The sequence below is a fragment of the Burkholderia sp. CCA53 genome (assembly GCF_001685525.1).
GTDB lineage: Bacteria > Pseudomonadota > Gammaproteobacteria > Burkholderiales > Burkholderiaceae > Burkholderia > Burkholderia multivorans.
In genome coordinates this window covers 1839527-1952784 of the sequence record NZ_BDDJ01000002.1, presented here as the reverse complement: position 1 = coordinate 1952784, position 113258 = coordinate 1839527, and the positions used below count along the sequence as shown (strand labels likewise).

Sequence of the window (113258 nt, the reverse complement as noted above, 5' to 3'; positions counted from 1 at the left end):
CGATCGTCGGCGACTTGCCGCCGAGCTCGAGCGACACCGGCATCAGCTTCTCCGCCGCAATGCGGGCGATCCCGCGACCGACCTCGGTGCCGCCCGTAAACGACACCTTCTTCACGAGCGGATGACGCACGAGCACGTCGCCGATCACCGAGCCCTTGCCCGGCAGCACGCTGAGTACGCCCTTCGGCACGCCGGCTTCCTCGCAGATCCGCGCGAGCGCGAGCGAGGCGAGCGGCGTGACTTCGGCCGGCTTCAGCACGACGGCGTTGCCGCCCGCGAGCGCCGGCGCGAGCTTCTGCGCGTCGGACGCGATCGGCGAATTCCACGGCGTGATCGCGGCGATCACACCGATCGGCTCGTAGACGCTCATCGTCAGATAGTCGCCGCGCGACGGCGTCAGCTCTTCGTCCAGCGTTTCGAGGCACGCCGCGTAGTAGCGGAACGTATTCGCGGCGCTCGCGACCAGCACGCGCGTCTCGCCGATCGGCTTGCCGTTGTCGCGGCGCTGCAGATGCGCGAGCGCTTCATGACGCTGCATGATCAGATCGGCGATCCGGTACAGCACGAGCGCGCGCTGATGCGGCTTGAGGCCGGCCCAGTCGGCACGGCGCCACGCGGCGTCGGCCGCGACGATCGCGTCGGCCGCGTCTTCGGCACTGGCGGTCGACACTTCCAGGTTCAGCGACTGATCGGCCGGATAGACGCTCGCATACGGCGCGCCGCGGCCGCGCCGCCATTCGCCGCCGATCAGGATGTCGCCGTTGGGTACGAGGCTCGTATCGAATGGAGTCATTTCACAAATCCCAGGTCTTTCGGTGCGCGCGGCGGCGCGAACGGGTCGGTCGGCCGCATCGTCAGATCACGCAGCGGGCCGCGCGATTGCGCAGCGCGCGGATCGCGCTGAATGCGGTCAGCGCGGACGTCTTCGGGTTGTCGGGCAGCGGCTTGCCGCTCATTTCGAGCGACATCTCGCCGAACGCACCGCGTGCGGTGATGCGGTGCACGTTGCGCGCGACGGCCGGATCGGCGATCAGGCGCACGCGCGTCGCATCGAGGCCGACGCCGGCCAGCGCAACGGTCGCCGCGACGTTCGCGTTCTTCGGATACAGCCGCGCGGCATCGCGCGCGGTGCCTTCGAAGATCACCTTTTCCTCCGTCATCGTGCGCAGGTCGCACAAGGCTTCGGCCGGCGTGCCGAGCCAGCCGAGCGGCGGCTTGCGGCCGACGTACAGCACCTCGTCGAGGCCGCCCTGCCTCGCGGACGCGAGTGCGTCGATTCCGCCGATCGCGCCCGAGAGCAGCGTCAGCGTCGCGTCGCCTTCGTCGGCGGCCTGCGACAGCGCGTCGAGCAGCGCGAGATCGGACAGCGCGCCGATCGACGCCACCGCGCAGTCGGTGCCCGACTTCAGCAACGGCACGACGTGATCGACGAGCGCGCTGTGGCCCGCGCATTCGAGCGCGAACTCGGGGCGGCGGGCCAGCGCGTCGACCGACGACACGACCTCCACCGCGCCGCCGAGATCGCGCTGCACGGCGTCACGCTGATGCTCGGGCACGATCACGTGCGCGACGCGCAGCGACGCGTCGTGCTCGACCGCGCGATAGACGGCCGCGCCGATCGCACCGAAGCCGATCATCGCGACGTCGACGGGCGCATGCCCGTGGTGCGCGTGGCCGTTACGCATACTGGCGCTCCTCCGGCGCTTCCTTCTTCACCGGCGGGCCCGCGAACGCGGAAGCGAACGAGCCGACCGACAGCATGTCGACCTCGACCATCACCGGCCCCTGCTTCGCGAGGCCTTCGCGCACGACCGCTTCGGCCTGGTCGAGCGACGTGATGCGGTAGTGCGTCAGGCCGAAGCTTGCGCAGAACTGCGCGAAATCGGGCTGGTGCAGCTGCACGAAGCAGCGGCGGCCGCCGTAGTGCGCGTCCTGGATGTTGCGGATCACGCCGTAGCACTGATCGTTCATCAGCACGATCATCACGTTCGCGTTTTCCTGCACGGCCGTGACGAGCTCGCCGACGTTCACCATCAGCCCGCCGTCGCCGACCAGGCATACCGTCTTCGCGGCGCTGCCGGCGAGCGCCGCGCCGATCCCCATCTGGATGCCCTGGCCGATGCCGCCGCCGAGCGCATGCACGCCCGCACGCGGCTCGAAGATCTTCAGCAGCCGGTTGCCCCACGTGCTGTTCGAGATCGTCACGTCGCGCACCCAGTTGTAGTCGCGTCCGACCGCATTCTGCAGCGTGTCGACGAGCTGTTTGTACGGCCCGAGTCCCTTCGACACGTCGGCCACAGCCTGTTCGCGCGCGCCGGCCAGATCGACCGCGAACTGCGGATCGACCGACAGCCGGCCTTCGAGACGGTCGGCGAGTTCGGCGAGCACGCGCTTCGAATCGCCGTGCACGAACAGCGCGTTGCGATAGCCGCGGTTGTCGGCGAGCGCATCCGCGTCGATGCGGAACAGCGGCTGCGGCAGTGCGAGCTTGTACTTCAGCGTTTCGTTGCCGCGCAGCCGCGAACCGACGACGACGAGCGCATCGCAGGTCTTGTAGAACGCTTCGACGGCCGCATGCACGTTGAACGCGCCGAGCGTGGCCGGATGATCCTCGGGCAGCACGCCGCGCCCCTGCACGCTGGTGACGACACCGAAGCCGAGCTTCACCAAGCGCTCGACTTCGGCGCGCGCATGCCGCGCGCCGCCGCCGAGCCACAGCAGCGGACGGCGCTTCGAGGCGAGCGCGTCGGCGAGCTTCGCGACGCGCTCGCTGTCGTGCTCGCGCACCGCGACGTGCGCGGGCGCGAGGTCTTCCGGCCATTCGATCTCGGCCGCCTGGATGTCGATCGGAATCTCGACCGACACGGGGCCCGTCGGCGCGGTCTGCGCGATGCGCACCGCTTCGCGGATCGTCGGCAGCACGGTTTCGACGGTCCGCACGCGGAATGCGGCCTTCGAGATCGCGTCGAGCATCGTCAGCTGATCGGGCGCTTCGTGGATATACGCGAGATCCTGATCGAGGTACGGCGTTTCGATCTGCCCGGTGATGTGCAGCAGGGCGGTGCCGGCCGTCAGCGCCTCGACCATCGCGCCGGCCGCATTGCCCGCCGCCGTGCCGGTGCTCGTGAACGCGACGCCGAGGCCGCCCGACACGCGCGCGAGGCCGTCGGCCATGTTGACCGCGCCGGCTTCGCCGCGTGCGCCCACGTAGCGGATGTTGCCGCGCGTGTTGATCGCGTCGAGGATCGGCATGTTGTGGATCGAGATGACACCGAATGCGGTCTTCACGCCGCACTGCTCGAGAAAGGCGGCAATCAGCTCGCCAACCGTGGTTTTTTTAGACATGGCGTGCAAAGCCTCCAGAAACGTCGATATGGCTGCCCGTCGTGTAGGACGACAGATGCGTTGCGAGATAAAAAAGCGCCCAGGCGGCCTCGTCGGGCTTGCCGAAGCGGTTCAGCGGAATGTTCTTCTTGCGCGCGAGCGCGCCGGTCCAGTCTTCCCAGCTTTCGCCGGGCTGCGCCTGCGCCTCGTAGCGGCGGCGCCACTGGCCGGACTCGACGATTCCGATCAGGATCGAGTTCACGCGGATCCGCTGCGGCGCCAGTTCCGTCGCGAGCGACTTCACGAGGCTCAGCACGCCCGCGCGCGCGGACGAGGTCGCGACCATGTGCGGCTCCGGCTGCAGCGCGAGCAGCGAGTTCACGCACGTGATCGTCGGCGCAGGCGCGTCGCGCAGCATCGGCAGGAACGCGCGCGTCGGGCGGATGATGCTGAAGTACTTGAGCTCGAGCTCGTCGCGCCACGCGTCGTCGGTCGTCTCGGCGAACGTCGACACGCGGCCCTGGCCGGCGTTGTTGACCAGCATGTCGGTGCGGCCGAAGCGGTCCGACACGGCCTGCGCGAACGCGCTCACGTCGGCTTCGTCGAGCACGTTGCAGCGCACGGCGAGCAGCGGCGCGCCCGGATACCGTTCGCCGAGCATCGTCTCGGCGCGCGCGAGACGTTCGCCGTCGCGGCCGCAAATCGCGACCGACGCGCCGGCCTGCAAGAACCGTTCGGCCGTCGCGAGGCCGATGCCGGACGAACCGCCCGTCACCACCGCGACCTGCCCGGTCAGATCGATCTGAATCATCGGAGTCCCAAAGCCTTCAAAAACGTGTGTTCGTCGTCCGAGCGGTAATTGAGCCGCCGCGACAGTTCGGCCGCCGCGCGCCGCACCTTGTCGATCAGCCCGTCGGCGATCAGCGTCGCGTCGATCTCCGGGCGCGGCACCGTCACCGTGATGCAGGCGACGATCTTCTGCGTGTCGTTGCGTACCGGCGCGGTGACGACCGAAATGCCGCGCTCGAACGACGAATTGCTGATGCCGTATCCGCGCAGCGCATCCTCGCGGATCATGGTGTACAGCGCGTCGACCGTGTCCGGCGTCGCGTTCGTCATCCGCGGCAGCGTGCCTTCCGGATACAGCGCGCGCAGCTCGTCCAGCGACAGGTCGCCCATCAGCACGTGACCGTGCGTCGTCGCGTGCGCGGGCAGCCGCGTACCGACGTTCACGCGAATCGAACTGAACACGGGCGCCTCGCTCTGCGCCTTCGCAACGAACACGACGTCGCGGCCGTCGCGGATCACGATGTGCGTCGTGAAGCCGGTCGCATCGCGCAGGCTTTCGATCACGGGCAGGCCGAGATCGGTCAGCTCGAGCGAGCTCAGATATTCGAAGCCGAGCCGCAGCACCGCGATGCCGAGCTTGTAGTTGCGGTCCTTGTCGGCGCGCTCGAGAAAGCCGAGCGATTCCAGCGTCTGCAGCAGACGGAATACGGTCGTGCGCGGAATGCCGAGCCGCTTCGACAGCTCCGGCGCTCCGAGTACCGGTTCGCGCGGCGAGAATTCGGCGAGAATCCGCAGCCCGCGCTCGAGGCCGGGCACGACGTAGCTCGCTTCGGCCTTCGCAGGTTCGGCCGCGCTCTGCAACGGTTCGCTCATGCCGCCCTCCGCTCGATGTCGCACTGCCGGCAGAACGCGTCGATCAAGGCCGAATAGACGTCGGGCGCCTCGACGTAGCCCGCGTGGCCGGCCTGCGGAATCACCTGCAGTCCGACGCCGGCGGCCGCCGCGATGCGTTCGCACGCCGCGGGCGGCGTAATCGCGTCGTTCGCGCCCACGGCCACCGCCGTGCGGCCGCGGAACCCGGCGAGATCGGCCGCGAGATCGGCATTGGCGAGCAGATGCGTGGCCTGCGCATAGCCGGCCGGCACGATGCGCGCCATGTTCCAGCGCACCCATGCGCGCGCGTCTTCGGTCGCGAAGCCCGACAGCATGTTGCCGCTGCGCTGCGCGGCGAGCCCGGCAGGCCCGAGTTCCGCGAGCATCGCGAGCCGCGCGTCGCGGCGCGACGCGCGCGTCTCGGCCGGCGCGCTGCCGTAACCGCCGGCCGGCGAAATCAGCAGCAGCCCCGCGATCCGCTCGGGCTTCACGCGCACCATGCCGCCCGCGACGATCGCGCCGAGCGAATGCCCGACGAGCACGCAGCGCGCGATGCCGAGCGCGTCGAGCCACGCGTCGAGCGACGCCGCGTAATCGACGGCCGACGGCGATGCGCCGTGCACCGGCGTCGATGCGCCGTAGCCGGGCGCGTCCCACGCGAGCACGCGGCGCGAAGCGCCGAGCGCGTCGAGCTGGCGCACCCACGACGCGGCGCCCGAGCCGATCCCGTGCAGCAGCACGACGGGCAGCGCGGCGCCGGCATGCTGCGCACCGGCCTCGCGATAACCGATCGTGCCCGCCGCGCCGGCGGCGCAGCGCTGCTCGGGAAACCGCTCGAGCAGCGTGGCGAACGCCGCGGTGCGGTCGCGTTCTCGTTTGTCGACGACACTCATCGCTTCATCCGCTCCGTGTCAGCGCTTGATCTTCGCGAGCGGCGAATCGGGCGGATACGTCGGCGTGATCGGCTTCGGCGAACCGAGCATCACGCACATCAGCGCGTCTTCCTCGCCGATGTTGATCTCCGTGCGATACACGCCGGGCGGCACCGAAATCAGATCGCGCTCGCCAAGAATCGCTTCCCACGTTTCGCCGTCGCGCTCGCAGATCACCTTCATCTTGCCGCGCAGCACGAAGAAGATTTCCTCGACGTCGATGTGAATATGGCTCGGGCCGATGTTGCCGGCCGGGATCACCATCGTCGAGAACGTGAAGTTGCCGGCCGGCACCGTGTTCACGTCCTTCGCGACGCCCGTGCCGCCCGTGCCGACATAGCGCATCTGCGCGCGGCGATACTTCGGGTCGTAGTCGGCCTGGAACTTCAGCGCATCCCAGTCGTAGCGGCGCGTCGCATAGCGCGCGACACGCCCTTCCATCCACTCGCCGAACGTTGCGCCTTCCGGCTGATCCCACGATTTGCGTTCGATATCGGCGTCCGCCATCGTCATCTCCTCAAAGAGTGAAAACCATCAATTCATTACGAAGCCGCCGTTGACCGGCAGCAGTTGACCGGTCACGAAGCGCGCGGCGTCGGACAGCAGGAACAGCACGGGGCCCGTCACGTCGCCCGGCACCTGCGCACGCGTGAGCGCACGGCCCTGCAGGTAATACGCGTGCCGCTCCGCGGGCACGTATGCGGTCGCCTCGACTTCGGTGAGACCCGGCGCGATCGCATTGACCGTCACGCCGTGTGCGCCGAATTCGCGCGCCTGCGCGTGCGTCATCGCGATCACGGCGCCCTTGCTCGCCACGTAGGCGAGCAGCTTCGGCGCACCCCACAGCGCGGTATCCGAGGCGAGGTTCACGATCGCACCGCGGCCCGATTGCGCGAGGTGCGGCAGCGCGGCGTTGCTGACGAGCCAGAGGCCGCGCACGTTCACGTTCATCACCGCGTCCCATGTCGGCACGTCGAGTTCCGTCGACGCCTTGCCGCCCGAGTTCGTGATCGCCGCGTTGTTGATCAGGCCGTCGATGCCGCCGAGCGCCGTGGCGCATTGCGCGACGAATGCGTCGATGCTGGCCGCGTCGGCGAGATCGAGCGCGAAGAAATGCGCGGCATGGCCGCGCTGCGCGAGCGATGCGGCCAGCGCCCGGCCTTCGTCGACGAGCACGTCGCCGAACGCGACTTGCGCGCCCGCGTCGACGAGCGCCGTCACGAACGCGGCGCCGAGTCCGCGCGCGCCGCCCGTCACGACGACGCGCCGCCCGGCGAGCGACACGACCGGTGCGTGCTCAGCCATGCGCGGACTCCGCTGCGGCCTGCGCCGCGCGATGCGCATCGAGCGCCGACAGATGTTCCTGCGCACGCTGGCGCAGCATCCGGCGCACGCGCGTGATGCCGACGTCGTGCTGATACAGATATTCGTGATCGCGCGCGTTCGGCGCGAGGCTTTCGAGGACGTAGCGGTCCTGCTCGAGCACGTCCCAGTGCAGACCTTCGAGGCGGTTGCGGTACATGAAGCGCCACACGTCGCGCTGCCAGCCGCCGACCTTGCGCGTGCGCCAGAAGTAGACCTGGCAGTGGTCGTCGTCGACCGGCGTCGCAAAGCCGATGATCCCGAAGTTGCCTCCGGGGCCGAACTTCTGCTTGTACGGAATCGCGAGGCGCATCCAGAGGCAGCCGGTTTCGCCGAGTTCGACCCAGTCGAAGTTCACGTCGCGCTGGCCGATCTTTTCGAACATCAGCCCCGTCTCGGTCTTGCGCACGCGCATGTCGGCCTGCTTGTCGCCTTCGGCCATCGAGTGCGACGTCGCGTGCAGATACGCGCCATGCATCGGATCCATCACGTTGTCGATCGCGTACTGGTAATTGCACTTCCAGTTCGACATGCAGAGGAAATGCGCGTATTCGTCGGCGACCAGTTCGACCGGCAGATTCAGCGGTGCGGGTTCCGGATGCGCGTCGTCGCCGAACCACAGGAAGATCGCGCCGGCCTTCTCCTCGACCGGATACGACTTCACGCACTTCGTGCCTTCCAGCGGGCAGTTCGCGACCGCCGGCACCTTGTTGACCGTCCCGCTGCCGTCGACTTCGATGCCGTGATACCAGCATGCGACGCTGCCGCCGAGGTTCCAGCCGAGCGACAGACGTGCGCCGCGATGCGGGCAGCGATCTTCGAGCGCGTGGACCTTCCCGTCCTGATCGCGCCACAGCACGATCTGTTCGGACAGGCGCGTAATGCCGACCGGCGCGTTCGATACCTGCCAGCTCGGCGCGACGGGATACCAGTAGTTCTTGATGCCGCGGTCGAGATAGTCACGGACCGGGTCGTGTTGCGATGCGTGTTGTGCGGGGGACGTCATCAGTGTGCTCCGGATGCGGTTGTCTGTCGGTCGCTCGGCGCGCGCGGTCATTCCGCGAGCGACGCCATTTCGGCGCAGAAGCGCTCGGCGGTCCACGGCGCGCCGTCGGGCGTGCGAAAGCCGATCCGGTTCAGGCCCGCGACCACGTCGTCGAGCTCGGTCGCGCCGGCCTCGAACACGCGTTCCAGTGCATCGCCGAGGTCGTTCTCGTACTGGGTGGGTTCGGCCTTGCGCGTCTGCCAGATCCGGTTCTCGACCTGACCGGGGATCTCGATCTGCCCCTTGCCGGCGACGTTGTTCGGCTGCGGCGCCACCCACGGCTTCAGGAACGGGTTGAAGTTCACGCTCGCTTGTTTCATGTCATTCCACCTTGATCTGGATTTCCTCGCCGGCGAGGCGTACCGCGTACTGCTTCAGTGCACGGCCGCCGGGCCCCTTCAGGCATTCGCCCGTCCTGATGTCGAACACGGCTTCGTGCAGCGGGCATTCGACCGTGCCTTCGTCGACGAAACCCTGCGTCAGCAGCGCGTATGCATGCGGGCACACGTTCTCGAGCGCGTACACCTGGTCGCCGACGCGATAGATCCCGATCTCGACACCGTCGGTCCGCTTGAACTCGATCGGCGTGTCTTCCGACAGCGCGCCGGCGTGCCCGGCGCAAACCCATTGTTCAGACATCTCACACCCTTCCTTCTGATCGACTCTCGATTTCTGTTCCATATTAGGAACAGCAGTTTATGGATGGTGATTATAGGAGCGACTTTCGGCGATCAAAATAAAAAGCTGCTCGTCCTAGGGAAAACACCGACTGCCGATTCGACGATCGTGCGAAAGCACGGCCATTTACCGAATTTTTCTTGTGTGACGGGGATTTATCGCGTTCGCGCGCGGAAAGCGAGCCGCCGGTGGCGCGCCACGCGACATGCATCCGCCCCGAAAAATTTATTTTTTTCCGGCATTGTGGCGCCCCTATACTTCATTCCATCAGAGGCACGATGTTCCTTATATGGAACACATGAACCGCCCGTCGGGTGAGGGACTCGCGTGACGGCCGGTCGTCCATGCGCGCAGTACCACCGCCCGTTTTCATTCGGATGGAGAGTCAGGAGATCACATGGTCAAGCATGCGGTAGCAGCAGCGGTCGTCGGGATGGGCGCCGCGTCGGGCGCGTGGGCGCAGAGCAGCGTGGTGCTGTACGGGAGCCTCGATGCGGGCGTCGCGTACGTGAACAACGTCGGCGGCCACGCGAAGTGGGCGATGATCCAGGGCAATACGCAGCCCGATCGCTGGGGGCTGAAGGGCAAGGAAGATCTGGGCGGCGGCCTGTCGGCGATCTTCCAGCTCGAGAACGGCTTCTATACGAACAACGGCCAGTTCGCGACCGCGAACACGATCTGGAATCGCGCCGCCTACGTCGGCCTCAGCTCCGAGCGCCTCGGCACGCTGACGCTCGGCCGCCAGACGCCGCTGATGTTCGACTATCTCGATCCGCTCAGCACCGCCTACCTTGCGATGAGCTGGTTCGCGTTCCACCCCGGCAACATCGACGGGCTCGCCGCGACCGGCAACGTGCCGTACAACAACGCGATCAAGTACCGGTCGCCGAGCTTCGCGGGCTTCTCGGCCGCGGCGACGCTCGCGCTCGGCAATACGACGAACTTCTCGACCGGCAAGTCGGTCGGCGTCGCGCTGAACTATGCGAACGGGCCGTTCAAGGCGGCCGCCGTCTACTCGAGCGAGCACGACCGCTCGGTGCTGATCTCGCAAACCGGCATCGCGTCGTTCCAGGGGCAGAACACGGCGAACGGCTATCTCGCGAACAAGGTCGAGAACATCGGCGCCGGCGCGTCGTATCAGTTCGGCGACTTTCTCGTGCACGGGCTGTACACGCGCACGAAGATGCAGTCGAACGGCTATTCCGACACGTTCCAGAGCTACGATGCGGGCGTCAACTACCGCAGCAGTCCGTTCAACACGATCGCGGGCGGCGCCGCGACGACGACACTCGCCGGCCGCCGCTGGACGCAGGTCGAACTCGGCGACATCTATGCGCTGTCGAAACGCACGCAGCTCTATGCGAACGTGCTGTACGAGCATGCATCGGGCGGCGCGCACGCGGCGTTCTTTACGGCCGGCGTATCGAGCACCGCGAACCAGCTGATCGTGCTCGCGGGGATTCACCACTCGTTCTGACCGGCCGCCGCGTGTCCCGAGGCGGCATCCGTAAACGACGAGAGCGGCCCGCGGGCCGCTCTGCTGTTTTATCGACGGCCGCCGCCGCGGCCGAGCGTGCGCATCAGAACATCGCGACCTTGTGACGCGCATGCGCGAACGTCGGATCGCTGTCGAGCGGACGATAGTTCAGACGCTGCGACAGATCGACGGCCGCGCCGCACACGGCTTCGACGAGCCGCTCCTTCTCGGCCGCGTCGCCGATCTCGGAGCGCGGCACCGTCGCGGTGATCGCGGCCACGATCGAGCCCGAATGATCGCGCACCGGCGCGGTGACCGCCGAAATCCCGCTTTCGAACGCGGCCTCGCTGACCGCATAGCCGAGCCGCGCGTACTGACGCACGCGCTCGTACAGCTCGTCGACGGTGGCCGGCGTGCGGTCGGTGAACTGCTCGAGCCGCTTTTCCGGATAGAGCTGGCGCAGCGCGTCGCGCGTGAGGTCGCCCATCAGCACGTGGCCATGCACGGTCGCGTGCGCGGGCAGCCGCGTGCCGACATGCACCTTCACCGAGCCGAACATCGACGCGTTGCTCTGCGCTTTCGCGACGAACACGACATCGCGCTGATCGCGGATCAACAGATGCGTGGACAGGCTCGTCGCATCGCGCAGCCGTTCGAGCACCGGCGTGCCGAGATCGGTCAGCTCCAGCGAGTTCAGATATTCGAAGCCGAGCCGCAGCACGCCGACGCCGAGCCGGAAATAACGATCGCCGTTCACGCGCTCGAGAAAGCCGAGCGCCTCGAGCGTCTGCAGCAGACGGAACGTCGTCGTGCGCGGAATGCCGATGCGCTTCGACAGCTCGGGCGCACCGAGCACCGGCTCGCGCGCCGTGAATTCGGCGAGGATCCGCAGCCCGCGTTCGAGACCGGGCACCAGATACGACGATGCGCCGGCGGCCGGTTCGTCGTCGCCCGCTGCGGGCGGCGGCAGTTCGTCGCGTTCGGCGTCGCGCGGCGCGCGCGACGGCCGGGCCGACGGTTTCGGTACGCCGCTCATCGTTGTATTGCCTCACTGCACATGGACGAAATGGAATCGCTCACGAGATACCCGCGATGAAGAATTATGGATGGGCGGTCCGGCCGGATCAACACGACCCGGCCGGCCCCGCGCGTCGTGCCGGCGCGCTGCGCGCGACGACGGCCGCATAGGCTGACACGATCGAAAGAATATCAGCGATAGACGGCGATGCGCACGGGCGCCGGGGAGAATGTCCGCGCCGAGAACGCGCGGCTGCGCCGGCGTTGCGACGGACCGACGCGCTGCGCGCTCAGGCTGCGACGGCGTCGACGTACTCGGTGCGGGCGCGCTGGCCCGCCGCGTGCGCGTCGGCTTCGTGTGCAAAGCCCTGCTCGCTGAACGCGACGACCTTGACGCCGACGCCGGACGCACGCTTCACCGTCAGCGCCCATTGCCATCCGCCGTCTTGCTCGAAGACGTGCAGCGAGGGTTCGAGGGATTCATGCAATGCGCTCACGCGGTGTGCTCCTGCCTGTCCGCGCTGGGCCCGCAGCGCATGAGGCATGTTGTAGAAATGGGCGCCGGCTCCCGGCGCGCTATCAGCCATTCGATAGTCTAGTCAGAATTTGTTGCGACGCACCATCAGAGGTTTCACTCAGCTATCGGAACCGGGCGGTCGATGAATCGATCCCCGGCCCTGCCGGCGCGGGCTTCTGCGGAAGTGTGTGCCGGTTCGCCGACATGCAGCGGAGCGCCTCTGTGCGGCAACGTGCCGCACGATTTCCCGCGCGTGCGGGCGCTGTACGCGCGCTCGTCTGCCCAAGCGCCGGTTCGTCCGTTATCGGTCGGTCGCCTTCGCCGCCGGATACACGTACCGGAACGTCAGGTTCACGCGTTCGCCGCGCACTGACGGCGCCTTCGGCACGCGGTGCTGCCATTCGACCTGCGTGCGCCCGCGCATCACCAGCAGGCTGCCGTGTGTGAGCCGGTACGCGTGCGTGGCGCCCGATGTGCGGTGGCGCAGGTCGAACACGCGCATCGCGCCGAGGCTGACCGACGCAATCACGGGCGCGTCGCCGAGTTCGGGTTCGTTGTCCGCATGCCAGCCCATCCCGTCCTGCCCGTTCCGATAGCGGTTGAGCAGCACGCTGTTGAACCGCGCGCCGCACGCCGCCTCGACGCCGCGCTTGAGCTCCAGCACGGCCGGCGTCCATGGCGCCGGCACGTTGCGAATGCCCGAATACACGTAGACGGCGTCGGGCTCGCCCTGCCATGCAGTCAGCCGCGGCAGAGGAATGCGTCCGCGCGGTGTGCGGATCGTGTCCTGGCGCCACGCCACTTCGTCGATCAGCGCCGCGAGCAGCCGATCGGCATCGGACGATGCGAGCCAGTCCGGGTACCAGTCGACGTCGGGCGCGGGCGTCTCGTCAAAAAGATGGGGGGTCGACATGCGGGGCGATACGGGAGCGGTATGTCTGCATACTAGCCAACGGCGGGCGGCGCTGCCATGCGCATCCGTCGCCGGCTTCCGGAAAAGCGCGCGCATGCCGCGCATCGACGCGGCCCGCGCGACGCCGCGTCCCTCATGCGCTGCGCGCGAGCCGGATCAGCGTGATCTCGGACGGCACGCCGAAACGGTTCGGCGGCCCCCAGTAGCCGGTGCCGCGGCTCGTATAGAGCCACATGTCGCCGAACTGCGTGAGACCGCCGATCACCGGCTGCTGCAGGCGCACGAACGGCGGCCACGGCAGGAACTGGCCGCCGTGCGTATGGCCGGACAACTGCACCGAGAAACCCGCGCGACTCGCCTGTTCCGCGCTGCGCGGCTGATGCGCGAGCAGGATCCGCGTGCCGACGTCGGCCGGCGCGCCGGCGAGCGCACGCGCGGGATCGCTGCGATGCGCCGGGTCGAATCCGCCGGCCGTGAAGTCGGTCACGCCGGCGAGCACGAAGCGCGCGCCGCCGTGCTCGATCACCACGTGCTCGTTCAGCAGCACAGTCAGCCCGATGCGCCGGAACTCCTCGATCCATGCATGCGCACCCGCGTAATACTCGTGGTTGCCGGTCACGAGAAAGCTGCCGTACCGCGACTGCATCCGCGCGAGCGGCGCCGTATGTTCGCGCAGCCGCGGCACGGAACCGTCGACCACGTCGCCCGTCACGACGACCAGATCCGCATCGAGCGCGTTGACCGCGCGCACGATGCGCTCGACATACGGCCGCTTGATCGTGGGGCCCACGTGGATGTCCGATAGTTGCACGATCTTCAGCCCGTCGAGCGCCGCGGGCAGCCCCGTCACGGGAATCGCCACACGCTTGATCGCCGCGGTACGACGCGCGCCGACGAAGCCGATCGCCGTGACGAGCAGCGCACCGATCACCACGCCGAGCGCGGTATCCGGCGCGGCACCGGCCCACGCGCCGCCGTGCCCGGCCTGCCGCCACAGGTATGCGCCGAGCAGCACGAATTCGCGCAGAAACGTCAGTACCAGCAGCGACGAGAAGAAGCCCATCGCGATCGAACCGGCCCAGCCGAACAGCGTCGCGGGCCACCCTTCGTCGAAGCGGCGCGAGAACATGCCGACCGGAATCAGCACGCAGAAGCCGGCCAGCACGAGCGCGGCCAGCGTGCGCGCGACCGGTGAAGCGAATGCGTCGGGGATGATCCGTAACCCGACGTACAGATGGAACATCACGCCGATTGCAATGAACCGGACAAAGAAACTTCGCATGGAACGCTCACCCTCGTTGCGGTACCGCACCGCGACGCGTCGAACGGAGCCTCGATGCCCCGCGCGCGCATGTCGCGTCGTAAGGCGATGGTACACAGATCCACGCGACTCGATCGGGCGGCGAACCGCCATGCGCGACACGCTGCGCTTACCGGTGCGGCCCGCCGCCGCGGGTTGACGAGCCGACGCGGCGCCCACTAGAATGCCGGCCAGTCTTTCTCCCAGGAATCATCGTGGACAGTTGCAGCACTTCGTTGCGTGCTCCGCTTGCCGCCTGAACGCCTGTCCGCCGCAGTCCTGCTGCCCCGGCTCGCGTTCCGCGAGCCATGCACGCCTCCCGTTTCACACAGCATTGCGCATTCGCACGGTACAGTACCGCGCGACGACGGCCATCGCGCGTCGTCCGGCCTCGCGCCGCGACCGCGCGGGCCCGCATGCGCCTCTTGCACGGCAGGACACACATGACCTTCGAATTCGCACTTCGACTTTTCACCGCGTTCGCATGCGGCGTCGCGATCGGCCTCGAGCGGCAGATCCGGCAGCGCACCGCGGGCCTGCGCACGATCACGCTCGTCGCGTGCGGCGCGTGCCTGTTCATCACGCTCGGCGTCCTGACCGGCGACGGCATCGAAGGCGTCACGCGGATCGCCGCGTACGTCGTATCCGGCGTCGGCTTTCTCGGCGGCGGCGTGATCATGCGCGACAAGGGCTCGATCCAGGGCATCAATACGGCCGCGACGCTGTGGTGTTCCGCAGCCGTCGGCGTGCTGTCCGGCACCGGGCACTTCGGGCCTGCGCTTGCGGGCACCTGCATCGTGCTGCTGACCAATACGCTGCTGCGCGGCGTCAGCCATTCGATCAACGCGCAGCCGGTATCGAACGCAGACCTCGTGCGCGAATACCAGATCGCGGTGATCTGCCTGGGGTCCGACGAAGTGCACATCCGCACGCTTCTGTCGAACCTGATGTATGCGAAGCCGCTGTCGTTCCAGAGTCTGACGAGCGAGGACGTACCCGACCAGCCGGAGCGGCTCAAGGTTACCGCCACGCTGAAGCTGCATCCGAAGGATCAGCAGAAGCTCGAACAGATCGCGAGCCGGATCAGCATGGAAAAAAGCATCTCGAGCGTGAGCTGGACCGCGAAGGAAGCCGAGCCGATGATGGAATAGCGCGCGCGGCACCACGTCGCACGGGCATCACGGGGTATCGATGAGCCCCGCCGAAATCGCCTTCACGACCGCCTGCACCTTGTTCGACGCGCCGAGCTTCTCGAGGATGTTGTTCACGTGGAAGTTGACCGTACGTTCCGAGATGCTGAGGATCTCGCCGATCTCGCACGCGGTCTTCCCTTCGGCGGTCCAGCACAGCACCTCGCGCTCGCGCGCGGTCAGCGTGACGCGTGCCTCGGGCGACAGCTTCGGCACCATGAAGCGGCTCATCAGCGAATGCGACAGGTTCGCGAGCCAGTTCGTCTGCAGCGTCAGCATGTTGATTTCGGCCGGCGTCAGACGATCCGCGTGGCGCGCGATGCTCAGCAGGCCGAATGCGCCGCGCGCCGCCCAGCTCGACTGCGCGACGCCGACGGACAGCCCGAAATCGCGCGCGTCGCGCCACAGCGGACACGGCTCGATCTTGTCGACGTCGGGCCACACGATCATGTTCGTGCTCAGCGCGCCGTCGCGCACCGTCGAGTCGATCTCGATGTAGTTCTGCGCCTGATAGTGCGCCATCCAGCCGTCGGGATAGGTATCGAAGATCGCGACCGCCGGCTTCGACACCGGCAGCGGCACGCGGATGCCGTAGCAGCAGTATTCGAAGCCGAGCCGTTTCGAATAGGCGGCGATCCGCTGGAAGAGTTGCTGCTCGTCTTCCGCGGCGCTGAATTCATCGTAGGCATCCTGCCAGCGCAGTTCCATTCTTTCTCCGACAACGTCACGCTGTCATACTTGTCAGGTTCCAGCACCGATGGGCGCCTGATACATTCCAACGCATGACTTCTTCTTTGCTGCACGCGGTCCGCGGTCCGTCTCCGGACGGCTATGTGCGCCTCTCGGAAAGCGCGCTGGCCGCGCTCGCGCTCGACCACGTCGCAAGCGGCCTCGATCCTGCACTGCTCGCCGAACTGCGCGACAGCGCGATCGACGCGCGTCTCGCCGGCTATACCGAATGGCAGCGTCCGGCCGGCCCCGGCGTCGCGTACGTGACGGTCGGCTGGGACTGGTACCTCGAACGCGCATCGGGCACGTTCGTCATTCTCGACGGCGACGTGCGCAGCAACGCGATGGGCGTCGACGCGAGCGGCGCCGACATCGGCATGCGCGGTACCGCTGCCGCGCTCGCGGCCCGGCTCGCATGCATCGACTGGGCTGCCGCCGTCGCGGCCGCGATTCTCGGGCGCGACCCCGTCCATCATGCCGGTCCGGCGCTGCAGTGACAACCACCGCATTCCTCTGACGTTTCCGCGATTCCGGCGCTCTTTATAAGCAAAAGCGCGCGCGTTTTCAATCCCGCCGCCCGGGAAACCGTTACCGCGTCGAAATTGGCGTTTCCGCGCCGCAATACTGTAAGAGTTACCAGTTACCGCCGCCTCGGGACGCGCGCTGTAATGCACGCATACCAAAACACATCCGAGGACATCCATGCAGACCTTCGTTCACAAGGGAAGGCAGTTGCCGATCGCCGAGGCGACGGAGCTCGCGCGCTATCGGCACCGCGTCTTCGTCGAGCAGCTTGGCTGGACGCTGCCGTCCGCGGACGAAGGAATCGATCGCGACGCGTTCGATCACGACGACACGGTGTACGTCGTCGCGCGCGACGGCAGCGGCGAGATGTGCGGTTGTGCGCGGCTGCTGCCGACCACGCGTCCGTACCTGCTCGAAACGCTGTTCGCCGATCTGATCGCGCCCGACCTGCCGCTGCCGCGCTCGACCGCGGTGTGGGAGCTGTCGCGGTTCGCCGCGAGCGGCGCCGACGGCGGCGCGACGGGCGCCGATTGGGCCGTGCGGCCGATGCTCGCGGCGGTCGTCTCGTGCGCGGCCGAGCGCGGCGCGCGACAGCTGATCGGCGTGACGTTCGCGAGCATGGAACGACTGTTTCGCAGGATCGGCGTGCACGCGCACCGCGCGGGGCCGCCGAAGCAGGTGGACGGGCGTCTGGTCGTCGCCTGCTGGATCGACCTCGATCCGCAAACGTTTGCAGCACTGGGAATCGAGCCGGAGCGCATCGCCCGGCCCGCCATTGCCGCCTGATCCGGCACGCGTGTCCGGCCGGGCGGCATCGTAACGAAGGAGAAACCACGTGGACCAGTCTCAGGTCTTTCGCGCGATGATGCCCGGATTGACGAGCGCCGACGGCGCGCGCATTGCAATCGCCTATCCCGCGTATGCACGGCCGCTGCCGCTCGTGCGGCTCGACCGCCGCGGGCTCGTGTTCCGCGCCGCCGGCGCCGCGCCGCTCGTTTGCGGCCTGCCGCGCGCGTCGACGCTGCTCGTCGCCGACGAGCCGCTCTGCTCGCTGCGCGTCGTGATCCGCGACGTCGCGCCCAGCGGCGACGGCCGTCACGACCTGACCATGCAGCCGTCCGGCGCGGCCGGCGACGAGTTGCTGTGGCACGCGCTGCGCGACCGCGCGCCGTACCGGCGGATCCAGCAGCCGCTCGCGCCGGTCGATGTCGCGGCTGCCGGCGGCGCGCATGCGCCGGCCGACGACGTGCCGCGCCCGTCGCGCAGCGCCGCGTTCCGGCTCGCGTGCCGCAGCGACGCGCTGTTTTTCGCCGACTGGATCGAATATCACTTCGACGAGCTGCGCGCGCTGTCGCAGCAGCATGGGCCGCAGCTGAAGCTGAACGAGGTGAAACGGCAGGTTTCCGACGACGAGGTCGACGTCCGTTTCGTCTACGACGTAGAAGGCCACGCAACGCGGCACGTGCTGAACGACTGCGCGCGCGAAGCCTGTACTTGGATCGAGACCGAAATGCGCGACAAGTACGCGCTGCCGATCGCGCAGGAGCGGTTCCGGTCGCACGCCGCGCACGCGCGCGCGGGCGCCTGAATATGCAGCCCGGCCGCACGTTGCACGGATACAACAGCGCGTCGGCGGGGCTTGCTCGTTTCAGGGTTTTCCCTTAAATTGACGTCTGTCTCCTCCATGTCTCCAAACATGGTTTCGGCCCGCTCCAGCAGCGGGCTTTTTTATTGCCCGCGCGCCGGCTCGATGCGACACCGGCGGCGGCAAGCCGCCCCACCACTGCGCCGTCGTCAGGCGCTTGCGAGCGCGATGCGCGCCACTTCCGCAAAGTACCGCGCGCCCACCGGCAGGATGTCGTCGTTGAAGTCGTACGTCGCGTTGTGCAGCGGCACGCCGCCGCGCTCGCCCGCGCTCCCGTTGCCGATGAAGATGAAATTGCCGGGAACGACCTGAAGGAACGCGCCGAAGTCCTCCGAAATCATCATCGGCTGCACGTTCGCATCGACGTGCTGCGCGCCCGCGACGCGCGTCGCCGCCGCCACCGCGATATCGACGTAGTCCGGCGAATTGACGGTCGGCGCGAACTCGTGCGTGTACGCGAATTCGCATTCGACGCCATGCATCCGGCACATTCCCTCGCTCACTTCGCGCATCCGTGTCGCCAGCAGGTGCTGCACGTCGGGCGAATAGCTTCGCGTGTCGCCCTTGATCGTTACCGTCGACGGAATCACGTTGCGCAGCCCGTCGGTCAGAATCTCCGTACACGAAATCACCGCGGGCAGGCTCGGATCGAGATTGCGGGAAACGATCGTCTGCAGCGCGAGCACGATCTGCGCCGCGATCACGATCGGATCGACGCCCATATGCGGGCGCGCCGCATGCGTGCCGCGCGCATTGATCCGAATCACGAAGTTGTCTTCGCTCGCCATGATGCCGCCGGGACGCGTCGAGAACGATCCGGCCGGCATCCCCGGCATGTTGTGCGCGCCGAAGATCGCGTCGATCGGAAAGCGCTCGAACAGCCCGTCGGCCATCATCGCCTTCGCGCCGCGACCGTGCTCTTCCGCCGGCTGAAAAATGAACCGCACGGTCCCGTCGAAATCGCGTTGCTCGGCGAGCAACCGCGCCGCGCCGAGCACCATCGCCATATGGCCGTCGTGTCCGCACGCATGCATCTTGCCCGGCACGCAGGACGCATGTGCGCGCGCCGGCACGTTCTCGACGATGTTCAGCGCGTCCATGTCCGCGCGCAATCCGATCGCGCGTGGACTCTCGCCCACCTTCAGATTGGCGACGACGCCGGTGCCGCCGATGCCGCGGTGCACGTCGAGCCCGAAGCTTTCCAGAAGGGCCGCGACGTAGTCGGACGTCGCGACTTCCTCGAAGCCGGTCTCGGGGTGGCGGTGAAAGTGATGCCGCCAATGTTTCAACTTCGATTGCAGTGTGCTTTCCATGCTCGCGCTATCCGTCAAATCGCCGAATGGACCCGGCGCCGGCCGCGCGCTTGCGTCGCCCGATACGCGCGGACCGCCTGATCTCGACAGACGCGCGTCACGTTGACGTCGCGTTGTCCCAAAAATAATATTTCAAGGCGCGTCGAATTTCGGCGCATTCTTCGCCGCCGTTCTGCAAGAAAATTTCGTCTCTCCACCCCACCGCCCCGATGCTAGACAACTACGATCTGAAGCTGCTGAGCGAGATCCAGCGCGACGCCGATACGCCGCAAAGCGAACTCGCCGCGCGCGTGAACCTGTCTCCGGCGGCTGTGAACCGCCGGTTGCGGCGGCTCGCCGACGAAGGCGTGATCGACCGCTATACGGCGATCCTCGCGCCCGAGAAGGTCGGCTACCCGCTGACGATCGTCACGACGATCGAAGTCGAAAGCGAACAGATCGACCTGCTCGATGCGATGAAGCGCACGTTCGAGTCGTGTGCGCAGATCCAGCAGTGCTACTACGTCGCGGGCGAATGGGACTTCGTGCTGATCTTCTCCGTGCGTCACATGGAGGAGTACAACGACCTGACGCGGCAACTTTTCTTCGCCAACAACAACGTGAAGCGGTTCAAGACGCTCGTCACGATGAGCCGCGTGAAGGCGGGGCTCGAGATTCCGATCGGCCCCGCGAACTGACGCGCGGCCGACTCAGACGTGAGTCGCCGCCCGGCTCGGCGCGCCGGCCGCCCGGGCCGCCTGTCGCGCCAGCACCGCGTCGGCCGTCTCGCCGACCAGTTCGCGATACGTATCGGGCGCGGTCGCGCCTTCCGTATTTACGACCAGCACGCGCGAATCGCGATCGAGCCCGACGCGCTCGGCCTGCGCGCGATCCTTCAGCAGCACGGCGACGCCGGCGAGCCCCGCGGCACCCGACTCGCCGGCAACGATCGGCACGTCGCCGTCGCGGCCTGTCGCCAGCACGCGCATTGCATCGATCGCATCGGCGTCGGCGATCGTCATGAAGTCGTCGACGGCCGGCTGCAGGAATCGCCACGCGAGCGGCGACGTCTCGCCGCACGCGAGCCCGGCCATCACCGAATCGACGGAGCCCGTCGCGCGCGACGGTTTGCCGGCGACCGCGCTCTGGTACAGACAATCGGCCTGCTGCGGCTCGACGACGACGAATCGCGGCCGATGCGCGCCGTGAAACTCCCATAGATAGCTGACGATGCCCGCCGCGAGACCGCCGACGCCGCCCTGCAGGAACACGTGCGTATAGGCCGGCCGATCGGGTCGGGCGCCGCTCTGCTCGACGAACTCCGCGGCGACGGTGCCGTAGCCCTGCATCACGTCGCGCGGAATGTCTTCGTAGCCGTCGTACGACGTATCGGACACCACGTGCCAGCCGTTCAGCGACGCGAGCCGCGCGGCTTCCTCGACCGATGCGTCGTAGTTGCCGGCGATCCGGACGATCTGCGCGCCATACGCAGCGATCGCCCGCTCGCGTTCGATGCTGACGTTCGCATGCAGCACGATCACGCATCGACAGCCGAGCGTTTGCGCAGCGGCCGCGAGCCCTTTTCCATGGTTGCCGTCCGTTGCGCTGACAACCGTGAAGCCCGCGAGCAATGCACGATAGCGGCCGTCGAACAATGCTCGCGGATCGAGATCGTGCGCCGGCCACAGCCGAAGAATCAGGCGTACGAGCGCGATCGGCGCGCCGAGCGCCTTGAAGCTGCCGAGCACCGAGCGCACGGACTCGTCCTTCACGCTCAGGCTCGCGATACCCGACGCGGCGGCGAGCGCAGGCAACGTGCGCAACGGTGTAGGTGCCGGCGCGATCTTGTCCCAGCAGGCCAGCCACGCGCGGCTCTCCTCCGCTTTCTCGATGCTCAGGATGCGCTTCAGCCCGTCGGGGTACGGCGCGCGCGTCGCGCGCGGATTGGCGATCAACATGTCGTGAAGTTCCAGCGATGAAGGGTTGGGATAAGGCGACGTTCGGTGCAATCACGCGGCCGCGAGGCGATCGAGCACGACGTCGAGCAGCAGACGGGCGCCGTCGACGGCGCCCGTGATCGGCCGTGCCGGTTCGATGCGCGCGTCGCGAAACGCGCGCGCGACGCAAGACCGGCGAGCACGCCGTAGCAGCCGTCGAGTGCGCCGGCGTTCTTTACGGTGTCGATATGCGAGCCGATCATCAGCGGCTGCAGGCCCGCGGCCGCCGGGCCGGCGTGCAGCGTGCCGAAGACGTTGCCGATGCGGTCGATCCGGACGTCGAGGTCCGGCCCGCGCATCCACGCTCGTCGTCGGTCAGCGCGATGCGCGTGCGGCCGCCGAGCTCGCGGTCCGCGCCGATCTCGCCGAGCTCGGCTCGTTGACGCAGAACGACTGCGCCGTCCAGTTGCAGCGACGTGTTCACTCGGTGCTTCCGTCAAAAAGGACCGCGCCGGGTGGCGCGGGTGCGTGGAAGCAATGTTATTTCGGGTTAGGCGGGTTTTTTTCTCGTTGTGACGGGGCGATGTGCAATGTTCTTGCGTTTTCGCGGGGGTGTTTGCAAGGGGCGGTGAGATGCGCTGACGCGCGACACGCTCAGGCCGCTATCCCGACGTCCACCGCGACGATGATTCCGTGCTCGACCCACGTCTGCCAGTTGCGCTCGAAGTCGAAACTGCGGTCGCGCGCGAGCGCGGCGTCGTAGGCATCGCCGATCGTGGCGCCGTCGCGCAGATCGGACAGCATCGCAAATGCGTTTCGCGATACGGCGATCACTTCCGGTATCCATTGCGGCCGGGCGACGATTATCCACTGCGGTCGATCGACGTCGTCCGGATCGAACTCCTTGCCGGACGCATGGAACGCGAGCCAGCGATCCGCAGCACGCGTCGACGTGTGAAGCAACTGCACGGCCGGGTGAAGCCGAACCGAGCAATGCGCCAACGTGTCGCGCGTACATTGCGCCCATGGGTCCGGCAATCGCGTCGTCGCATCCGCGGCAAAACAGGCGCGATGGACCAGCCACTCGAGACGCGCGACGTCGGCGAGATGGCGACAGGTCGCCGTCGGCGGCCACGCCTCCAGCAACTCGGCCATGCGGCTGCCGAACCCGTTCAGATCGCCGGACCGAACCGGATCGGCGATGCCGTACTCGCGCGACAGCGTCAGAAAGAAGTCGTCGCCCATCAGGCTGCGCACCACCGGATACGCGCAGGCTAATACGCGATGCCACGTGCTCCATAGTCGAGCCCGGTAGCGCGCGACGCGATCCCGGTTGTTGGCTTCGTCGCCGACCAGCGCAGCGAGCAAACGCCGTTCGGCATCCGGGTGCAGCAGCGACGTCGCGAATTCGAGCTGCACGCGCTTCAGCCGCTCGCTCATCGCGCCCTCCTCGAGGCGAACGCATCGGCCACGTTCCTCGCCGTCGCGGCTTCGTCCAGAAGAATCGCGATCGGCGGAACGTCCGCGTCGCATTCGATCAGCGTCGACACGGTGCCGAATCGCTCGACGGCATAGCCGTAAAGCTGCCACACATCGGTCGGCACTCGGCGACCGCGACGGTTTGCGTCCGCATGATGCCGGCATCGGTACGCGCGCACATGGAGCTCCCTGACGGCATCTGCCGGAAACCGCCCGAGCGCCTCGAACGCATCTTCACCATGGTTGCACTGATTCACGTACAGGCTCGTAACGTCGACGAGCAACGCACATCCCGTTCTTCCGACAAGTTCGGAAATGAAGTCGGTTTCCGTCATCTCGTCCTGTCGAAACGACACGTCGCGCGCGACGTTTTCGATCAACACGGTCCGCTTCAATGCGTGCTGCAAGCGGTCGACGTTCCGTACGACCACGTCGAGCGACTCGGACGTGAGCGGCAACGGCAGCGACTCGTGCAAGCGGCGTGTGAGCGCGACCGACCAGGACAAGTGCTCGGACACGAGTGCCGGCTGGAATCGATCGACCAGCGATGCGACGCGCTCGAGATGGCCGCCATCCAGCGGACCGGCCGAGCCGATGCTGAGCCCGACACCGTGGAAACTCAACGGATAGTCGCGCCGCACCTGCTCGAGCACATGAAGATCGTAGCCGCCGGCGCCGAGATAATTTTCGGTATGGACCTCGAGCCAGTCGACCGGCTGCGCTGCAGCCAGAAAGTCACGATAGTGGACGTCGCGAAGACCGACGCCCACGCCAAGATCGCGATTGATCCGTGCCGCAGCGTCCGCACGATCGCGCGCCGATTCGGGCAAAGCCTGTTCTGTTGCCATATTGCGTGATGTCTCCTTGACGGACAGATGCGTCGCGACCCTGGTCGATGGTGTGATGGAGGGCTTGCCGCCCGTCGAGACGCATCGACGCGGCGTGCTCATGTTTCGGCGCCTTCTGACGGATTCGACGAGGGAAAAAGACCGGCGATTGCAGCAGCCAGAATCATCCGATCGTGGTTGATCGGCACATGCGGACCCCTCACGCGCGGGCGAAACACGGCATCGCCGGGCCGTATCGACACACCCGACAGCATGCACACGGCGCTCCTGCGTGCAAGACCGATGCGCCAGACTTGGTCCGTGTAATGACCCATGCAGGGATTGCTCCAGCTGATGCTGATCATCGTCGGCGACAGTTGCTCGACGGTCGAGATATGCAGCGGCGACGGGGCGTTTTCCATGATCGGGGACGTGTCAGCGAGATCCTGTCGGAAAGCCGAGAACGTCGTCGGCCTGGATGATTTGCATCGCGAATCTTTTTATCGAAGGCGCACCGTTACGATCGCATCGAGTTCCGGTCGTGCCGAACGCTCGTCGCACAATCTCCCGATCGAACGACGCGCACAACGAGCGACGCGCGATGGTCGTTTCGTCGTCCGGCACGCTTGCGGCGCGCTTTGTCGGCGAGGACACGGCCGTCCGCGCATGAACTTCGATCGCGTTTTCATACGTGCATCGATGCCGCTTTTCATGCACTCCGCCCTTACATCGGCCGCCTCGATCGTGCGAAGATTCTGTGCATTCGACGACAAGAATAGTAGAACCAAGATTTCCCATTTTTGTGTGTACCAAGCGGATGAATCGAGATTTTCAAATTCAGCTCGACCGGACGGCGAAGCTGTCCCTGGCAGAACAAATCCACATCAGTATCAGCAGAGCGATAGAGTCGGGCTTGCTCGCCCCCGGCACACGCCTTCCTTCATGGCAAGACCTCGCAGCGCAGCTCGGCGTCGCGCGCGGCACCGTGCAATCGGCGTACGAGCGCCTGTCCGACGCGCAAATGATCGAAACCTTCGGCGCCAGAGGGACGCGCGTTGCGCCACGATCGCGCGTCGTGCTGTCGCGGCCGCAGGTGCCGCCAGCCGGCGAGTTCATGAAGGCCTACGACGAGATGAACGCGGGGCCTGCGATCTTTCAGCTCGGCATTCCGGCATTCGAAGGGCTGCCGGAGAAGCTGTTCTCCCGTTCGCGCTCGTCGAACCTGCTGAAGGCCGGATCCTTGTCGTCGTTGCTCTATCCCGATCCGCGCGGCGAACTCGAACTGCGCACAGAGATCGCCGCGAATCTCGCGATCACGCGCAACTTTCACTGCCACCCCGAGCAGGTGTTCGTTACGTCCGGCTACGTGGCCGGCCTGGGACTGGCACTGCGCGTGCTGGGCATCGACGGCAGAAAAGTCTGGATGGAAGAGCCGGGATTCATGGTCACGCGCAAAGGACTCGAGCTCGCGCGTCTGAAGATCGTGCCGGTGCCGGTCGATGCAGACGGCATCAACGTCGATTACGCACTCGCGCAAGCACCCGACGCCGCGCTGGCCGTCGTGACACCCGGGCAGCAGGCGCCGCTCGGGTCGACCCTCTCGTTGCGACGGGGTCTTCAGATGCTCGAATGGGCACGCACGAATCATGCATGGATCATCGAAGACGACTATCTCGGCGAGCTTCAGCTGCAAGGCCGGCCGGCACCGGCAATGGCGTCGCTCGACGAAGGCAAGCGCGTGATTCATGTCGGCTCCTTCAGCAAGACCATCAGCCCGGCGCTGCGGCTCGGCTTCGTCGTCGCGCCTGTCGAACTCGTCAATGCGTTCTCCGAAGTCACCGCAACGCTCGCCCCTGCACCGTCGCCGGTCATCCAGCTCGCTACGGCCGAATTCATGCGGCGCGGCCACTATATCCGTCGCGTGCGTCGGCTCAAGCGCCTCTATTCCGCACAGCGCGACGCACTCTGCGATCAGTTGAGAATGCGCAACGCGGAATGGATAACGGCCGGCCTATCCGTCCTGCTCAGGCTTCCCGATGGCGCGCCCGACACGAAAATCGTCAGGGAGGCGATGACGGTCGGCATCGCGCCGTCGCCGCTGTCCGCGTGGTTCGCGACGCCTTCCTGGACGAGGCCCGGCCTTCTGCTCAGCGTCGCCACCGCACCCGAGCAGCACGTGGCGACCTCGTGCCGCCGGCTGTTCGACATCATCGAACGCCACTGCGGAAAGACGCGGTAGCGACAGGCCGCCAGCGATCGCGGCAGGCGGTCGGCGCCGCCCCGCCGCGCCCGACCCCATCGGTTCCCGCACGCGATGCGTGCCGGCCGTAACCGGTCACTGACGGTCGATCCCGGGCTCCGCGCTTCGTACAGACGCGACGAGCAGACAAAGCGACGCGGCGAGCAGCACCAGGTCCTTGAGCAGGAACTGGCCAGGCAGCGCCGAGATGGCCGGAAAGCCGCCGGCCGTCGCTTCCGCGACACCCGGTGTGCTCAGGAAGAACGTCAGCGTGATCAGATAAGTCGCGGCCGACATCGCCGCACCCAGCGCGGACAGCACGGGCTGGAACGCACCGGCGATCAGCGCCGCAGCCGTCGAGAGTTCGAGCACGCCGATCACATTGCTTGCGCCCTGAACGCCGAACGACGCGTTCAGCCAACTCATGATCGGGCTATTGACGACGAACGGTGCGATGCCGTTGGCTTCATAGCCGGTGAACTTCATGCCGCCGAACCACAGAAAGATGACGACGAGCGCCCATCGGAGCAGCGCAAGAAGCGACAGCGACCCAACACCCTTCTCAGCGATCTGCAGACGAAACTGATTTGCACGCGTGCTCATATTCGATATCCGATTCAAGTGAGAACTGACTTCGTTGACGAGAAAATTCACGCGCGGCCGCTCGAGCGATCGCACGTTTGCGGCACGGCCGACATCCGGACCAGCGCGGCGTTGCGTTGTCGAGTTAAGGAGCGAACGGGAAACGACTGTGTTGCGCCGTTTCGTCCTCGGTGCGGACCGACGCTATGGAAAGAAGGTGGGCGACGTTCGGTCGAGGCGTTTGAGGACCTTAGCGACGACTGCAATCGCAACGGCCGGCGAAATGTCGGCGAGGCTCGCCGCAGCCGTCGTACCGGCGAAGTGGAGCACATGGACCCCGTTCGCGGCCTCGACCGCGCGCAAGGCGGCAAACGGTTTGCCGGCGCGCACGTCGCGCGTTGCGGCAAGCGACCCGAGGGCTGGACTGGCGATGCGGTTCATGGCGTGCCTCGTTCGTCAGTGGGCTAGGAGTCTCCACTTTAGAGGCCGCCACTACGGATTTCGAGACTGCGGGGGCTCAACAACATGCCTGAAAGGATCAAACGCCGGCACGGTCCATTCGACGCCACCGGCCGCGTGCAAGGCGCGCTATTCGCCTTCGTTCGCGAGACGCCGCCATTGTCCGGGCGTCATCCCCATCTTGTCGGTGAACACACGCCGGAATGCCGCAACCGATCGATAGCCGATCGCCTCGGCCACGGCCTCGGTGCTCATCGTCGGCTTCTTCAGCTCGTTTGCGGCCAGTGTCATCCGGATGTCCGTGAGCAGGTCCGTGGCCGAGCGGCCCAGTTTGTCCTGGAAGTGCCGCATGAAGGTCGCGCGCGACATGTTGCACAGATCGGCCAGCTCGGGCAGGCTCCACGGTCGCGCGGGGTCGGCGAACATTGCCGAAATGGCCGGCGCCAGCCGCGGATGACCGGCCAGCGCGAGCAGCCCCGCCGGCGCCTGCCCCGATTCGCTGGCCGCGCGCAGCACGAGCGTAAAGAGCGCGGAAGTCAGGGCATTGAGGATCGCGTATCCGCCCGGCTTCTCGCCGGCCGACTCCATGCGCATCAGCGCGACGAGACTGGCGAGCTGGTTCGACGCAGAGCCGTTGCCGTCGTCGCTGTCGCCATCCGCGGAGCGCACGGTCAGTGTCGTCGGCAGGTAGTCGCGAATCAGCCGGTCATGCGGCGGCCGGATGAAGAAGCGTCCGCACAGCATGTCCAGGCGTTCGCCGCGACCGTCGTTCTCGCTGAGCATCCATCCGGCGAAACCCTGGCGATTATGCGCGCGGCCCGGCGTATGGCCGCTGCCGTCGTGCAGCACGTGCGCGGCACCGTGCGGCAGCAGCACGATGTCGCCGCTCGCCAGCTCCCTGACCGTCCCCGACTCGGTATCCTCGAGCACGGCACGCCCCTCGAGTACGACGTGGTACGGAATCTCGTGTGCGGCCGATCGATCCCACGCGACCTGCCACGGCGCACCGTACACGCAGCGGACCTCCACCCGGCCGGTGACGGTGATCATTTGCAGAAGATGGCTCAGCCAGTCGATGTCGGACATGGGATTTCAAAACCGGAAGCGTTCAGGCGGTTCGGGCATTTTATGGCGGTTTCGCGCGGCCGTACGCGCGTGCGATAGCGCCTTCGACGGCGCGCGAACGGGTCAGACGAATCGCTTCCTGTACTGGACGAAATCCGATCGCTCGGCGACGCGATCGTAAAGCTGCATCGCCTGATAGTTCGTCTTGTGCGTCAGCCAGTACACGCGCGGTACGCTGCGACGCGCCGCGTCGGCATAGACGTGTTCGATCAGCGCGCGGCCGGCTCCGCGACCGCGCGCGTCGTCCGCGACGAACAGGTCCTGCAGATAGCAGTAGTCGTCGGTCGTCCACGTCGATCGGTGATACAGCCAATGCACGAGCCCGAACACCTGTTCGCCGGCGACCGCGAGCGCGGCATGCATCGGCTCGGACGGATCCATAAAGCGCGCCCACGTCGCCTGCGTCACGGAGTCCGGAATATCGACCTCGTAAAAGCGCTGATAGCCCTTCCACAACGAATACCAGACGTCGAAATCGCCGCGCTCGACCGGTCTGATGTCGACGCGCGGCAGCGAGCGCGCCCGATCGTGCGCACCGCGCAGCCACGCATCCAGACCGATACGGCCGACACGCGCTGCGCGCGACGGCACCAGCGAATCGTGCTGGAGCCGTCCGCCGAAATATCCCGCATCCGCATCCTTGGCGACGCTTCGCCGGTCGCCGACCGACCTCAGGCAGCGCGCGACGATGTCGTCGAACGGCGCCCGCTCGGGGCCCGCGATTTCGACGATCGCGTTCCGCGGCGTCGCGAGCGCCACTTGCGCGACGATGGCCGCGACGTCGTCGGCCGCGATCGGTTGAAGCAGCGCCGGCGGCAGTCTGACGACGTCGCCGTCCGTATGCGCGTCTGCGATATCGCGCAGGAACTCGAAGAACTGCGTCGACCGAACGATCGTATACGGGATGCCCGATGCCTCGACCTGATTTTCCTGGGTCATCTTCGCGCGGTAATAGCGCTGATCCGGCACGCGGTCCGTGCCGACGATCGACAGCACGACATGATGCCGCACGCCCGCCGCCGCTTCCGCCGCAAGCAGGTTGCGACCGGCCGTCTCGAAGAATGCCTGCACGGCCGCTGCGTCGGACGAACGCCTGTCCGACAGATCGATCACGACGTGTGCGCCGGCGACGGCTGCGTCGAGGCCGGCGCCCGTGAATACGTCGACACCCCGTTTGCGCGACGCTGCTACCACCTCGTGTCCGCCGGCCTGCAGAACGGCAACCGTCTTCGCACCTATCAGGCCGGTGCCGCCGATCACGACTATCTTCATGATTGCCACTCCCTGTTCAATGGCCCGACACGGCCGCCCGAATCGCCGAAACGTCGATTGCCTCGAGGGCCTGCTCGACTGCAGATGCCGCTTGGTCCGGCGACAGAAACGCGGTGCCCTGCACCGGAAGAAACTGCAGCGAGTTCAATCCGATGCAGCCGAATGCGGCCGATAGATACGGCGTCAGGAAATCCGGCTGATTCGCGCGTTCGCCGCTAAAGACGCCGCCGGCAGCGACGCCCACGAACACCGGACGGTCGCGGAGCAAGCCGATCTTGCCGGTCGGCGTCGACTTCATCGTCCGCCCGACGCGCAGCACATGGTCGATCCACGTCTTGAAGCCTGACGGAATCGTGAAGTTGTTCATCGGCGTACCGATCGCGATCACGTCGGCCGCCTCGACATCCCGAATCAGCGTTTCGGAGAGCGCCAGCGCCGCCTGCGGCGGATTGGCCAACGTCGCGGGCGTCGAGAGCGCAGTCGCATAGCCCGACGTCGCGTGCGGCAACGGAACGGCACCGAAGTCGCGCCGGCTGATGCTCGCACCCGGCGAAATCTCGAGCAGCTTCGCGACGATCGCCGCCGATAGCTGGCGGCTGTACGATTCCGCTCGCGGGCTGAAATCAATATGAAGAATGTTCATGCGATCGATTCCATTCGTTCCGTCAGCTCGCCGCCACCTGCAGCCCGCGCTGCACCGCCGGTCGCGCGAGACCGCGCTCGAGCCACGCGTTCACGTGAACAAAGCGGTCGAAGCCGACCAGCTCGCGCGCTTCGTAAAAGCCGATCAGATTGCGCACCCAGCCGAGCAGCGACATGTCCGCGATGCTGTAATCGGCACCCATCACCCAGTCGCGGCCCGCAAGACGTTCGTCGAGCACGCCGAGCAGCCGCGCGGACTCCGTGACGTAGCGGTTCAACGGACGCTTGTCTTCATACGCTTTACCGGCGAACCGGTTGAAGAAGCCGACCTGACCGAACATCGGCCCGACACCGCCCATCTGCCACATCAGCCACTGCAGCGTCTCGTATCGCGTGTGCGGATCGGCCGGCAGGAATTGCCCGGTCTTGTCGGCGAGATAAATGAGGATCGCGCCGGATTCGAATAGCGCAAGCGGTCGGCCGCCCGGTCCGTTCGGATCGTAGATCGCCGGAATTTTGCAGTTGGGGTTGAGCGCGACGAAGGCCGGCTCGTGATGCGCGTTCGCGAGAATGTCGATGCGATGCGCCTCGTACGCGAGGCCCGTCTCTTCCAGCATGATGCCCACCTTCACGCCGTTGGGCGTCGGCAGCGAAAAGAGCTGGAGCCGATCCGGATGGCGCGCCGGCCAGCGCGTGAAAACGGGATGATCGAGTGTCACTTTCTTGCTCCTGCATTTGCAGGTCGAACGCGCGGCCCGGATACTACCTGCATGCCTTCGTGGTCGCATCCGGGCGCGTCGGCGCTATACCTGCATTGCGTCGACGTTCCGCCAGCGCGCGAAGCCGCGCGCCATGACGGCGGTCAAATCGCGCCCGCCGGCGGAACGGCCGGAAAATCCTGCTCGGGATCGAACACGTTGTTGAAAAAATTTGTCAGCGAGTACATCGCCACGAGCGCGACGATCTCCATCACGTTCGCATCCGTATAGCCGGCGTCGCGAACGGCCTTCAGATCGGCGTCGTCGACTTTGCCGCGCGTTTCGATCACCTTGCGCGCGAACTGCACGGCGGCGTCACGCTTCGGATCGGTCGCGTGCCCCTTGCGCGCCAGAATGATTTCATCGGCAGGCAGCTTGGCCATGTGCTCGGCGGTCATGCTGTGAACCGTCAGGCAGTAGTTGCAGCCGTTCACTTCCGACACGGCCAGGCCGATGCTATCGCGCGTCTTGACGTCCAGCGCCTTGCTCAGCGCACCGAGCAGCGTGGCCCATGCATTGAACGCGATCGGGCTTTGCGCGAAGCTCGCCATCATGTTCGGCGTAAAGCCGATGTTCTTCGTAAACGCGGCGAGCGTCGGCTTCGATTCTGCCGGCACCTGTTCCGGCGTGAGCACTGCAGTCCTTGCCATCATCATCTCCGTGAGTGACTCGTATCACTGATCGACGAAAGCCCGTGCAGGCGCCGTCCGTCGGGTTGCTTCGTCCCCGGGTGTCGGGGCGAAATGGGTTCTCGAGCGCGTAGCCCGCTGCGATTGACGCGGTCGCGGCCGTCTAGACGAGGTCCAGCACTTCGGTCACCGGACGGCGCGGCTTCTGCGCCCAGTTCCCCGGACGCTCGGCACCGATCGCCAGCAGCATCACCGGCACTTCGTCGTCGGCGAGTCCGAACTCGCGGTGCACCGCATCGGCATCGAAGCCGATCATCGGCGTCGAACCGAGCCCGAGCGAGCGCGCCGCGTAGATCATCGCGGCTGCGCCGAACGTCGCGGTGCGCACGGCCTCGTCGCGGCGGCGTTGCGGATACTCCATGTACAGGTTGCGCGCGGGGATTTCCCACTCCGCCACCATCGATGCCGGCATCACGCCCGCTTCAACCAGCGGCGCGAGACGCTCGGGAATCACGCTGGTCTCGACGAGCTGGCCGCAGACGATGAAGGTCACGGCGGCCTCGGTGACCGCCGGCTGATTCCATGCGATCGGGCTCAGGCGCGCCTTCGCTTCGCGCGTGCGCACGGCGATGAAGCGCCAGTTCTGCAGGTGAAAGGACGTCGGCGCGCTGGTGCCGATTCGCACGAGCTCCCGGATCTGGTCGTCGGTCAGCGTCGCGTCCGGGTCGTAGTATTTCGCCGCGCTTCGGCTCAGGATGCACTCGATCACGGCGTTGGTCGTGGCAGTTCCGTTGCTCATGGTCACTCCTTGGGTGAGGAAATCGGTTCGACTGCTCGTATGCTGCGGCGCTGCTCGATCGCGCGGGTCGCGATGCGGGTCGTTGCGCGCCTCGCTCGGCAGCGAGCGAGGAGTCTCCACTTTAGAGTTCGCGGATACCGATTTCGAGACTGCGCGTGCTCAATAAAATGCTCGAAAGGATCAAACGCGAAAGACATCCGTTCGCTGCCTGCGGAGCCGTGCCGCGCACGCCACTTCGTGCGGACGGCACCGGCATTCGGCACGCTGCGGACGACGACGAACGCGGTAACGATCGTTCGCATCCGACATTCGAGCGCCGCTCGGTATCGAGCCCGCTACGCGGTTCGTTCGGACTGTAGACCGGCGTGCAGACGCGTCATTCGACTTCGTCGGTCCGACGCCGCCACTGTCCCGGCGTCATCCCCATCTTGTCGGTGAACACGCGCCGGAATGCCGCGACCGATCGGTAGCCGATCGATTCGGCTACCGCCTCGGTGCTCATCGCCGGCTTCTTCAGTTCATTGGCGGCAAGCGTCATCCGGATGTCGGTGAGCAGATCCGTCGCGGAACGGCCCAGCTTGTCGTGGAAGTGGCGCATGAACGTCGCGCGCGACATGTTGCATAGATCGGCCAGCTCGGGCAGGCTCCACGGTCGCGCGGGGTCGGCGAACATCGCGGCAATCGCGGGCGCCAGCCGCGGATGGCCGGCCAGCGCGAGCAGCCCCGCCGGCGCTTGCCCGGCTTCGCTTGCCGCGCGCAGCACCAGCGTGAACAGCGCGGAGGTCAGCGCGTTCAGCGTCGCGTATCCGCCCGGTCTGTCGCCGACCGACACCATCCGCATCAGCTCGACGAGACTCGCCAACTGGTTCGATGCGGAGCCGCTGTCGTTCTCGCCGCCGCTCACGTAACGCACGGTCAGCGTTGTCGGCAGATAGTCGCGAATCAGCCGGTCATGCGGCGGTCGGATGAAGAACCGTCCGCACAGCAGGTCCAGACGCTCGCCGGAAGCATCATCGCTGCTACGCGGCCGTCCGCCCGAGCCATGACGGTTGCAGGTGACGCATCGCACCTGTCGGCTGCCGTCGTGCAGCACGTGCGCGGCGCCGTGCGGCAGCAGTACGATGTCGCCGCCGACCAGTTCCGTGATCGCTCCCGTGCCGGCATCCTCGAGCACCGCGCGTCCGTTGAGCACGACGTGGTACGGAATCTCGTGTGCGGCGGCCCGAGCCCACGTCAACTGCCACGGCGAACCGTAACCGCAGCGCACCTCGAGCTGGCCGGTGACGGTAATCATTTGCAGAAGCTGGCTCAGCGAGTCGACTTGGGACATAGGTTTTTGGAATTCGAGTTGGCCGTGCACTGCGTGGGCATCGAAGCGGACCATCGTCGCGGCGCCGTGCATGTCGCCGCGTAGTGCGCGCGGGCGCGGTCTCCACGTCCATACGCTTCGCGCCTCGCATTTCCGGCACGGCGCCGTGCCTGCGCGATACGCGTTGCGTGCATGCGGACGCTGCCCGATCGAACACGCGACCGGCCGCGCCGACAACGCGCCCTCGTCGTCAATGACGCACTTCGCGTCGACGTTCACAACGCAACCGGACTGCTGCCGTTCGTATGCGGCTGCTATTCGGCTGCTCGGATCGCGCTTATCTGATCGGTGTGGTGAGCTTCTTGTCGTCGCTGTCGACGACGAACACGGCGAGCAGCTTCGCCGGCTCGGTCCTGCTCGCGTTCCGGCTGATCGAATGAGTCGCACCGGGCGGTTCGGACCAGCTCTCGCCGGCGCGGTACACGCGCACGTCGCCGTCGTTCACCTTCGACTCGATTGCGCCCGACACCACATACGCGTAAATGAAAGCGGACTTCGCGTGCACGTGTGGCGCGGAAGCGGCGCCCGGCGGATACTCGACCTCTACCGCGACGAGCGACTTGCCCGGCAGGTTCGGGATCGCTTGTTCGAAATTCGGCTTCACGATTTCGCCGGCGCGATGGGCGGCAGCGAAGGCGCTCGCGACGATGACGGATGTCGCGAATGCCGCAATCAGAATCGGACGGACGTTCATCGTCGGCTCCCCCGTGTTGGCGTTCGCATTCTGTACCAACCATGGTACGAACTGAAGAACCAAGAATTCCGGATTTTGTGTGTACCAAGGCGCGCATCGAATGAGACGATCGAGCAGCAGGTTGCGCCTTTCATGCATTCACGAACCGATGCGCGTTGCCTACACTGCACGCAGGCCGTCAGCGACGGATCGCGACAGAAAACGCGATGCGATCGTCGCATGCGGCCGCTCGATCAGGAGTCAGGCAATGCGCACGATCACCACGAATTTCGCCGTCATCGGCGCTGGCACGGCGGGCCTCGCCGCTTATCGCGCGGCGCGGGCCGAAGGTGCGTCCGCCGTCATTATCGAAGGCGGCCCATACGGCACGACCTGTGCGCGCGTGGGCTGCATGCCGTCGAAGCTGCTGATCGCGGCCGCCGAGGCCGCGCATGCGGCGAACCACGCCGCACCGTTCGGCATCGCGGTCGGCAACGTGCGCGTCGACGGAGAAGCGGTGATGGCGCGCGTGCGGCGAGAACGCGATCGTTTCGTCGGATTCGTCGTCGACGGCGTCGAAGCATTGCCCGTTGAAGATCGACTGGTCGGGTACGCACGCTTCGTCGATAACGGTCTGCTGCAGGTCGACGATCACACGCGGGTGCGTGCGGCGAGCGTCGTGATCGCGACGGGCTCGACGCCGACCATTCCGGATGTCCTGAGCGGCGTTCGCGATCGCGTCGTCGTCAACGACGACGTGTTTGCGTGGACGACGCTGCCGCGCAGCGTCGCCGTAATGGGGCCCGGCGTGATAGGCCTCGAACTCGGGCAGGCGCTCGCGCGGCTCGGCGTACGCGTGAGCGTGTACGGCGCGCGCGGCAGCGTCGGTCAACTGACCGACCCGAAGCTCGTGGAGGCCGCACGCGCGATCTTCGGCGACGCATTTCATTTCGAGCCGAGCGGCACGATGCTGAGTGCGACGCGCGTCGACGACGGCGTCACGCTACGCTACCGCCGCGCCGACGGATCGACGATCGACGCGACATACGAGTACGTGCTCGCCGCCACCGGCCGGCATCCCGACGTCCGCAATCTGGGGCTCGCGAACACGTCGATCGAACGGGGCGAGCATGGCGTGCCGCAATTCGATCCGCAGACGCTGCAGGTCTACCGTCACCCGGTGTTCATCGCCGGCGATGCGAACGGCGTTCTGCCGCTGCTGCACGAAGCAGCCGACGAAGGCCGCGCGGCCGGCCGCAACGCCGCACGCTATCCGGACGTTGCAAAAATCGAGCGGCGTGCGCCGCTGGCGATCGTGTTTTCCGATCCGCAGATCGCGCTCGTCGGCGCACGCCATCGCGAGCTGCGTGCGGACACGTCCGTGACGGGCGAGGTGAGCTTCGAAGACCAGGGACGCAGTCGCGTGATGTTGAAAAATCGCGGGCGCGCGCATGTCTACGTCGACCGCGCGACACGGCGATTCGTCGGTGCAGAGATGCTGGGCCCGTCCGCCGAACATATCGGGCACTTGCTTGCGTGGAGCTTGCAGATGGAACTCACCGTCGATGCGATGCTGGCGATGCCGTTCTATCACCCGGTCGTTGAAGAGGGATTGCGTACCGCGCTCAGGGATGCCGCGGCCAAACTTGGCACGCGGCAGCAGTAGCGCATTGCGCGGATCGCGCGACCCTCTCGCGGGCGTTCGGCACGTGGTGCATCTCAGTGGCCCGCGCTCTGACCGCCGTCGACATGCAGGATCTCGCCGGTGATGAACGGTGCTGCATCGAGAAACAGGATTGCGTCGGCAATATCGCCCGCTTTACCGAGGCGGCCGACAGGATTGAACGCGCTTAGCGCTTCGTGAATTTCCGGTGCGTGCATCGGTGTATCGATGTTGCCCGGTGCCACAGCGTTGACGCGGATGCCCTTCTTTGCATATTCGATCGCGAGCGATTTCGTCGCAGCGTTGATGCCGCCCTTCGTCAGCGCAGCCAGAACCGAGTACACGCCGCCGATCGCGACCTGGTCGATGCTGGCCGTGACGCTGACCACGTGGCCGCTTCCCTGCTTCTCCATCTCGGCGATCGCGAGCTGCGTGACGTGATAAAAACCCGCCACGTTGACCTTCATCACGGCTTCGTAGTCTTCGACCGTGTGTTCGGTGAACGGCTTGCCGATGTAGATGCCCGCGTTGTTGACCAGCGTATCGATTCGACCAAACCGCGCGACGCCTTCGTCGATTACGCGTCGTGCCGTCGCCCGATCGCCGATGTCGCCGGCGATGCATAAAACGTTGTCGTCGTTCGACGGCTTGATCGAGCGCGACGTCGCGACGATCCGGTAGTCGAGCTGTCGAAACGCGTCGACGACTTTCGCGCCGATGCCCTGCGACGCGCCGGTAACGACGACAACCTTCTTCGATGTGCTCATGCTTTACCCGCGAGAATCGGTCAAGGAACCACGGTTGCACTCCGCCGTGCCGTCTTGTCATTCTTCATCATCGACTGTGCGCGCGGAAGAACCAAGATTGCCGCTTTTCGTGCGTACCAAACGCACGCTTCGGGCGCTGCCATTCCGCTCGACCGCGCTGCGTTGATCCTTTCGAGCATGTCATTGAGCCGGTTCAGTCTCGAATCCGTTATTCGACCGCACTACCGTGGAGACTCGTTAACCGCTGACGCGAATGTCCTGCGAGGAGGCGCTGTCGAGCCATGAAACAAGTCCACCAGATCGGTGACCGGATCACCGACCCATCCATACCGCCCGATGAAGACACCGTGCGCGCGTGGCTCGGGCCGAAGGCGTTCAAGCATTGGCGCGAACTGCAAAGCTGGATCGACGCGTCGTACCCCGGTGTTTTCGAACCGGACTGGATTTACGGCGGCAGGAAAAGCGGCTGGTCGCTGCGCTACAAGAAAACGAGAGCGCTGTGTACGCTGGTTCCGTCATACCGGCACTTGTCGGTGCTCGTGGTCCTGGGAAAAGCCGAGCGAGAGAAGTTCGATGAGCGACGCTATTCGTGGAGCCCGCAACTGGTCCAACTCTACGACGAAGCGCGCGCGTATCCGGACGGCAAATGGTTGACCATCGAAATCGCGTCCGCCGACGGTAGACGCGAGCTGACGGATCTGATCGGGATGAAACGCGCCCCGTCGATCAACCGTTGAAGCGCGCCGTGCCGTTACGTGCCTCACGCATTTGATCGTCGGCACCGATGCGTGCATTCGGCACGATCGCATGCTTCGTATGCCTCTATAGCTGCTGGCGGAAATGCATGCCGAACGACAACAGACCCTGACGGAAATAGAAGCGTTGCGCGCGCGCATTCCCGAGCCCGGTATCGAGCACGAAGTTCGCGCACTGTTGCCTTCGGGCTTCGTCGCGCAACGCGTCGATCAGCATCGCGCCAAGCCCGTGCTGACGGGCACCGGCGGTCGTCACCAGATCGTCGACGTAGAGAAACCGTCCGTACAGCAGGTTCTCCTGCACGCGATAACCGGCGAGTGCCGCTACCTGTCCGTCTTGCCACACGGCCAGCAGCCGATACCCGTGCGCGGCCTGGCGACGCACCTGCGCGGCAAACGCGGCGGCATCCGTCAGGTGAGGGCGCAGTTCGCGCATCACACTGAAAGCGGCCTCGTAGTCCTGCTCGCTGTCGAGATGATTCAGTCGGAAAGGCGTCATCGGTGTTCCTCGTCGTCCTGCGATCAATTTACAAAACCGATGATCTGCCCGACAGGGACAAGAACGGACCGATTGAATGGGACATGATCGATGGACTGGCCATATGTCGAATCGCCTCGGGAAGACGATGCGCCCATCTACCTGCAGCTCTATCGCCGCTACCGCGACGCGATAACGGCCGGCAAGCTGCGCCCGGGCGACCGAGTGCCGTCCGTGCGCAGCCTCGCGAGCGAACTGAACCTTGCGCGCGGTACGGTCGAGGCGGCCTACCAGATGCTGTCGAACGAAGGATATTTCGTGACGCTCGGTGCCGCCGGTACGCGAGTCGCGCCGGCTCTCGCGGATCCGGCCCAGACGGTCGCCCGCCACGCGAAGGTGCGCGTCGTTCGCGAATCGCTGCACGCGCCGACCGTCACGAGCAATGTGCGGCCGTTCCAGCTCGGCGTGCCCGCACTCGACGCGTTCCCGAGGAAGACCTGGGCGCGTATCGCGGGACGCAGTCTGCGCACGCTCGACGCAGCCGCGATGATGTCGCCCGATCCGGCCGGCTACCTGCCGCTGCGGCGCGCCATCGCGGCCTATCTGCAGATCTCGCGCGGCGTCGCGTGCACGTACGAGCAGGTATTCGTGACGGCCGGCTATCGCGGCGCACTGGAACTCGTGCGCCGCACCTTACTGCATGCCGGCGATCTCGGGTGGTACGAGGATCCGGGATACGCGCTTGGCCGGCACTACCTGGAACTCGCGGACCTGCGACTCGCACCGGCACCGGTGGACGACGAGGGGATCGACGTCGCGGCGGCGCTGCGGCGCGCGCCGCAGGCGCGCTTTGCAGTAGTCACGCCGGGTCGCCAAAGCCCGACCGGTGTCGCGCTGTCGCCGACACGCAGGCTGGAACTGCTGGAATGGGCAACGCGCCGCCGCGCATGGATCGTCGAGGACGATTACGACAGCGAGTTTCACTACCACGGCCGCCCTGTGCCGGCGCTGCAGAATCTCGATCGCGATGGACGCGTGCTTTACACCGGCACGTTCAGCAAGGTGCTGTTGCCCGGACTGCGGCTCGCCTATCTGGTCGTTCCGGAGGTGCTGGTCGGCCGATTCGCGCACGTGGCCGGCCGTCTTCCGGGCCCCGGATCGATCCTGCCGCAGGCGACCGTCGCCGCTTTCATGGAGCAAGGGCACTTCGCTCGCCACTTGCGCAAGATGCGCGCGCTGTATGCCGAGCGGCGCGCGTTTCTGGTCGATGCGCTCGCCCGGACGCTTGACGAACATCTGCACGTCCGGCCGCAGGCAGGCGGCGTACACGTACTCGCGTATCTGAGCGACCGGCACGACGACAAGCGCGTCGCCGCGGCCGCCGCAGCCGACGGGCTTGGCGTGCAGTCATTGAGCGACTGGCGGATGCGCGCGTCCGCGCAAGGCGGGCTGCTGATGGGGTTTGCGAACTTCGCAACGGCGGAAGACGCGCGCGCTGCCGTACAGCGCTTGTCGGCGCATCTTGTCGAGGGAAAAGGCTGACGCGTGTGCGGACCGCGCGCGTGTTCGACCGCACAGCCGGCTGGCAAACGGCTTGAGGAAGCCGCGCATCGCCGATTGTCAGGCGAGCGCGGGCGTTCTGCGCTGCGGCACGAGAAAGCCGTGCCGGCGCGGCGGAGCCCGGCGATACGAAGACGACCGCCAGCGCCGCGATCGCGGCACGACGAAATCGCTTGGTGTCCCTTTAAGTCACCTGCTTACAAAATGCGACCGGCCTCGCGGCGACTCGACTACTCGTTTTCCTCGAAGTAATGCCCGAACTTCACCTGCTTGGTCCGGATATAGCGCTCGTTTTCCTCGCGCACCGGTACCGCGAGCGCGACGCGTTCGCAAACGGGAATGCCGTGCTTCACGAGCGTGTCGAATTTCTTCGGGTTGTTGCTCATCAGGCGCACCGACGTCACGCCGAGCATACGGAGAATCGCGGCGGCCGAATCGTATTCGCGCGCATCGTCTGGCAGCCCGAGGTCGAGGTTCGCCTCGACGGTGTCGCGCCCCTGCTCCTGCAGCGCATATGCGCGGATCTTGTTGCTAAGGCCGATGCCGCGCCCCTCGTGGCCGCGCAGATACAGCAGCACGCCGCGCCCTTCGGCCGCGACGTAGCGCAATGCCAGATCGAGCTGTTCGCCGCAATCGCAACGATACGAGCCGAACACGTCGCCGGTGAGGCATTCGGAATGCAGCCGCGTCAGCACGGACTGCTCGCCGGTCACGTCGCCCATCACCAGCGCGAGATGTTCGGCATCGCTGCCCGATACGCGAAACGCGTAAGACGTGAACGTACCGTAGCGCGTGGGCAGCGACGCGGTGGCAACGAGCGTCACGCACTCGTCGGCGTGGCCATTGCCCGGCGCGGGCGATTGGGGACGCGAAGACATCATGGATTCAATCGAAACGAACAGGAATGTAGGAATTTTCTGGATGGTGCGTGACGGGAGTTTACCGCTAATCTGCAAACGTCACGCGACTGCCGCTGCCTGCCCGGCTATACTGGGTTTCATCGGGTGACGCGCATCACGCCCTGCCTTCCCTGGATCGTCCCGCATACGGAGAAAGCGAATGAGCACGACTGTGGCGCAAATTCTCAAGGCCAAGCCGGATTCCGGTCGCACCATCTACACCGTCACGAAAACCGATCTCGTGTACGACGCCATCAAGCTGATGTCGGACAAAGGCATCGGCGCGCTGCTCGTGATGGACGGCGACGACATCGCGGGCATCGTCACCGAGCGCGATTACGCGCGCAAGGTCGTGCTGCAGGATCGCTCGTCGAAAGCCACGCGCGTCGAGGAAATCATGACGACGAAGGTGCGCTACGTCGAACCGTCGCAGACGAGCGACGAGTGCATGGCGCTGATGACCGAGCACCGGATGCGCCACCTGCCCGTTCTCGACGACGGCAAGCTGATCGGCCTCGTGTCGATCGGCGACCTGGTGAAGAGCGTGATCGCCGATCAGCAGTTCACGATCAGCCAGCTCGAGCACTATATCCACGGCACGCCGGCCGTCACGTCGACCTGACCGGCCCCGCTCCAACAAAAAGGCCCAGACGCGCGAGCGCCTGGGCGGAAAGCCGCCGGGATGCGGCGACGGAGGTTCTGCTCCTGCGGACGGACGATGCGGGCGGGGCGCGTCGTCGATTGACCGGTGCGCGCGGGCAGAGCCGGGGCGTGCGTTTTAGTGACCGAAGTAAACCGAGTTCACCGGGTTCGGCGCTTCACGCGTGATCGGGCGGCCCGACTGTGCTGCGCCCGTCGCGGCGGCACCGTAGCCGCTCGTATCGGCATGGGCGAGCATCGGCTGGTTCGGCTGAACGCGCTGTTCGGCCGCGAGGATGTCGTTCGGGTATTGCGAATCGCTCGCCTGCGGCTTGTAGCCGTTTTGTTCCAGTTGCACGAGTTCGGCGCGGACCTGTTCGCGGGTCAGCCCTTGCTCGGATTGCGCAAACGACGCGATCGGGGTGGCGATAACGGTAGCGGCAATCGCTGCGTAGATGATCGACTTCATGATGGACCTCCGAAATGTGTTCTGTTTTGCCTTCGCCTCGGGCGGAATTGTCTGAAGCGAATGACTGTAGTCTAGTCGGCGTTCCTCCAAGGGAAAACCCTTAGTTAGCATATACAGTGTTGCGATTTTGGAAAGGATTTGCGGCCTTTGGCCAAGCCGAACTGCGACATTTACGTTACTGACAGAACAATCGCTGACGAAGTGCTGACGAATCGATCGCGTCGCCGCAAGCTTGTGTTGTAGAATCGAAAGGTTTTCATCGCCAGCCGATACGTCCGCTCACTCACCATGTACGCGCCCACGCCCCTGAAGCTTTCGCCGTCCGGTCCGGCCGGCGTGCGTGCGCGCGTCGGTCGTCTGGCGCGTCCCCTCGCTCGACCCTCGGCCCAAGCGCCGCTCGCCGCCGCCCGGCGCCTGATCTGACGCCCGCTCTCCCCGGAGCCGGTCAGACAGGCTCCGGGCGATCACTTGAAGGCGCGTCCCGCCTGCCCTGCCGATCATTTGGAGAACCGTCATGAAGCAACGCCTTTACCAGCTCACCGAACTCGATGTCGCGCGTCTCGAAAAGTACGCGGAACACAACCCGCGCTTTCAGGCGATGCTCGACACGCTGCTCGAACGCGCCGAAATCGTCAGATCGGACGCGATCAAAGCCAACGTCGTCACGATGAATTCCCAGATCACGCTGCTCGACGAAGCGACCCAGGAGCCGGCCACCTGGACCATCGTGTATCCGGATGCCGCGAACCTCGAACTCGGCCGTCTGAACGTGTTCTCGCCGGTCGGGATGGCGCTGTTGGGCACGCAACGCGGCCAGTCGGTGAAAGTGATGCAGCCGAGCGGCACGGAAAAGCTGATGAAGGTCGCGGAAATCGTGTTCCAGCCGGAAGCGAACGGCGAATACACGCGCTGACGCCGCGCGGTGACGCGACGGCGGAGCGCCGCGGGCCGAGAATGAAAAAGCGAGGCATGAGCCTCGCTTTTTTTGTGCGTGCGCCGCGATGAGGCCACCGCACAGACCGGTTCTGCCCGGCACATGCGAAAAAAAGGCGCCCGAAGGCGCCTTTTTCGAAGCTGGTTACCCAGCCGTCACGCTTAGAAGCGGTGACGCAGACCAACCGTTGCTGCGGTTTGGTTGATCGACGAGCTCGGCAGCGTGTCGATGTTGCCGTTGTAGATCGACGCGTTCGCGCCGCTAGCACGCTGGTACACAGCCTGTGCGTACACGTCGGTACGCTTCGACAGTGCGTAGTCAGCCTGCAGGCCAACTTGGTGCCAGTGAGCGCTGTCCTGACCCAGACGCGCGTTCGAGTACGTGTAAGCAACGCCCAGACCCAGAGCCGGCGTCAGGTTGTACTTGCCGTTGACTTCGTAGTTATCGATGCGAACCGACGTACCGGTCGCGCCCGTGTTGTCCAGACGAGCTTGCGTCCATGCCGCGCCGACTTGTGCCGGGCCGAATGCGTAGCCAGCAGCTGCGCCGTACGTACGGACGCGGCCTTGCGTTGCCAGCGTGTCAACTGCGCCGCCGGTCGTTTGGCCCGGGTTGTTCAGTTGCGAGTACGCACCTGCGATCTTCAGGCCTTGGAACTGGTACGACACGCCGCCGCTGTAAGCACGGTTGTTGCCGAAGTTCGTGTTGTTCGAGAACGAGTACGTGCCGCCGAATTGCAGGCCAGCGTAGTTAGCGCTCGTGAACTTGATGCTGTTGTTCGGCGAGTAGCCACCGTTCGTGCTCAGGTTGTCGAAGTTGCCGACGTGCGCGAAGTACGTACCACCCCAGCTGCCCGTTGCGGTCAGCGGAGCCAGGTAGTCTTGAACGGAGTCATACTGCTTGCCCAGCGTGACGGTGCCGTACTGGCTCGACAGACCGACGAAAGCCTGACGGTTGAACATGCCGCCGTTGTTACGGAAACGGCCGTTGCCGATGTCGAAGCCGCTCTCCAACGTGAAGATCGCCTTCAGGCCACCACCGAGGTCTTCCGAACCACGCAGGCCGAAGCGGCTCTGGTCAATGCCCGAGCCCATCGACCACAGCGACTTGCCAGCCTGGCCCGGGGCCGGCTGAACGTTGCTTTGGTACGTGATGCCTGCGTCCAGCACGCCGTACAGCGTGACGCTGCTTTGCGCGTGAGCGACGGTTGCGAACGATGCTGCAGCTGCTGCAACGATCAGAGTCTTGTTCATTCGTGGAGCTCCCTTCTAAAAAGAGGCAGGTCTCGCGACCTTGTTTCATAAACGGTCTCAACCGCCCGGGAACGCCATCGGTCCTGCTGGCTGCGCCCGGATAGTTGCCCGTTTGGGAACCGTGAGTTTAGGGGTGTACCCTAGGGGAGCGATCCGCAAATAAAGAAATAAGCTTTTCCAGAACCAGAAATAATGAAAGTGGGGTCTAGTTATAAGTATTTGTTTTGCCGTAGTTTTTTGACTTCTTGACGAAAGCATTTTGGTCGCTTCTATCGCACCATTCTTTCATGTCACCGTCTTGACGGTTGCATAGAAACAACAGGCGGATCCGAGCCGACAGCGCCAAATCGGTACTTTTTACCCGATTCTGTCTCAAATTCTGGGTGGCAAGACCTAAAACCAGTGGTTCCGCTTGGTAAACAGGAGGCCCATCGCACGAACGGGCCGCACATGCCCGGCGAGCGCTCCGACGTTGCGCGCGTGACACACCGTAACACCGCTGGCAGCCGTCGTAACGCGCCCGCGCGGCCGGCACGCTAATGTAATGCGGCATCCGACATTCGAACAGGACATCCCATGAATCGACGCTCGTTGTTGCGCGCGATCGGCTTGACTGCTGCGTTCGTCGGCTCGGGCGGTTCGCTACGCGCGGCCTGGGCTCGGCCGGCGCCGCCCGATCGGCCGCCCCGTTCGAACCGTCCCGATCGCGCGCCGCCGCCGCCGCGTCACGATCGTCGGCCTCGACCGCCGCGCCCGCACGGCTATATCTGGACGGACGGCTACTGGCGCTGGCAGCACGGCCGCTATATATGGGTGCCGGGCCGCTGGGTCGCGCGACGCCCGGGCCGCCGCTGGGTGCCCGGCTACTGGCGCCGCCAGGGACACGCGTGGATCTACGTCGACGGCTACTGGCGGTAGCCGCGAGCAAACGGCGCGACCGCAATCGGGATCGCGCTTGGGCCGGATGGCGGTGTCGTACACGCGCCTGGGGATACGCGCCTCGCCCGTGACGCCCGTGACGCCCGTGACGCCCGTGACGCCCTGACGCCCTGACGCCCTGACGCCCTGACGCCCGTGACGCCCTGACGCCCGTGACGCCCTGACGCCCTGACGCCCTGACGCCCTGACGCCCTGACGCCCTGACGCCCTGACGCCCTGACGCCCTGACGCCCTGACGCCCTGACGCCCTGACGCCCTGACGCCCTGACGCCCTGACGCCCTGACGCCCTGACGCCCTGACGCCCTGACGCCCTGACGCCCTGACGCCCTGACGCCCTGACGCCCTGACGCCCTGACGTCCTGACGCCCTGACGCCCTGACGCCGCCGCGGTCCTTAACCCACGCGCAGCGCGAGCAGCTGCTCGGTCGTCAGCACGTCGGCGAACGTATCGGACAGCGCGGCGAGCGTCGCGCGATGAAGGTCGCGGTGCGCGACGGTACCGCCGTCGGCCATGTCGAGGTCGCGCGTCGCGCACGCATCTTCGATGACGATCGCCGAATAACCGAGCGGCACTGCATCGCGCGTCGCGCCGGCGACGCACGCGTGCGTCATCAGTCCGGTGACGATCAGCGTGTCGATGCCCGCCGCCTTCAGCCGCGCGTCGATGTCGGTCGTCGGAAACACGCTGACCGACGTCTTCTTCACGACCGCGTGATGCGGCGCCGGCTGCAGGTCGGCATGGAAGCGAAAACTGTCGCTACCGTCCGCAAAGAGCGGGCCATCGGCCGGACCGACGTGCTGCACGTGAAAGACCGGCATCCCGGCCCGATCGGCGAACGCGACCACGCGCTGCGCGTTCGCGAGCGCGCGCGAGCCTTCGGGAATGGGCAGGCGTCCGCTGAAATATTCGTTCTGGAAATCGATCACCAGCAGCGCGGTGCGGACAGCGTCGATCGACGTCGGCGCCGTTGCGCCGGCAAGGTTACGGATGGTCGGATGTTGCATGGTCGTTCTCTCGGTTAGCACATCGTACGGAGCGGCGGCCCGGCGCTGCCGGCGCCGCCACGCGCGGCCGGCGAGCCGTTCACACCGGAAACGGGCTCGCGTCGACCGCGAGGCGCCAGTGTCGGTCCGCACGGCCGGGCGCGACAGTGGCCCGCGGGACAAGCTCCGACAGGATTGGGCCAAGCCGTGCGGCAGGCGCCGGCGCACGACAGCGCGACCGCTCTCGCACCGCCCCTATGTGTCCTCGTACGCAACGGTCATCAGGAGGCCGAGTACCAAGCCGGCGCCGCCGGTCAGCAACGGGCCGGTTTCGCCGCGCGCCGGCAGCAGGCTCATGCGCGCCCATCACAACCGACGCGACAGCCGTCACCGAGCCGGCGATGCCGAGCACCGGCCTTGCCGCTCCTCGCTGACGGCATCCGGGAACGCGGTGTATACACAGCACAGGCGGATGAGGCCGTCGAGATGAAATTCGGTCGCAATTTCGACAAGATGCGCCGCGTGCTCGCGCGTCGCGTGCTATCTGGAGCGCGCCGGCGATCGTCGTATGGGCAACCATGTCGATGCACCGACGACCGCCGCGAGAGCGCACGCAGCACGGGCTCGTGCGGAAACACCCGACGATCGCTGAATATCGCGGCCCTCATCGACGGTGCACGAGCCGAAGCCCATCGCCGTCATCGCGATGGCGAGCAGACAGATGCCGAGCAATGTGGAGTCGAGCCGGGACATACCAGTGGTCCGAACCGCGTCCGAATAATCGCCAGCGTCACGATCGGCCGGCGGCCCCAGTAGACTGCACCTGCGATGCTAGCCATCGAACGGTCCGATACCGATAGTCGCCCTGCGGCCCGCGCCGAGGCCATGACCGCGCGGCCAGCCGCCCGGCGCGGGCGCCAAGCCGCTTTACTCGGCGCTGGTCACCGGCTCACGGCGAAACTGCCGCCGCGCGAGCACGCACGGTGCGCCGTCGCGCATGAACACGCTCGCGGCCAGCCCGAACGACGCCGCGAACAGTACGTACCAGGCAGGCGCGACGGGCGAGCCGCTCGCGCGCGTCAGCCATGTAACGATGAACGGCGCGAAGCCGCCGAAGATCATCACCGCGATGTTGTACGCGAGCGCAATACCGGTCGAACGCATGCGCGTCGTGAACTGCTCGGCGAGCGCCGTCGGCGCGGGACCGTAGGTCACGCCGATGATCGTGCAGATCACCAGCTGCATCACGAGCAGCCGGCCGATGCTCGGCGCGGCGGCCAGCCACGAGAACAGCGGATAGGTGACCGTCAGCAGCGCCAGCATGCCGGCGAGCAGCACCGGCCGGCGGCCGATACGGTCGGACACCATCGCCGCCACCGGGATCGTCAGCGTCAGCAGCGCGACCGCCGCCATCTGCGCCTGGAACACCTCGTCGAGCGGCAGCCCGAAGGTCCGGTTCACGAACGTCGGCATATTGACGAGCATCACGTAGAACACGGCCGTGCCCGTGATCGTCTGCCCCATCGACACCAGCACGCCGCGCAGATTGTCGCGCAGCACGCGCGCCACGCTGGCGGGCGGCTCGGCCGGCGACTTGCTGGCTTGGACGAATGCATCGGTCTCTTCCATGTGGCGGCGGATCCACAGGCCGACCGGCCCGATCAGCAGCCCGAGCGCGAACGGCACGCGCCAGCCCCAGCTGTCGAGCGCACCGGCCGACAGCGACTGCGTCGCCCACGCGCCGATCGCCGCGCCCGAGAATACCGCGAGACACTGGCCGATCAGCTGCCACGATCCGTACAGGCCGCGCCGGTGCGCGGGCGCACTTTCGACGAGGAACGACGTCGCGCTCGCGTATTCGCCGCCGGTCGCGAAGCCCTGCAGCAGCCGCGCAATCACGATCAGGATCGGCGCGGCAGGGCCGATCGCCGCATACGTCGGCGCGAACGTGATCATCGCGATCGACAGCGTCATCAGCAGGATGACCAGCTGCATCGCCGCCTTGCGGCCCTTGCGGTCCGCATAGAGCCCGAGCAGGATGCCGCCCACCGGACGCATGAAGAAGCCGACGCCGAACGTCGCGAGCGACATCAGCAGCGATGCGTACTGGCTGTCGGCCGGAAAGAACAGTCTCGCGATGATGGCGGAGAAGAACCCGTAAACGATGAAGTCGTACCACTCGAGGGTATTGCCGATGACAGCGGCAACCACTTGCCGATGTCGCGTGCTCCGACCTGAATCAGCGCGCATGCGTGTCTCCTGCAGTCTCATGAGGCCGCGCCGCGCGATGCGTCGCGCCATGCCGCCGGCACGGCGCATGCGGCCTGCCCGTTGGTGTACGCCGGCCCGCGCGGCGCGACACACGCCGGCATCCAGCCGCCCTCTGCCGGTATAGGTCCGACGTGAACCGATGATAGGCACGCAGCAAATGCGCATCAATTAAGCCGGATGGCGAAGCATTAGCCGCAGATTAAATGTCGGCACCGGCCGCGAACGAAGTAGCCGCGATCGCGTTCACGCGGCCGCCGTCCCGCGCTCGCGCGAACGGCCCGCTTGCGCGCCGTTCGCCCGGCTTTTCGCGCATTGTGACGACCGCGGTTCTCGGGCAGAATTTTCGATCGACCTGCTTCCGCCGTCCGACCATGCGCAATCGCATCAACGAAGAGATCACCTTCCGCAAGCTCGAGGTGCTACTCGCGTTCATGGAAGCCGGCAGTCTCGCGAAAGCGGCCGAAGCGCTGGGCGTCAGCACGGTGAGCGTGCACCGTGCGCTGCATACGCTGGAAGAAGGCATGCATTGGGCGCTATTCCGTCATGAAGGCCGCAACCTGCTCCCGACCGAAGCCGCACAGGTGCTGGCCGAAGTCGCCGACGAAGTGATCAAGACGATGACCGACGGGATTCGCGCGACGCGCGAGGCGGCCGGCTACGGCGCGGGTCAGTTGAAGATCGGCTCGCTCTATTCGCTCACGATCCGCGCCGTGCCCGAAGTCGTGATCGCGCTGAAGGAGCGCCGTCCGCAGTTGCAAGCCGAGCTTGTACTCGGCTCGAACGCGGACCTGCTCGACAAGCTCAGGCAAGGCGCAATCGACGCGACGCTGATGGCACTGCCCGAGCCCGACGCGGAAATCGAATCGATCGCCCTGTTCGAGGACGAGATGTTCTTTGCCGCGCCGGTCGATTCGCCGTATGCGCGCTGCGATGCGATCGATCTCGGCGCTTGCCGCGACGAGCCGTTCGTATCGCTCGGCGACGGCTTTGCGACGCATCAGGGCTTCACGGAAGCGTTCCGCGCCGCCAGCATTACGCCGAACATCGCGATGCGGGTGGGCGACATCTTCTCGCTGATCAACCTCGTGTCGGGCGGCGTCGGCTATTCGCTGCTGCCCGGCCGCGTGCGCGACCTGTTCGCGCACAAGATCACGCTCGTGCCGATCGCCGGGCACACGATCCGCCAGACGATCGGCCTGAGTTTCCTCCATCGTCGCGAACGCGACCCGAACCTGCTCGCGCTCGCAACGGTCTGCAGGCTGACGGTCAAGGCGTCGAATCGGGGCTGACGCGCGCGGCGGCATCATTGGCGAACGCGACGCAGCGTAGCGAAACGCGACGCTCAGTACCCCTTCGGCTGAATCGCCGGCGCGCCGCCGCTGCGCGCGGACGCCGTTCCCCCGCGCACGAAGCGGCGCCCTTGCGGCCCGTATACGCCGTCCGGCTCCGGATACAGCGTCAGCAGCAAGATATACAGCGCCGCACCGACCACGAACGACACCGGCACACTCAGGTCGAGCCCGCCGGCCAGACGACCGAGCGGCCCCACGAACTGGCCCGGCAGGTTCACGCATGCGAGACCGACGAACGCGGCCGGCAGCCATGCGCCCATCGCGCGCAGATTCCACCCGTGCGCGAACCAGTAATGCCCGCCGCGCAAACCGCGGTTGAACACCTGCAGGTCGTCCGCGAGGTAGTAGCCGCGTCGCGTCACGTAGCCGATCACCATGATCGCCATCCACGGACAGCTGAACGTGCAGATCAGCGTCGAGAACGTCGACACGCTTTCGACGAGATTGAACCAGAAGCGTCCGATGAAGATGAACGCGATCGCGATCGTGCCGATCAGCAGCGTCGCGCGCACGCGCGTCAGCAAGCGCGGGAACATGCTCGACACGTCGAGCCCGGTGCCGTACAGCGCCGTCGTGCCGGTCGACATCCCGCCGATGATCGCGATGAGGCACATCGGCAGCAGAAACCAGCGCGGCGAGATCGCAAGCAGGCCGCCGACATAGTCGTTCGACGCGATGAACGCAGGCGCCTTCGATGCGATGATCGTCGCGGTCGCGAGGCCGAAAAAGAACGGCACGAACGTCGCGATCTGCGCGGCGAACACGGCGCCCATCACGCGACGCTTCGGCGTGTGCTGCGGAATGTAGCGCGCCCAGTCGCCGAGCGTCGACGCGAACGACACCGGATTGCTGAGCGCAACGAGCACCGCACCGACGAACGCGGCCCAGAAACCCGCGCTGCCGTCGTGCAGCGTACCGGCATAGTTCACGTCGAACAGCCCGGCAAAAGCGAACAGCCCGGCGACGAACAGCATGCTTGCCGCCCACACCGCGATCTTGTTGACCCACAGCATGAAACGAAATCCGTAGATGCAGACGATCAGCACGAGCACGGCGAACACCATGTACGCGGCGCCGAGCGTGAAGCCGTTGACCGGCACGCCGACCATGTCGTGCGCGCCGCCGACGAGCGCATCGCCGGAACTCCACACGGCGAGCGAGAAAAACGCGATCGACGTGAGCAGCGCGAGAAACGAGCCGACGATCCGGCCGTGGATGCCGAAATGCGCGCCGGACGATACCGGGTCGCTCGTGCCGTTGCGCGGCCCGAACAGGCTCATCGGCGCGAGGATGCAGGTGCCGGCGAGCACGCCGAGCACGATCGCGCAAACGCCGGCCTTGAACGACAGCCCGACGAGCACCGGAAAGCTGCCGAGCACCGACGTGGAAAACGTATTGCAGCCGCCGAACAGCAGCCGGAACAGATCGATCGGCCGCGCGTAGCGCGACGCGTCGGGGATGCGCTCGAAACCGAACGACTCGACTTGCGTAATCCTGCCTTCAGCCATTTGTCTCCTACTCCTCTGGTGCATCGGTACGGTCCGCTGCTGCGGCCGCACGACGCATCGTCATCGATTCGCGGCCACTCTAAACCAGATCGGTACGCACAAATATTGCGCATTTGAGACGTTTACGACGAAGGAGAACAATGTTTTCCCGGCGGGCGCGCACGCGGCACGACGCGCTCGGGATATCGCGCCGGATGGCGGGCGAGCGTTCGCTGCGGCGGCGGGCGCGAGCCGGTCGTCCGCACGCGGCGCGCCCGCTGCGACGACCTGGCCACCTGGCGACCCAGCGACCGCGACCAGCGCACCCGCCGCAACGACCGCTAAGGCCGCGCGTCGGCCCGCTGCGCCGGTTCGCGCGCCCCGGCCGAAGGCGGCCATCCGCCGGCGAGTGCCTTGTACAGCGCGACCGTCGACGCGGCACTGCGCATTCGTCCGTCGGCCGCCGCATCCTGCGCCTGCAGCAGCGTACGCTGTGCATCGAGCACTTCGTAGTAGTCGATCGCACCGGCCGAAAACCGCGTCTGCGCGAGCTGCGCGGCGCGCGCGCTGTCGGCGGCCGCGCGCGTCAGATGCGCGGTCTCGTCGCGCGTGCGCGCAACGCGCAGCAGCGCGTTCTCGGTCTCCTCGAGCGCGCCGAGCACGGTTTGCCGGTATTGCGCGAGCTGTCCCGCCGCTTCGGCGTCGCTTGCGGCGATGCGCGCGCGCACGCGGCCGACGTCCAGAAACGACCAGTCGATGCCGAGTGCGATCAGGTTCGTGTCGCTGCCCGCGCGGAAAAATCCGTAGCTGCTCGTCGCGCTGCCGAGCAGGCCCGACAGCGTGAAGCGCGGAAACAGATCGGCCGTCGCGACGCCGATCCGCGCAGTCGCCGCGTGCAGTCGCGCCTCGGCCGCCGCGACGTCGGGACGCCGGCGCAGCAGGTCGCCCGGCGTGCCGGGATCGACGTCGGCGGCAAGCGTCGGCAACGGCGCGCCGGCCGGCGCGTCGAATCGACCGACCAGCGCATCGGGCCGCTGTCCGGTCAGCACCGCGAGCCGATGCTCGTCGACGCCGATCGCCGCTTCATAGACGGCGATCCGCGAGGTCGTCGCCTCGTACTGCGCGCGTGCGCGCGCCGCATCGAGGTCGGAGCCGCGGCCCGCGGCGACGCGCGCATTGATGAGCGCGAGCGTCTGCTGCTGGTTCGCGGCGTTGTCACGCGCGATCCGCAGCCGCTCCTGCGAGCCGCGCAAGTCCACGTACGTGGCCGCGACCTCGGCCGCGATCGCGACCCGCACGGCCCGCACGTCGGCCGCGCTCGCGGTCGTTTCGGCGCGCTGCGATTCGATCGAACGGCGCACGCGGCCGAACAGATCGAGCTCCCAGCCGGCGTTGATGCCGACGCTCGAAATCGGCGTGTCGCGCTCGCTGCGCGGCGCGCCGAACGCCTGATCCTTGCTCGTCAGCTGATGGCCGATCCGGCCGCTCGCGGTGACCGTCGGATAGCGATCGAAGCGCGCCTGCGACAGCAGCGCGTTCGATGCGTCGTAGCGCGACACCGCCAGTGCCAGATCCTGATTCGCGGCGAGCGCGGCATCGATCAGCGCACTCAGCGCCGGATCGCCGAAGCCGCGCCAGAATGCGGCGTCGGCATCGGCCGACGCATCGGGCGGCGAGCCGTCCTGCGTCGCCGGATGCGCGTCGCGCGCGAAGCGTGCGGCCGTGACCGTATCGGGCCGTACAAAGTCCGGGCCGACCGCACACGCCGACAGCATCGCGGCCAGCGCGAGCGCTGAAAATCGGAATGCGGCGCTCATCGGTTCTCTCCTTCCAGCGTGCCGTGCTGTTCGTGCCACACGGTCGGCGTACCGCCGGCGAGCTTGCGGATCGTCACGTAGAACACCGGCGTCAGGAACAGCCCGAACAGCGTGACGCCGAGCATCCCCGCGAACACGGTCACGCCGGTGGCCGCGCGCACCTCGCTGCCGGCACCGCTGCCGATCAGCAGCGGCACCGAACCGGCGATGAACGCAACCGAGGTCATCACGATGGGGCGCAGACGCAGCCGGCACGCTTCGAGCGCCGCGTCGATCGTGCGCTTGCCCTGGATCTCGAGCTCGCGCGCGAACTCGACGATCAGGATCGCGTTCTTGCACGCAAGTCCCATCAGCACGACGAGACCGACCTGCACGAACACGTTGTTGTCGCCGCCGGACAGCCACACGCCGAACAGCGCCGCGCACATACAGACGGGCACGATGAGGATCACCGCGAGCGGCAGCGTCCAGCTCTCGTACAGCGACGCGAGCACGAGGAACACGAGCATCACCGCGAGCGGAAACACGACGATCGCTGCATTGCTCTGCGTGACCTGCTGATAGCTGAGGTCGGTCCATTCGAGCGTGATGCCCGGCGGCAGCACGTCCTTCGCGATCTGTTCGAGCTTCGCGATCGCCTGCGACGACGACATCGTCTTCGGATCGGTGTCGCCGATCAGGTCGGCGGCGGGATAGCCGTTGTAGCGTACGACCGGGTCCGGCCCGTACGCGGGCACGACCGTCACCATCGAGCCGATCGGCACCATCTCGCCCTTCGCGTTGCGCGTGCGCAGGTTCGCGATGTCGGCGGCCGTCTGCCGGTGGCCGGCATCGGCCTGCGCCATCACGCGATACACGCGGCCGAACGCGTTGAAGTCGTTCACGTACATCGAACCGAGATAGACCTGCAGCGTGCTGAACAGATCGGTCAGCGCGACGCCTTGCGCCTTCGCCTTCAGCCGGTCGACCTTCACTTCGAGTTGCGGAATGTTCGCCTGGTATGAGCTGACCGGATAGGTCATCCCCGGCGTCTTCGCGACCGCGGCCTGGAACGCGACGAGCGCGTTTTGCAATGCGCCGTAGCCGAGCCCCGCGCGATCTTCAAGATACAGCGCATAGCCGGACCCGTTGCCGAGCCCCTGAATCGGCGGCGGCATCAGCGCATACGTGATGCCGCCGCCGATCGTCGCGAACCGCGCGTTCAGCTCCGCATTGATCTGCGCGGCGCTGCGGCGCCGCTGATCGAACGGCTTCAGGATCACGTACGCGTTCGTGACGTTCGGCGTGTTGACACCCTGCAGCGCGTTGAGCCCGGCAAATGCCGGTACCATTTCGACGCCGTCGGTCTGCAACGCGAGCTTCGTCATCTGCTCGGTGATCGCGCTCGTGCGCGCGAGCGATGCGCCCTCCGGCAGCTTCGCGCCCGCGAACAGGTACAGCTTGTCCTGCACGGGGATAAAGCCGCCCGGCACCGCGTGCAGCAGCAGTGCGGTCGCCGCAAGCAGCGCCGCGTAGACGGCGAACACCGCGCCGCGCCGCTTCAGCGCGCGAGCGACGACGCCGTGATAGCGATCGGAACTGCGCTCGAAGAAGCGGTTGAACGGACGAAACAGCCAGCCGAAGCCGCGGTCGAGCGCGCGCGTCAACGCATCCTTCGGCGCGCCGTGCGGATGCAGCAGCTTCGCCGCGAGCGCCGGCGACAGCGTCAGCGAGTTGATCGCCGATATCACGGTCGAAATCGCGATCGTCACGGCGAACTGCTTGTAGAACTGGCCGGTCACGCCCGACAGGAACGCCATCGGCACGAATACCGCGCACAGCACGAGCGCGATCGCGACGATCGGCCCCGAGACTTCGCGCATCGCCTGATGCGCGGCGTCGCGCGGCGTCAGCCCCTGCGCGATGTTGCGCTCGACGTTCTCGACGACGACGATCGCATCGTCGACGACGATCCCGATCGCAAGCACGAGCCCGAACAGCGTCAGCGTGTTGATCGAATAGCCGAGCAGATAGAGCCACGCGAACGTGCCGACCACCGACACCGGCACCGCGACGAGCGGAATGATCGACGCACGCCAGGTCTGCAGAAACAGGATCACGACGAACACGACGAGCACGACCGCCTCGATCAGCGTGTGCTGCACCGCGCGGATCGATTCGCGCACGAACACGGTCGGATCCCACACGGGCCGGTATGCGACGCCGGGCGGGAAGCGCTTCGACAGCTCGTCGAGCTTCGCATACACAGCCTTCGCGACGTCGAGCGCGTTGGCGCCCGGCGACAGGAAGATGCCGACCACCGCCGAATGCTTGTCGTTGAAATACGAGCGCAGCGTGTAGTCGCCGGCGCCGAGCTCGATGCGCGCGACGTCGGACAGCTTCACGACCTGCCCGTCGTCGCCCGTGCGCAGCACGATGTCGCCGAACTCCTGCTCGGTGCGCAGACGGCCGCGCACGTTGATCGACACGAGGAAATCGTGCGCCTTCGGCGTCGGCTCCGCACCGAGCTGGCCGGCCGACACCTGCACGTTCTGCTCGCGCACGGCCGCGATCACGTCGCTCGCAGTCAGCCCGCGCGAGGCGAGGCGGTTCGGATCGAGCCAGAGCCGCATCGCGTAATCGCCGGAGCCGTACACGCCGACGTCGCCGATACCGGTGAGCCGCGACAGCTCGTCCTTCACGTGCAGCGTCAGATAGTTGCGCAGATACAGCGAATCGCGGCTGTTGTCCGGCGAATAGAGGCTCACGTACATCAGCGGCGTCGGCGACTGCTTCTGCGTGGTCACGCCGTACTGTCGCACCTCGTCGGGCAGACGCGAAAGCGCCTGGCTCACGCGGTTCTGCACGCGCACGGCCGCCGTGTCGGGATCGACGCCCGGCAGGAACGTGACGACGACCTGCAGGCTGCCGTCCGACCCGGCAACCGACTTCATGTACATGATCCCTTCGACGCCGTTGATCGCTTCCTCGAGCGGCTCGGCCACCGATTCGGCGATCTCCTTCGGGTTCGCGCCCGGATAGGTCGCGCGCACCACGACGCTCGGCGGCACGACTTCCGGATACTCGCCGGCCGGCAGCATCGGGATCGCGATCAGACCGAGCGCGAAGATCACGATCTACAGCACGACCGCGAAGATCGGGCGGTCGATGAAGAAACGGGAGAAATCCATCGCATGCCTCCCGTTATCGCGCGGCCGGCCCGCCGGCATCGGCGACGGCCTGCGCGCCGCCGCCCGGTTCCGCATCGGCGCGCGCCGGTTGCGGCTTCGGCTTGACCTGCGCGCCCGGATAGTAGATGCGCTGCACGCCGTCGACGACCACGCGATCGCCGGCGTTCAGCCCCTTCTCGACGATCCGCTGGCCATCGAGATCGCGGCCGATCGTCACGTCGCGGCGCAGCGCCTTGTCGTCGGGGCCGATCACGTAGACGTACTTGCGGTCCTGATCGGTCAGCACGGCCTTGTCGTCGACGAGCAGTGCGCTCCGCTCGCGCCCGCTGACGAGCTGCACGCGTGCGTACAGCCCCGGCGTGAAGGTGTGGTCTGCATTCGGCAGCCGCACGCGAGCGCGGATCGTGCCGGTTTGCGGGTCGAGCCGGTTGTCGAGGAAGTCGACCGTGCCCGCGTGCGGGAAGCCCATTTCGTTCGCGAGGCCGACACGCACGGGATCGGCGCCGATCGCACGATGCGCCGGATCCGCGCGCTGTGCGTTGTAGCGCAGATAGCTCTGTTCGTCGCAGTCGAAGTACACGTAGACGGGATCCTGCGATACGACGGTCGTGAGCAGCGTGTCGTCCGCACGCGCGAGATTGCCGGCCGTCGCGAGCGCACGGCCGACGCGGCCCGCGATCGGCGCGCGCACTTCGGTGAAGCCGAGGTTCAGCTTCGCGTCGGCGACGGCCGCATCGGCCGCCTGCAAATCGGCGCGCGCCTGCTCGGCCGCCGTACGCGCATTGTCGAGTTCTTCCTGCGACGTCGCATGCGCGTCGATCAGCGTCTGCACACGCTGCAGCTGCACGCGCGCGAGGTGCTCGGCGGCACGCGCGCGCTGCTGCTGCGCGATCGCGCGATCGAGCGCGATCCGGTAAGGACGCGGGTCGATCTCGAACAGCACCGCGCCCTGCGCGACGAGATCGCCTTCCTTGTATCGGATCCGTTGCAGATAGCCGCTCACGCGCGGCCGCAATTCGACCGCATCGACGGCTTCGACGCGGCCGTTGAATTCATCCGCGATCCTCACGGTACGCGGCACGACGGTCGCAACCCCGACCTCGGGCAACGGCGCGCTCGGGGCGCCGCCCTGGCCGTCGTGACAGCCGGACAGCGCCAGCAGCAGGACACAGGCCGCGCCCAACGGCGAGGTCCTGCGGAAAGAGAGGGAGAGCATGTTGCCTCGCGACGGGTTAAACTGCCGCGTAGCTTAAAAGTTCAAGTTAACTTCAAGTCAAGCTTTCCCGGAGGGCATCATGGGTATCCAGGAAGTCCCGCAATGGCCGCTGATGTCGATCCGCGAAGTCGCCGCGCGCAGCGGCGTGCCGGCTTCGACGCTGCGCTTCTATGAAGCGCGCGGACTCATCAAGTCGCACCGGAACGGGTCGAGCCACCGTCACTATTCGCGCGCCGTGCTGCGGCTGATCGCATTCATCGTGTTCGCGCAGAAGATCGGCTATACGCTCGACGAAATCGCCGAGCAGCTCGTGAGCCTGCCGGAAGATACCGCGCCGACGAACAAGGACTGGCAGCGGCTGTCGCGCGGCTGGAAGCAGCGCGTCGCAAGCCGCATCGAAGAATTGCAGCGGCTTTACATCAATCTCGACGAATGCATCGGCTGCGGCTGCCTGTCGCTGAAGCGCTGCAAGCTGACCAATCCCGAGGACCGCGCGGGCCGCAACGGGCCCGGCGCGCGGCGCTGGCTCGGCGATCCGCCGCCGGCCGATCCGGAATGAAGTGCGTGATGCGGATCACGGCAGGCGCCGGCCGGCATGTCACCCCACCCGCCAGCCGCCGTTCACCGCGATCGTCGCGCCCGTGACGAACGCCGCGCGCGGGCTCGCGAGCCAGGCGACCGCATCCGCGATATCGGCAGGATGCCCGGCGCGGCCGACCGGCGTCTGCTCACGGATGGTCGCTGCGATGCCCGACGCGACGCCGCCGTCGCCGAAAAAGCGCGTATCCGCGATATAGCCCGGCGCGACCGTATTGACCGTGACGCCGCGCGGCCCCAGTTCGCGCGCGAGCGCGACGGTGAACCCTTCGACGCCCGCCTTCGCCGCCGCGTACGCGAGGCCGCCCGGCAGCAGGCTGCCCGCGCGCGCAGCGATCGAGCCGACGTTGACGATGCGCGCATCGTGCGCGGCCAGATGCGGCAGCACGGCCAGCGTCGTGACGAACGCGCTCTTCAGGTTCGCTTCGATTACCGCATCCCATGCCGCCTCGGCATCGTCGGGCGGCGTATCGGCGCTGACTCGCCGCGTCAGGCCCGCGTTGTTGACCAGCACGTCGATGCGCGGCCAGCGCGCGACGATCGCGGCGACGGCCGCTTCCGCGTCGTGCCGCACGCTGAGGTCCGCCGCGTGCCCGAGTGCCGCGTCGCCGAGTTGCGCGACCGACGCTGCCAGCCGCTGCGCGTCGCGCGCCACGATCGCGACGCGATAACCGTCGTCGATCAAGCGCCTCGCGATCGCGAAACCGATCCCGCTCGACCCGCCCGTCACCAGCGCCGTGCGCTGCGGTTCAATACCTGTCATGACCTGCCCTCCCGAACGTCGATAATGAATGACACCGGAAGTCTGGCCGACGCCGCGCGATAGATAAAATACGAATTCGATGATCAACTGATACATGGAAGGTATCGCATGATCGATCTGCGCCAGTTCCGGCAATTCATCGCCGTCGCCGAGACGCTCAGCTTCCGGCGCGCCGCCGAGCGCCTGCACATGGCACAGCCGCCGCTCAGCGCAGCGATCCGCAAACTCGAGGACGAACTCGGCGTCATGCTCCTCGCCCGCGACAATCGCGGCACGGCGCTCACGCCGGCTGGCGACGCGTTCCTGCTCGAAGCGCGGCGCGCGCTGGAGCAGGCCGAGCGCGCGATGATCGCAGCCCGCCGTGCCGGTGCGGGCCTCGGCGGCACGCTGCGGTTGCGGTTCGTCGACAGCACCGTCAATGCACTGCTGCCCCCGATCCTGCGCGCGTTCCAGGAGCGGCATCCGCACGTCGATTTCCAGCTCGAGGAAGGCACGACCGCCGAGCAGGTGCTGGCGCTGCGTCAGGACCGCACCGATGCCGGGCTTGTCGTGTTGCCCGTGCCGGATGCCGGCGACATTCAGATCGAGCCGCTCTTGCGCGACCGCATGGTCGCCGCGCTGCCAGATGGACACCGGCTGGCGCACCGCCGGCGCATCGCGCTCGCGGAACTGGCGGATGAACCGTGGGTGCTGTTTGCCGCGCATCACGGCCCAGGCATGCATGCGCGGATCGTCAGCGCGTGCGCGCAGGCCGGCTTCACGCCGCGCGTCGTGCAGCAGCCGCGTCAGATGCAGACGACGGCCGGGCTCGTCGCCGGCGGTATCGGTGTTGCGCTGATGCCGCGCCTGTTCGTGCCGGTGCAGCCGCCCGGCATTACGTTTTGCGAATTGAAGGGCGCCGGCTGCCCGCTCCCGTACGAACTGGCGCTCGCCTATCGCACGTCGTCGCCGCTCGTCGATGCCTTGCGCGACACGGCGCGGCACGCGGTGCGCGAGCTGGGGCTTATCGCGGCGACGTGAGCGCGCGCGTGACGCGCGTGACGCGCGTGACGCTCAATCGCCGAGCAGATTCAGCGCGACTTCGAGCACGGTCCGTTTGAACTCGGCCTGTCGCGTCGGCAGCGCCGTGTACTCGAGCACCATGTGGCTGTACGAAACGGTCATGCCGATCGCGCTTGCGACCATGAAGAACAGCACGTTCGGATCGGTCCGGCGGATCGCGCCGGCCTGCATCGCCTCGTCGAGCAACGGCACCATCGCGTCGTGATACGGGCGCACCAGCCGCTCCTGCAGCCGGTCGAGCCGCGCGCCCTCTTCGGTCGCCGCCGTTGAAAAAAACATACCCATGTCGGGCTCGTCGAACTCGTGATCGACGCATAGCTCGATCGCACGCCGCACGCGCTCGCGATGCGGCAGCGACGACGTGCGCAGTGCGCGCAGCGCATCGAACATCGGTTCGGCCAGTTCGACGATCTGTTCGACGACGGCCAGCCAAAGCGTTTCCTTCGAGCCGAAATGATGGGCGATCAGCGCCGCGTCGACGCCAAGTTCGCGTGCGACTTCGCGCACGCTCGTCGCGTCGTAGCCGCGCTTCGCGAACGTGCGGCGCGCACTGCGCAAGATCACATCCGGCCCGACGGTCTGGCCCGCCGACGGCCGCCCGCGCGTGCGCCGCTTCGATGACGCGCGCTCAGTAACTTCAACCACGTGTTGCCGCTCCTGTCGAGTGGTTCGATCGCCGGTGTTCAGCCCCCGTTTCATGCGATCAGAAAAACGGGCGCCCGCTCCACTCCGTTGACACCCGGAGCCGGAAAGCGCTAGGATCATACATTATTCATCACGTGATGATTTATTCATGACAACCCCTACTCGCATCGTGATCGTCGGCGGCGGGATCGCCGGATTGCAGCTCGCCACGCGTCTGGGCGAGCGGCTCGGCAAGTCCGGCCGCGCGCAGGTCACCGTCGTCGACCGCAGCCCGACCCACGTGTGGAAGCCGATGCTGCACACGATCGCGGCCGGCACGCGCGACGTGCAGCAACAGCAGGTGATCTTCGTCGCGCATGCGTGCGAGCACGGTTACACGTATCAGCCCGGCGAGCTTCAAGGGCTCGACCGCAGGCGTCGGCGCGTGCGGCTCGGCGAGATCCGTTCGCAGGACGGCGCACTGGTGCTCGAGGCGCGCGAACTCGAATACGACGTGCTGATCCTCGCGCTCGGCAGCCAGGCCAACGACTTCGGCGTACCGGGCGTGCGCGAGCACTGTTACTTCATCGACAGCCAGCGTCAGGCCGAAGCCTTCAACGAAGCATTGCGGATGCGGGTGTTTCGCAGCGTGGCGCGCGACGAAGCGCTGCGCGTCGCGATCGTCGGCGCGGGCGCAACCGGCGTCGAGCTCGCGGCGGAACTGAGCCGGCTGCTCGAAGTCGCGCAGGCGTACGGCGATGCAACGGTGCGCGAGCGGCTGCAGCTCACGCTGCTCGAAAGCGGCCCGCGCATCCTCGCCGCGTTTCCGCCGAAGATCTCCGCGTCGGCGCAGCAACAGCTCGAACGGATCGGCTTCCGGGTATTGACGTCCACGCGCGTGACGTCGGCCGCCCCGAACGGCTTCCACTACGGCGACGATTCGTTTGCCGAAGCGGACCTGATGGTGTGGGCGGCCGGCGTGAAAGCGCCCGAGTTCATGCAGGCTCTCGGCGGCCTGGACACGAACCGCGCGAACCAGATCGTCGTCGGCCCGACGCTGCAGGCAACGGCGGACGAGCACATTTTCGCGATCGGCGATTGCGCGAGCCTGCTGCCCGACGGCCAGGAGCGGCCGCTGCCGCCAACCGCGCAGGTCGCGACGCAGCAGGCCGAACATCTGGCGAAGCACCTGCCGGCATGGCTCGACGGCAAGCCGATGCCGGCTTTCGCGTTCCACGACTTCGGTGCGCTCGTATCGCTGAGCGACTACGACGCGTTCGGCACGCTCGGGCAGTTCGGGTTCTTTCGCGGCGGCTTCATTCGCGGGCGGTTCGCACAGCTCAGCCACCTGATGCTGTACCGGCGGCACCAGCAGGCGCTGCACGGGTTCCGCAAGGCCACGATGCTGTGGATCGCCGAACGCATCAACGGCTGCGTGCAGCCGCGCATCCGCCTGTCCTGATGCCGCGCGCGCCCGGCATCGCGTAGTGTTTCGAGGAAGACAGACATGGACAACAGTGCAGCATCCTGGATCAGAACCGTCGCCGAGATCGGCAGCTTCGACACGCCGCCCGCGTCCTGGCAGGCGCCGCGGCGACGCACGGTGACGCGCGACCGGCTGCCGCCGTGGGAGCCGGCAAGCCGGCCGACGATCAGCGTACTCGAGCGGCCGACGCCGGACACCGCGATGATTTCGTGGCGAGATGCGTGTACCGGGCATTATGGGTATCAGAAGTGGCGGTTGTTTACGACGCGGCGGCGGGGCGTCTGTGCGCTGTCGGGGCAGCCGATCGAGATCGGCGATAGCGTTTATGCACCGCAACTGCTTGGATCGACGCCCGGGAATGCGGCTGCAATGGTGCTGGCGACGTGCCTCGATGCGGCTCGCACCGCCGAAGCGGCGTAAATGGCGTGAAGCCTTGAAGGTCTGATGGCCTGATTGCCCGCGCTCGGGCGGCCGTGATGCGATGCGCGCGATGGGTCAGTTCGTCGCAGCGCGCCTCGACTTCGGCTTCGACTTCGGCTTCGGCTTCGGCTTCGGCTTCGGCTTCGGCTTCGGCTTCGGCTTCGGCTTCGGCTTCGGCTTCGGCTTCGGCTTCGGCTTCGGCTTCGGCTCCCGGCATCATCTCGCATTCGCGGTCGCCGCGCCCGCGATCGGCCTACCCGCCGCGTTCGTGGCCTCCCGGCTCGAGTCGACCAGCGCATCGACACCGACGATCAATAGCATTCGATATGGTATCGATCGCGGAGAATCGCCAGCGCCACGTTTTCCCGCGTTATTCCGCGACGATGACTTCGACGCGACGATTCCTCGCCCTTCCCGACTCGGTACCGTTGTCCGCCAACGCGTCTGCATCCCCGCGCCCTTCCACGCGGAGGCCATGCGCCGGTACGCCGGCCGCGACAAGAATGCGGGCGACATCTTCAGCACGTGCTTCGGAAATTGCCTGATTGGAGATCTGACGCGCGGACCCGGCCGGCGCGCTGTCCGCGTATCCCACTACCCGGACGACCGCACCTTCAGCGATCGAGGCAATTTCCCGCCCAGCCGACGCCACGACGGAAGCACCCCAAGGGGCCACCGTTACCGCGCCCGGTACGAACATGCCGGCAAAGCGGAGCGTCAACACATGGTGTGCGGGATCCCGGATCAGTTCGACATTCCCTGCTGCGACTTCGTCACGGAGCCGCCGTTCCAGATTGCGAGCCAGCGCATCGAACGGCGACAGGCGTTGCGCCTCTCTCGAGACGACCCAACGGTCCACAGCGGCATATCCGGCGGCTCCGAGCAGCAACGCCGCGGTTATGGCGACGACAGCCCCGACGCGCGACGATCGCCGCATCGCCAATGGACGCACACAAGGGTCGACCGTCCGCCGCCATTGTCGAAGCGGCTCCCTTGCGAAATTCGCGCCCACCCCGCCCGTCACGACCACGTCGTGCACGCGCTCGCGAACGCGCTTCAAGCGTTGCTGTCCGTCGCGCTCGAATCGATAACGCCCGCGAAAGCCGAGATCGAGGATGTTCTGGTACAGCTCGATCAGATCAAGGTTCTCGCGCGGGCTGCATAACGCCTCGTCGATCAGCTCGAAAACGCGGTCGCCGCCTTGACGATCGTGACCCATCGCCGCGGCGAGCCCATCGACTTCCCATGCGACGCCGGTTGCCTCTCCTTTGCCCCAACGCGTCTGCATCGCAGACTCGTCGAGCGCCGAACACAGGCAATAGCTCGCGCTCCCGATATGCTCCGGCGGGAGCCCGAGTTCAGCGCCGAGCCGCGCAAATAGCCGGAGTTCATGCTCGAGCCACCGTCGCCGCCGGGCTACCGAATCGGCATCGAGCACATCGGGCGTATCCGCCAACGCGCTCAACAGGACGCGCGCCGCTTCGAGCAGCGGGTTGACCGACTGCTCCGCCCGCTTGAGCCTCGTCGCGACGGACGGCAACGCCAGGCTCCCGCCCTGGCTTTGCGGATCGGCTGTGATCAGACTCATCTTGATCGCCCCTCACGATTCAACGGGAAACGCTTCCGGCGTTCATCGGCAACATGCCGTGTGGCAATCCCGGCGGCGGACCGCTGTCCGGCAAACTGAACGTCGCCATCGAGGTGGGGCACCGGAACGTCTTCAACACATCGCTCGTCAACGGATTCGCGACACTGCCGGCGCTTGCGACGTCGAGCACCGCTTCGCGACCGTCGAAACTGAACGCGACACGCGTGCGGCCCGGCGTGGCCGTCGCGATCACCTTGCCTTTCTGCAGCAGCCTCATCAACGCCCAAGGCCCATCGGCGGAAATCGTCGATGTGTCCGGCCGGATCCGCGGGCTGGCCGTGATCTCGGCGTGCGCGCCGCCGCGCGGCCCCGGCCACGCAATCGGGAACGGCGCGACCGGACCGTGCTGGTAAAGCGTCGTCTGCCCGTCGATGTCGAGCGACAGGCTCATGATCGTCGGCGTGAGCTCCGGAACGCGGATGTCGGCCTTCCACGTCATCTGCTTGTGGTCCGGATCGTTGAAGAAGATGTCGCGAATCGCCTTCGCATGCTCGAACGGCTCCAGGCTCGGCCCCTGCACGGGTTCCGTCGCGCCCGGCAGCGTTCGATAGCGCCACGGTTTCGCGGACGTATCGACAAACGGCGCCAGCGTCTTCACGAAGAAATCGTCGATCACGCCGCCCTGTGCGAACACGCGCGTGAAGTCGTCGATTCCGACGTCGCGCTGGCTGTCCGGAGAGAACGGATAGTTTCCTTCGATCGTCAATCGGCAGGTATCGCCGACTACCGCCTGCATCTGGCGCGACAACAGTTGGCCGATCCCATGATTGACCTCGCGCGACCCGTCGGCCGCGAGCTTGAGCAATATCGCGCGGAACGGCGCAGGCATCGTGTCGGCGGCCATCTTGAGCTTCGCGGCCGTGTCGCTCGCCGGCGGCATGCTGTTGTTCGACAGCGCGTTATCGGCGACGGTCAGCGCCGTGTAGTAGTCGTTCAGCAGATTGACGACGCCGTCGAGTCCCGTCTTGTCCGCCCGGGTGCCGGCCGAGTGCGCGTCGGGCAGTGCATCGGCGCTTCCCGTCACGACCTCGCGCAACGCCGCGAAACGATTGTCGACCAGTTCCCGCTCGACACGCTCCGAGGCTCGAATGCCAAGCGCCTTGTCGGCTTTCTGGTTCAGTTGGTCGGCCGCCTTTTGCAACAGCGAACCGTTCGACGCAACCGGTTGCTGCGTGAGCGTCGTCTCGCGCACTGCGGCACGGGCAAGACGCGCAAGCGGCGAATCGGGCGCCGCGAAGCTGCGCAGCACTTTCAGATTGAACGCGAGACTCGTGCCGCTCACGGTCCGGATGTCGTCGAGAAACGCCGCCCACTGTTGCGCATACTCCGTCAGGTATTCGCGGCGAACGGCGTCGGTCAACGCGTCGTCCGCACCGGCCGCGCCATTGACGATCTCAGCCGTTTTTTTTTGAGCCTCGCCGAGATACGACCGCCCCATCACCCAAGCGTCGTCGTCGCGTGCGAGTTGCACGAACTCGCGCAGTCGCTTGTCGAACAGATTCCGATAGCCGTCGAACGTGAAGAGACCCGACACGCCGCGCGACAACGGCGCGTCGCTCGCTCGCGTGAACACCGTTCCGGCCTGCGGGCCGACCGCGCGCAGCAACGTGAACTCGTCGGGTGCTTCCATGAGCATCGCGGCCTTCGCGCGCTGGTACAGACGATCGGTCGCATTGCTGCCGTCAAGGAACGCGCGCGTCTGCCGTACCAGCGCGTCGTTGCGGATCAGCGAAGACTGCACGACACGCTCCCCGGAGAAGAGCTGTTGCACGTGCTCGATCATCGACGCCCTGCCGCCGAAAGCGGCGGCGCTGTCGTTCTTCGCCCAGTCGTCGAGTACCCATGCCTTGACGTCGCCGGCATTGAACTTCGCCTTGTCGTAGAGCATCAGGTATACGCGAAGCGCGTCGTACGCGGCCTTTGCATCCTTGTTCGCGATCGCACCGGACATGACGTCTTCCAGACGATGCACGATCTGCGGCAGCAGCAGGTTGTCTTCCAGTACGTCGTAAGTGCGGCGACTTTCGGCGGCAATGTCCGTCGGCGTGTACAGACCGTAGCGCCATGCACTGTCCGGATCGGACAGGTCGAGCCCCGAAAACGTGGGCAGATTGCGCGCCTCGGTCAACGTGTCGGGCACGGCTTGCAGTTCGCGCGTCTTGTACAGCGCCGCGACGCGGGCGGCAAGCGCCTGCGCCTTGCGGCCCATCGCGTCGAGATAATCGCTGTTGTTGCCATAGCTCACGCGCAAACCGGTCGCCAGCCAGACGAACAGCAGCAGCGCCAGCGTGTGGCCGATCAGGCGCAACAACCTGTAGCGATATTCCCAACGCAGGTTGGGGCTCACGAGATGCGCCTCGGGGAACACGACACGGGTCAGCAGATCGTGCAGGAAGAATCCCTGGTTCCCCTCCGCGCGCGACGGTGCGACCGCGGCGGGCTTCTCGGTCGACAGAAGACGTTGAACGACCGTATGGCGTTCCGCCACGATCTCGCTGCCCTGTTGCCGGGCACTCGTGAAATACACGCCGCGCAACGTCGAATGAAGCTGCGTATTGTCGTAGCGGGAATCGAGGAATACGCGGTCGATCAAGTCGAGCAGCGGTTCGAGCAGTGCCGAAAACGCCTCAGGCAACGCGGCAAGCTTTCGACGCTTGGTCAGGTCGTATTCGTCCTGCAGATGCGTATCGATCGAGCCCGTCAACCGTTGCACGAGTTGCGCGAGTTCGTGGTGACAACGCGCACGCAGCCCTTCCTTCGCAACCGTTTCCTTGCCGTATGGAAGCGTGAAACCCCAGACTTGCGCCCGCCCCTCGGACGTGAGCGTCCCGAAATACTCGGCAAAGCCCGCGAGGCGGTCCATCTTCGTGATCGTCAGGTAAACGGGGAAGCGAACGCCCAGTTCCTCTCTCAGTTCGGCCAGCCTTGCGCGCAATGCCGCAGCCTCGGCGACGCGCGTCTGTTCATCCGCGCTTGCCAGCGTCGCAAGATCGACCGTCAGCAACGCGCCGTTGATCGGCGCGCGAGGGCGGTGTCGACGCAACAGGCCGAGAAAGCCGAACCATTCCGCGCGATCGATCTGCTGCGGAAGGTCGCGCCCGTCGGTAGCACGCCGTACGACATCGACGCTCGACTTCGAGCCAGCCGCCGCCTCCGATTTGGCGGGTGCGCTCTGTTGCGTGCCATCGGCGGAACGTTCCGAGCTCGCCTGCGCGTTGGCGGCATCCTTGTCGGGCACGTCAGCTGCCGGCTTGTCTTGCTCTGCGACGCGTGTATCGGCGCCCGCGGCCGTCGACGTGCCATGACGCGTGTAGTAGCCGGTCGTGTCGATCAGCACTGCGTCGTTCGTCAGCCACCAATCCACCGCGGCGGCATCGGCAGCCGGTTTCGCGGCTGCGCGCAGCATCTGCTCGGCAACAGGAAATGCCAGCCCGCCGTTCATCAGGATGCTGGTCTTGCCGGAGCGGCCGGTACGGCACGACGGTCACACGCCCCATGAACGCCGCCGGGAATACCTTCAGCAATTCCGGCGCAAGCGCGTCGCGCAGGCCGTCGAGATCCGGTGACAGCGCCGGATCTGCACACAGGCTCGCGCTAAGCTCGGCGCCGGCGTTGCTCGTCAGCAGGATGGTGGTATGGCGGAAGTCGATATGGCGGCCGTCGCCGTCTTCCATGTAGCCCTTGTCGAACACCTGGAAGAACATTTCGTGCACGTCGCGATGCGCCTTTTCGATCTCGTCGAGCAACACGACCGCGTAGGGCCGCCGGCGCACCGCTTCGGTCAGCACGCCGCCCTCGCCGTAGCCGACATAACCGGGCGGCGCGCCTTTCAGGCCCGACACGGTGTGGGCTTCCTGATACTCGCTCATGTTGATCGTGATCAGGTTCTGCTCGCCGCCGTATAGCGCCTCGGCCAGCGCCAGCGCCGTCTCGGTCTTGCCGACGCCGGACGGCCCCGCCAGCAGAAACACGCCCAGCGGCTTGTTCGGATCGGTCAGGCCCGACCGCGCGGTCTGCACGCGCTCGCCAATCAGGTTCAGCGCATCGCTCTGCCCGATCACGCGTGCCGCGAGCGTTTCCGGAAGGCGGCGCACGGCGACGATCTCGTCGGTGACCATGCGGCCGACCGGGATGCCGGTCCAGTCCGAGACGATCTCGGCGACGATGGCGGCGTCCACTTCGGGAAAGACGAGCGGCGCATCGCCCTGCAGCGCGGCCAGCGTCCGTTCGAGTTCACGCAAGCTGTCGAGCGATACCGGCGAACCCGCCTCGCCCGCGATCGCGGCTTCGCGCGCGGAAAGCAACGCCTGAGCGGCCTGCGCCTGTGCGCGCCAGCGATCCGCGAGTGCCGCTTCTTCCGTCGCCAGTGCGTCGATGCGCGTGCGCACGCGATGCAGCGCCTTGTCCGCATCGAGACCGATACGGGCCTCCTGTACCAGCAGCGTTTCTTCGGTGCGCGCGGCAGCCAGGCGCTGCCGCACGTCGTCGAGTTCGCGCGGCGTCGCGTGCTGCGACAGCGCGACGCGCGCGCACGCGGTGTCGAGCAGGCTGATCGCCTTGTCAGGCAATTGACGGGACGGAATGTAACGCTGCGACAGCGTTACTGCAGCGCGGATCGCTTCGTCCCGCACGACGACGCCGTGATGCGACGAAAACGTCGACGCGAGGCCGCGCACCATGTCGGCCGCCGCCGCTTCGGACGGCTCCGCGACCTGCAACACCTGAAAGCGCCGCGTCAGCGCGGGATCCTTCTCGATATGCCGCTTGTATTCGGCCCAGGTCGTCGCGCCGATGGTGCGGATCGTGCCGCGCGCGAGCGCCGGTTTCAGGAGGTTTGCGGCGTCGCCGGTGCCGGCTTGTCCACCCGCGCCGATCAGCGTATGGATTTCGTCGACGAACAGGATGATGGGGGCGGCCGAGCGTGCTGCGGCCTCGAGGACGTCCTTCAGGCGGGCCTCGAACTCCCCCTTCATGCTGGCGCCCGCCAGCAGCGCGCCGACATCGAGGCTCAGCAATTTGACGTCGGCCAGATTCGGCGGCACGTTGCCCGCGGCGATCGCATGCGCCAACCCCTCCACCACCGCGGTCTTGCCGACACCGGCCTCACCAGTGATCAGCGGATTGTTCTGCCGCCGACGCAGCAGCACGTCGATCACGGTGCGGATTTCCAGTTCGCGGCCGATAACGGGATCGATTTCGCCGGCGCGTGCTCGCGCGGTGAGATCGAGGCAATACCGCTCGAGCGCGTTGCCCTTCGGCGCGTCCGACACGGCACCGGAGGCCTCGCCCGGCAGCGCCGGCGCCAGCTTGCTGCGATCGTACGGCTCGTCCGACGCCTCCGGCGACCCGTCGATCCACGCGGGAAGCACGTCGCCAAGATTGGCCGCCGGGATCTTGCCGAACTCGGCGGAAATGGCGAGGAGCACGCGCCGCAGTTCGGGGGTCGAGACCAGCGCTGCGATCAGCCATGCGCCGCGCACGCGACGATCGCCATGGCCGAGGGTCGCCAGCACCCAGCCGCGCTCGATGGCCGTTTCGATGTGCCAGGAAAAATCGCTGATCGAACTCGCGCCGGCCGGCAGCGCAGCCAGCGCCCGCGCCAGGTCGCGCTCGAGCGCATCGCGATCGATATCCGCATGGCGCACGATCCGCTGCAGGTCGCCGTCCGGCTGCTGGAGCAGTTGGTGCAGCCAGTGGACGAGTTCGACGAACGGGTTCCCGCGCAGCTTGCAGAAACGCGTCGCCGATTCGATTCCCCGGTAGAGCTCGACCCCGAGCTTGCCGAACAAGGTCTGGCGTGAAACGTTCATGGTGGTCCGGTTTTGTTCGTTAGCGTGTTGCGAACGAATCCGTCATGGCGATGAGGACTCCTCGATGGTCGCCACGCCGGACGCGATCTCGATCGCTCGAAACACGCTTCTCTCTCTCCGATTCAAAAAAAACGGCCGACTCGAATCAGGAGCCGAATTATCAACACGAAAAAATAAATACGTCAATGCATTAATCGAGTCGATTAAATTTAATTCAAATTCGTACAAATCCTATATTTCATCGCGTCGAGCGCATTCGCAAGCCATCTATCGGACTCGTACGAGCCACTCACCGCGCCAGGGTGAGCCATTCCTTCAACTCGTTGTTATTTCGAGATAAACAACGAAACAACACCATACGGAACATGAAAAAAAGACACCAATCTTTTGATTCGAATCACATTTCCTTTTCGGCGTTGCATTATTTAACGATCGATTTTTAAGTCACCCCGCGACATTTTGTTGACTGGGTATTTTTTGAGATGAAAGATTCATCGATACTCTCGTTTTATTTCCCGATCTTTCGCAAATCGAACCCGTTCATGCGCTTCCTTCGCCTGTCCCGGCATCGTCGATCGAACACCTTGCTCGTCGCACCCGCGCCGGAGAAAACACATCGGGAGTCCGTTGCCGAAGCATTGCGGCTGGACGGCACCCTCGATTGCGCGCGCGCCGACGACGACATACTCGGCCTGCTCGGCATCGGCACCCGGGAAGGCGCTACGCGGGCGCACGCCGCCGAGAACACGGCCGACATCGAATCCGGTCACACCGATGCGCTGATCGACGCACTGCATGCGCAGTACTGGCGCGCCCTCGCCGACCCTGACGCACCGCCCGCTTCGACATGGATCCCATCGGGGGACGACACGCTCACGGCCGAGATCGCGCCGGATCACGCGCACGACCTCCCTGCCCGCGAAAGCCAGCGGCATTCGGACTCGATCGAAACGTTCCTGTCCGGCAATCTCACGATCGAGGATGCCTTCGGTCATCTGGACAGACACGCGGAAGCGATGACCGATGACGGAGCCGTTCCGGAAATCCTGCGCCTGTTCGCGCCGCCCGAGTTTCATGCCGAGGCCGCGCACGGCGCCGCCGCCCTGCCGCCGCTGACCCGGCGCGAGCACCACGCGCTCTCCGTGGACAGTCCGCTCGCCGCCCCCTTGCGCAAGGACTCGGCATGACGATGCTCGTCTTCGTCGATACAGCGGCCACGCGGCGTGCACGTCACGTCCCGCCCGCCGATCAGATCGCGCACATAGACGCGCGTATCCGCGCAACGCGAATCAAGCCATGAACGAACGCCGAAAACGCCAGCCCGGTGTCGATGCCCCGATCGCTCGTACGCCGCGGCGCGCCAGCTCGCATCTGATGCCGACGCTGCTCGACCGTCTGCGCGACGACGCCCCGCATCGACAGACCGAAGCGCCCGAGGCATACACGGCGACGCGCAAGCAGATGCGCGACATCGTCCAGCGCGATCTCGCCTATCTGCTCAATACGACGAGTATCGAAGACCGGATCGATCGCGCCCGCTATCCGCAAGCCGCCGCATCGACGGTCAATTTCGGCGTGCCGCCGCTCGCGGGCACCTTTATCGCATCGCGCCGTTGGAGCGACGTCGAATCGATGATCCGCCGCGCCATCGGCGATTTCGAGCCGCGCCTGATTCCGGAGTCGCTCGTGGTATCGCCACGCGCCGATACCGATGTCGATAGCGCCGGCGAACATCGCAACGTGCTCGCCTTCGAAGTGCGCGGCCTGATCCACATGGATCCGTATCCGCTCGAATTCATGGTGCAAAGCTCGCTGGACCTCGAAACGAGCGAAATCCGGATCACCGGCATGCGCGCCGGCTGAGCACGGCACACCCCGACCACAACGAGGCCTCTCCGATGGACCCGCGACTGCTCGACTACTACAACCAGGAACTCATCTACATGCGCGAGCTCGCCGCCGAATTCGCGCATGCGCATCCGAAGATCGCGCGTCGGCTCGGCATGCAGGCCGGCGAGGTGGCGGACCCGTATGTCGAACGCCTGATCGAATCGTTCAGCTTCATGGCCGCGCGCATGCAGATCAAGCTCGATGCAGAATTTCCGCGCTTCACGGAACGGCTGCTCGAGGTCATCTATCCGAACTACGTCGCGCCGATGCCGTCGATCTCGATCGCTCGCCTGTACCCCGGACAGACCGAAGGCAGCCTCGTCGACGGCTATCGCCTCCCGCGCGGCACCACGTTCACAGCGCAGGTTCCCGACGGCGAGCGCACGGCCTGCCGCTTCACGAGCGGACAGGACGTCACGCTGTGGCCGCTCGCGATCACCGACGCGCGGCTGACCGGCATTCCGCCGGATATCCCGGCGCTGGCGCGCTATAGCGCGCCCGATACACCCGTGCGCGGCGCGCTGCGAATCAGGCTCGCGACTACCGGCAACGTGCGGATCGCCGACCTGAAAGGACTCGACCGGCTCCCGGTCTATCTGGCTGGCGACGAACAGGTCGCGTCGCATCTGTTCGAATTGCTGCATGCGGGCGCGATCGCCTCGGTCATCGGCGCACCGGGCGAATTCGGCAGGCCCGGCCGCGCGCCGGCGGCCGTCACCGAACGCGCGGTCGAACACGAGGGGCTGGGCACCGATCAAAGCCTGCTGCCGCTGAACTGGGCCAAGTTTCACGGGCACAATCTGCTGCACGAGTACTTTGCCTGCCCCGCGCGGTTCTGGTTCTTCGCGTTGAACGGCCTTGCCGAAGGGTTCTCGCGCATCGACGGCCGGGAAGTCGAGATCGTCGTGCTGCTCGACCGTGCGCCGGGGCCGCTCGCCAATCTCGTCGATGCGTCGCGCTTCGCGCTCTTCTGTACGCCCGTCGTCAATCTGTTCCGCAAGCACACCGACCGCGTCGAGATTTCGCCGCGCGACACCGAATTCCATCTGGTTCCGGCTCGACTCACGCCGCTCGACTACGAGGTGTTCTCGGTCAGCGCCGTCTACGGTCAGGTCGCCGCCACGTCGTCCGAGCTCGAATTCCGGCCGCTCTATCAGACTCTGAACAACGACGAAGGCAATCACGGCCGCTATTTTTCGGTGCGGCGCGAACGGCGCCTGCTGTCCGATTCGGCGCGCCGCTACGGCACACGCACGCCGTACGTGGGAACGGAGGTGTTTCTCTCGCTCGTCGACCAGGCCGAGGCGCCGTACAGCGAAAACATCCGCTTCCTGTCCGTCGACGCGCTGTTGACGAACCGCGATCTCGCCACACTCGTGCCGCGCGACGGTGTGCGCGACCTCGAGACCGCGCAATCCGCGCCGGTCGACAGCATCGGTCTGATCCGGCCGCCGAGCGCACCGTTGCCGCCGTATGCCGAGCGGGAAACGGCATGGCGGCTGATCCGCCAGCTGAACTTCGACCATCTGCCGCTCGAGGCGCTCGATCACCGCGAAGGCGGACAAGGCCTGCGCGACCTGCTGCGCCTGTATCTCGTGGATGGCGACTCCGGGCAAAGCCGGCAGGTCGAAAGCCTCGTCGGCGCGAAAACACGCCCCGTGACGCGCAAGCTGCCGGGAACCGGCCCGATGACCTTCGGACGCGGCATCGAATGCACGCTGACCGTCGACGAGACGGGCTTCTCGGGCGTAAGCCCCTATCTTTTCGGCACGATCCTCGAACACTGGCTCGCGCGGCACGTGTCGATCAACAGCTTCACGCAGACGGAGCTTCATTCGATGCAACGCGGCCGGATCGCGCGCTGGCCGGCGCGCACCGGCACGCGCGGAGCGCTGTGATGCAGCGCGCCGCGTTTCCCGCACCGCTGCGCGGCAATGCGCTGTCGGCGGAACTGCTCGACGCCCTGCTGGCCGAGCCCTGGCGTTTCGGCTTCCTGTCGTTGATGCGGCGGATCGGCGCGAACGCCGCACTCGATCCGATCGGCACCGCGCGCCGGCCGCAGGCCGAACCGTTCCGACTGGGCCAGCAGCCGAGCCTGGCGTTCGCACCGCGGGAAATCGCGAGCGCGCACGAAACGGCCGGGCAACTGAAGGTGCGGCTGTTCGGCCTCGGCATGCTCGGCCCCAACGGCCCGCTGCCCATCCACGTGACCGAAATCGCGCGGGATCGGGAAAGCAGCCGCCGCGATACGACCACGGTCGACTTCTTCGACATCTTCCATCATCGGTTCTTCACGCTGTTCTATCGTGCGTGGGCCTCCGCACAGGCGGCTGCGGGCCTCGACCGCAAACACCGCGAACAGTTCTCGTTCTATGTCGCCAGCCTGGTCGGGCACGAGCTCGGCGAGATCGAACGCCGCCCCCTTGCGTCGCATGCGCGCCTGGCCGCCTCGGCCCATCTCATTCGCGAATCGCGCAATCCGGACGGGCTGCGCGCGACGCTCGAACATTATTTCGGTGTCCCGGTTGCGGTAGAGGAAAACGTCTTTCACTGGATCGAAATCGATCCGGCCGACTGCGGACGCATGGGCTATCCGGGCGCATCCGCGACGATGGGCCGCGGCGCCGTGCTCGGACGCGTCGCCCCCGACCGCCAGCACCGGTTCCGCATCGTGATCGGCCCCGTCGATCTCGACGCGTACCTGCGCTTCACGCCGCAGGGCGAAGACCTGCCACGACTCGTCGAGTGGGTGCGCGCCTTCGTCGGTCGCGAACTCGAATGGGAACTCGAGCTGCGCATCAAACCCGAGAGCGCGCCGCCGGCCGTGATGGGCGGCCGGCAGCGGTTGGGCTGGTCCGGCTGGCTGGGCCGGCCCGCACCCGACAAGCCGATCACCGGCATGCGCTTCGAGCCCGAACGCCATCCACGCCACTTCAATCGCCGCCATATGGCTTCCGGACATCGACCATGAGCAGGAAATCGTCCACCACAAAAAACACGGCCGGCCGGGTAGCCGTCGCCGATACGCCGCACGAAAACTGGCTCGCGCCGTTGAGCAAGTCGGCGCCATGCGGCCCCGATCTCGAATACGACCACGATTTCGTCGTGCTGTTTGCCGGCACCGCGCCGAGACAGGACGTGCAATACGGTGGCTTCGTCGGTTCGCCCGAGCCGCTGAACTGGAGCGAGATCGAGCGAGACTGCCGGCGGCTGATGACGCGAACGAAGGACATGCGCGTCGCCGTGCTGTATGCGCGCTGTCGCACGCGCCTGGCCGGCGTGGAAGGTCTTGCGGATGGAACGGGGCTATTGGCGGCCTGGTTGCAGGCGTTTCCGGAGCAGGTGCATCCGCGAGCCGATATCGACGACGATCGCCATGTCGCGCTGGAAATGCGAATGAACGCGCTGCAAGCGCTGGCGGATCCGGAAGGCTTGCTCGCCGACGTGCGCGAAATCGTCCTGACGCGATCGACGGCCGCCCGGCTGCAGGTACGCGACGTCGAGCGTGCGTTCGCTCATCCGCGGCCGGTCGATGCGCTTGCACCCGATTCGGTCGCGCTGCAGTTGCAGAATCTGCGCGAACAGCAACCCTCGACGGTGAAGGGCATCGACGACGCGATCGCGAATCTCTGCGCCATCGATGCGTGGTGCGCGACGCACCTCGAAACGTCGCTGCCGGATTTTTCCCCGTTGGTCCGCCTGCTTCGGCTCTTTCAGGTTGGCGACGCGCCGGGCGGCACGCGGTTCGCCACCTTGCCTTCGGCCGAGCGCGAGGCATGCGAGGCGCCGGTGCCGCCGGTGTTCGGCGACGCGCCTTCTGCCCCGCCCCGTGTGGACGACGCACAAACGGCTGCGCCCACCTCGACGTCCGTCGTCGCGCCCGCTTCGCTCGCGCCGACAGACCGGCAGGCAGCGCTGGCGTTGATCTGCGCGGCACGCCGCTGGTTCGAAACGCACGAACCAAGCAGCCCCATTCCGGTGCTGCTCGCACGCGCCGAACAATTCGTCGGAAAGCGCTATGTCGATGTCGTCAAGGCGATTCCGACGGAGCTGCTCGCCCAATGGGAAGCGGCAGACGAATCATGATCGCGGCCCGTCGCGCTTCGGTGTAACGGGCCGCGACGCATGCGCGGCGTTCAGTTCTCGACATCCTCGAGGCTGAACACTTCGGTCTTGTCGTTATACGAGAAGATCTCGCCGTACCGCCCCCAGTCGATCACCGCGTCGAGCGTTTCCTCCGCCGCGCCGTCCGACAGGAAATCCTCCAGCTCCTGCTCGAAGCGCACACGCGGCGCGCGATGGCCCGGCCGCTCGTTCAGCACCTTCTTGATCCGCGCGGCCAGCGGCACGTGCTTGAGCAGATGGTCCGCGAACATCAGCTTGCGCTCCTGCGTGCCGAATTCCGCGAACACGCGCCCCGGCGGCGTCAGGAACACGTCGCCTTCGCGCACGTCGGCAAAGCCCAGATGCTGCAGCACTTCGGCGATCGGGAACAGATCGTCCACCTCGAGATGCAGCGAGCGCGCGATCTCGGGCATATCGGCGCGGCCGTGATACGGCGCCATCGCGAGCGTCTCGATCAGGCCCGCCATCAGGTTCGTCGAGACCTGCGGCAGCCAGCTGCCCAGTTCAAGCCCCTTCTTCGTCGCCTCGCCGATCTGGCGCGCGGTCATCTTCGCGTAGATGTCGTCGACGAGTTTGCGGAATGCCGGATCCAGCCGGTTGCGCGGATGCTTGAACGGCACCTTGATCTCGGCGATCACGCGCCCCGGATTCGACGACAGCACCAGAATCCGGTCGCACATGAACACCGCTTCCTCGATGTTGTGCGTGACGATCAGCACCGACTTGATCGGCATGCGGCCCTGCGTCCACAGATCGAGCAGATCGGTACGCAGCGTTTCGGCCGTCAGCACGTCGAGCGCGGAGAACGGCTCGTCCATCAGCAGGATCGTCGGATCGACGACGAGCGCGCGCGCAAAGCCCACGCGCTGGCGCATGCCACCCGACAGCTCGCGCGGATACGCGTTCTCGAAGCCGTCGAGGCCGATCAGGTCGATCGCGGCGAGCGCGCGCTCGCGCCGCTCGCGTGCGCCGACGCCGAGCGCCTCGAGGCCGGCCTCGACGTTCTGCAGCACGGTGAGCCACGGGAACAGCGCGAACGTCTGGAATACCATCGCGACGCCTTCGGCCGGCCCGCGCAACGGCTTGCCGAGATACGTGACTTCGCCGCCGGTCGGCTCGATCAGCCCCGCGATGATGCGCAGCAGCGTCGACTTGCCCGAGCCCGAGCGGCCGAGCAGCCCGACGATTTCGCCTTCGCGCAGCGACAGGTTCGCGTCGTCGAGCACGAGCAGTTCGCCCTGCGTCTTGTTGAAGCCGCGGCAAACGTGCTCGACGCGCAGGATTTCTTCGCCGACATGCGGCACCTGCGACGGCGGCGTAGACGGCATCTGCACGGGGGCGTTCACAACGGTCGGGTTTTGCATCGCGCTTACTCTCAGTCCAGACGAAGCCGGGATTCGGCATAGGCGTACATCGGACGCCACAGCAGACGGTTGAACAACGTGACGAACAGCGACATCACGGCGATGCCGAGGATGATCTTGGGGAAATCGCCGGCGGCCGTCATCTCTGCGATATACGCGCCGAGGCCGTGCGCAACGACTTTCGTGTCGCCCCACTGCACGGCTTCGGACACGATGCTCGCGTTCCACGCGCCGCCCGACGCCGTGATCGCGCCCGTCACGTAATACGGAAAGATGCCGGGCAGCATCGCCTGCCGCCACCACTGCCAGCCGCGGATCCGGAAGTTCTTCGTCGCTTCCTTGTAGTCGTTCGGGTAAGACGTCGCGCCGGCGATCACGTTGAACAGGATGTACCACTGTGTGCCGAGCACGATCAGCGGCGACAGCCAGATATCGGCACTCAGATGCCAGCGGACGATTGCAATCACGAACACGGGAAACAGCAGGTTCGCCGGGAACGCTGCAAGGAACTGCGCGAGCGGCTGGATCTTCTCCGCGAGCGCCGGACGCAAGCCGATCAGCACGCCGAGCGGCACCCACACCACCGACGCGATCGCGATCAGCACGATCACGCGCAGCAGCGTGATCAGCCCGAGCACGACGACGTGTCCGACGTCGGCGATCGTCACACCGGTGCTCACATACGACACGACGCGCGCCGCGACGTAGACGGTCAGCACGATCACGGCGGCTGCCCAGACGAAGTCGCCGAACCGCGACGGGCTGCGCCGCGCCGTCTCGCGTGCACGCATCGCATCGAACGCGCGCACGCGCAGCGGCACGCGCGCGGCCTGCGACAGCAGCCAGCCCGCCGGCACGAGCAGCTGATGAATCGCGCGCGTGCGGCGCAGCAGGTCGAGCAGCCACGATTGCGGCGCATCGCCGGCGCTCGTGTTCTCCATGCGGAACTTGTCGGCCCACGCGACGAGCGGCCGGAACAGCAGCTGGTCGTAGGCGAGGATCACGACCGTCATCGCGACGATCACCCAGCCGACCGCGCCGAGATTCTGTTCGGCGATCGCCTGCGCGAGGTAGGCGCCGATGCCCGGCAGCGTGATCGTCCGGTTGCCGACCGTGATCGCCTCCGACGCGACGACGAAGAACCACCCACCCGACATCGACATCATCATGTTCCAGATCAGCCCCGGCATCGAGAACGGCACCTCGAGTTTCCAGAAGCGTTGCCAGCCGGTCAGATGGAAGCCGCGCGACACTTCATGGAGATCGCGCGGCACCGTGCGCAGCGACTGGTAGAAGCTGAACGTCATGTTCCACGCCTGACTCGTGAAGATCGCGAAGATCGCCGCGAGTTCGGCGCCGAGCACGCGCCCCGGAAACAGTGCAAGGAAGAACGTGACCGTAAAGGAGATGTAGCCGAGCACGGGCACCGACTGCAGGATGTCGAGGATCGGAATCAGCACCATCCCCGCGCGACGGCTCTTCGCTGCGAGCGTGCCGTAAATCAGCGTGAACGCGAGCGACGCGACCATCGCGGCAAGCATCCGCAGCGTCGTGCGCAGCGCGTATTCGGGTAAGTTCGACGGATCGAGCGAGATCTTCTGCGTCTGCAGCGTCGCGATCGGCGCGAGCGTCTCGCGGAAACCGACGATCGCCATGGCGAGCACGCAGATGATCAGCGGAAACGCGACGGCATCCCAGCGGTTGGGCACGACGCGCCACGCGGACGCGTTCGCGGTGCGGTTCGGATCGAAGCTGATGGCCATCGGTAGCGTGTGTTCCGTTCGATTGAAATACGGCGTCCTGCCGGTGCCGCGCTCGGCGACGCCCCCGTCGTCGCGACGCCGAACCGGTCACGCAGCCTATCGGGCGGCGGTGACGCGAATATGACGTGCCGATTACAAGACATTGACGCGTCACGGATCAATGCATCAAGCGCCGCCGCGCGCGGGAATAAATCGGCCGCTCGCCCGGTATCGCATGCGCAATGCGCCGGTCATTCCGCGGACGCTCCGGCCGTCCCGCTTCCGTCACACGATTGCGAGGCTCACATGTCTTCATCGAATCCTTCCCGCCCGTCGCGTCGCCGCGCGATCCAGTGCATGGCGTTCGGCGGGCTCGGCACGCTGTTCATGCTGTCGGGCGGCGTGCTCACGCCGCTCGATCTCGCACGCGCGCAGGCCGGCACACGCCCGGGCGCGGGCCAGCCGCTGTTTCTGCAGATCAGCGACACGCACATCGGCTTCAACAAGGACGCGAATCCGGACGTCGCCGCGACGCTCGCGCAGACGATTGCGCTCGTCAAGGCGATGCCCGAGACGCCCGCGCTGGCGATCCACACGGGCGACATCACGCATCTGTCGAAGCCCGACGAGTTCGACCGCGCCTCGCAGCTGCTGTCCGGGCTACGCGTGCCCGAGCTGCACACGGTGCCTGGCGAACACGACGTGACGGACGGCTCGGGCGCCGAGTACTTCCGCCGCTTCGGCCGCGCGTCCGACAATCGCGGCTACTACAGCTTCGATCATGCGGGCGTGCACTTCGTCGCGCTCGTGAACGTGATGCATTTCAAACCGAACGGACTCGGCAGCTTCGGCGACGATCAGCTCGCATGGCTCGCGCAGGATCTGAACGGCCGCACGTCGAGCACGCCGATCGTCGTGTTCTCGCACATGCCGATGTGGACGATCTACGAACCGTGGGGCTGGGGCACCGGCGATGCGCCGCAGGCGCTCGCGCTGCTGCGCCGCTTCGGCTCGGTCACCGTGCTGAACGGGCATATCCACCAGATCGTGTCGAAGGTCGAGGGCAACGTGACCTTTCATACTGCGCGCTCGACCGCGTTCCCGCAGCCGACCGCAGGCAACGGGCCGGGCCCCGTGCCGCTCACGGTGCCGCGCGCGCAGCTCGCGAAGATGCTCGGCGTGACGACGGTCGAGTTCAGCGGCGCGCCGGCGGCATCGGCACTGCATGACGCAACGCTCGCGTGAACCACGGGGAGACCGACATGAACCGCCTGCTTCCATCGCGCGCCCTCGCCGCGTGGTTCGCCTCGGCAATCGTCGCCGGCATGCCGTGCGCGGCCTCCGCGCAATCGACCGCCGGCCCGCTCGTGACGATCCGCAACTTCATGTTTTCGCCGATGTCGACGACGATCAAGGCCGGCACGACGATCACCTGGAAAAACCTCGACGCCGAACCGCACACGGTCGTCAACGATGCCGGGATCTTCCATTCGAGCGCGCTCGACCAGAACGATACGTACGCGTACCGCTTCGACAAGCGCGGCGTCTATCACGTGTTCTGCGGGATTCATCCATACATGAAGGAGACGATCACCGTCGAATGACGCTGCGCGGCCGGTGCGCGTGTGCGCTCGCCGAGCGCGGACCGCGCGCGCGATCGATCGCCTACACTGGTTCCATCCGGCCGGAACCCGCCGGCCGTCACCGACGACGAGGCAAGCGATGACGGCAAATCAACCTTCACCCCCGAAGCTGCCCGGGCAGGTCGTGCTCGTGCTGCAGGGCGGCGGCGCGCTGGGCGCCTATCAGCTCGGCGTGTTCGAAGCGATGGACGCGTCGGGCATCGAACCCGACTGGGTGATCGGCACGTCGATCGGCGCGATCAACGCGGCGTTGATCGCGGGCAACCGGCGCGCGCAGCGTGCGCAACGGCTCGCCGAGTTCTGGCGCCGCGTGACGGAGCGCCCGGCCGCGTACGTGCCGGGCTTCCCGGCGAGTTGGGACAAGATCTGTTCGGAACTGGCCGTGATCGGCGCGGGCATCCCCGGCTTCTTCCGGCCGAATCCCGATGCGTGGCTGGGCCCGCTCGCGCACGTCGGCGTCGATCGCGCGTCGTACTACGTGGTCGAGCCGCTGCGCGACACGCTCGCGTCGCTGATCGATGCCGATCTGCTGAATGCCGGACGTCCGCGGCTGACGGTCGGCGCCGTGAACGCGTGCACCGGCGAGATGCGCTATTTCGACTCACGCGACCAGCGACTCGGCATCGATCACGTGATGAGCTCGGGCGCGCTGCCGCCCGCGTTTCCGGCCGTGCGCATCGACGACGCGCCGTACTGGGACGGCGGCATCTATTCGAATACGCCGGTCGAGGTCGTACTCGACGATTCGCCGCGCCGCAGCTCGATCATCTTCTCCGTGCAGATGTGGAACCCGGTCGGCCCGGAGCCGCAAAGCATCTGGCAGGTATCGGAACGTCAGAAGGACATCCAGTACGCGAGCCGCACCGACAGCCATATCGCGCGCCAGCAGCAGATCCACCGGCTGCGCCACGTGATCCGCGAACTCGTGATGCGGCTGCCGGAAGCGGAGCGCTCGTCGCCGGACGTGCAGGCGCTCGCCGCGTGGGGCTGCCAGACGACGATGCGCGTGATCAAGCTCGCGGCGCCGCGGCTCGACGGCGACGACCAGTGGAAGGACATCGACTTCACGCCGTCCGGCATCGCGGCGCGCCGGCAGGCCGGCTTCGAAGCGGCGATGCAGGCGATCGCCGCACGGCCGTGGGAGATGCCGATGGATCCGACCGAAGGGCTGACCGTCTACAGCCCCGAAGAAAACCGCGTCGGCGAACGGCACGCCTAAGCGCGCGACGCCTGCGCTAGCCGAGCGCGAGCTGCAGAAAGTTGCGCACGACCGGCGACGGATCGTCGGCGCGCGACGCGACGCCGAGCCGCGCGCGCAGCGCGGCGTTCGCGATCGGACGATAGACGACGCCGGCAATCCGCACCTGCGTGATCGCGTCGGGGACCAGCGAGACGCCCAAGCCCGCGGCGACCAGCGTGACCGCAGACGCCATCTGCGGGGCCGGCTGCGCCATCCGCGGCTGGAACCCGGCCGCATTGCACGCGGCGACGATGTCGTCGAACAGCGTACTCCCGGCCTCGCGCGGGACCTGCACGAACGACTCGTCGGCGAGCTCCGCGAGCGCGATCTGGCGCCGCCGCGCGAGCCGATGCGCGACCGGCAGCGCGACGAACATCGGCTCCTCGTCCCACTCCGCGATGCGCAGCACGGGAGCGATCCGCTGCCGCGGCCGCACCAGCGCGACGTCGAGCCGCCCCGCTTCGAGCTCGGCGAGCAGCACGCCGGACGTCGCTTCGAGCAACGTGAGCTCGGCCTGCGGAAACGCTTCGCGGAAACGGCGCAGCAGATCCGACACCTTCGAATTGAACGCAGCCGTCCCGGTGAAACCGACGCGCAGATGCCCGATTTCGCCGCGTGCGGCGCGTCTTGCCGCGCGCGATGCGCGTTCCGCGTCGTCGAGCACGCGGCGCGCCTCGTCGCGAAACACTTCGCCGGCCGTCGTCAGCTCGGCGCCGCGCGCGGTGCGCCTGAACAATTCGACGCCAAGCTCGTTCTCGAGCGCCTTGATCTGCTGACTGAGCGGCGGCTGCCCGATTCCGAGCGTTTCCGCGGCCTTCGTGAAATTGGACGTGGCGGCCACGGCCAGAAAATAACGGAGATGCCGAAGTTCCATGCGTTGCGTCCTGCGCCCGTGGCGGAGATGCCGATTGGCACGCCGCAGCCAGTGGAAAAACATATGGCTGCGGTTCTTTTCATATATTGGACATATGTTCCGGTGCGCGCAAGAATACACGCATTCCCTGCCACATCGGACCTGTCCATGTCTTCGTCCACGATTGCGTCGTCTGCGCACGGCGCGTCGAAAGTCGCACCCGACGCGCTTCCGGCCGGCGTGTCGCCACGCTCGGCCGCATACAAGCGCATCGCATTTGCGCTGTTTCTTGCCGGCTTCTCCACGTTTTCGCTGCTGTATTGCGTACAGCCTCTGCTGCCCGCATTCGCGCGCGAATTCGGCCTCGGCGCGGCGTCCAGTTCGCTCTCGCTGTCGCTGTCGACCGGCGCGCTCGCGGTGTCGATCCTCTGCGCGGGCGCCTTGTCCGAGCGGTTCGGCCGCCGCGGGCTGATGTTCGCGTCGATGACGCTCGCGGCCGCGTTCAACCTGCTCGCGGCGCTCGCGCCCAACTGGCAGCTGCTGCTCGTGTGGCGCGCACTCGAAGGGTTCGCGCTCGGCGGCGTGCCGGCCGTCGCAATGGCCTATCTGGCCGAGGAAATCGCGGCCGAAGGGCTCGGTTTCTCGATGGGTCTGTACGTCGGCGGCACTGCGTTCGGCGGCATGATCGGACGAATCGGGATGAGCGCGCTCGAGGAATATTTTTCGTGGCGCACCGCGATGCTGACGATCGGCATCGTCGACTTGATCGCCGCGGTCGCGTTCGTGCTGCTGCTGCCGCCGTCGCGGCGCTTCGTGAAGCGCACCGACCTGACGCTGCGTCATCATCTGCGGCTCTGGCATGCGCAGCTGCGCCACGCGCGACTGCCGTTCGTGTTCGCGATCGGCTTTCTCGTGATGGGCGCCTTCGTGACCGTGTACAACTACGCCGGCTTCCGCCTGATGGCCGCGCCGTTCAACCTTCGTCCGGCCGTATGCGGGCTGATTTTCGGCGCGTATCTGTTCGGGATGGTGTCGTCGTCGACGGCCGGCGCGCTCGCCGACCGCCTCGGCCGCGCACCGGTGCTGACGAGCGGCATTCTCGTGTTTGCCGCGGGCCTCGCGCTGACGCTCTCGCATTCGCTCGTCGCGATCGTCGTCGGGATCGTGCTCGTCACGATCGGCTTTTTCGTCGCGCATTCGGTCGCGAGCGGCTGGGTCGGCTATCTTGCCGGTCCGGCAAAGGGGCACGCGGCATCGCTGTACCTGCTCGCCTACTACGTCGGCTCCAGCGTGCTCGGCTCGCTCGGCGGCACGTTCTGGCAACGCGGCGCGTGGACGAGCGTCGCCGCTTACGTCGCGGTGCTGCTCGTGCTCGGGTTGCTGGCCGCGCGGCGCCTCACGCACGGTAAGTAACGTCGCGTTGAAGAAACGGGCCCACATCGCAGCGATTTGACCCTCGCGATGCGCGGCCTATCAACCCCTTTGAGACCAGTGCTTTCAAACATATCGGGAAAATCCGATATAAGATTCCGCCATTGACGATATCCGTTGCCCTTCGATCGCCACCTGCCGATCCATGCCGAACGAACCCGACATCGACGCGATCCTGAAAGCGCTCGCGAATCCCGTGCGCCGTGAAATCCTCGTATGGCTGAAAACGCCGGACGTGCATTTCCCGGATCAGACGCTGCCGTACCACCACGGCGTATGCGCCGGGCAGATCGACGCGCGCTGCGGGCTGTCGCAGTCGACCGTCTCCGCGCATCTCGCGACGCTGCAGCGCGCGGGGCTCGTGACGTCGACGCGGGTCGGCCAGTGGGCGTTCTTCAAGCGCAACGAGGCCGTCATCGACGCGTTTCTCGACGCACTGCGCCGAGAGCTCTGACCATCCGGCCGAACCGGCCATGCGGGCCCGCGCCGCGCGATGCGCGCGCCGGTCCCGCCCTTCGTGAAGAGGTAATCCGTATGCCTACGCTGTTCGACCCCGTTACCCTCGGCGATCTGAAGCTGCCGAACCGCATCGTGATGGCACCGCTGACGCGCAGCCGCGCCGGCGACACGCGCATCCCGAACGACCTGATGGCGCGCTACTACGCCGAACGCGCGTCGGCGGGCCTGATCATCAGCGAGGCGACGTCGGTCACGCCGCAAGGCGTCGGCTATGCAGGCACGCCCGGCATCTGGTCGGACGAGCAGGTCGAAGGCTGGAAGCGCGTGACGCAGGCCGTCCATCGTGCGGGTGGCCGCATCGTGCTGCAGCTCTGGCACGTCGGCCGGATCTCCGATCCGATGTTCCTGAACGGCGATCTGCCGGTCGCGCCGAGCGCGATCGCGGCGGGCGGCCACGTGAGCCTCGTGCGTCCGCAGCGGCCGTTCGTGACGCCGCGCGCGCTCGAACTCGACGAGATCCCCGGCATCGTCGCGGCCTACCGCAAGGGCGCCGAAAACGCGAAGGCGGCCGGCTTCGACGGCGTCGAGATCCACGGCGCGAACGGCTATCTGCTCGACCAGTTCCTGCAGGACAGCACGAACCGCCGCACCGACGCGTACGGCGGCCCGATCGAAAACCGTGCGCGGCTGCTGCTCGAAGTCGTCGACGCGGCGATCGACGTGTGGGGCGCCGGGCGTGTCGGCGTGCACCTCGCGCCGCGCGGCGATGCGCACACGATGGGCGATTCCGACCCGGCCGCGACGTTCGGCTATGTGGCGCGCGAACTCGGCCGCCGCCGCATCGCGTTCATCTTCACGCGCGAGTCGTACAGCGGCGACCACCTGAGCCCGCAGCTGAAAGAGGCGTTCGGCGGCCCGCTGATCGCGAACGAGCAGTTCACGTTCGACAGCGCGCAGGCCGCACTCGCGCGCGGCGACGCCGACGCGATCGCATGGGGCAAGCTGTTCATCGCGAATCCAGACCTGCCGCGCCGCCTCGAACTCGGCGCGCCGCTGAACCAGCCGGTGCCCGAAACCTTCTACGCGGAAGGCGAGACGGGCTACACCGACTATCCGGCGCTCAGCGACGCCGCCTGAGCGTCGTCCTTCGCGTGTTCACGCGCGCACGTCCGCGCGCATGAACACGCGCTGCGTCTCGTCGAGGCCGCGCGCGACGTGATGCGCGCGGATCGCGCGCAGCGTGTCGTCGAGCATCGCATCGTCGAGCACGCGAAAGCCGAGCCGCGCGTAATACGGCGCATTCCACGGCACGTCGCGAAACGTCGACAGCACGATCTGCGCGATCGCCTGTTGCGCCGCACACGCCATCACGTGCTCGATCAGCCGCGCGCCGATCCGCCGCCCGGCGTGGGACGGCGCGACGTCCAGTTCCTCCAGATAGAGCCGCTGCGCATCGAGCAGCCGATAGAACGCGAAGCCGACGCAGGTGTGCTGCGCGTCCGTGTCGACCGCGACGTACGCGTGCCCGGCATCGATTCGCGCGAGCACGTCCGCTGCGTCGGTCGCGCCGCCGTCCGCGATGCCGTGCATGCCGAGCGCGCGAAAACGGTGCGCGGCGGCAATCTCGACGGCGGCCATCGCAGGGGCGTCTTCGCGGGTGGCGGGTCGAATGCGGATCGAATCGGTCATTGCGGCAGTACACGGTCTGGAACGCCCGTCACTATAATCGAACGTTCCGAATGCGTTCGTCCCCGAGGTTCGCCATGTCGCTGTCCGCGCTTGCCGTCTTTGCCTTCGCACTGCTCGTCACCGCCGGCACGCCCGGCCCCAGCGTCGCCGCGCTCGTCGCGCGCGTGCTGACGAACGGCGTGCGCGACGTGCTGCCGTTTCTCGCCGCGATGTGGATCGGCGAAGCGCTGTGGCTGACGCTCGCGGTCGCCGGGCTGTCCGCATTCGCGCGCACGTTCGAGACGGGGCTGCTCGTGCTGAAGTTCGCGGGCGTCGCCTACCTGCTGTTTCTTGCGTGGAAGATGTGGAGCGCACCGACCGACGGCGGTGCCGACGAGCTGCCGCGCGGGCAATCGCCGGTACGGATGTTCGTCGCCGGCGCGCTGGTCACGCTCGGCAACCCGAAGATCATACTGTTCTATCTCGCGCTGCTGCCGACGATCGTCGATCTGACGCACGTCGGCGTCGTCGCGTGGGCGGAACTGGTCGGCACGATGCTCGCGGTCCTCATCTTCGCCGACTGCTTCTGGTCGCTGCTGGCGATGCGCGCGCGGTCGTTCCTGACGTCCGCGCGTGCGAAACGGATCGCGAACCGCACGAGCGCGACCGCGATGGCCGGGGCGGCGGTCGCGATCGCGACGCGCTGACGCCCTTGCCCATCCGCGGCGCGCGCACGAACGCGCGTCGCCATGCGCCGCGGGAGTGCGCGCCCGGCGGGACGCGCGACGCGTTCAGCAGCCCGACGCGCGCGGCACGCGCTCCACCTCGAGCCCGAACCACGGCCGCACACGCGTGCCGATCACGTTGCCGGCAAACGCGGCGACGAGCCACAGCCAGCCGTGCAGGCTGCCCGACACGATCCCGCTGAAATACGCGCCGATATTGCAGCCGTACGCCAGCCGCGCGCCGTAGCCGAGCAGCAGCCCGCCGACGACGGCCGCCGCGAGCGAGCGCAGCGGCACGCGCCACACCGGCGCATAGCGTCCGGCGAGCGACGCGGCGAACATCGCGCCGATCACGATGCCGATGTCCATCATCGACGTCACGTCGCGCGTGACTGGCGCGGCGAGCGCGGCCGCGTTCGCTTTCGCGGTCCAGTACGGCCAGCTTGCGACGTCGACGCCGAGCGCCGCGGCAACCTTGGCGCCCCACAGCGCGAACGCGGACGTGACGCCCCACGGCCGGCCGGACAGCGCGAGCGTCGCGAAGTTGAGCACCGCGAGCGCGATCGCGCCGCCGATCAGCGGCCACGGCCCGTAGAGCCAGCGCGCGGATGCATTGGCGCGCAGTTCCGGCGCGACGAGCCGCCCGTGGCGCCGCTTTTCGACGACGACCGTGAGCGCCGCAATCGCCGCGAACAACAGCCAGCTGCCCGCGAGCGCCGGCAGCGCGCCGAACGACTTGACGACCGAAACCGGCGGCAGCGACGGCAGCGCGGTCCAGAACGGCATATGCGCGGTCGCGATCACCGAGCCGGCGACGAACGCGGCGAGCGTGACGAGCATCCGCGTCGAACCGCCGCCGACCGTATACAGCGTGCCGGACGCGCACCCGCCGCCGAGCTGCATCCCGATCCCGAACAGGAACGCGCCGACGACGACCGACGTCCCCGCGGGCGACACGAGCCCCGTCACCGGCTTGCCGAACAGCGTGCCGGCCGCGAGCGCCGGAAAGAACAGCGCGGTGCCGATCGCGAGCATCACCATCTGCGCGCGCAGGCCGGCGCCGCGACCGTCGGCGATGAAGACGCGCCATGCGGACGTGAAGCCGAACGCCGCGTGATACAGCGTGACGCCGAGCAGCGCGCCGACGACGAACAGTGCGGCGATCCGCGCGTCCGCGACGCGCGCAAGATAGGTTGTACCGACAACGATCGCGATCGCCGCGACCGCGAGCGATTTCGCATTGACGTCCGCGCGACGCGGCATGGACGATGCCAAATCCGACATGACTTCTCCCCTGTGAAGCGCTTGAATACGCAAAACCGCCATTTTCGCGCGTTTGCGCGCACTTCGCAGGGGGCCGGAACGACGCGCGTTGCATGGGCGACCGCGCGTCGGCGATTCAGAAATTCACCCGGATCCCGCCCACGACTGCCAGCTGCCGGTTCGAATTGCTGTTCGCGAGTACCGGAATCTGCGCGTTGTTCGCCGGCTGCCCGTTCGCGTCGGTGCCGAGGCCGGTGCCGCTCGCGAGCTGGCCGATCGCGACTGCATACAGCGCGGTCCGCTCCGACAGGCTGTAGTTCGCGCCGACGTTGAGCTGATGGAAGCGCGTCGTGCCGCGCGTGTCGGTATGCGCGGCATTGAAGAGGTACGCGATGCCGCCCTGCAGCGCCGGCGTGAACAGATACGTGACGTTCAGCTCGCCGATGTCGAACGTGAACGCATGCGGCCGCGGCTGCGCGGCCGTCGTCAGATACCGGCTGTCGTCGAGCCGCGTATGCGTATAGGTCAGCGCGATCGTCGCCGCGCCGAGCGTCAACGAACCGCCCGCGCCGAACGCGCGCATCGAACGGGCGTCCTGCAGCAGGCACAACATCGCGCCCGGGTTGCTGCATGCGAAATCGCCGATATAGCCGTTCGCGCCGCCGAGCGCCGCATCGAGCGGCTGCCGCAGGTTCAGATAGCCGACCGACAGCGCGACGGGCGCGCGGCTGTACGTCGCGGCGAGCGCATAGCCGCGCTTCGCGGCGAAATCGCCGGCCTGCCCGCCGAAGCTGAACGTACCGCCGAACGTCAGCCCGCGAAAATCGGCGCTCGTGAACTTCACCGCGTTGTTGAAGTTGAAGGCGGCGTTCAGGTTGTCGACGTCGCCGAGATGCGACCCGTACGGCGTCGCCCAGTTGTTGCTCGACACGTACGCGCCGAGCATGTCGGTATACGAGTCGTACTGGCGGCCGAGCCCGAGCGTGCCGATCCCGTCCTGCCGCAGCCCGGCCCATGCCTGGCGGCTGAAGGCGGTGCCGCCCTGCAGCGCCTGCCCGTTCGCGGACAGGAACTGCTGTTCGAGCGTGAATACCGCGTCGAGGCCGCCGCCGAGCGGCTCGGCGCCCTGCAACCCGAAGCGCGACGGCACGAGATTGCCGCCGCCCATCTGCCACGCATGACCGCCGCCCGTGCTGCCGTCGGCGCGCGTGAACTGCTGGTTCGTCGAATAGAGAATGCCGGTATCCACGGTGCCGTACAGCGTCACGCTGCCCGAGGTCTGCGCGTGCGCATGCGCGCAGCCGAGCGCGGCAACGGCCGCGGCGAGTCGTCCGATCTTCATGTCCCGTCCCTCTGATGGCGTCGATCCGGACTCCGGATCGATTGCGTTGTCGATGTGACGGGACTCTATCCAGCGAAAATTCGCGACCTCTATCGCAAATCGGCAAACCGTCGCGTGCGCGACGGACGACGCGCGGCGCGCATCATTCGGGGCGCTGCGTCTGCGACGGCAGCTCGCCGAACAGGTCGCGATATTCGCGCGCGAAATAGCCGAGATGCGTAAAGCCCCAGCTCGCGGCCGCTTCGCCGACGCCGAGTTGCTGCGCCGACGTCGTGCGCAGCAGGCGTCGCACCGCATTCAGCCGGATCGTGCGCAGATACGCGACCGGCGTGACGTCGGCGACGCGCTGGAAGCTCGTCTGCAGCGTCCGACGGCTGCAGCGCAGCGCGCGGCACAGCTCGAGCACGGTCACGGGTTCTTCGGGCCGATCGCGCAGATACTTCTCGCAGCGGCTGACGATGTCGCTGTAGGTCGCGTGCGTGATGTCGCGCCGCTCGACGCCGATGCCCTGGTCGAGCGCGTCGAGAAACACGCCGAGCATCGCGTCGCGGAACATCTTGCGCGTGGCCGCGTATTCGAGGCAGCCGGGGTTGCGCTGCGCCTCGTCGATCAGCGACGACAGCCGCGCACCGAGCGCGACGCCCTGTTCGTCGGACAGGCGCGTCACGTGCCGCAGCCTGCGGGCGCCGGTGGCGGTTGCGCAAGAGCGGGCACCGCGGGGGCCGGCCGCACCTACGCCGGCAGCGCCTACGCCGGCCGCGCCTACGCCGGCCGCGCCAAATTCCACCTCGCACAGCTCGTCGATCATGTCCGACGCCGCGCTGATGCCGACGAGCCCCATGCCCTCCGGCGTATGGAATTCGAAATCCTCGCCCGCGCGCAGCGCGAGCAGCGCATAGCCGTCGACCGGCTGGCGCTGGAACGTGCCGGCGAGCGGCACCGACAGCGGCACCGCGAGCGACGTGCGGCCGGCCGGCGCGAGGCCCGTCTGCGCGACCCGCCGGTTCGTCGTTTCGCGAAAGAAGTGGAAATCGTCGTACAGCACCTGCGTGACGGTGCCGCGGAACCGGCCCGGCGTCATCTGGCGGTAGACCTGGTGCCAGCCCGCGATCGCGAGCCCGTGGTCGTGCACGTCTTCGTGCGAACGTGACTGGAACAACATCGGCGCCTCCGGTAAAACCCTGATCCCTGCTCGCGGCCGCCGGACTGCGGGCGGCGCGCCACGCCACAGCTTACCCGTGCAAAATCCCGTGCAGCGCACCTTCGAACGCGGCGCATGCAGCGTGCAGCGCGGCCGCCTGCTCGTCGATCAGGCGCACATAGCGGCGAAACGACGGCATCCGGTTCACGACCTCGCTGCCGCCGAACGGCACGATCGCGAGCGTCCAGCGCCCGTCGTGCGCGTCGATCGTGCACGTGCTCAGATGCAGCCGGCGCAGCGCGCCGGCGAGCGCTGCATCGGCGGCCAGCGCGGCGAGCGCGCGGCAGAAGCGCGGATCGCTGCCCGACGCCGCGACGATACGGATGCCGGTGCGGCGCACCCAGCCCGTCTGCTGCACCTGCGCGCGACCGCACGCGGCCGGTCCGCATGCGGCCGTCGCGATCGTCACGCTCACCGTATGCATCAGGAACTGGCGCTCGATTCTTTCGGTCAGCGTCACGCACACACCGTTCGGCAGCCGCGCGGCGCCCGGTTCGTCGCGCGCGTCGTGCACGGCCTGCAGATCCGCGCGCACGCGCGCGGCCACCGCGCCAGGCCGATGGCCGGCCGGCAGCGCGTCGTGTCCCGCGCGGCGCCGGGCGAATACGGCGTTCATTGCGCGACGTGTTCGTTGCGCAGCACGTCCTCGACCGGAACGGGCCGGAACGGATGCCGGCGCTGCACGACGACGGTCCAGAACAGCGCATACAGCGCCGTCAACCCGAGCATTGCGCCGAACGGCACGTAGACGTCGCGCGCGTTCATCCCCGGCGGTGTGATGTACCAGATCGCGAGCACGATGCCGACGCTCGACACGATCTGCGGCAGCGGAAACCACGGCGAACGGTACGGACGCGGCAAGTCCGGGCGCCGGATGCGCAGCATCACGACCGACGCCGTCACGAGCAGATAGGCGGTGCCCCATGCGCAGGTCGCGGCGAGCACGAGATGCAGGATGCTGTCGAGGTTGCCGTTGATGAGCCATGCATGAACGATCGGCACCGCGGCGGCGGCCACGATTCCGACCACGGGCGTCCTGAAGCGCGGATGCAGATACGCGAAGCAGCGCGGCAGCGCACCGTCGATCGCCATGCCGTACAGAATCCGCGGCAGGCCGGCCATCAGCGTATTGATCGTCGCCGCGCCCGCGCAGAGAAACGCGATACCGAACCAGATGCGGCCGAACGGGCCGAGCACCTGCAGCGCGAACGCGGGAATCGCGCCCGGCGTGTCGAGCAGATGCGTGAGGCCGTCCGCGCTAACCGGCACGTTCGGCACCTGACGGCGGATCGCCGCGCCGTACAGGAACATGCAGAGCGCGACGCCGACGAGCCCGAGCGCCATCGCGCGCGGAATCGTGCGGCCCGGCGCCTTCATCTCCGGCGCGAGCGGCGTGACGAACTCGCAGCCGACGAACATGAACATCGCCATCCCGACCAGCGACAGCACGGCCGGCACCGACGTGCCGACGGTCGAGCCGCCGAACCAGCCGTCTAGATGCACGGCCGGCGCCGCCGCGAGCCCGAGAATCCCGAAGATCATCAACGACAGCCACATGCCGGCCGTCAGCACGATCTCGAGCTTGCTGAACACCTTGATGCCGATGATGTTCGTGATCGCGAACGTGATCACGAGGCCGACGCCGACGAGCCACGAGCTGTTGTGCTTCTCGAGCGCGGCATTCAGCGATTCGAAATTGACGAGCGCCATGATGCCGCTGAGGATCGTCTCCGCAGTGCCCGCGAACACGTGTACGAGGAAATACGCGGAAATCGTGCCGGTGATCGCGCAGAAGCGGCCGAGCCCGCACGACAGGTAATCGTAAACCGAGCCGGCCGTCGGCAGCATCGCGGCAGCCTCCGAAAACGTGGTCGCCTGCGCCTGCATCATCACGAACGCGATGATCATCGCGACCGCGAATGCCCAGCCGCCCATCCCGAAACCCGAGGTCGCGGTGAGGATCACCGGGCTCGCCATGATGAGCCCGACCGCACTTGCCAGCGCGGTCGGAAATCCGACCGCCCCCGCCTTCAGCGCGGCGCCGCCGGTTTGCGCCGCTGCGCCCGTCGACGCGCCGGCCGCCGCGTCCGTCATGCCAGACCATCCCGACATCTTCGTCTCCTTCGTTCATTGAGCGGCCGCCGCGCTTGGAGGCGCGCGGCGTGCCGTCGATCCGACCTTCATCCGATGTCGAAAAAATACGCAGGCAAAAATGCGGCGGGATAGCGCAAATCGGCAAACCGGTGGGCGGGCACGGGCCGCGGCGCCTGCGCAATCCGCGACGCCCGTGCCGGCGCCGTCATGCGACCGGTACGGCCTCGAAGCCCGCGGCGAGCGCGTCGACGATCCGGTCGAGTTCGGGCCGCTCGATCACGAGCGGCGGCGACAGGATGATCTTCGTGCCGACCGGCCGCACCAGCACGCCGTGCTCGCGCGCGACTTCGGCCACCGCGTTCGCATAGCCCGACAGCGGGTCGATCGGCTCGCGCGTCGTCTTGTCCGCAACCAGATCGAGCGCGAGCATCAGCCCCTTGCCGCGCACCTCGCCGACCGCCGCGAAGCGCTGCACGAACGGCTGCAGCGCTTCGAGCAGATAGGCGCCCTGTTTCGCGGCGTTCGCCGGCAGGTCTTCGTTCACGACGATGTCGAGGCTCGCGAGCGCTGCCGCGCAGGCCACCGGATGGCCCGCGTACGTGTAGCCGTGCATGATCGCGCCGCCGAAGTCGGCGTTCTGCGCGAACGCGTCCTCGATCCGCGCGTTCACGGCCGTCGCGCCGAGCGGCACGTAGCCTGACGAAATGCCCTTCGCGAGACACATGATGTCCGGACGCACGCCCCAGCCGCGGCTGCCGAACAGGCTGCCGCTGCGGCCGAAGCCCGTGACGACTTCGTCGGCGATCAGCAGCACGCCGTAACGGTCGCAGACCTCGCGCACGAGCGGCCAGTAGTTCGCCGGCGGCACGATCACACCGCCCGCGCCCTGGATCGGTTCCGCGATGAACGCGGCGACCGTATCGGGGCTCTGGAACTGGATCTCGCGTTCCAGCAACGCCGCGCAGATGCGGCCGAGTTCTTCCGGATCCTGCGTGAACGGGTTGCGGTACAGCCACGGCGTCTCGACGTGGAAGCACCCCGGCAGATTCGGCTCGTAGTTGCGGCGAAACACCGTATTGCCGTTCACCGACGCGCCGCCGAAGTGCGTGCCGTGATACCCCTGCTTCAGCGAAATGAACTTCGTGCGATCGGCCTGGCCGCGCACCTTCCAGTACTGGCGCGCGATCTTCAGGGCGGTCTCGACCGAGTCGGAGCCGCCCGAGCTGTACAGCACGCGGCGCATGCCTTCGGGCTCGAGCAGGTCGATCAGCCGCTTCGACAGCTCCTCCGCGCGCGGATGCGTGATCCCGTCAAAGAGCTGGAAGTATTCGAGCTCGTCGAGCTGGCGCACGATCGCGTCCTTCACTTCGCGGCGGTTGTGCCCGACGTTCACGTTCCACAGGCCCGCGACGCCGTCGACGAGCGCTTTGCCGTGCTCGTCGAACACATAGCAGCCGTCGCCGCGTACGATGCGGATCGGCTTGCGCCGCTTCATTTCGTTCGGATGCAGCATCGGGTGCCAGAATTTCGCTTCGTTGTAGCTCATTGCAGTCTCCAGTTCGGATGGTTGGGTGCCGGCATCGCGCGATCAGTGCGCGATGCACACGGATTTGGTTTCGGTGAAGCCTTCGATCGCGTACTGGCCGAATTCGCGGCCGATGCCCGATTGCTTGTAGCCGCCGAACGGCATCGACGGATCGAGCGGGATATGGCAATTCACCCAGACGGTGCCGGCCTCGATCTGCGGCACGAGATTCATCACGCGCGTCAGATCGTTGCTCCAGATGCTCGCCGCGAGCCCGTACGGCGACGCGTTCGCGAGCCGCACCGCGTCGGCTGCATCGTCGAACGGCAGCACGACGATCACCGGGCCGAAGACCTCGTCGCGCACGATCGCGCTGTCCGCACGCGGATCGGCGATCACGGCCGGCCTCACGTAATAGCCCGGCAGTTCGTCGACGCGCGTGCCGCCCGCGAGGAACGTGACGCCGTCGCGGCGCGCCTGCTCGATGTGCCGGACGACCTTGTCGCGGTGCTGCGCCGACACGAGCGGGTTGATCTGCGCAGTCGTGTCGAGCCCCGCCCCGAGCGTCATTGCGCGCGCGTGCTCCGCGAGTCCGTTGGCGAGCTGCGCGAATTTGCTGCGATGCACGTAGATGCGCGACGCGGCCGCGCAGACCTGCCCCTGGTTGAAGAACGCGCCGGCCGCGACGCCGTCGAGCGCCTGTCCGACGTCGACGTCGTCGAGCATCACGATCGGATTCTTGCCGCCCAGTTCGAGCGAGAAGCGCGTCATGTTCTGCACGGCCGCCGCGCCGACCAGCTTGCCGGTCTCGGTCGAGCCGGTGAAGGAAATCTTCGCGATCGACGGATGGCGCGCGAGCGCGGCGCCGCACGTGCGGCCGCCGGTGACGACGTTGAACACGCCGGGCGGCACGCCGGCCTCGAGCGCGAGTTCGGCAAGGCGCAGCGCGGTGAGCGGCGTCTCGGGCGACGGCTTCAGCACGACCGTGCAGCCGGCCGCGAGCGCGGGAATCAGCTTCCATGTCGCGATCATCAGCGGGAAATTCCACGGCACGATCGCGGCGACCACGCCGACCGGCTCCTTGCGCGTGTACGCCGTATAGCGCGCGCCGGGCGGAAACGGAATCGACACGTCGAGCGTCTGCCCCGTGATCTTGGTCGCCCAGCCGGCCATGTAGCGCACGTATTCGACGCTCGCGCCGACCTCGACCGCGCGCGACACGTGGATCGACTTGCCCTGGTTCAGCGTTTCGAGCTGCGCGAGCGTTTCGGCATCGCGTTCGATGAGGTCGGCGAGCTTCAGCAGGATCCGCTCGCGATCGGCCGGGCGCAGCCCGCGCCATACGCGCGCATCGAACGCGCGCTTCGCGCTCGCGACCGCACGGTCGACGTCGTGCTCGTCGGCATCGGCGACGGTCGCGAGCCGCTCGCCGGTGGCCGGGTCGTACACGTCGAGCCGCGCGGCCGCATGCGCGCGCTGCATTGCGCCGTCGATGAAGAGGCCGAAGTCGCGCGCGACGAAAGTGCGCACGGTGTCGGTGACGGCGACGAAATTCGTGGTGCTCATGGGCGTCTCGAAGAATGTCGTGGCGGGAACCGCGTGCACCGCGGCACGCGGGTGTCGCACCACTGTATCGAGCGCGTCGGACGGCAGTTAGCGCAAATTGGCAGCGCGTGGAAGGAAGGAAAGCGAACCTGCACGGCGCGCGGCACGGCCGGCGGAAAGGTGCGCCGATGTGCGTCGCGAGGTGCCGACGCACATCGGCGAAAGGCGGCGCGCGGCCCTTACAGAAACAGCGCGCCGACGAGTTCGGTGCGGTTCGACACGCCGAGCTTGCGATACATGCGCATCAGGTGGGTCTTGATCGTCGGCTGGCCGAGCGCGAGATCGCGCGCGATCTCCTTGTTCGAGCGACCATCGCGCACGAGCCGCGCGATCTGCTCCTCGCGATAGGTCAGGCGCGCGTCGCACTCGATCCGGTGAATCCCGCGCCGCGTCCGCAGCAACGGGCTCAGCGCCGCTTCGGCGAGCGGCTGCAGGCGCGCGAGCGCATCGATTTCGCCGGGCGCGAAGCGCGCGCTTGCGCCGTCGCCGCCTCGCGCCGCCCCACGCGTTTCGAAGCGCAGCAGCGAGAACGCGCCGACTGTTCGGCCGTCGTCGCGCAGCCATATTTCGACGACGTCGGCGACGCCGTGCCGCCGCAGAAAGCGCGTCCAGTACGCGGACGCGTCGCGGCATTCGTCGGGCAACTGCGATGCGAGCGTGACGACCGTGCGCGCGTCGGCCGCGCAGCGCGACGGATGCAGCGGATCGAGCATCCGGTAGCGCGCGACATAGGTGCGGTGCATCGACTCCGGCATCCCGAACAGCTCGAAATCGGCCGGTTCGCCGCTCGCGTCGAGCCGGTAGAAGACGGTCGCCGACGGGCTCGCGAACGCGTCGAAGGCGTCGACGCACGCGCGCAGCGCGCGCTGCCAGTCGACGACGTCCGCGTCGGCGGAAGGATAGGGAAGCGGCATGGTCGGGCCCGGCGCGGCCGGCGAACGTGACGGAATCCGATCGAGCCTAATGGCGGCGTCGCGCGGCGGTGAGCCCAAATCGGCAATTCGGCTGCGTGCCGCGTGCCGGCCCGCTTCCCGTCGCCCACCACTAGTCACTAGTCAGTAGCCAACGGCCACCCGCCGCCCGGTTGCCCGTTGCCCGTTGCCCGTTGCCCGTTGCCCGCCGCACGGCGGGCGGCGGCGTGGCGGGCGGCAAGGCCGTACGTCTCAGTCCGTCAGTGCGCGTTCGCGGCGAACGTGTCGCAGGCGCTCAGCTCGCCCGACTCCATCCCGCGCCGCAACCAGTACATGCGCTGCTCGCTCGTGCCGTGCGTGAAGCTTTCCGGCACCACATAACCCTGCCCCTGCTGCTGGAGCCGATCGTCGCCGATCGCGGCCGCCGTCTTCAGCCCCTGCTCGAAGTCGCCGGGCTCGATCAGCCGCTGGTTTGCGCGCTGCGCGTTGTTCGCCCAGACGCCCGCGAAACAGTCGGCCTGCAGCTCCATGCGCACCGACAGCGCATTCGAGCGCGCCTCGCTCGCGCGCCGGCGCGCGGCGTCGACCTTCTCGGAAATGCCGAGCAGGTTCTGCACGTGATGGCCGACCTCGTGCGCGATCACGTACGCCTGCGCGAAATCGCCGCCGGCGCCGAACCGCTTGCGCAGTTCGTCGTAGAAGCCGAGATCGATATAGACCTTTTGGTCGCCCGGGCAATAGAACGGCCCCATTGCGGTCTGACCGGTCCCGCATGCGGTCGGTGTCGTATTCGTGAACATCACGAGCTTCGGCGGCGCGTACTGCGCGTGCAGCTGCGTCGAGAAGATCGTCGTCCAGGTCCGCTCGATGTTGCCCAGCACCTTGCGCGTGAAGACGGCGCCGGGGTCGGTGGCCGGCGCACCCTGGCGCTGCGCCGGCGCCTGCTGCGTCTGCTGACCCTGCAGCATCGACGCGCCCTCGAGCACGACGCGCGGGTCGATCCCGAAGAAATACGACGCGGCCAGCGCGACCACGATCGTGCCGATGCCGATCGTCGCGCCACGTCCTCCACCGAAGCCGCCCGCACCACGGCGATCCTCGACGTTCATGCTCTCTCTTTCGTCGTCCAGCCTCATTGCCGGCCCCTCCCGTTCTTGTCGATCCGGCCGTCGCACCGATGCGCGGCCCGTCCGCGCTATTTTGCCGGGCTTTCGTCGACTGTCTCAAAAAATTCGAGGATAGAGCGATTCGGCCGCGGACAACGTCAGCCTTTGCAAAACGCACGGCGCCCGCGCCGGCCGGCCGCCCCGCGCGCGTTCATCCTTTCGGCCGATACCGGTGCGCGCGCGCCGCGCCTACAGTGCGCGGACACGACCCTTTTCCGGAGAACGACATGCGCGCTGCACGCCCCCGTACGATCGTCATTACCGGCGCCGGCACCGGCATCGGCGCCGCCTGCGCACGCCGTTTCGCGCGCGGCGGCGACCGCGTCGTGCTGATCGGCCGGCGGCCGGCGCCGCTCGAGGCGCTGGCCGCCGAAACGGGCGGCCTCGCGCTCGCGGGCGACGCGGCCGGCACGGCCGACTGGGCACGCTTCGTGCCCGCGATCGCCGCGCGCTTCGGCCGCATCGACGCGTTGATCGCGTGCGCGGGCGGGCACGGCCTCGGCCGCGCGGACGAAACCGGCGACGCGCAGTGGCGCGACGCGATGCATGCGAACCTCGACACCGCATTCGTCAGTGCACGCGCATGCCTGCCGGACCTGATCGCGCAACGCGGCAGCATCGTGCTGGTGGCGTCGATCGCGGCGCTCGCGGCCGGCCCCGGCGTATGCGGCTATACGGTCGGCAAGCATGCGCTGCTCGGCCTCGCGCGCTCGCTCGCGCGCGACTACGGGCCGCACGGCGTGCGCGCGAACGCGGTATGCCCGGGCTGGGTCCGCACGCCGATGGCCGACGCGGAAATGCAGCCGCTGATGGACGCGCACGGCGACACACTCGAGCGCGCTTACGCGCGCGTAAGCGCCGACGTGCCGTTGCGGCGCGCGGCGGATCCCGACGAGATCGCGGCGGTCTGTGCATTTCTGGCGTCGCCGGACGCGTCGTTCGTGACGGGCGCGACGCTGGTCGCGGACGGCGGCGCGAGCGTCGTCGACGTGCCGACGCTCGCGTTCGACGCGCGGTGACGCGACGCGCGCCGTGCACGGCACGAAGGGCGCCGCACGGGCGGCGCACGGGCGGCCCACGCGTGCTGCACGCGGCGCAAATCGATTAACATCGGCCGGATTCCGCCGCCTCCGCGCGGCCCCGCTCCCCGTCCGGCACTCGATGAACATCCGGTTTCTTGAAACCTTCGTCTGGCTCGCGAAGCTCGAAAATTTCCGCCTGACCGCCGAAAAGCTGCATACCACGCAGGCGGCCGTGTCGAGCCGCATCGCGTCGCTCGAAGAAGCGTTCGACGTGCGCCTGTTCGACCGCAACACGCGCTCGGCCACGCTCACGCCTGCGGGCCGCCGCATGCTGGCGTACGCCGAGCGGATCGTGCGGCTCGACCACGAGATGCGGCGCGAGATCCCGTCCGCGAGCGACGTGGGCCCGATCCGCATCGGCGTGATCGAGTCGATCGTGCACAGCTGGTTCCCGGCGCTGATCGCGCGGGCGCGCGAGCACTATCCGCGGCTCGACGTCGAAATCACGAGCGACACGACGCTGCACCTGACGCGGCTGCTCAGCACCGACGGCGTCGACCTGATCCTGCAGACGGACACGGTGCCCGGCCCCGACTTCACGAACCTGCCGCTCTGCGAGTTTCCGGTGCGCTGGGTCGCGAGCCCGCGCCTCGGGCTTGGCGGCGAACGGCTCGACGTCGCGCAGCTCGCCGAATTTCCGGTGATCAGCTTCTCGCGCCATTCGGGGCCGCACGCGACGATCGAGCGGCTGTTCGCGGCCGTCGAACGACCGGCGAGCATCAACTGCATCACGTCGGTCGCCGCGATGATCCGGCTCGTCGCGGACGGCTTCGGCGTCGCCGCGTTGCCGCCCGCGATCATCGGACGCGAACTGCAGGAAGGCGCGCTCGAACTGCTCGACGTCGAACCGGCGTTTCCGACGCTGCCGCTCGTCGCGACGTATCGGACGCAAGGGCTGCCGCTCGCCGCGCGCATCGCCGAACTCGCGAGCGAGGTCGCGCGCGCGACGCCGTCGATGCCGATCGATACGACCGCCGGCACGTCGATGCGACGCGGCGCTGCAGGTCGCGCGCAGGCGCCCGACGTGCGCGCGAAAACCGGGAAAGACGCCAAGGCGGCCAAAGGCGCCAAAGCGGTAAAGGATGCTGGCCGCGCCCAACGCGCGGCCGAACCGTCGACGATCGGCGCGCCGGCCGCCGCGAAACGCCGGCCGCGCCGCTCATAAGAAAACCTGTTCACCGCGAATTTGTTTTCTTGTTGGACGCGCCCGGCGCGCGTTCGGGACACTGCGGGTTCCGACTCATCCGTCACGAGGATCTCCGCGATGACCCGCCCTTCCCTTCCACACGGCCAGCTCTGCGTCTGGACGGACATCGATCCCGCACATGAAGCGGACTTCAATGCGTGGTACGACCGCGAGCACATGCAGGAACGCGTCGCGATTCCGGGCTTCACGCATGCGCGGCGCTTTCGCGCGACCGATCGCGGCCCGCGCAAATACCTCGCGCTCTATGTGACCGACACGCTCGACGTGTTCCGCGGCGACGCATATCGCCGCGCGTTCGCGCAGCAGACCGCGTGGTCGCTCGCCAACTTCGAACGGATGACGGGCACGCAACGACGCGTCGGCGAGCTGACCATCGAGGCCGGCGACGGCGAAGGCGCGCATCTCGCGCTGTTCGTACTGCCGCCCGAGCGCATCGACGTGGCGCAACTGAGCGCGCGCTTCGATGCCGCCCTGCGCGAGCCGGGCGTGCATGCCGCGCGGCTGTTCCGCACGACGCCTGAACTGTCGGCACCGATCGGCGCGGATGCCGCCGCACGGCCGGCCGCCGATGCGCTCGTGCTGATCGAAGGCAGCGACGCAGCGGCTGCGCGCCGCGTCGCGGCGGCGCTCGCCGGCCACGACGAGGTGCGCACGTTCGAGCTGCTGTGGCGCGCGGCTGCACCCTTGCCTGCCGCGCGCGGCGAGCCTGCACCGCAAGCGGCCGCCGCACTGCCCGCCTGAGCACCGAAGTGCCGGCGCACGTCGCCGGTTCCCGTACGCCCGCCCCGAGTTCGTCACGACATGCCCGACACCATGAGCACGCTCGCCCAACCCGCCGTCCACGCACCGCACCGCGCGCGCAACAGCCGACTCGCGACCGCGAGCATGATCGGCACGTCGCTCGAGTGGTACGACTTCACGATCTACAACACGCTCGCCGCGCTCGTCTTCAATCGGCTGTTCTTTCCGTCCGTCGATCCGCTCGCCGGCACGATCCTCGCGTTCTCGACCTACGCCGTCGGCTACGTGTCGCGTCCGCTCGGCGGCTTCGTGTTCGGCAACCTCGGCGACCGGATCGGCCGCCGCGCGGTGCTGATGCTCACGCTCGTGCTGATGGGCGTGACGACCGCGCTGATGGGCGCGCTGCCGACCTATGCGACGGCCGGCATCCTGAGCCCGATCCTGCTCGTCGCGCTGCGCTTCGTGCAGGGTGTCGCGCTCGGCGGCGAATGGGCCGGCGCCGTACTGCTGTCGGTCGAGCACGGCGATCAGAGGCGGCGCGGGCTGTCGGCGTCGTGGACCCAGGTCGGGCCGTCCTTCGGCACGCTGCTCGGCACCGGCTGCATCGCGCTCGTCACGCTGTCGACGACGCCGGACGGCTTTCTCGCATGGGGCTGGCGGCTGCCGTTCGCGGCCAGCGCGCTGCTCGTCGCGTTCGGTTTCTGGGTGCGGCGCGGCGTCGACGAAACGCCGCAGTTCGAGCAGCTCGCCGAGTCGCACGCGACAGCCGACGTGCCGGTCGCCGAGGTGCTGAAGTGTCACTGGCGCCGGCTGCTCGTCGCCGGCGGCGCGCGGATCGGCTCCGACGTGCTGTACGCGCTGATCGTCGTGTTCACGCTGACCTACGTGACCGCCGTGCTGCATCTGTCGCGGCCGCTCGCGCTGACCGCAGTGATGATCGGTACCGCGTTCAACGCGATCGCGGTGCCGTGCTTCGGCGCGCTGTCGGACCGCTTCGGCCGCCGCCCCGTCTATCTGGCCGGCGCGTTCGCCGGGATCGTATGGGCGTTCGCGTTCTTCGCGCTGCTCGATTCGGCGCGGCCGGTCGCGATCGTCGCGGCCGTCGCGATCGGCCTCGTGATCCATGCGGTGATGTACGGGCCGCAAGGCGCGTTCGTCACCGAACAGTTTCCGACGCGCGTGCGCTATGCGGGCTCGTCGCTCGCGTACACGCTGGCCGGCATCGTCGGCGGCGGCTTTGCGCCGCTCGTGATCGCCGCGCTGTTCCGGCAGACCGGCACGACGACCGCCGTATCGCTGTATGTGTCGGCCGCGCTCGCGGTGACGGCCGTCGCGCTCGTCGTCGCGCGCGAAACCGCGCACCGGCCGCTCGCCGATTGACCGCGGCCGCGTGCCGTTCTCTCGCGTTTCATCCGGATACCTGGCCATGCAAGTCTTGTCGTTCAACGTGATTCCCGTACACCAGCCGCCGGCCGCCGTCGACGTCGAGATCGAACGCGTCGTGATCGCCGGCTGGGCCGGCCGCGACGCACGCGCGATTCGCGCGCATATCGACGAACTCGCGGCGCTCGGCGTCGCGCCGCCGTCCGCGACGCCGTGCTTCTATCGCGTCGCGCCGGCGCTCCTCACGCAGGCCGCGTCGATCGGCGTGCTCGGCACGCGCTCGGGCGGCGAAATCGAATGCGTGCTGATCGACAGCGCGGCCGGCACGCTCGTCACCGTCGGCTCCGATCACACCGATCGCGAAGTCGAAGCCTACGGCGTGGCCGTGTCGAAGCAGGTCTGCGCGAAGCCGCTCGGCCGCGACGCGTGGCGCTACGCGGACGTCGCCGCGCACTGGGATGCCATCGAGATGCGCGCCTGGCTCGTTTCGCGTGACGGCGAGCGTATCGCGTACCAACACGGCGCGACGAGCGGACTGCTCGCGCCGGACACGCTCTGGCAGCGTTTCGACGATCGCGGCACGATGCCCGCGCGCTGCGCGATGTTCGGCGGCACGGTCGCGGTGCATGGCGCGATCGCCGCGATGAGCGACGGCGACGCGTTCGAGATGGAGCTGCACGATCCGGTGCTCGGGCGCAGCCTGCGGCACCGCTATGCGGTCGACGTGCTGCCGGTCGTCGCGTGACGGCGGCCGGCGGCCGTGAAGCTGGTTGGTCCGACGCCGGCTTGCGCTACGCGTTCCGCGGTTGTCGCGCGTCGTGCGTGTGCAGACAACCTAGCTCGGTCAGCGCCGCTTCCACCGCCGTGTCGAGCGGCGTCAACGGCTCGCGTCCCAGCACCGCCTTGATCCGCGCGTTGTCCATTCGCAGCGGTTCGCGCCACAGATAGCGCATCTCGAGCATTTCGCGCAGCATCGTGACGAACGGCGCGCCCGCCCACACGAGCCACCACGGGAAGCGCCGCACCGCCGGCCGCATCCCGTGCCGCTGCGCAACGCGGCGCACGGCCTGCGCGAGCTGCGTGCCGTCGGCGTCCCAATGGCCGCCGAGATGAAAACGCGCGAACGGCTCCAGCGTGTCGCGTCGTTCGATCAGCTCCACCATCGCACGCGCCACGTCCGGTACGTACGACCATTGATGGCCGACACCGGGGCGGTTCGGCACGCGAATCGCCGTCACCGGCCGCCCGGCCTTCACGAGCGCCTGGCCGAACCAGTTGTTGCCCGCATGCGCGCCGAAGAAATCGGCGGCCCGCACGACGATCGTCCGCACGCCGCGCGCGCTCGCGGCCGCCAGCCGCCGCTCCAGCTCGACGCGGATCGCGCCCTTGCGCGTGACGGGCCGCTGCGGCGCGTCCTCGCGCAACAGCGGAAACGCGTCGGGCCCGAAGTTGTAGATCGTGCCCGGCAATACGACCGTCGCGCGCGCCGCCGTCGCCGCCGCGATCGTGTTGTCGATCATCGGCAGCACCTGTTCCGCCCAGTTCCGGTAACCGGGCGGATTCACCGCATGGACGATCACGCTGCAGCCGCGCGCGGCGCGTACCACCGCGTCGCGATCGAGCGCGTCGCCGCGGATCCAGGCGATACCGTCGCGCTCCACCGCCTCCGACTCGAGGCCGCGCTTGAGCGCGCGCACCTGCCAGCCGGCGTCGCGCAACTGCCGCGCGACCTCGCCGCCGATTCCTCCGCTCGCGCCGAGCACGAGTGCCTGTCCGCATGCCGTACCTGCATTTGCCGCCATTGCCGTTCTCCTCGATCGTGACGGCTTGCATTCTGGCCCGCGCCGGGATAGCAAGGAATTGCTCAACATCGTCCATCGGCTATACATTTATGCATGACCGCCGATCTGAACTGGGAACGCTATCGCACCTTCCTTGCCGTGTTGACGGAAGGCTCGCTATCCGCTGCCGCGCGTGCGCTCGGCATCACGCAACCGACCGCCGGCCGCCATATCGCGGCGCTCGAAGCCGCGTTCGGCCAAACGCTGTTCACGCGCTCGCCTTCCGGGCTACTGCCGACCGACGCGGCGCTTGCGCTGCGCGGTCATGCGGAGGCGCTGCGCAGCGCGGCCGCCGCATTCGAGCGCGCGGCGGCGAGCCATGGTGCGGGCGTGCGCGGTACGGTACGGATCTCCGCGAGCGACGTGATCGCGGTCGAGGTGCTGCCGCCGATGCTCGCACAGTTGCGGCGCGAGCATCCGGGGCTCGTGATCGAGCTTGTCCCGACCGACCGCATCCAGGACGTGCTGAACCGCGAAGCCGACATCGCGGTGCGGATGGCATCGCCGTCGCAGGACGCGCTGGTGGCACGGCGCATCGGCGAACTCGAAGTCGCGCTGTACGCGCGCGACGACTACCTGGCGCGCTACGGCGCGCCGTCGACGCTCGACGCACTCGCACATCACGCGCTGATCGGGTTCGATACGGTCACGCCGTTCGTCCGCTCGGCCGGCCGCGGGCTGCCGTCGTGGACGCGCGAAGCGTTCGCGCTGCGCACCGACAGCAATCTCGCGCAGCTCGCGATGATCCGGGCCGGCTACGGAATCGGCTTCTGCCAGAGCCGGCTCGCGCAACGCGACGCGCGGCTCGTGCGCGTGCTGCCGGACGGCCCGGCGGTGAAGCTCGAAACGTGGGTCGTCATGCATGAAGATTTGCGCGCGAGCCCGCGCTGCCGGGCGGTGTTCGACGCGCTCGCGAACGGGCTGCGCGCGTATGCCGAAGGGACGGGCGAGTAGGTGGTGTGTTCGCCGTGCGTTCGGCGAGCTTGCGCGCCGGCGAACGCGGCGCGGCGGCGCGGCGCGGCGCGGCGCGGCGGTACGGATTCTTCGGAAGAGTCGTCAAAGCTCAACCCGACGTTCCGCCGTTTCCATCCGATCGATCAGTGGCTTACGCTACGCGCCGTCGCGTTGTCTTGCCGGTCGGGCGGCGGGTTCGAGCCCCGTTGGGTTGGCCGACAGCCGCGCACGTAGCTCGGACTGATCGGCAGCATGACGGCGCCGACTCAGGCGGCTTGCTCGAGAGGTAGCCGCGTCTCGACGATCCGACCGTAGCTCGTGACTGCGTAACGCGCAGTCAATGAATCGGCGAGCATGCACCGCGCCCGCAGCGTTCCGGTGCCTGCTGCAACCGCGGCGCTACCGCTTTGCGCGCTCGCCGTTCGTGCGTTTTCGCGCCGGCCGCGAATGCGCAGCGGACGCACCGCGCGCCACGACGTCACACCAGCAGCTGCCGCGACAGCACCTCGCGCGCCTGCGTGACCGTTTCGCGCTCGCCCTGCATCGGCGGCGTCAGCGAGAACACCGCGTCGGGCAGCGCGGGCAGCCGGTACTTCGCGCCGCCGAGACGCATCAGCCCGTCGCCGATCGCCGACGCGCACAGGCAGCCGACGCCGAGCCCCGCCGCAAGCATCGACTGCAGCCCCGCGACGCCGGATGCGCTATGCACGAGCTCGTACGGGATGCGCTGCTCGTCGAGCGAGCGCACCGCGATCTGATGCATCATGCAGTCGTCCGGCAGCAGTACGAGCGGCAACGGTTCGGGCAACTGCTCGGCGAGTGCCGGCGACGTCACCCACGACAGCGGCTCGCGCCGCAACACCCAGCGTGTATCGGCCGACGCGGGCCGAAACGGTCCGCTCGACAGGTGCATCACAACACCGAGATCGATCTGCCCTTTTGCATACGCGGCCTCGATGTCGGCGCTCTTCATCGCGCTCACGTGCAGGCTCAGCTGCGGATAGCACTCGCGCAGCCGCGCGAGCATGCCCGCGACTTCGTGCGTGCGGTAGTAATCGGTAATCGCGACGCGCAGCTCGCCCTTGATCGCCTGGCCGCGCAACTCGTCGAATGCCGCCTCGTTCAGCGCCACGATACGCCGCGCGTGATGCAGCAGCCGCGCACCGGCCGGCGTCGGCTCGACGCCGCGCTTGCTGCGCACGAACAGCGGCACGCCTGCCCGCGACTCGAGCTTGCGCACCTGCTCGCTGACCGTCGACTGCGACAGATGCAGCAGCGGCGCGGCGGCCGTCAGGCTGCCGGCGTCCGCGACGGCCGCGAACGTGCGCAGCTGGTCCAGATCGAAACCACGCATCGAACCCTCCATCCATCGGATAACACGATGGATGCTACCACCATTTCCCGCTTTTCCGATTCATCGACGATGCGCACAATGTCCGCTCGACGGCCGCTTGCGGCCTTTTTCTCTGGACCGCTTCAATGACGGACAACCTACTTGCCCGCTGCGCGCCCGCCGCCGCCCCGGCGGCCACGCCGCACAATCGCCACGGCTGGGCGCTCGTGGTACTGCTGGTCGGCGCGATCCTGCCGCCGCTCGACTACTTCATCGTCAACCTCGCGCTGCCGGCGATCCGCGACGGCATCGGCGCACGGCCGGCCGAGCTGCAGCTCGTTGTGTCCGCATACGCCTGCGCGAACGCGGTCGCGCAGATCACCGGCGGCCGTCTCGGCGACCTGTACGGCCGCAAGCGCATGTTCATGCTCGGCATGGCCGGCTTCGTCGTCGCCTCGACGCTGTGCGGGCTCGCCGACAGCGGCGCCGTGCTGGTCGGCGGTCGCGTGCTGCAGGGCCTGTTCGCGGCGATCCTTGCGCCGCAGGTGCTCGCGACGATCCGCAGCGTGTTTACGCCGCAGGAGCAGGTGCGCGTGATGGGCTTCTACGGCTTCGTGTTCGGCCTCGCGGCGGTGATCGGCCAGCTCGGCGGCGGCGCGCTGATCGACCTGCATCCGTTCGGGCTCGGCTGGCGCGCGATCTTCCTCGTCAATCTGCCGATCGGCGTACTCGCGCTGCTCGGCAGCTGGCGTTTCATCCCGGAAAACCGGCCGCCGCGCGGCCAGCGCATCGACGTGCCGGGCACCGTGCTGCTGTCGCTGTTCCTGCTGATGCTCGTGTACCCGCTCACGCACGGGCGCGACGCCGGCTGGCCCATGTGGATGGTCGCGTGCGCGATCGGCGCGCTACCGGTGCTCGCGGCGCTGCTCGCCGTCGAAGCGCGGCAACTCGCCGCCGGCCGCGATCCGCTGCTCGACCTGCGGCTGTTCCGGCATCCCGTCGTCGCACTCGGTCTCGCGTTAGCGTTCCTGTTCTACATGCTGAGCGCGTTCTTCCTCAGCTACGGCATCTACCTGCAGGGATGCCTGCATTGGTCGCCGCTCGCGTCCGGCGCGGCGATCCTGCCGCTCGGCATCGGCTTTCTGTCGAGCCCGCTGCTGATGCCGCGGCTCGTCGGACGCTTCGGCGGCTATCGCGTGCTCACGCTCGGTTTCGCGATGCTGACGGCAGGCGTCGCCGCAGCGGCCGCGCTGGCTGGCAGCGGCGCGCCGGGCATCGGCTTCTATGCGGGCATCGCGGCGATCGGCATCGGACAGGGCCTCGTGCTGCCGTCCGTCGTGCGGATCGTGCTCGCCGAAGTCGATGCGTCGCGCGCGGGTGTCGCCTCCGGGATGGTCACGGCGGCACTGCAGATCGGTGCGGCCGTCGGCGCCGCGACGCTCGGCGGCATGTTCTTCGCACAGCTCGGCGCGGCGCCGGGCCCGCTCGACTACGTGCGCGGGTTCCGCACGTCGATGTTTGCGCTGAGCGCGATCCTCGCCGTGTGCGTCGTGCTGTCGGCTGCGCTCGGGCCAATCCACCGACGGCTGCATGCCGCAGCCGCGTAGGTGCGCGACTGGCGCGGCCGATGCGTCAACGATGCGATTCGGGTTTCGCGTGCCGCGCTTCCCATGCGGCGAGCGCGGCGCGGTATTCGTCCATCGCCTCGTAGTACAGGTCGAAGATGCACGGCGAACAACCGCTGTTGCAGCACTCTTCGAGTTCGGGCTGGCGCGGCGGCGTGGGACGCGGATCGTCGGTCGACGAATCCGGAGAGACAGCGTTTGACAAGGTGCGACTCGAATGGCGGGAAAAGACAAGTATAAGCGCGTGGCGAGCGGCTTGCGGCGCCGTCTGCGTCGATTGCCGTCGGCACGATTGCCATGCTTCGCGCTGCTCCCCTATCCTCAATGACTTCGCACTGGAAAAATCTTCCGATTTATTGGCGACCATTCTCGTCCGAAGCGAGCTGCCCCGCGCCGCCGGCGAATTGGCCGCCTATGCCGGCTTATTTCGATACTTCGCGCACCGAACGTTAAAAATCCGCATTGGCGAATAGCCGCTGCAGGCAATTGAGCGCGTTGTAATCCATACAAAAAATCGATATGCGCTTGCAATGCGTGCGCAACGATTTTCCTTGCTCCAGCGCCGGTTCACGGCCTTTTTGCAGAAGATACGGGCGTTTTTCGATCGCTCGCAAACCTTGCACGGTTTATGCAGACATCTCGCGTCGCATGCAATTGATGCTGACAATCGGCCGACACGGGAATTCATCGATTCTGGCGACCGCAATGGATGGCATAATTTGCGCGCCGCGAATCGACGCGGCCGACAACAATGGAGATGACTCTATGCCGACGAAAAATTACAGGGACCTGAAGGAGCAGCTTGCAAAATTGCAAAAAGAAGCGGAAGCCGCGCGCATTGCGGAAATGGAAGCCGTGATCGCGGAGATCCGCGAAAAGGTCGCCGAGTACGGCATTACGTCGGAACAGATTTTCGGACGGCAGCGCGCCGGCAGAAGCAAGGCCGCCACGCCGTCCGCACCGAAGTACCGCAACCCGAAGACGGGAGAAACATGGACCGGGCGCGGCCGTGCGCCCGGCTGGATCAAGGACGTGAAGAATCGCGATCGCTTCCTGATCCAGGAATGAGGTGCCGCGCAGGCGGCGCGCACCGGCGTGCCGCCGCGCGCGCAATCGTTACAGGACGCGCCCGCTGACCGGAATCGAGGCGCCCGAGATCGCCTGCGCTTCCGGCGACAGCAGGAATCCGATCGTCGCCGCGATCTGCTGCGGTTGCACCCAGCGCGCGAAATCGGCGTCGGGCATGTCGGCGCGATTCGACGGCGTGTCGATGATGCTCGGCAGGACCGCGTTCACCGTGATGCCGCGATCGAGCAGCTCGGCCGCCAGCGCCTCGGTGAGCCGGGCGACGCCCGCCTTCGCGGCCGCATAGGCGCCCATGCCGGTGCCGGCCTTCGATGCCGCGCCGGCGCCGATATTGACGATGCGGCCCGCGGCGCTCTGCAGCAGATACGGCAGCGCAGCCTTCGACGCATTCAGCGCCGTTTTCACGTTCAGCGCGTACATGCGGTCCCAGGTGTCGACATCGCCGTCCGCGATCGTTTGCCACACGAATGCGCCGGCGATGTTGAGCAGCGCGTCGACCCCGCCGAACTGGCGATGCACGGCGTCGAGCGCGTGCACGGCGGCCTGCGGATCGACGAGATCGATGCCGCCGAGCCGCAGCGCGGTGGCCGGCACGTCGGGCAGCGCGTTCGCGTCGGGCGCGGCGCCGCGGCCGATCAGCGCGACGCGGGCGCCTCGCGCGCCGAGCCATGCCGCCGTCGCGACGCCGAGATGGCCGAAGCCGCCGGTGATCGCGACGACTTTTCCGTTGATATGTTGCTCCATCGAATTACTCTCCGTGATTGATCGGGTTCGCGTGCGGCGCGTGTATGCGGTGCGCGGGGGGCGGCGTAGGACGACGGACGGGTCACGCTGGATGTGACCTCGGCGGCCGACGCCGTCACGGCGCACGGCCGGTGTGCCGAACTACCGACCTGTCGAACCGCCAACCCGCGGAGCTACCGAGCTGTCTATCTGCCGACGTGCCGATCTGCGACCGCCAACTCGCCGAGCTGTCGACCTGCCGCGCTGTGACTTGCCGACCTGCCGACCTGCCGACCTGCGGACCTGCGGACCTGCGGACCCGCGGACCCGCGGACCCGCGGACCCGCGGACCCGCGGACCCGCGGATAGCGTACCGCGACTCGCGCGCTGCGTGCGCCGCACGACGCGCGGCTCTTGCACGCGTTGCCGAGATGCGAACCGGACCGGAGCATCGCGAAACGCGCGCTCGCCGTCAACCCGCCGATGCACTGGATCGCCGAATGCGCACCGATCGCGGCCCATCCGGGCTGCCGCATAACGGCGTTGCCGGCACGGCAGTGCGTTCGACGCGAATCGCGCGTCGTCGCGCACACGGCCATGCACTGACCGAAAATCAGGACGGTCCTCGTCGCTCGGGCTTCGACACGGCGCCCGCGTCGACCTGTCCGCACCGCACCCGAACGACGACCCGAACCCTCGCCGCGCGTCGCGCGGCTAAACGCGCCCTTGCGCTATATCGCATCGAACGCGGCGCCGCTTTCCGGCAGCGTCGCACCGCCGTCGACGACGATCGTCTGCCCGGTAACGTACGCGGCATCGGCCGACGCGAGATAGAGCATCGCGTTCGCAATATCGTCCGGTTCGCCCATTCTCGCGAGCGGAATGTCGCGCGCGATGCGCGCCGCAACCGATGCATCGCCGAGATTGCCGGCCGCCGAGGTGCGGATCATCCCCGGCTCGACGCCGTTGACCGTCACGTTGCGGCGCGCCAGCTCGAGCGCTGCCGCACGAATGAAGCCGTTCACGCCGGCCTTCGATGCCGCGTAGTGCGCGAGCCCGGGAAACGCGACGCGTGGCCCCGTCACCGACGACGTCACGAGCAGCCGCCCGCCTCCTGCACGTTCGAATGCGGGCAGTGCCGCCTGCGCGAGCCAGAACAGTGCCGACAGGTTGACCGACAGTGTGCGTTCGAGCGTCTGCACGTCGATGTCGACGAACGGCGTCAGCGGAAAATACGCGGCATTGTGCACGACGACGTCGAGCCGTCCGCCGTCGCGCTCCACCGCGCGAACGAGTGCACAAAGCTCGTCGCGGCTTCCCGCATCGACGCGGTACGCGCGTGCGGCGCCGCCTGCGCGCGCGATCGCATCGACCTGCGCGACGGCGGCGGCTTCGTCGAGATCCGCGAGCGCGACGAACGCGTCGGATTCCGCGAAGCGTCGCGCGATCGCGGCGCCGATGCCGTGCGCCGCGCCCGTCACGAGCACGACGCGGCCGGTGAAGTCCGCGCGCACGCGGCCGCAACCGAGCGAGGCCGTCATCGCTGCGTCCCGTCGAGCGGATGCACGGTTTCGTTCAGCACCTGCACATGCGCGCCGACGGGGAAGTTCGACAGCGTGCCGAAGTCGTCTTGCGCGTAGCCGAAGATCTTGCCGTCGGTCTTGTGCTGCGCGAGATCGATCAGCACGACGCCGAGCGTCGGCACCACTTTCTCGCGCCACACGAACAGATAGAACGCCTCGGCGATCCGGAAGTAATGGCAGCGGTCGACGTCGGCGAGCCCGCTTTCGACGCCCTGCAGGCACTGCCACGCATAGAAGTGCTCGTTCAGATAGATGTGCTCGTAGCATTCCGTGGGGCTGTAGCGATACATCGCGCGCTTGCCGATCAGCTCGCGCGTCGGCGCGTGCAATGGCCCGGGCTGCGCGTGGCCCGCTATCGTGCCGTGCCGGAACGCGACGTCGACGCCGGTGAGCGGTCGGCCGAGCATGACGCGCGTGAAGGCGTCGACGCGCGTGTCGGCCTCGGTCGGCAAGGTGCCGACGACCGACGTCCACACGCCGCGGTCGAGATCGATCACGAGGCTGATCGACGTTGCGCGGGCGCGCGAATCGACGTAGTCGACGAACAGCAGCCCGTCGCGCAGCCGCGTCACGCGGCAGGGCTCGAAGCCGCCGTCGCCGCTCGCCGCATCGCGCCAGCGCACGACACCCGGCTCGAACGCATAGACACGCGATTCGCCGTCGGCCGTGTCGAGCGTCAGCGTGCGCCCGGCCAGCGTGTCGACCGGCGCGAGAATGTTGGCCTCGGGCGCAAAACCGTCGGCGAGCGCGCCGACCTGAATGAATACCGGATCCTGTCGTTCCATCTGCCGTCTCCCATGCAGCTTCAGACCCGGCGGGCCGTCTACGCTGCTCACGCACATCGTGCCGGCTGTGCACGCCGCGCGGTATCGGCCAAACGGATGAAGCGCGCGCGGCGCCGGAACGCGCTAAAGTGCACGGCATCTGCGCCGCGGCCGGCGCGAGGAGCCCCCATGCATCGTGTCACCCATTACCGGCGAAGCGGCGACGGAATCGAAGCGATCAGCCTCGAGTCCGACCGCACGTTCCCGCGCCATGCACACGACGAGTTCGGCGTCGGCGTGATCGTCAGCGGCGCGCACCGGTCCTGGAGCGGCCGAGGGCAAGTCGACGCGCGCGCCGGCGACGCGATCATGGTGAATCCGGGCGAGATGCACGACGGCATGCCGATCGGCACGCGAGCGGCGCGGCGCTGGCGAATGCTGTATCTCGCGCCGTCGCTGGTTGCCGGCATCGCGGCGGAGGAAGGGCTCGGCGGCATCGAACTCGCGCATCCGGCGGTGCGCGACGCGCGGCTCGCCGCGGCGGTGGTGCAGCTGCATGCACGTATCGTCGAATCCGCCGACGCGCCGCTGGCTCGCGACGAAGCGATCGTGACGGTCGTCGCACATCTGCTGGCGCGTCATGCGAACCGCACGCTGCCGAGCGCCGGCGTCGCGCCGGCCGTGCGAGCGGCGCGCGAGCGGCTCGACGCGGCGCCTGCTGAGCCCGTGTCGCTCGCCGAACTCGCGACGCTCAGCGGCGTCAGCCGCTTTCAGCTCCTGCGCGGTTTCGCGCGCGAACTCGGCATTACGCCGCATGCCTATCTGCTTCAGTCGCGCACACGGCTCGCCCGTGCGCTGCTCGCGAGCGGCCGCCCGATCGCGGAGGCGGCGGCCGAGGCCGGCTTTGCGGACCAGAGCCATCTGACGCGCGCATTCGGGCGACAGTTCGGCATTACGCCGGGGCGGTTCGCGCAGGCGGTGTGATCGGCCGCACGGCGTCATCGTGCAGGACGTCGGGCGCGCAACAGGCCGCTACACGTTGAGGATTGCGCGATCGACAGTCATGCGCTTTGCCGTCGACGTGGCCGATGCAAGCCGACGCGTGCGACGGCACGACGGCCCCGCGCGGGTCAGAGGATCGCGACGGCCAGCATCGCGCGGCATCTGGCCAGCTGCATCGCAACCGCATTGCCACCACATCGGCACCGGTTGGCTTCTGCTTGGCTT

At 67.3% G+C, this 113258-nt stretch carries 103 protein-coding genes and 3 pseudogenes (1 of these 106 cut by a window edge); 39 read left to right on the top strand and 67 right to left on the bottom strand.

Going from position 1 to position 113258, the window contains the following annotated elements; all coding sequences use genetic code 11:
- The 11 genes from BCR55_RS24965 to BCR55_RS24915 form a co-directional block, all read right to left on the bottom strand.
- On the bottom strand, positions 1-793 hold the 5' portion of the coding sequence (locus BCR55_RS24965; protein WP_006403213.1) for an aldehyde dehydrogenase. Its footprint begins 698 nt before the window's first position; only the first 793 of its 1491 coding nucleotides appear in the window; its start codon is at positions 791-793; the stop codon falls past the left edge of the window.
- A 61-nt stretch (positions 794-854) separates the two neighbouring features.
- Positions 855-1685 carry an aspartate dehydrogenase gene (locus BCR55_RS24960; RefSeq protein WP_006403212.1) on the bottom strand — a complete coding sequence of 277 codons (831 nt, stop codon included), beginning with the start codon at positions 1683-1685 and terminating at the stop codon, positions 855-857.
- Entirely contained in the window at positions 1678-3345 is a 1668-nt protein-coding gene (locus BCR55_RS24955) for a thiamine pyrophosphate-binding protein (protein WP_012216808.1), read from the bottom strand. The genes BCR55_RS24960 and BCR55_RS24955 overlap by 8 nt, the downstream gene beginning before the upstream one ends.
- Complete coding sequence (locus tag BCR55_RS24950; RefSeq protein ID WP_006396781.1) at positions 3338-4135, bottom strand: SDR family oxidoreductase; 798 nt, start codon at positions 4133-4135, stop codon at positions 3338-3340. The genes BCR55_RS24955 and BCR55_RS24950 overlap by 8 nt, the downstream gene beginning before the upstream one ends.
- The gene (locus tag BCR55_RS24945; RefSeq protein WP_006396780.1) at positions 4132-4986 is read right to left on the bottom strand and encodes an IclR family transcriptional regulator; all 855 of its coding nucleotides are present in this window, start codon (positions 4984-4986) and stop codon (positions 4132-4134) included. Before BCR55_RS24945 ends, BCR55_RS24950 begins: the two co-directional genes overlap by 4 nt.
- Positions 4983-5879, bottom strand: coding sequence for an alpha/beta fold hydrolase (locus BCR55_RS24940; protein ID WP_065496359.1), 897 nt, complete (start codon positions 5877-5879; stop codon positions 4983-4985). The genes BCR55_RS24945 and BCR55_RS24940 overlap by 4 nt, the downstream gene beginning before the upstream one ends.
- Before the next feature lie 18 nt (positions 5880-5897).
- Positions 5898-6425 carry a cupin domain-containing protein gene (locus tag BCR55_RS24935; RefSeq protein ID WP_006396778.1) on the bottom strand — a complete coding sequence of 176 codons (528 nt, stop codon included), beginning with the start codon at positions 6423-6425 and terminating at the stop codon, positions 5898-5900.
- A 27-nt stretch (positions 6426-6452) separates the two neighbouring features.
- Positions 6453-7223 carry an SDR family oxidoreductase gene (locus tag BCR55_RS24930; RefSeq protein WP_059940455.1) on the bottom strand — a complete coding sequence of 257 codons (771 nt, stop codon included), beginning with the start codon at positions 7221-7223 and terminating at the stop codon, positions 6453-6455.
- On the bottom strand, positions 7216-8286 hold the full coding sequence (locus tag BCR55_RS24925) for an aromatic ring-hydroxylating dioxygenase subunit alpha (protein WP_065496357.1): 1071 nt from the start codon (positions 8284-8286) through the stop codon (positions 7216-7218). Before BCR55_RS24925 ends, BCR55_RS24930 begins: the two co-directional genes overlap by 8 nt.
- A gap of 47 nt (positions 8287-8333) precedes the next feature.
- Positions 8334-8645, bottom strand: a complete 312-nt coding sequence (locus tag BCR55_RS24920) for a recombinase-like helix-turn-helix domain-containing protein (protein ID WP_065496355.1) — start codon at positions 8643-8645, stop codon at positions 8334-8336.
- A gap of 1 nt (position 8646) precedes the next feature.
- Entirely contained in the window at positions 8647-8964 is a 318-nt protein-coding gene (locus BCR55_RS24915; protein ID WP_053298416.1) for a non-heme iron oxygenase ferredoxin subunit, read from the bottom strand.
- Positions 8965-9400: 436 nt separating this feature from the next.
- Between BCR55_RS24915 and BCR55_RS24910 the strand changes: the two genes are divergently transcribed.
- Positions 9401-10480 (top strand): porin, encoded by a 1080-nt coding sequence (locus BCR55_RS24910; RefSeq protein ID WP_006409825.1) that lies wholly within the window; start codon positions 9401-9403, stop codon positions 10478-10480.
- 103 nt (positions 10481-10583) lie between these two features.
- Here the strand turns inward: BCR55_RS24910 and BCR55_RS24905 are convergent, their stop codons facing one another.
- The 4 genes from BCR55_RS24905 to BCR55_RS24890 form a co-directional block, all read right to left on the bottom strand.
- Positions 10584-11516 carry an IclR family transcriptional regulator gene (locus BCR55_RS24905; RefSeq protein ID WP_006409827.1) on the bottom strand — a complete coding sequence of 311 codons (933 nt, stop codon included), beginning with the start codon at positions 11514-11516 and terminating at the stop codon, positions 10584-10586.
- A gap of 271 nt (positions 11517-11787) precedes the next feature.
- A complete protein-coding gene (locus BCR55_RS24900; RefSeq protein ID WP_006403204.1) occupies positions 11788-11994 on the bottom strand; it encodes a hypothetical protein in 207 nt (68 codons plus the stop codon).
- A 321-nt stretch (positions 11995-12315) separates the two neighbouring features.
- Positions 12316-12927: an alpha-ketoglutarate-dependent dioxygenase AlkB gene (locus BCR55_RS24895; protein WP_059940454.1), complete on the bottom strand. Its 612-nt coding sequence runs from the start codon at positions 12925-12927 to the stop codon at positions 12316-12318.
- 133 nt (positions 12928-13060) lie between these two features.
- Complete coding sequence (locus BCR55_RS24890) at positions 13061-14209, bottom strand: metallophosphoesterase (RefSeq protein WP_059940453.1); 1149 nt, start codon at positions 14207-14209, stop codon at positions 13061-13063.
- A 461-nt stretch (positions 14210-14670) separates the two neighbouring features.
- Here BCR55_RS24890 and BCR55_RS24885 point away from each other — a divergent pair, with 461 nt between their 5' ends.
- Positions 14671-15378, top strand: coding sequence for an MgtC/SapB family protein (locus BCR55_RS24885; RefSeq protein WP_006403201.1), 708 nt, complete (start codon positions 14671-14673; stop codon positions 15376-15378).
- Positions 15379-15405: 27 nt separating this feature from the next.
- On the opposite strand, the gene BCR55_RS24880 is transcribed toward BCR55_RS24885, so the two are convergent.
- Positions 15406-16125 (bottom strand): autoinducer binding domain-containing protein, encoded by a 720-nt coding sequence (locus tag BCR55_RS24880; protein WP_065496351.1) that lies wholly within the window; start codon positions 16123-16125, stop codon positions 15406-15408.
- Between the two features lie 74 nt (positions 16126-16199).
- Here BCR55_RS24880 and BCR55_RS24875 point away from each other — a divergent pair, with 74 nt between their 5' ends.
- The 3 genes from BCR55_RS24875 to BCR55_RS24865 all read left to right on the top strand — a co-directional run bounded on the left by BCR55_RS24875 (position 16200) and on the right by BCR55_RS24865 (position 18259).
- The gene (locus BCR55_RS24875; protein ID WP_035487568.1) at positions 16200-16643 is read left to right on the top strand and encodes a DUF4902 domain-containing protein; all 444 of its coding nucleotides are present in this window, start codon (positions 16200-16202) and stop codon (positions 16641-16643) included.
- A 205-nt stretch (positions 16644-16848) separates the two neighbouring features.
- Positions 16849-17457: an acyl-homoserine-lactone synthase gene (locus BCR55_RS24870; RefSeq protein WP_065496349.1), complete on the top strand. Its 609-nt coding sequence runs from the start codon at positions 16849-16851 to the stop codon at positions 17455-17457.
- Positions 17458-17506: 49 nt separating this feature from the next.
- On the top strand, positions 17507-18259 hold the full coding sequence (locus BCR55_RS24865; protein ID WP_059940450.1) for a hypothetical protein: 753 nt from the start codon (positions 17507-17509) through the stop codon (positions 18257-18259).
- 206 nt (positions 18260-18465) lie between these two features.
- Here BCR55_RS24865 and BCR55_RS24860 read toward each other — a convergent pair whose 3' ends face one another.
- Complete coding sequence (locus BCR55_RS24860; protein ID WP_006410473.1) at positions 18466-19629, bottom strand: M20 aminoacylase family protein; 1164 nt, start codon at positions 19627-19629, stop codon at positions 18466-18468.
- A gap of 209 nt (positions 19630-19838) precedes the next feature.
- Between BCR55_RS24860 and BCR55_RS24855 the strand changes: the two genes are divergently transcribed.
- A complete protein-coding gene (locus tag BCR55_RS24855; RefSeq protein ID WP_065496348.1) occupies positions 19839-20306 on the top strand; it encodes an Lrp/AsnC family transcriptional regulator in 468 nt (155 codons plus the stop codon).
- 12 nt (positions 20307-20318) lie between these two features.
- Here the strand turns inward: BCR55_RS24855 and BCR55_RS24850 are convergent, their stop codons facing one another.
- The 5 genes and pseudogenes from BCR55_RS24850 to BCR55_RS24830 all read right to left on the bottom strand — a co-directional run bounded on the left by BCR55_RS24850 (position 20319) and on the right by BCR55_RS24830 (position 24273).
- Positions 20319-21566 carry a diaminopropionate ammonia-lyase gene (locus BCR55_RS24850; protein WP_065496346.1) on the bottom strand — a complete coding sequence of 416 codons (1248 nt, stop codon included), beginning with the start codon at positions 21564-21566 and terminating at the stop codon, positions 20319-20321.
- Positions 21567-21674: 108 nt separating this feature from the next.
- A pseudogene (locus tag BCR55_RS24845) lies at positions 21675-22029 on the bottom strand (M28 family peptidase); the annotation flags it as partial.
- Positions 22030-22199: 170 nt separating this feature from the next.
- The gene (locus BCR55_RS24840) at positions 22200-22985 is read right to left on the bottom strand and encodes a DNA-binding domain-containing protein (RefSeq protein ID WP_065496342.1); all 786 of its coding nucleotides are present in this window, start codon (positions 22983-22985) and stop codon (positions 22200-22202) included.
- A complete protein-coding gene (locus tag BCR55_RS24835; protein WP_172820323.1) occupies positions 22982-23974 on the bottom strand; it encodes a DUF692 domain-containing protein in 993 nt (330 codons plus the stop codon). Before BCR55_RS24835 ends, BCR55_RS24840 begins: the two co-directional genes overlap by 4 nt.
- Positions 23971-24273 (bottom strand): DUF3331 domain-containing protein, encoded by a 303-nt coding sequence (locus tag BCR55_RS24830; RefSeq protein WP_059940444.1) that lies wholly within the window; start codon positions 24271-24273, stop codon positions 23971-23973. The genes BCR55_RS24835 and BCR55_RS24830 overlap by 4 nt, the downstream gene beginning before the upstream one ends.
- A 395-nt stretch (positions 24274-24668) precedes the next feature.
- Here BCR55_RS24830 and BCR55_RS24825 point away from each other — a divergent pair, with 395 nt between their 5' ends.
- Complete coding sequence (locus tag BCR55_RS24825; RefSeq protein WP_175403854.1) at positions 24669-26090, top strand: PLP-dependent aminotransferase family protein; 1422 nt, start codon at positions 24669-24671, stop codon at positions 26088-26090.
- A gap of 96 nt (positions 26091-26186) precedes the next feature.
- Here the strand turns inward: BCR55_RS24825 and BCR55_RS24820 are convergent, their stop codons facing one another.
- The 10 genes from BCR55_RS24820 to BCR55_RS24770 form a co-directional block, all read right to left on the bottom strand.
- The gene (locus BCR55_RS24820; RefSeq protein ID WP_035487560.1) at positions 26187-26693 is read right to left on the bottom strand and encodes a YkgB family protein; all 507 of its coding nucleotides are present in this window, start codon (positions 26691-26693) and stop codon (positions 26187-26189) included.
- 183 nt (positions 26694-26876) lie between these two features.
- Positions 26877-27113: a hypothetical protein gene (locus BCR55_RS24815; protein WP_035947178.1), complete on the bottom strand. Its 237-nt coding sequence runs from the start codon at positions 27111-27113 to the stop codon at positions 26877-26879.
- Positions 27114-27260: 147 nt separating this feature from the next.
- On the bottom strand, positions 27261-28217 hold the full coding sequence (locus BCR55_RS24810; protein WP_065496335.1) for an AraC family transcriptional regulator: 957 nt from the start codon (positions 28215-28217) through the stop codon (positions 27261-27263).
- A gap of 102 nt (positions 28218-28319) precedes the next feature.
- Complete coding sequence (locus BCR55_RS24805) at positions 28320-29528, bottom strand: GNAT family N-acetyltransferase (RefSeq protein ID WP_065496331.1); 1209 nt, start codon at positions 29526-29528, stop codon at positions 28320-28322.
- 16 nt (positions 29529-29544) lie between these two features.
- The gene (locus BCR55_RS24800) at positions 29545-30171 is read right to left on the bottom strand and encodes an FMN-dependent NADH-azoreductase (RefSeq protein WP_065496328.1); all 627 of its coding nucleotides are present in this window, start codon (positions 30169-30171) and stop codon (positions 29545-29547) included.
- A 22-nt stretch (positions 30172-30193) separates the two neighbouring features.
- On the bottom strand, positions 30194-30889 hold the full coding sequence (locus tag BCR55_RS24795; RefSeq protein ID WP_065496327.1) for a glutathione S-transferase N-terminal domain-containing protein: 696 nt from the start codon (positions 30887-30889) through the stop codon (positions 30194-30196).
- Positions 30890-31032: 143 nt separating this feature from the next.
- Positions 31033-31578: a carboxymuconolactone decarboxylase family protein gene (locus tag BCR55_RS24790; RefSeq protein WP_035947187.1), complete on the bottom strand. Its 546-nt coding sequence runs from the start codon at positions 31576-31578 to the stop codon at positions 31033-31035.
- Between the two features lie 142 nt (positions 31579-31720).
- Positions 31721-32356 carry a nitroreductase family protein gene (locus BCR55_RS24785; RefSeq protein WP_006403178.1) on the bottom strand — a complete coding sequence of 212 codons (636 nt, stop codon included), beginning with the start codon at positions 32354-32356 and terminating at the stop codon, positions 31721-31723.
- Positions 32357-32732: 376 nt separating this feature from the next.
- The gene (locus tag BCR55_RS24775) at positions 32733-33686 is read right to left on the bottom strand and encodes an AraC family transcriptional regulator (protein WP_065496757.1); all 954 of its coding nucleotides are present in this window, start codon (positions 33684-33686) and stop codon (positions 32733-32735) included.
- Positions 33687-34002: 316 nt separating this feature from the next.
- Complete coding sequence (locus BCR55_RS24770; protein WP_006403173.1) at positions 34003-34419, bottom strand: cupin domain-containing protein; 417 nt, start codon at positions 34417-34419, stop codon at positions 34003-34005.
- A gap of 247 nt (positions 34420-34666) precedes the next feature.
- Between BCR55_RS24770 and BCR55_RS24765 the strand changes: the two genes are divergently transcribed.
- On the top strand, positions 34667-36064 hold the full coding sequence (locus BCR55_RS24765) for a dihydrolipoyl dehydrogenase (RefSeq protein WP_065496323.1): 1398 nt from the start codon (positions 34667-34669) through the stop codon (positions 36062-36064).
- Between the two features lie 53 nt (positions 36065-36117).
- Here BCR55_RS24765 and BCR55_RS24760 read toward each other — a convergent pair whose 3' ends face one another.
- Positions 36118-36828, bottom strand: coding sequence for an SDR family NAD(P)-dependent oxidoreductase (locus BCR55_RS24760; RefSeq protein WP_065496322.1), 711 nt, complete (start codon positions 36826-36828; stop codon positions 36118-36120).
- 281 nt (positions 36829-37109) lie between these two features.
- Between BCR55_RS24760 and BCR55_RS24755 the strand changes: the two genes are divergently transcribed.
- A complete protein-coding gene (locus BCR55_RS24755; RefSeq protein WP_139094085.1) occupies positions 37110-37565 on the top strand; it encodes a DUF3788 domain-containing protein in 456 nt (151 codons plus the stop codon).
- Between the two features lie 85 nt (positions 37566-37650).
- Here the strand turns inward: BCR55_RS24755 and BCR55_RS24750 are convergent, their stop codons facing one another.
- A complete protein-coding gene (locus tag BCR55_RS24750) occupies positions 37651-38082 on the bottom strand; it encodes a GNAT family N-acetyltransferase (protein WP_006403168.1) in 432 nt (143 codons plus the stop codon).
- A gap of 90 nt (positions 38083-38172) precedes the next feature.
- Between BCR55_RS24750 and BCR55_RS24745 the strand changes: the two genes are divergently transcribed.
- Positions 38173-39603 carry a PLP-dependent aminotransferase family protein gene (locus tag BCR55_RS24745; RefSeq protein ID WP_065496320.1) on the top strand — a complete coding sequence of 477 codons (1431 nt, stop codon included), beginning with the start codon at positions 38173-38175 and terminating at the stop codon, positions 39601-39603.
- Between the two features lie 248 nt (positions 39604-39851).
- Here the strand turns inward: BCR55_RS24745 and ribA are convergent, their stop codons facing one another.
- A complete protein-coding gene (gene ribA, locus BCR55_RS24740; protein WP_012216771.1) occupies positions 39852-40502 on the bottom strand; it encodes a GTP cyclohydrolase II in 651 nt (216 codons plus the stop codon).
- Between the two features lie 178 nt (positions 40503-40680).
- On the opposite strand from ribA, the gene BCR55_RS24735 reads away from it, so the two are divergent.
- Positions 40681-41142, top strand: a complete 462-nt coding sequence (locus BCR55_RS24735) for a CBS domain-containing protein (protein ID WP_006411114.1) — start codon at positions 40681-40683, stop codon at positions 41140-41142.
- A gap of 156 nt (positions 41143-41298) precedes the next feature.
- Here BCR55_RS24735 and BCR55_RS24730 read toward each other — a convergent pair whose 3' ends face one another.
- Complete coding sequence (locus BCR55_RS24730) at positions 41299-41628, bottom strand: DUF4148 domain-containing protein (RefSeq protein ID WP_006396741.1); 330 nt, start codon at positions 41626-41628, stop codon at positions 41299-41301.
- Positions 41629-42142: 514 nt separating this feature from the next.
- Between BCR55_RS24730 and BCR55_RS24720 the strand changes: the two genes are divergently transcribed.
- On the top strand, positions 42143-42541 hold the full coding sequence (locus tag BCR55_RS24720) for a GreA/GreB family elongation factor (protein WP_006403165.1): 399 nt from the start codon (positions 42143-42145) through the stop codon (positions 42539-42541).
- Positions 42542-42723: 182 nt separating this feature from the next.
- Here BCR55_RS24720 and BCR55_RS24715 read toward each other — a convergent pair whose 3' ends face one another.
- Positions 42724-43815 (bottom strand): porin, encoded by a 1092-nt coding sequence (locus tag BCR55_RS24715; RefSeq protein WP_006396739.1) that lies wholly within the window; start codon positions 43813-43815, stop codon positions 42724-42726.
- 576 nt (positions 43816-44391) lie between these two features.
- Between BCR55_RS24715 and BCR55_RS24710 the strand changes: the two genes are divergently transcribed.
- A complete protein-coding gene (locus BCR55_RS24710; protein WP_006403163.1) occupies positions 44392-44733 on the top strand; it encodes a YXWGXW repeat-containing protein in 342 nt (113 codons plus the stop codon).
- 415 nt (positions 44734-45148) lie between these two features.
- On the opposite strand, the gene BCR55_RS24705 is transcribed toward BCR55_RS24710, so the two are convergent.
- Both BCR55_RS24705 and BCR55_RS24700 read right to left on the bottom strand, forming a co-directional pair.
- The gene (locus BCR55_RS24705) at positions 45149-45760 is read right to left on the bottom strand and encodes a cysteine hydrolase family protein (protein WP_065496318.1); all 612 of its coding nucleotides are present in this window, start codon (positions 45758-45760) and stop codon (positions 45149-45151) included.
- 906 nt (positions 45761-46666) lie between these two features.
- Entirely contained in the window at positions 46667-47989 is a 1323-nt protein-coding gene (locus BCR55_RS24700; protein WP_065496756.1) for an MFS transporter, read from the bottom strand.
- A 392-nt stretch (positions 47990-48381) separates the two neighbouring features.
- Here BCR55_RS24700 and BCR55_RS24695 point away from each other — a divergent pair, with 392 nt between their 5' ends.
- Entirely contained in the window at positions 48382-49299 is a 918-nt protein-coding gene (locus BCR55_RS24695; protein ID WP_065496316.1) for a LysR family transcriptional regulator, read from the top strand.
- A gap of 53 nt (positions 49300-49352) precedes the next feature.
- On the opposite strand, the gene BCR55_RS24690 is transcribed toward BCR55_RS24695, so the two are convergent.
- The 4 genes from BCR55_RS24690 to BCR55_RS24675 all read right to left on the bottom strand — a co-directional run bounded on the left by BCR55_RS24690 (position 49353) and on the right by BCR55_RS24675 (position 57052).
- The gene (locus tag BCR55_RS24690; RefSeq protein ID WP_226823139.1) at positions 49353-50870 is read right to left on the bottom strand and encodes a cytosine permease; all 1518 of its coding nucleotides are present in this window, start codon (positions 50868-50870) and stop codon (positions 49353-49355) included.
- Between the two features lie 320 nt (positions 50871-51190).
- Entirely contained in the window at positions 51191-52666 is a 1476-nt protein-coding gene (locus BCR55_RS24685; RefSeq protein ID WP_065496314.1) for an efflux transporter outer membrane subunit, read from the bottom strand.
- Positions 52663-55782: an efflux RND transporter permease subunit gene (locus BCR55_RS24680; RefSeq protein ID WP_254661859.1), complete on the bottom strand. Its 3120-nt coding sequence runs from the start codon at positions 55780-55782 to the stop codon at positions 52663-52665. The genes BCR55_RS24685 and BCR55_RS24680 overlap by 4 nt, the downstream gene beginning before the upstream one ends.
- A 67-nt stretch (positions 55783-55849) precedes the next feature.
- The gene (locus tag BCR55_RS24675) at positions 55850-57052 is read right to left on the bottom strand and encodes an efflux RND transporter periplasmic adaptor subunit (protein WP_065496312.1); all 1203 of its coding nucleotides are present in this window, start codon (positions 57050-57052) and stop codon (positions 55850-55852) included.
- A 79-nt stretch (positions 57053-57131) separates the two neighbouring features.
- On the opposite strand from BCR55_RS24675, the gene soxR reads away from it, so the two are divergent.
- Entirely contained in the window at positions 57132-57611 is a 480-nt protein-coding gene (soxR, locus tag BCR55_RS24670) for a redox-sensitive transcriptional activator SoxR (protein WP_006396726.1), read from the top strand.
- 39 nt (positions 57612-57650) lie between these two features.
- Here the strand turns inward: soxR and BCR55_RS24665 are convergent, their stop codons facing one another.
- Positions 57651-58412 (bottom strand): SDR family NAD(P)-dependent oxidoreductase, encoded by a 762-nt coding sequence (locus tag BCR55_RS24665; RefSeq protein ID WP_065496754.1) that lies wholly within the window; start codon positions 58410-58412, stop codon positions 57651-57653.
- A 108-nt stretch (positions 58413-58520) separates the two neighbouring features.
- Between BCR55_RS24665 and BCR55_RS24660 the strand changes: the two genes are divergently transcribed.
- The gene (locus BCR55_RS24660) at positions 58521-59432 is read left to right on the top strand and encodes a LysR family transcriptional regulator (RefSeq protein WP_065496310.1); all 912 of its coding nucleotides are present in this window, start codon (positions 58521-58523) and stop codon (positions 59430-59432) included.
- A gap of 33 nt (positions 59433-59465) precedes the next feature.
- On the opposite strand, the gene BCR55_RS24655 is transcribed toward BCR55_RS24660, so the two are convergent.
- Positions 59466-60119, bottom strand: a complete 654-nt coding sequence (locus tag BCR55_RS24655; RefSeq protein ID WP_065496307.1) for a TetR/AcrR family transcriptional regulator — start codon at positions 60117-60119, stop codon at positions 59466-59468.
- Between the two features lie 148 nt (positions 60120-60267).
- On the opposite strand from BCR55_RS24655, the gene BCR55_RS24650 reads away from it, so the two are divergent.
- The gene (locus BCR55_RS24650; protein ID WP_006409847.1) at positions 60268-61560 is read left to right on the top strand and encodes an NAD(P)/FAD-dependent oxidoreductase; all 1293 of its coding nucleotides are present in this window, start codon (positions 60268-60270) and stop codon (positions 61558-61560) included.
- Between the two features lie 45 nt (positions 61561-61605).
- Positions 61606-62004 carry a DUF3331 domain-containing protein gene (locus BCR55_RS24645; protein WP_006403148.1) on the top strand — a complete coding sequence of 133 codons (399 nt, stop codon included), beginning with the start codon at positions 61606-61608 and terminating at the stop codon, positions 62002-62004.
- A gap of 370 nt (positions 62005-62374) precedes the next feature.
- Here the strand turns inward: BCR55_RS24645 and icmH are convergent, their stop codons facing one another.
- From icmH to tssH, 3 genes and pseudogenes are all read right to left on the bottom strand, one after another.
- Positions 62375-63592, bottom strand: a complete 1218-nt coding sequence (icmH, locus tag BCR55_RS24640; RefSeq protein WP_006403147.1) for a type IVB secretion system protein IcmH/DotU — start codon at positions 63590-63592, stop codon at positions 62375-62377.
- A 19-nt stretch (positions 63593-63611) separates the two neighbouring features.
- Positions 63612-67115 (bottom strand): annotated as a pseudogene (gene tssM, locus BCR55_RS24635) (type VI secretion system membrane subunit TssM); the annotation flags it as partial.
- Positions 67105-69462, bottom strand: a pseudogene (gene tssH / locus BCR55_RS24630) (type VI secretion system ATPase TssH); the annotation flags it as partial. The pseudogenes tssH and tssM, both read right to left, overlap by 11 nt.
- Before the next feature lie 482 nt (positions 69463-69944).
- On the opposite strand from tssH, the gene BCR55_RS24625 reads away from it, so the two are divergent.
- The 5 genes from BCR55_RS24625 to BCR55_RS24605 all read left to right on the top strand — a co-directional run bounded on the left by BCR55_RS24625 (position 69945) and on the right by BCR55_RS24605 (position 75438).
- Positions 69945-70649, top strand: coding sequence for a TagK domain-containing protein (locus tag BCR55_RS24625; RefSeq protein WP_244104661.1), 705 nt, complete (start codon positions 69945-69947; stop codon positions 70647-70649).
- Positions 70650-70758: 109 nt separating this feature from the next.
- A complete protein-coding gene (tssE, locus tag BCR55_RS24620) occupies positions 70759-71325 on the top strand; it encodes a type VI secretion system baseplate subunit TssE (protein WP_065496301.1) in 567 nt (188 codons plus the stop codon).
- Positions 71326-71360: 35 nt separating this feature from the next.
- Positions 71361-73250 carry a type VI secretion system baseplate subunit TssF gene (tssF, locus tag BCR55_RS24615; protein ID WP_065496300.1) on the top strand — a complete coding sequence of 630 codons (1890 nt, stop codon included), beginning with the start codon at positions 71361-71363 and terminating at the stop codon, positions 73248-73250.
- Entirely contained in the window at positions 73250-74323 is a 1074-nt protein-coding gene (tssG, locus tag BCR55_RS24610) for a type VI secretion system baseplate subunit TssG (protein ID WP_065496298.1), read from the top strand. The genes tssF and tssG overlap by 1 nt, the downstream gene beginning before the upstream one ends.
- Positions 74320-75438 carry an ImpA family type VI secretion system protein gene (locus tag BCR55_RS24605; protein ID WP_065496296.1) on the top strand — a complete coding sequence of 373 codons (1119 nt, stop codon included), beginning with the start codon at positions 74320-74322 and terminating at the stop codon, positions 75436-75438. The genes tssG and BCR55_RS24605 overlap by 4 nt, the downstream gene beginning before the upstream one ends.
- 50 nt (positions 75439-75488) lie before the next feature.
- On the opposite strand, the gene BCR55_RS24600 is transcribed toward BCR55_RS24605, so the two are convergent.
- Together BCR55_RS24600 and BCR55_RS24595 are read right to left on the bottom strand one after the other, a co-directional pair.
- Positions 75489-76841 (bottom strand): AAA-associated domain-containing protein, encoded by a 1353-nt coding sequence (locus BCR55_RS24600; protein ID WP_065496294.1) that lies wholly within the window; start codon positions 76839-76841, stop codon positions 75489-75491.
- An 11-nt stretch (positions 76842-76852) separates the two neighbouring features.
- Complete coding sequence (locus BCR55_RS24595; protein WP_065496292.1) at positions 76853-78604, bottom strand: ABC transporter permease subunit; 1752 nt, start codon at positions 78602-78604, stop codon at positions 76853-76855.
- A 285-nt stretch (positions 78605-78889) separates the two neighbouring features.
- Here BCR55_RS24595 and BCR55_RS24590 point away from each other — a divergent pair, with 285 nt between their 5' ends.
- The 3 genes from BCR55_RS24590 (at position 78890) to BCR55_RS24580 (ending at position 81445) form a co-directional block, all read left to right on the top strand.
- Positions 78890-79828 (top strand): metallophosphoesterase, encoded by a 939-nt coding sequence (locus BCR55_RS24590; RefSeq protein ID WP_065496290.1) that lies wholly within the window; start codon positions 78890-78892, stop codon positions 79826-79828.
- Positions 79829-79845: 17 nt separating this feature from the next.
- Positions 79846-80187, top strand: coding sequence for a cupredoxin family copper-binding protein (locus BCR55_RS24585; RefSeq protein WP_053298380.1), 342 nt, complete (start codon positions 79846-79848; stop codon positions 80185-80187).
- 118 nt (positions 80188-80305) lie between these two features.
- The gene (locus tag BCR55_RS24580) at positions 80306-81445 is read left to right on the top strand and encodes a patatin-like phospholipase family protein (RefSeq protein WP_006411582.1); all 1140 of its coding nucleotides are present in this window, start codon (positions 80306-80308) and stop codon (positions 81443-81445) included.
- 16 nt (positions 81446-81461) lie between these two features.
- Here BCR55_RS24580 and BCR55_RS24575 read toward each other — a convergent pair whose 3' ends face one another.
- Entirely contained in the window at positions 81462-82340 is an 879-nt protein-coding gene (locus BCR55_RS24575) for a LysR family transcriptional regulator (RefSeq protein ID WP_006411590.1), read from the bottom strand.
- A 147-nt stretch (positions 82341-82487) separates the two neighbouring features.
- Between BCR55_RS24575 and BCR55_RS24570 the strand changes: the two genes are divergently transcribed.
- The 3 genes from BCR55_RS24570 (at position 82488) to BCR55_RS24560 (ending at position 85346) form a co-directional block, all read left to right on the top strand.
- Positions 82488-83732, top strand: a complete 1245-nt coding sequence (locus BCR55_RS24570; protein ID WP_065496288.1) for an MFS transporter — start codon at positions 82488-82490, stop codon at positions 83730-83732.
- A gap of 163 nt (positions 83733-83895) precedes the next feature.
- On the top strand, positions 83896-84204 hold the full coding sequence (locus BCR55_RS24565) for a helix-turn-helix transcriptional regulator (protein WP_065496285.1): 309 nt from the start codon (positions 83896-83898) through the stop codon (positions 84202-84204).
- 80 nt (positions 84205-84284) lie between these two features.
- Complete coding sequence (locus BCR55_RS24560; RefSeq protein ID WP_006396690.1) at positions 84285-85346, top strand: alkene reductase; 1062 nt, start codon at positions 84285-84287, stop codon at positions 85344-85346.
- 18 nt (positions 85347-85364) lie between these two features.
- On the opposite strand, the gene BCR55_RS24555 is transcribed toward BCR55_RS24560, so the two are convergent.
- A complete protein-coding gene (locus tag BCR55_RS24555) occupies positions 85365-85898 on the bottom strand; it encodes a GNAT family N-acetyltransferase (RefSeq protein ID WP_065496282.1) in 534 nt (177 codons plus the stop codon).
- Positions 85899-85972: 74 nt separating this feature from the next.
- On the opposite strand from BCR55_RS24555, the gene BCR55_RS24550 reads away from it, so the two are divergent.
- Positions 85973-86584, top strand: coding sequence for a LysE family translocator (locus BCR55_RS24550; RefSeq protein ID WP_065496278.1), 612 nt, complete (start codon positions 85973-85975; stop codon positions 86582-86584).
- An 84-nt stretch (positions 86585-86668) separates the two neighbouring features.
- Here BCR55_RS24550 and BCR55_RS24545 read toward each other — a convergent pair whose 3' ends face one another.
- The 9 genes from BCR55_RS24545 to BCR55_RS24505 form a co-directional block, all read right to left on the bottom strand.
- The gene (locus BCR55_RS24545; RefSeq protein ID WP_035948031.1) at positions 86669-87886 is read right to left on the bottom strand and encodes a YeeE/YedE family protein; all 1218 of its coding nucleotides are present in this window, start codon (positions 87884-87886) and stop codon (positions 86669-86671) included.
- 115 nt (positions 87887-88001) lie between these two features.
- Positions 88002-89207: a porin gene (locus BCR55_RS24540; RefSeq protein WP_059939002.1), complete on the bottom strand. Its 1206-nt coding sequence runs from the start codon at positions 89205-89207 to the stop codon at positions 88002-88004.
- Between the two features lie 142 nt (positions 89208-89349).
- The gene (locus BCR55_RS24535; protein ID WP_065496276.1) at positions 89350-90369 is read right to left on the bottom strand and encodes a helix-turn-helix domain-containing protein; all 1020 of its coding nucleotides are present in this window, start codon (positions 90367-90369) and stop codon (positions 89350-89352) included.
- Positions 90370-90439: 70 nt separating this feature from the next.
- Entirely contained in the window at positions 90440-91024 is a 585-nt protein-coding gene (locus tag BCR55_RS24530; protein ID WP_045593414.1) for a DUF3156 family protein, read from the bottom strand.
- On the bottom strand, positions 91021-92520 hold the full coding sequence (locus tag BCR55_RS24525; RefSeq protein ID WP_059938996.1) for an APC family permease: 1500 nt from the start codon (positions 92518-92520) through the stop codon (positions 91021-91023). Before BCR55_RS24525 ends, BCR55_RS24530 begins: the two co-directional genes overlap by 4 nt.
- Positions 92521-92707: 187 nt before the next feature.
- Complete coding sequence (locus BCR55_RS24520) at positions 92708-94048, bottom strand: aspartate aminotransferase family protein (RefSeq protein WP_059938994.1); 1341 nt, start codon at positions 94046-94048, stop codon at positions 92708-92710.
- 42 nt (positions 94049-94090) lie between these two features.
- Positions 94091-95593: an aldehyde dehydrogenase gene (locus BCR55_RS24515; RefSeq protein ID WP_059938991.1), complete on the bottom strand. Its 1503-nt coding sequence runs from the start codon at positions 95591-95593 to the stop codon at positions 94091-94093.
- Positions 95594-95811: 218 nt separating this feature from the next.
- A complete protein-coding gene (locus BCR55_RS24510) occupies positions 95812-96546 on the bottom strand; it encodes a LuxR family transcriptional regulator (RefSeq protein ID WP_059938988.1) in 735 nt (244 codons plus the stop codon).
- Positions 96547-96803: 257 nt separating this feature from the next.
- Positions 96804-97679 carry a neutral zinc metallopeptidase gene (locus tag BCR55_RS24505; protein WP_035947687.1) on the bottom strand — a complete coding sequence of 292 codons (876 nt, stop codon included), beginning with the start codon at positions 97677-97679 and terminating at the stop codon, positions 96804-96806.
- 257 nt (positions 97680-97936) lie between these two features.
- Between BCR55_RS24505 and BCR55_RS24500 the strand changes: the two genes are divergently transcribed.
- The 5 genes from BCR55_RS24500 (at position 97937) to BCR55_RS24480 (ending at position 102867) form a co-directional block, all read left to right on the top strand.
- The gene (locus BCR55_RS24500; RefSeq protein ID WP_045593416.1) at positions 97937-98728 is read left to right on the top strand and encodes an SDR family NAD(P)-dependent oxidoreductase; all 792 of its coding nucleotides are present in this window, start codon (positions 97937-97939) and stop codon (positions 98726-98728) included.
- A 142-nt stretch (positions 98729-98870) separates the two neighbouring features.
- The gene (locus BCR55_RS24495; protein ID WP_065496270.1) at positions 98871-99956 is read left to right on the top strand and encodes a LysR family transcriptional regulator; all 1086 of its coding nucleotides are present in this window, start codon (positions 98871-98873) and stop codon (positions 99954-99956) included.
- Between the two features lie 99 nt (positions 99957-100055).
- Positions 100056-100739, top strand: coding sequence for a DUF4286 family protein (locus BCR55_RS24490; protein WP_053298371.1), 684 nt, complete (start codon positions 100056-100058; stop codon positions 100737-100739).
- A gap of 60 nt (positions 100740-100799) precedes the next feature.
- The gene (locus BCR55_RS24485; RefSeq protein WP_065496268.1) at positions 100800-102119 is read left to right on the top strand and encodes an MFS transporter; all 1320 of its coding nucleotides are present in this window, start codon (positions 100800-100802) and stop codon (positions 102117-102119) included.
- A gap of 46 nt (positions 102120-102165) precedes the next feature.
- A complete protein-coding gene (locus BCR55_RS24480; protein WP_035946307.1) occupies positions 102166-102867 on the top strand; it encodes a DUF2848 domain-containing protein in 702 nt (233 codons plus the stop codon).
- A gap of 46 nt (positions 102868-102913) precedes the next feature.
- On the opposite strand, the gene BCR55_RS24475 is transcribed toward BCR55_RS24480, so the two are convergent.
- Complete coding sequence (locus BCR55_RS24475) at positions 102914-103924, bottom strand: NAD-dependent epimerase/dehydratase family protein (protein ID WP_053298368.1); 1011 nt, start codon at positions 103922-103924, stop codon at positions 102914-102916.
- 93 nt (positions 103925-104017) lie between these two features.
- Between BCR55_RS24475 and BCR55_RS24470 the strand changes: the two genes are divergently transcribed.
- Positions 104018-104917, top strand: a complete 900-nt coding sequence (locus BCR55_RS24470; RefSeq protein WP_006403086.1) for a LysR family transcriptional regulator — start codon at positions 104018-104020, stop codon at positions 104915-104917.
- A gap of 478 nt (positions 104918-105395) precedes the next feature.
- Here the strand turns inward: BCR55_RS24470 and BCR55_RS24465 are convergent, their stop codons facing one another.
- Positions 105396-106271, bottom strand: a complete 876-nt coding sequence (locus BCR55_RS24465; RefSeq protein ID WP_006403084.1) for a LysR family transcriptional regulator — start codon at positions 106269-106271, stop codon at positions 105396-105398.
- A 125-nt stretch (positions 106272-106396) separates the two neighbouring features.
- Between BCR55_RS24465 and BCR55_RS24460 the strand changes: the two genes are divergently transcribed.
- Positions 106397-107857, top strand: coding sequence for an MFS transporter (locus BCR55_RS24460; protein ID WP_035487519.1), 1461 nt, complete (start codon positions 106397-106399; stop codon positions 107855-107857).
- A gap of 25 nt (positions 107858-107882) precedes the next feature.
- On the opposite strand, the gene BCR55_RS24455 is transcribed toward BCR55_RS24460, so the two are convergent.
- Positions 107883-108080 carry an oxidoreductase-like domain-containing protein gene (locus tag BCR55_RS24455; RefSeq protein WP_006396667.1) on the bottom strand — a complete coding sequence of 66 codons (198 nt, stop codon included), beginning with the start codon at positions 108078-108080 and terminating at the stop codon, positions 107883-107885.
- A 560-nt stretch (positions 108081-108640) separates the two neighbouring features.
- Between BCR55_RS24455 and BCR55_RS24450 the strand changes: the two genes are divergently transcribed.
- A complete protein-coding gene (locus BCR55_RS24450) occupies positions 108641-108943 on the top strand; it encodes an H-NS family nucleoid-associated regulatory protein (RefSeq protein ID WP_006396664.1) in 303 nt (100 codons plus the stop codon).
- A gap of 48 nt (positions 108944-108991) precedes the next feature.
- On the opposite strand, the gene BCR55_RS24445 is transcribed toward BCR55_RS24450, so the two are convergent.
- From BCR55_RS24445 to BCR55_RS24430, 3 genes are all read right to left on the bottom strand, one after another.
- Positions 108992-109705, bottom strand: a complete 714-nt coding sequence (locus BCR55_RS24445; RefSeq protein ID WP_065496267.1) for an SDR family NAD(P)-dependent oxidoreductase — start codon at positions 109703-109705, stop codon at positions 108992-108994.
- A gap of 710 nt (positions 109706-110415) precedes the next feature.
- A complete protein-coding gene (locus BCR55_RS24435) occupies positions 110416-111225 on the bottom strand; it encodes an SDR family oxidoreductase (protein WP_065496265.1) in 810 nt (269 codons plus the stop codon).
- Complete coding sequence (locus BCR55_RS24430) at positions 111222-112052, bottom strand: MoaF C-terminal domain-containing protein (protein WP_059938964.1); 831 nt, start codon at positions 112050-112052, stop codon at positions 111222-111224. The genes BCR55_RS24435 and BCR55_RS24430 overlap by 4 nt, the downstream gene beginning before the upstream one ends.
- A 168-nt stretch (positions 112053-112220) precedes the next feature.
- On the opposite strand from BCR55_RS24430, the gene BCR55_RS24425 reads away from it, so the two are divergent.
- A complete protein-coding gene (locus BCR55_RS24425; RefSeq protein ID WP_059938960.1) occupies positions 112221-113015 on the top strand; it encodes an AraC family transcriptional regulator in 795 nt (264 codons plus the stop codon).
- The last annotated feature ends 243 nt before the right edge of the window (positions 113016-113258 follow it).

Excerpts from the sequence above, each read along its gene's own strand:
- BCR55_RS24960 (WP_006403212.1), bottom strand. The coding sequence starts at position 1,685 with ATGCGTAACGGCCACGCGCACCACGGGCATGCGCCCGTCGACGTCGCG.
- BCR55_RS24955 (WP_012216808.1), bottom strand. The coding sequence starts at position 3,345 with ATGTCTAAAAAAACCACGGTTGGCGAGCTGATTGCCGCCTTTCTCGAG.
- BCR55_RS24950 (WP_006396781.1), bottom strand. The coding sequence starts at position 4,135 with ATGATTCAGATCGATCTGACCGGGCAGGTCGCGGTGGTGACGGGCGGT.
- BCR55_RS24945 (WP_006396780.1), bottom strand. The coding sequence starts at position 4,986 with ATGAGCGAACCGTTGCAGAGCGCGGCCGAACCTGCGAAGGCCGAAGCG.
- BCR55_RS24940 (WP_065496359.1), bottom strand. The coding sequence starts at position 5,879 with ATGAGTGTCGTCGACAAACGAGAACGCGACCGCACCGCGGCGTTCGCC.
- BCR55_RS24935 (WP_006396778.1), bottom strand. The coding sequence starts at position 6,425 with ATGGCGGACGCCGATATCGAACGCAAATCGTGGGATCAGCCGGAAGGC.
- BCR55_RS24930 (WP_059940455.1), bottom strand. The coding sequence starts at position 7,223 with ATGGCTGAGCACGCACCGGTCGTGTCGCTCGCCGGGCGGCGCGTCGTC.
- BCR55_RS24925 (WP_065496357.1), bottom strand. The coding sequence starts at position 8,286 with ATGACGTCCCCCGCACAACACGCATCGCAACACGACCCGGTCCGTGAC.
- BCR55_RS24920 (WP_065496355.1), bottom strand. The coding sequence starts at position 8,645 with ATGAAACAAGCGAGCGTGAACTTCAACCCGTTCCTGAAGCCGTGGGTG.
- BCR55_RS24915 (WP_053298416.1), bottom strand. The coding sequence starts at position 8,964 with ATGTCTGAACAATGGGTTTGCGCCGGGCACGCCGGCGCGCTGTCGGAA.
- BCR55_RS24910 (WP_006409825.1), top strand. The coding sequence starts at position 9,401 with ATGGTCAAGCATGCGGTAGCAGCAGCGGTCGTCGGGATGGGCGCCGCG.
- BCR55_RS24905 (WP_006409827.1), bottom strand. The coding sequence starts at position 11,516 with ATGAGCGGCGTACCGAAACCGTCGGCCCGGCCGTCGCGCGCGCCGCGC.
- BCR55_RS24895 (WP_059940454.1), bottom strand. The coding sequence starts at position 12,927 with ATGTCGACCCCCCATCTTTTTGACGAGACGCCCGCGCCCGACGTCGAC.
- BCR55_RS24890 (WP_059940453.1), bottom strand. The coding sequence starts at position 14,209 with ATGCGAAGTTTCTTTGTCCGGTTCATTGCAATCGGCGTGATGTTCCAT.
- BCR55_RS24885 (WP_006403201.1), top strand. The coding sequence starts at position 14,671 with ATGACCTTCGAATTCGCACTTCGACTTTTCACCGCGTTCGCATGCGGC.
- BCR55_RS24880 (WP_065496351.1), bottom strand. The coding sequence starts at position 16,125 with ATGGAACTGCGCTGGCAGGATGCCTACGATGAATTCAGCGCCGCGGAA.
- BCR55_RS24875 (WP_035487568.1), top strand. The coding sequence starts at position 16,200 with ATGACTTCTTCTTTGCTGCACGCGGTCCGCGGTCCGTCTCCGGACGGC.
- BCR55_RS24870 (WP_065496349.1), top strand. The coding sequence starts at position 16,849 with ATGCAGACCTTCGTTCACAAGGGAAGGCAGTTGCCGATCGCCGAGGCG.
- BCR55_RS24860 (WP_006410473.1), bottom strand. The coding sequence starts at position 19,629 with ATGGAAAGCACACTGCAATCGAAGTTGAAACATTGGCGGCATCACTTT.
- BCR55_RS24855 (WP_065496348.1), top strand. The coding sequence starts at position 19,839 with ATGCTAGACAACTACGATCTGAAGCTGCTGAGCGAGATCCAGCGCGAC.
- BCR55_RS24850 (WP_065496346.1), bottom strand. The coding sequence starts at position 21,566 with ATGTTGATCGCCAATCCGCGCGCGACGCGCGCGCCGTACCCCGACGGG.
- BCR55_RS24840 (WP_065496342.1), bottom strand. The coding sequence starts at position 22,985 with ATGAGCGAGCGGCTGAAGCGCGTGCAGCTCGAATTCGCGACGTCGCTG.
- BCR55_RS24835 (WP_172820323.1), bottom strand. The coding sequence starts at position 23,974 with ATGAGCACGCCGCGTCGATGCGTCTCGACGGGCGGCAAGCCCTCCATC.
- BCR55_RS24830 (WP_059940444.1), bottom strand. The coding sequence starts at position 24,273 with ATGGAAAACGCCCCGTCGCCGCTGCATATCTCGACCGTCGAGCAACTG.
- BCR55_RS24825 (WP_175403854.1), top strand. The coding sequence starts at position 24,669 with ATGAATCGAGATTTTCAAATTCAGCTCGACCGGACGGCGAAGCTGTCC.
- BCR55_RS24820 (WP_035487560.1), bottom strand. The coding sequence starts at position 26,693 with ATGAGCACGCGTGCAAATCAGTTTCGTCTGCAGATCGCTGAGAAGGGT.
- BCR55_RS24815 (WP_035947178.1), bottom strand. The coding sequence starts at position 27,113 with ATGAACCGCATCGCCAGTCCAGCCCTCGGGTCGCTTGCCGCAACGCGC.
- BCR55_RS24810 (WP_065496335.1), bottom strand. The coding sequence starts at position 28,217 with ATGTCCGACATCGACTGGCTGAGCCATCTTCTGCAAATGATCACCGTC.
- BCR55_RS24805 (WP_065496331.1), bottom strand. The coding sequence starts at position 29,528 with ATGAAGATAGTCGTGATCGGCGGCACCGGCCTGATAGGTGCGAAGACG.
- BCR55_RS24800 (WP_065496328.1), bottom strand. The coding sequence starts at position 30,171 with ATGAACATTCTTCATATTGATTTCAGCCCGCGAGCGGAATCGTACAGC.
- BCR55_RS24790 (WP_035947187.1), bottom strand. The coding sequence starts at position 31,578 with ATGGCAAGGACTGCAGTGCTCACGCCGGAACAGGTGCCGGCAGAATCG.
- BCR55_RS24785 (WP_006403178.1), bottom strand. The coding sequence starts at position 32,356 with ATGAGCAACGGAACTGCCACGACCAACGCCGTGATCGAGTGCATCCTG.
- BCR55_RS24775 (WP_065496757.1), bottom strand. The coding sequence starts at position 33,686 with ATGTCCCAAGTCGACTCGCTGAGCCAGCTTCTGCAAATGATTACCGTC.
- BCR55_RS24770 (WP_006403173.1), bottom strand. The coding sequence starts at position 34,419 with ATGAACGTCCGTCCGATTCTGATTGCGGCATTCGCGACATCCGTCATC.
- BCR55_RS24765 (WP_065496323.1), top strand. The coding sequence starts at position 34,667 with ATGCGCACGATCACCACGAATTTCGCCGTCATCGGCGCTGGCACGGCG.
- BCR55_RS24760 (WP_065496322.1), bottom strand. The coding sequence starts at position 36,828 with ATGAGCACATCGAAGAAGGTTGTCGTCGTTACCGGCGCGTCGCAGGGC.
- BCR55_RS24755 (WP_139094085.1), top strand. The coding sequence starts at position 37,110 with ATGAAACAAGTCCACCAGATCGGTGACCGGATCACCGACCCATCCATA.
- BCR55_RS24750 (WP_006403168.1), bottom strand. The coding sequence starts at position 38,082 with ATGACGCCTTTCCGACTGAATCATCTCGACAGCGAGCAGGACTACGAG.
- BCR55_RS24745 (WP_065496320.1), top strand. The coding sequence starts at position 38,173 with ATGGACTGGCCATATGTCGAATCGCCTCGGGAAGACGATGCGCCCATC.
- ribA (WP_012216771.1), bottom strand. The coding sequence starts at position 40,502 with ATGATGTCTTCGCGTCCCCAATCGCCCGCGCCGGGCAATGGCCACGCC.
- BCR55_RS24735 (WP_006411114.1), top strand. The coding sequence starts at position 40,681 with ATGAGCACGACTGTGGCGCAAATTCTCAAGGCCAAGCCGGATTCCGGT.
- BCR55_RS24730 (WP_006396741.1), bottom strand. The coding sequence starts at position 41,628 with ATGAAGTCGATCATCTACGCAGCGATTGCCGCTACCGTTATCGCCACC.
- BCR55_RS24720 (WP_006403165.1), top strand. The coding sequence starts at position 42,143 with ATGAAGCAACGCCTTTACCAGCTCACCGAACTCGATGTCGCGCGTCTC.
- BCR55_RS24715 (WP_006396739.1), bottom strand. The coding sequence starts at position 43,815 with ATGAACAAGACTCTGATCGTTGCAGCAGCTGCAGCATCGTTCGCAACC.
- BCR55_RS24710 (WP_006403163.1), top strand. The coding sequence starts at position 44,392 with ATGAATCGACGCTCGTTGTTGCGCGCGATCGGCTTGACTGCTGCGTTC.
- BCR55_RS24705 (WP_065496318.1), bottom strand. The coding sequence starts at position 45,760 with ATGCAACATCCGACCATCCGTAACCTTGCCGGCGCAACGGCGCCGACG.
- BCR55_RS24700 (WP_065496756.1), bottom strand. The coding sequence starts at position 47,989 with ATGCGCGCTGATTCAGGTCGGAGCACGCGACATCGGCAAGTGGTTGCC.
- BCR55_RS24695 (WP_065496316.1), top strand. The coding sequence starts at position 48,382 with ATGCGCAATCGCATCAACGAAGAGATCACCTTCCGCAAGCTCGAGGTG.
- BCR55_RS24690 (WP_226823139.1), bottom strand. The coding sequence starts at position 50,870 with ATGGCTGAAGGCAGGATTACGCAAGTCGAGTCGTTCGGTTTCGAGCGC.
- BCR55_RS24685 (WP_065496314.1), bottom strand. The coding sequence starts at position 52,666 with ATGAGCGCCGCATTCCGATTTTCAGCGCTCGCGCTGGCCGCGATGCTG.
- BCR55_RS24675 (WP_065496312.1), bottom strand. The coding sequence starts at position 57,052 with ATGCTCTCCCTCTCTTTCCGCAGGACCTCGCCGTTGGGCGCGGCCTGT.
- soxR (WP_006396726.1), top strand. The coding sequence starts at position 57,132 with ATGGGTATCCAGGAAGTCCCGCAATGGCCGCTGATGTCGATCCGCGAA.
- BCR55_RS24665 (WP_065496754.1), bottom strand. The coding sequence starts at position 58,412 with ATGACAGGTATTGAACCGCAGCGCACGGCGCTGGTGACGGGCGGGTCG.
- BCR55_RS24660 (WP_065496310.1), top strand. The coding sequence starts at position 58,521 with ATGATCGATCTGCGCCAGTTCCGGCAATTCATCGCCGTCGCCGAGACG.
- BCR55_RS24650 (WP_006409847.1), top strand. The coding sequence starts at position 60,268 with ATGACAACCCCTACTCGCATCGTGATCGTCGGCGGCGGGATCGCCGGA.
- BCR55_RS24645 (WP_006403148.1), top strand. The coding sequence starts at position 61,606 with ATGGACAACAGTGCAGCATCCTGGATCAGAACCGTCGCCGAGATCGGC.
- icmH (WP_006403147.1), bottom strand. The coding sequence starts at position 63,592 with ATGAGTCTGATCACAGCCGATCCGCAAAGCCAGGGCGGGAGCCTGGCG.
- BCR55_RS24625 (WP_244104661.1), top strand. The coding sequence starts at position 69,945 with ATGAAAGATTCATCGATACTCTCGTTTTATTTCCCGATCTTTCGCAAA.
- tssE (WP_065496301.1), top strand. The coding sequence starts at position 70,759 with ATGAACGAACGCCGAAAACGCCAGCCCGGTGTCGATGCCCCGATCGCT.
- tssF (WP_065496300.1), top strand. The coding sequence starts at position 71,361 with ATGGACCCGCGACTGCTCGACTACTACAACCAGGAACTCATCTACATG.
- tssG (WP_065496298.1), top strand. The coding sequence starts at position 73,250 with ATGCAGCGCGCCGCGTTTCCCGCACCGCTGCGCGGCAATGCGCTGTCG.
- BCR55_RS24605 (WP_065496296.1), top strand. The coding sequence starts at position 74,320 with ATGAGCAGGAAATCGTCCACCACAAAAAACACGGCCGGCCGGGTAGCC.
- BCR55_RS24600 (WP_065496294.1), bottom strand. The coding sequence starts at position 76,841 with ATGCAAAACCCGACCGTTGTGAACGCCCCCGTGCAGATGCCGTCTACG.
- BCR55_RS24595 (WP_065496292.1), bottom strand. The coding sequence starts at position 78,604 with ATGGCCATCAGCTTCGATCCGAACCGCACCGCGAACGCGTCCGCGTGG.
- BCR55_RS24590 (WP_065496290.1), top strand. The coding sequence starts at position 78,890 with ATGTCTTCATCGAATCCTTCCCGCCCGTCGCGTCGCCGCGCGATCCAG.
- BCR55_RS24585 (WP_053298380.1), top strand. The coding sequence starts at position 79,846 with ATGAACCGCCTGCTTCCATCGCGCGCCCTCGCCGCGTGGTTCGCCTCG.
- BCR55_RS24580 (WP_006411582.1), top strand. The coding sequence starts at position 80,306 with ATGACGGCAAATCAACCTTCACCCCCGAAGCTGCCCGGGCAGGTCGTG.
- BCR55_RS24575 (WP_006411590.1), bottom strand. The coding sequence starts at position 82,340 with ATGGAACTTCGGCATCTCCGTTATTTTCTGGCCGTGGCCGCCACGTCC.
- BCR55_RS24570 (WP_065496288.1), top strand. The coding sequence starts at position 82,488 with ATGTCTTCGTCCACGATTGCGTCGTCTGCGCACGGCGCGTCGAAAGTC.
- BCR55_RS24565 (WP_065496285.1), top strand. The coding sequence starts at position 83,896 with ATGCCGAACGAACCCGACATCGACGCGATCCTGAAAGCGCTCGCGAAT.
- BCR55_RS24560 (WP_006396690.1), top strand. The coding sequence starts at position 84,285 with ATGCCTACGCTGTTCGACCCCGTTACCCTCGGCGATCTGAAGCTGCCG.
- BCR55_RS24555 (WP_065496282.1), bottom strand. The coding sequence starts at position 85,898 with ATGACCGATTCGATCCGCATTCGACCCGCCACCCGCGAAGACGCCCCT.
- BCR55_RS24550 (WP_065496278.1), top strand. The coding sequence starts at position 85,973 with ATGTCGCTGTCCGCGCTTGCCGTCTTTGCCTTCGCACTGCTCGTCACC.
- BCR55_RS24545 (WP_035948031.1), bottom strand. The coding sequence starts at position 87,886 with ATGTCGGATTTGGCATCGTCCATGCCGCGTCGCGCGGACGTCAATGCG.
- BCR55_RS24540 (WP_059939002.1), bottom strand. The coding sequence starts at position 89,207 with ATGAAGATCGGACGACTCGCCGCGGCCGTTGCCGCGCTCGGCTGCGCG.
- BCR55_RS24535 (WP_065496276.1), bottom strand. The coding sequence starts at position 90,369 with ATGTTGTTCCAGTCACGTTCGCACGAAGACGTGCACGACCACGGGCTC.
- BCR55_RS24530 (WP_045593414.1), bottom strand. The coding sequence starts at position 91,024 with ATGAACGCCGTATTCGCCCGGCGCCGCGCGGGACACGACGCGCTGCCG.
- BCR55_RS24525 (WP_059938996.1), bottom strand. The coding sequence starts at position 92,520 with ATGTCGGGATGGTCTGGCATGACGGACGCGGCGGCCGGCGCGTCGACG.
- BCR55_RS24520 (WP_059938994.1), bottom strand. The coding sequence starts at position 94,048 with ATGAGCTACAACGAAGCGAAATTCTGGCACCCGATGCTGCATCCGAAC.
- BCR55_RS24515 (WP_059938991.1), bottom strand. The coding sequence starts at position 95,593 with ATGAGCACCACGAATTTCGTCGCCGTCACCGACACCGTGCGCACTTTC.
- BCR55_RS24510 (WP_059938988.1), bottom strand. The coding sequence starts at position 96,546 with ATGCCGCTTCCCTATCCTTCCGCCGACGCGGACGTCGTCGACTGGCAG.
- BCR55_RS24505 (WP_035947687.1), bottom strand. The coding sequence starts at position 97,679 with ATGAGGCTGGACGACGAAAGAGAGAGCATGAACGTCGAGGATCGCCGT.
- BCR55_RS24500 (WP_045593416.1), top strand. The coding sequence starts at position 97,937 with ATGCGCGCTGCACGCCCCCGTACGATCGTCATTACCGGCGCCGGCACC.
- BCR55_RS24495 (WP_065496270.1), top strand. The coding sequence starts at position 98,871 with ATGAACATCCGGTTTCTTGAAACCTTCGTCTGGCTCGCGAAGCTCGAA.
- BCR55_RS24490 (WP_053298371.1), top strand. The coding sequence starts at position 100,056 with ATGACCCGCCCTTCCCTTCCACACGGCCAGCTCTGCGTCTGGACGGAC.
- BCR55_RS24485 (WP_065496268.1), top strand. The coding sequence starts at position 100,800 with ATGCCCGACACCATGAGCACGCTCGCCCAACCCGCCGTCCACGCACCG.
- BCR55_RS24480 (WP_035946307.1), top strand. The coding sequence starts at position 102,166 with ATGCAAGTCTTGTCGTTCAACGTGATTCCCGTACACCAGCCGCCGGCC.
- BCR55_RS24475 (WP_053298368.1), bottom strand. The coding sequence starts at position 103,924 with ATGGCGGCAAATGCAGGTACGGCATGCGGACAGGCACTCGTGCTCGGC.
- BCR55_RS24470 (WP_006403086.1), top strand. The coding sequence starts at position 104,018 with ATGACCGCCGATCTGAACTGGGAACGCTATCGCACCTTCCTTGCCGTG.
- BCR55_RS24465 (WP_006403084.1), bottom strand. The coding sequence starts at position 106,271 with ATGCGTGGTTTCGATCTGGACCAGCTGCGCACGTTCGCGGCCGTCGCG.
- BCR55_RS24460 (WP_035487519.1), top strand. The coding sequence starts at position 106,397 with ATGACGGACAACCTACTTGCCCGCTGCGCGCCCGCCGCCGCCCCGGCG.
- BCR55_RS24450 (WP_006396664.1), top strand. The coding sequence starts at position 108,641 with ATGCCGACGAAAAATTACAGGGACCTGAAGGAGCAGCTTGCAAAATTG.
- BCR55_RS24445 (WP_065496267.1), bottom strand. The coding sequence starts at position 109,705 with ATGGAGCAACATATCAACGGAAAAGTCGTCGCGATCACCGGCGGCTTC.
- BCR55_RS24435 (WP_065496265.1), bottom strand. The coding sequence starts at position 111,225 with ATGACGGCCTCGCTCGGTTGCGGCCGCGTGCGCGCGGACTTCACCGGC.
- BCR55_RS24430 (WP_059938964.1), bottom strand. The coding sequence starts at position 112,052 with ATGGAACGACAGGATCCGGTATTCATTCAGGTCGGCGCGCTCGCCGAC.
- BCR55_RS24425 (WP_059938960.1), top strand. The coding sequence starts at position 112,221 with ATGCATCGTGTCACCCATTACCGGCGAAGCGGCGACGGAATCGAAGCG.